Genomic DNA, 113,459 nt, shown 5'->3' on the forward strand with positions numbered 1-113,459 from the left:
GACGTGGAAGCGCCATTCCTCGAAGACATAGGGATAGCCCCAGCGGGCGAGCAGCGCCTCCTGCCGCGGGCTCAGCCCGGCGCGGCGCCGCCGCGCCAGCTCAGCCTCTTCGGGCGGCGCGCGCCAGGGATCGAGCGCCTCGACGCAGGCATCGGCCAGCGCCCGCAGTCCGGGGCAGGGGGCGGTCTCACGCAGCGCCAGGAAGCCGTCGAGGTCCTGCACGGCCAGCGGCGGCAGGTCGAAGGGGGCGAGCCGCGCCGCCAGCGCCCGCGCCGCGTCCAGCGCTTCCTCCCAGCGGCCGCGCAGCCGGAAGGGCGGCTTCAGCGTGGCATGCAGCCCGTAGCCGCGCGCATCGGCGGTGAGGGCGGCGATGTCGAGGTCCGGCAGGGCGGGCTGCGCCAGCGCCGCCCCGGTCTCGGCATCCCGCCCCAACCAGGCCGAGCCCCGCGCATGCAGCGGGTCGGCGGGATCGGGCGCCCAGTAGAGGGCGAGTCGCATCACGCCACCCGCTCGCCCGCGCGCCAGACCTGGCGGACGAAGGGCACCTCGCCGGCCACCGCGACCCGCGCCAGGTCGGCCCGCAGCCCGGCCTCGAGGCGGCCGCGATCGGCGAGCCGCGCCAGCCGGGCCGGCATGTCGGTGATCATGCCGACGGCCTGCGGCAGGGCGATGCCGGTCTCGGCCACGGCGCGCCAGGCCGCCTCGACCAGGGCGGCCGGCACGTAGTCGCTGGCCAGCGCATCCACCGTCCCGGCGCGGATCATCTCGGCCGCCGCGACATTGCCGGAATGGCTGCCGCCGCGGACCACGTTCGGCGCGCCGGCGATCACCGCGACGCCGAGCGCGCGCGCCGCCGCCGCCGCCTCCATCACCACCGGGAATTCGCTGATCCGGATGCCGGCCTCGGCATTCTCCGCCACCACCCCGGCGCCGTCGTCGTCATGCGAGGCGAGCGGCAGGGCGCGATGCGCCAGCCGGTCCAGCAGCCAGCGGCGCTGCGGCTCGCGCAGCCGCGCCCGCTGCTCCAGCAGCGCCTCGATCCGCCGCGTCACCTCGGCCTCGGACATCTGCATCTGGCGCTGCCGCATGGCCCGGTAGCGGGGGATGTCGCGGTACTGGCCGACGCCGGGGGAGTGGTCCATCAGGCTCGCCATCAGCACCCGCGGATGCTCAGCGACGCCCTCGACCGCCGCCGGCATGTCCGGCGCCGGCAGCTCGCAGCGCAGATGCAGGAAATGCTCGCTCTTCAGCAGGCCGGTCCCGGCCAGGGCGTCGAGATCGCGCACCCCGTCGCGGAAGGTCTGGCCGCGCCCGGGATCGAAGCCGAGATCGCCGAGGCAGAGCGCATCCAGCACCGTGGTGACGCCGGCCGCGGCGCATTGCGCGTCATGCGCCAGCATGGCCGAGCGGCTGGGCCAGCGGGCATTGGCGCGCGGCAGCACCTGGCGCTCGAGGTTGTCGGTGTGCAGGTCGACCACCCCGGGGATGAGATGGTCGCCCTCCAGATCCTCGGCGGCGGCGAGCTGGCTGCGGCCGGTCTGCAGGTCGGCGATCCGGTCGCCGCGCAGCAGCAGCGTGCCGGTGACCACCTGCCCGGGCAGCACCAGCCGGGCATTGGTCAGGACGGTCTCCCTCATGCCGCCGCCCGCACCGGCTCGACCGCGAAGAGCCGATCGGCGATCCGGTCGCGCACCTCGGTGTCGTGGAAGATGCCGATGATGGCCGCGCCCTCGCGTTTCGCCTGCTCGATGAGCCCGATCACCACGGCGCGGTTGTCGCTGTCAAGGCTCGCGGTCGGCTCGTCGAGCAGCAGCACCGGATAGCGGGGGGCGAAGCCGCGGGCGAGGTTCACCCGCTGCTGCTCGCCGCCCGAGAAGGTGGCCGGCGGCAATCCGTGCAGCGCCGCGGGCAGGTTCAGCCGGGCGAGCAGGGCGCGGGCGCGCGCGAGCGCCGCCTCCCGCGCCAGGCCGCGCGCCAGCATCGGCTCGGCCACGATCTCGAGCGTCGGGACGCGCGGGATGACGCGGAGGAACTGGCTGACATAGCCGATCGTCTCCCGCCGGACCTCGCGCATCTGCCGGGGATCGGCGCGGGCGAGGTCGATCTCGGCCCCCTGGTGGCGCAGCAGGATCCGCCCCTCGCCGGCGCCGTAATTGCCGTAGAGGCAGCGCATCAGCGTGGATTTGCCGGCGCCGGAGGGGCCGGCGAGCGCTACGCATTCGCCGGGCGCGACGGTGAGCTCGACTCCGCGCAGCACCGGGATATGGGTGCCGCCCTGGAGGTGCAGGGTGAAGGCCTTGCCGAGGCCCTCGGTGCGGAGCGCCCAGCTCATGCCGCGAGCACCGAGGCGACGAGGAGCTGGGTGTAGGCGTGCTGCGGGTCGTCCAGCACCCGGTCGGTCAGCCCTTCCTCCACCACCTTGCCATGCCGCATCACCAGGATGCGGTGCGCCAGCAGCCGCGCCGCGGCGATGTCATGCGTCACCAGCAGCACGGCGAGGCCGAGATCGGCGACCAGCGCCCGGATCAGGTCGAGCAGCCGCGCCTGCACCGAGACGTCGAGGCCGCCGGTCGGCTCGTCCATGAAGATCAGGCGGGGATGCGTCACCAGGGTGCGGGCGATCTGCAGCCGCTGCTGCATACCGCCCGAGAAGGTGCGGGGCAGGGCGTCGATCCGCGCCGGGTCGATCTCGACCCGCCGCAGCCAGGCGATGGCCGCCTCGCGGATGGAGCCGTAATGCCGCGCCCCGGTCGCCATCAGCCGCTCGCCGATATTGCCGCCGGCCGAGACGCCGAGCCGCAGCCCGTCGCGCGGGTTCTGGTGCACGAAGCCCCAATCGGTGCGGTGCAGGCGGCGCAGCGCCGCCTCGCCCATCGCTTCCAGCCGCTGCGCCCGGCCCTCCGGGTCGCGGTAGAGGACGCTGCCGGCATCCGGCGGCAGCAGGCCGGAGAGCACCCGCAGCAGGGTGGTCTTGCCGGAGCCGGATTCGCCGACGATCGCCACCACCTCGCCGGGCCAGATGGCGAGCGAGACGCCGTCGAGCGCCGGCACCGCGCCGTAGCGGAGCGCCAGGTCGCTGGCCTCGAGCAGGGGGGCCTCCAGCAGGGGGGCCTCCATCGGGGATGCGCTCATTCCGCCGCCTCCTGCCGCGCCTGGCGGCCCTGGCAATAATCGGTATCGGAGCAGACGAAGATCCGCCCGCCGGCATCGTCCGTCACCACCTCGTCGAGATAGCTCTCGCGGCTGCCGCACAGGGCGCAGCCGGCCCTGGCGCGCACCGGCTCGAAGGGATGGTCCTCGAAATCGAGGCTGCGGACCTCGGTATAGGGCGGCACGGCGTAGATCCGCTTCTCGCGGCCGGCGCCGAACAATTGCAGGGCCGGGTTGCGGTGCATCTTCGGATTGTCGAAGGCGGGGATGGGGGAGGGCGACATCAGGTAGCGGCCGTTCACCATCACGGGGTAGTTGTAGCTGATCGCCACATGGCCGTGCCGGGCGATGTCCTCGTAGAGCTTCACATGCATCAGCCCGTAATCGGCGAGCGCATGCATGCGCTTCGTCTCGGCGACGCGCGGCTCCAGCCGGAACAGCGGCTCGGGCATCGGCACCTGGTAGACCAGGATCTGCCCCTCGCGCAGCGTCGTCTCGGGGATGCGGTGGCGGGTCTGGATGATGCTCGCCTCGGCGGTGCGCTCCGTCGTCTCGACGCCGGCGACGCGGGCGAAGAAGCGACGGATGGAGACGGCGTTGGTGGTGTCGTCGGCGCCCTGGTCTATCACCTTCAGCCGGTCGGCGGGGCCGATGACGCTCGCCGTCACCTGGATGCCGCCGGTGCCCCAGCCATAGGGCAGCGGCATCTCGCGCGAGCCGAAGGGCACCTGATGCCCGGGGATGGCCACCGCCTTCAGCAGGGCACGGCGGATCATCCGCTTGGTGTCCTCGTCGAGATAGCCGAAATTATAGCCCGTCGCGGCGCTCATTCCGCGGCCTCCCGCAGGGCGGTCGCGCGCAGCTGCCGGATCTTCTCGAGCTCGCTCTGGAAATCGACGTAATGCGGCAGCTTCAGATGCTCGACGAAGCCGGTCGCCTCGACATTGTCGCAGTGATAGAGCACGAATTCCTCGCTCTCGGCCGGCGCCGTCGCCTCCTCGCCGAGCTCCCGCGCCCGCAGCGCCCGGTCCACCAGCGCCATCGCCATCGCCTTGCGCTCGGCATGGCCGAAGGTGAGGCCGTAGCCGCGGGTGAATTGCGGCGGCTCGGTCTTCGAGCCGGCGAACTGGTTCACCATCTGGCACTCCGTGACCGTGATCTCGCCGATCTCGATGGCGAAGCCGAGCTCGGGCGGGACGATCTCCACCGTCACCTCGCCCATGCGGATCTCGCCGACGAAGGGATGCGCATTGCCGTAGCCGCGCTGCGTCGAGTAGCCGAGGGCGAGCAGGAAGCCCTCGTCGCCACGGGCGAGGGATTGCAGCCGCAGCGGCCGCTCGGCGGGAAAGGCCAGCGGCTCGCGCGTCAGGTCCGGCGGCTCCGCCTCGCCAGCCACCTCGCCCTGCATCAGCCCCTCCTGCGCCAGGATGCCGGTGACGCGCGGCATGCGCTCGGCCTCGGCCGACGCCTCCGGCGGCGGGGGCGGCGCCTCGTCCTCGGCGGCGAGGGCGAAGTCGAGCAGCCGGTGGGTGTAGTCGAAGGTCGGGCCGAGCACCTGCCCGCCCGGCAGGTCCTTGTAGGTGGCGCTGATCCGCCGCCGGATGCGCATCGCGCCGGTGTCGAGCGGCAGGCTGGCTGCGAAGCGGGGCAGGGTGGTGCGATAGGCGCGCAGCAGGAAGGCGGCCTCGATCAGGTCGCCGCGCGCCTGCTTGATGGCGAGCGCCGCCAGGCCGCGGTCATGGCAGGCGCCCTCCGCCATGACGCGGTCGACGGCGAGGCCGAGCTGCTGCTCGATCTGCCCGACCGTCAGCGCCGGCAGGCCGGGATCGCCGCGCCGCTCCCGGGCGAGCCAGGCATGCGCCGCCTCGATCGCCCGCTCGCCGCCCTTGACTGCCACATAGGCCATGATCGTGTCTCCGGGGCCGGGCGCTCAGCCGGCGGCCAGGTGGGTGGTGCGCGGCAGGGCGGCCAGCCGGTCGCCGGCGCAGAGGAAGAGGTCGACGCCCTGCGGGAAGCGCGCCTGGTTGGCGGCCCAGTCGGCGGCGAAGCCGGGCGGCAGTCCCTCGACCCGCAGCCGGTGCTCGCGCTCGATGCCCGGGCCGCTGAGGCGCCAGCCTTCGCCCTCGGCCAGCGCGGCGACCTGCAGGATCAGCGTCGCCGAGCGGTGCGGCTCCTCCTCGCTGCCGGCGGCGAGCGAGGCGAGCGGCGGCATGGGGCCGGCGGCGAGCAGGAAGGCGGCTTCGCCCGGCGCGGCGGCGATCGGGCAGCCGGCATGGAAGCGGGCCCAGGCCTCGGCCTCCGGCCCGGCATCGAGCCAGACCGGTGTGTCGGCATCGGCGAGGGTCAGCAGCAGCGCCGCCGCCGCGCCGCCGAGCGGGGGCGGCGCCTCGGGCGGGGCGGCGACCCGCTGCACGCGGCCGGGCCGCGCCATCGCCTCCAGCGCCGCGCGGAAGCAGGCCTGGGCATCGAGGACCGGCTCGGCGAAGCCGGCCGCCAGGGTCGCGCGCATCGCCGGCATCATCGCATCGTCGCCATGGTGAAGAATTGCACCCGGGTGGCCGCCGCCCGCGCCGCCTGCTGCGCCGCCCGCGCCGCCTGCGCCGCGGCCAGCGGCTCGATCACCGCGGCGAGCAGCGCCGGGCGCCGGTCCGCATCCTGCAGCAGGGCGTCGAGCAGGGCGGCGAGCTCGGCCTGGCGGCGGTCCCGGCCGGCGACATAGGCATGGCCGATCCGGCCGTCCGGCAGGGCGACGCTGCAACGGGTGACCGTCATCTCGCCGAGGTTGAAGGGGGCGCCGTCGCCGCCCTGGCGGCCGCGCGCCATGACGAGGCCGGTCTCCGGCGCCCGCAGGCGGCGGTGCGGCGGCGGGGGCGGCAGGGCGGCCAGCCGCTCCGCGATCTCGGCCGCGCTGGCCCGCGCCAGCACCCCCATCCAGCGGCGCCGGGCCGGGTCCGGCGCCGCGCCCTCGCTTCCTGTGGCATCGCTCATCCTGGCACCTGCTGGTCTCGGTCTCCGGTCCGGTCGGTCATAAAGGTCTAGACATCCGGTTGTCTAGCCGGATAACTAGGGCCAGATGTGCCCTGTCGGGGAGGCGGCGTGGTTGAAGTTTCGATGACAGATGCCGCGACGGCGGGGGCCGAGGCGCCGCTCGCCCGCGGCCGAGGCGTCGCGCTCTGGCGGCAGATCGCCGGCACGCTGGAGCGGGACATCGCCGCCGGCCATCTGGCGCCGGGCGTCCGGCTGCCGACCGAGGCCGAGCTCACCCAGCGCTTCGCGGTGAACCGCCACACCGTGCGCCGCGCCATGGAGGATCTCGAGGCGCGCGGCCTGGTGCGGATCGAGCAGGGGCGCGGCAGCTTCGTCGCCGAGGACGTGCTGGAATACCCGGTCGGCCCGCGCACCCGCTTCTCCGAGACCATCCGCCGGCAGAACCGCGAGCCGCAGGGCCGCATCCTGCGGCTGGATGAGATCGATGCCGATGCGACGGTGGCGGAGGCCCTGCGCATCCGCCGCGGCCGGCCGGTGCTGATGGCCGAGCGGCAGGGCCTGGTCGATGGCCGGCCGGTGGTGCTCGGCCGGCACTACTTCTCCGTCGCCCGCTTCCCGGACATCGCCCGGCTGCTGTCCGAGGACCCCTCCATCACCCGGGCGCTGGTGCGGCTCGGCGTGCCGGATTACCGCCGCCTCACGACCCGCATCACCGCCCGCATGCCGACGGCGGAGGAGGCGGCGCTGCTCGACCAGACCCGCAGCCGCCCGGTGCTGGTCTCCGAGGCCCTGAACGTCGACGCGGCCGGCGAGCCGGTCGAGCTGAGCATCGCCTGCTATGCCGCAGGCCGCGTGCAGATCCTGGTGGAAAGCTGACGATGGAACAGAGGCCCTGGCAGATCACCGGCGGCACCGCGCTGCTGGAGGGGGCGCTGCGCGCCGCCGATATCGCGCTGGCGGAGGGCGCCGTCGCCGCGACGGCGCCGCCCGGCGCGCGGCGCATCGATGCCAGCGGGCTGCTGGTGCTGCCGGGCCTGGTCGACCTGCACGGCGACGCGCATGAGCGGGGGCTGCAGCCGCGGCCGGGCATCGGCTTCCCGGCCGAGATGGCGGTGCGCGACACGGCGGCGCAGCTCCTCGCCTCCGGCATCACCACGGCCTATCTCGGCGTGACGCTCTCCTGGGAGCCGGGGCTGCGTTCGCTCGACTCCTGGCGGGCGCTGATGGCGGCGCTGGATGCGGCGCGGCCGGCACTGGCCCCCGATCTCCGGGTGCATCTGCGCTTCGAGGCCGACAATCTCGACGCGCTCGACGACGCGCTCTCCGACATCGCCACCGGGCAGGTGCATCTGCTCGGCTTCAACGACCACACGCCGCCGATCCTGGCGCGCATGGACGACCCGAAGCAGGTGGCGAAATATGCCGGCCGCGCCGGGCTCTCGGCCGAGGAATTCCGCGCCCTGATCACCCATGTCGCGGCGCGGCGCGACCGGGTGCCGGAGACGCGGGCCCGCCTCGCCGCGGCGGCGGCGAAGGCCGGGCTGCCGATGCTGAGCCATGACGACGCGACGCTCGCCGACCGCGCGCTCTACCGCGGCCTCGGGGCCCGCATCTGTGAATTCCCGATGGCCGAGGCGGTGGCCGAGGATGCGCGGGCGCATGGCGAGGCGGTGGTGATGGGGGCGCCGAACGTGGTGCGCGGCGGCAGCCATCTCGGCTGGGCGAGCGCCGCGCCGCTGGCCGAGCGCGGCCTCGTCACCGTGCTGGCGAGCGACTACCACTGGCCGGCGCTGCTGGCCGCGCCCTTCGCCATGGTCCGGCGCGGCCGGATGGATCTGGCGGCGGCCTGGGCGCTGGTCTCCGGCAATCCGGCGGCGGCGGCCGGACTCGCCGATCGCGGCGCGCTGCGGCCGGGACTGCGCGGCGACGTGGTGCTGGTCGATCCGGCGGGGCCGGAGGCGGTGGCGGTGTTCTGCGCCGGGCGGCTGGCGCATCTGACCGCCGCCGGGGCGGCGCGGCTGGATTAGCGCGGCGCGCGGCCGGCTACTCCGCCGCCAGCCGCTCCATCGCCGCCTCGGCCTGCACCCAGACCGCGGTGTCGTGGAACACCGCGCCGCCCTTCGGCGGGCCGGGATCGTCGCTGGTCAGCAGGTTGATGCCGATGCCGCCGGCGAAGTCGCCATTCGGCCAGATGCTCTCGACGATGACGACGCCCTCCTGCTGGCCCTCGGCCAGCCTGGCCGTCACCACCACCTCGCCCCGGGCATTGCCGAGGCGCACCATCCCGCCCTCGGTGACGCCGAGCCGGGCGGCGTCCTTCGGGTGCAGCATCGCCGCCGGGCATTGCTCGCGCTTGCGGGCGCCCGGCGTCTCGGTGAAGGTCGTGTTGAGGAACTGCCGGGCCGGCGCGGTCACCATGCGGAACGGGTGCTCGGCATCGGCGCCGTCGATCGCATCCATCTGGTCGGGCAGCGCCGGCATGCCGGCATGGTCGGTGCCGATCGCCGCCCAGTCGGGCGCGAAGCGGAAGCGTCCATCGGGATGGCCGAAGCCCCGCTCGTAATGCGCCGCGGCGAAATCCGGGGCGGCATCCACCCAGCGCGCCGCGGCGACCTCCTCCCAGCCCGGCCAGCCCGAGGCGCGCAGCGTCGCATCGGCGATCTCGCGGGCGGTCATGCGGAAGCCCGGATGCTCGGCGCCGAGCCGGGCGGCGAGGCCCTGCAGCACCTCGTGGTTGGAGCGGCACGCGCCCGGCGGCTCGACGATCTTCGGGCCGAGCTGGATATGGGTGTGGCCGCCCGACTGGTAGAGGTCGTCATGCTCGACGAACATCGTCGCCGGCAGGACGATGTCGGCGTATTTCGCCGTGTCGGTCAGGAATTGCTCGTGCACGCAGGTGAAGAGGTCGTCGCGCAGGAAGCCGCGCCGCACCTTGCCGCTGGCCGGTGCGACGACGACCGGGTTGGTGTTCTGGATCAGCAGCGCCGTCACCGGCGGGCCCTCGCCGAGGTCGCGCCGGTCGCCGGTCAGCACCGCGCCGATGCGGCTCTGGTCGAGCATGCGGATGCCGGGGTCGCGCGCATCCAGCCCCTCGATCAGCGTCTTGTCCCAGTGGTAGATGGCGCGGTTGCTCCAGAAGGCGCCGCCGCCGATGTGGCGCCACTTGCCGGTCACGGTCGGCAGGCAGGTGACGGCGTGCAGCGCCGCGGCGCCGTTGCGGCTGCGCGAGAAGCCGTAGCCGCAGCGGATATAGGCCCGCTCGGTGGTGTTGTAGAGCCGGGCGAATTCCTCGATGACGGCGACGGGCAGGCCGGTGACGGCGCTTGCCCAATCGGGCCCGCGGGCGGCCAGATGCGCCTCCAGCCCGGCCGGCGCGTCCGACATGCGGGCGATGTAGTCGCGGTCGGCATGGCCGTCGCGGAAGGCGATGTGCATCACGGCGCAGGCCAGCGCCGCATCGGTGCCCGGCCGCACCGCCAGGTGCAGGTCGGCCGCCGCGGCGGTGCCGGTGCGGTAGGGATCGACGACGACGAGCTTCGCGCCGCGCTGCTTCCGGGCGCGGCTGACATGCGTCATCACGTTGACCTGCGTCGCCACCGGGTTGCCGCCCCAGATGACGATGAGGTCGGCCTCGGCCATCTCGCGCGGGTCGGGGCCGCCGAAATGCCCGACGCCCGCCTGCCAGCCGCTTTCGCAGAGCGCGGTGCAGATGGTGTTCTTCTGCCCGGAATAGCGCATGACGTGGCGCAGCCGGTGGATGCCGTCGCGCTGCACCAGCCCCATGGTGCCGGCATAGTAGTAGGGCCAGACGGTCTCGCTGCCATGCCGGGCGGTGCGCTCGGCGAAGGCCTCGGCGGTGCGGTCGAGCGCCTCCTCCCAGCCGATCTCGCGGAACTGGCCGCTGCCCTTCGGGCCTGTGCGGAGCAGCGGGTGCAGCAGGCGGTCCGGGTGGTGCACCCGCTCGGCATAGCGCGAGACCTTGGCGCAGATGACGCCCGCCGTGTAGCTGTTGGCGGCCGCGCCGCGGACCGCGCCGATGCCGCGCCCGACCCCCTCGGCGTCGCGCTTCACCTCGATCTCGAGGGCGCAGGTCGAGGGGCAGTCATGCGGGCAGGTGCTGCCCTGGAAGTCGCCGCGCGCCACGCTCTCCGCCATGCCCCGCCATCCTCGCCCCGTGCCGTGGCGGGAAGCATAGGGGAGGGGGGCGGCGATCGCTACGGTGCTGCCGGGCCGCTCCAGCGCATGCGGTGCAGGTCGAGGGCGCAGAGCCCGGTGACGCCCCAGGCCCGGGCATAGGCGGCGACGGCGGCGGGATAGTCGGGATCGCCCGGGATGCCGGCCGGCCAGCGCGGCGGGTTGAAGGTGGAGATGCCGTTCACGGTCGGGATGTGCCGGACGGCGGCGACGAGCATCGCCTCGGTGTTGTGGTTGTAGGGATCGTCCACCGCCTCGCCGAAGCGGCTCTCCTGCCGGGCGGCGGAGACCCAGAAGGCCCGGCAGCCGGGCGGGGGCGGCGGCACCGCGGCGAGGCGGCCGGCCTCCAGCGTCCGGTCGAGGAAGAGCGGGGCGTAGGAATTCGCCTGCTCGAGCAGCAGCAGCGCGACCAGCGCCAGCCGCGGCAGCAGCGGCCAGCGGCGGGAGGCGAGGAAGGCCATGGCCAGCAGCAGCACGGCGAGGGTGATGAGGATCTGGTAGCGCGCCACCACCCGCGGCACCTTCGCCCCCGGCACCACGGCATAGACCAGGGACCAGGCGGTGACGCCGCCGACCTGCAGGGTGAGCAGCCAGGTCGCCAGGCTGGCGAGGCCGAGGGCGCGCCAGAAGGCGAGCAGGCCCGGCGGCAGGGCAGGGCGGCGGGCGAGCCAGGCGAGGGCAGCGAGGTAGAGCAGCAGGAGCAGCGGCGGCAGGCCGGTCATCCGCTCGCTCCAGGCGGGGAAGCCGGGGCGGACGGCGTCGTTCAGGGCGCGGACCAGCCAGCCCCAGAGCCAGTTCTCCTGGCCGACATTGAGGAGGTCGAGCGGCTCCGGCGCGTTGCGCACCACATCCGCCCAGGGGTGCATGCCGGTCTCGGCCGCCTTCGGCAGGTAGAGGGCGAGGAAGGGCAGGTTCGCCAGGACGGCGAGGGCGAGCAGCCCGACCAGGGGCAGCGCCTGCGCCTGGACCGCCAGGAACAGGCGCCGGCGCGCCGCCCCGCCGGCGACCAGCAGCCAGGCGGGCAGCAGCGCCAGGCCGAGGAAGGCGCTGTACCAGGCCATGTAGAAGCCGGTCATCAGGCAGGCGGCGAAGGCCAGGCAGAAGCCGGCGCCCCAGCCGAGCAGCGCGGCGCGGCGGCCGGCGAGCAGCGCGGCCAGGCTGCGCTCGGCCAGCAGGCCCAGCACCGGCACGAAGGAGACGCTGAAGAGCTGGGCGTGGCTGCCGCGGATGAAGAGGTTGTTGCTGATGGTGAAGAGCGCGGCGCCGAGCAGCGCCCAGCCGAAGGGAAGGCCGAGGCGGCGGGCCAGCGCCAGGGTGGCGGCGAAGCCGATGGCGCGCGTCGTGACGTTGACCAGCTCGCCCGCCAGGAAGGGATCGGCGCCGAGGCTCCGGAAGACCGAATGGATCAGCCCGAAGAGCAGGTAGCCGTCGTTGTAGCCGAGCGTCGCCGGCACCGGGAAGAAATAGGCGGTGCGGTCCCAGGGCTCGAGGCCGCGCAGCAGGTTGAACCAGTGTTCCAGGATGGAGAGGGCGATGACGCCGTCATGCCGGTCCCCGAGCAGCAGGGTGAAGCCGTTGCCGAGCTGGTTGCGGAAGAAGAAGGCGAGGCAGAGCGCGCCGCAGAGCGTCGCCGCCAGGAACCGCCCCGGCCGGCCCATCGAATCCGCCTCGTTCACGCCCCTCTCCCGTCCCGCCCTGCCACGGGTCCAGGCAACGGCGATCCTGCAGCGCGGCGATGGCGGCAATGGGGTGGGAAGATGGCTCCGGCGGTTGGATTCGAACCAACGACCAACGGATTAACAGTCCGCTGCGCTACCGCTGCGCCACGCCGGATCAGCCAAGGGAGCGGCCGTATAGCACTCATGCCGCACCCTGTAAGCCCCCTGGAGCCGCTTTTGTCCGGCCCGTTCACGGGCCGGATCCGCCTGGAGGTCCGGGGCGGAATTGAACCGCCGTAGCAGGTTTTGCAGACCTGTGCCTGACCACTCGGCCACCGGACCGCCGGGACGGAGGAACCGCTCCGGGCGCGGGCCCTCTTTGGGGCCGCGCCCGGCCGAGGTCAAGCCGGCGTGGCGGCTCGGGGGGCGGCTGGCGGACCCCCGCAGAAGGGCGCTTGGCGCGGCCGCGCCACGGCCCCTATAAACCCGCGGCCCCGAGAAGGTAACGGCTTCATGGACTTTGCCGACGCGCGCAAACGCATGGTGGATGGGCAGTTGCGGCCGAACAAGGTGACCGATCCGCGCGTGCTCGACGCGATGCGGGAGCTGCCGCGGGAGAGCTTCGTGCCGGCCTCCCTGCGCATGCGCGCCTATGCCGACGAGGATGTGCCGCTGCCCGGCGGCCGGGCGCTGATCGAGCCGATGGTGATCGCCCGCCTCGCCCAGCTCGCCGCCGTGCGTCCCGGCGACCGCGCCCTCGTGCTGTGCGCCGGCAGCGGCTACGGCGCCGCCGTGCTGGCGCGCTGCGGCGCGCAGGTGACGGCGGTCGAATCGGATGCGGCGCTCGCCGGCCTCGCCGCCTCGGCCCTGGCCGCCTGCCTGCCGGCCGGCGCGGTGCGACTCGAAACCGGCAGCCCGGCCGAGGGGCACCCCGGCGGCGCGCCCTACGATGCCATCCTGATCGAGGGCGAGGTGCCCGAGGTGCCGCCGGCGATCGCCGCGCAGCTCGCCGAGGGCGGGCGGCTGGTCACCGTGCTCGGCGGCGGCCGGCGCACCGGCGTCGCGGTGCTGGCCCGCAAGCTCGGCGGCGCGGTGAGCGTGACCCCGGCCTTCGATTGTGCGACCATTGCTCTGCCGGATTTTGCACCGGCGCCCGGCTTCGTCTTCTGACGCGGCGTCCCCCGGGTCTTCCCTCCGGGGCGGCGCGGGCATGCAGGCGAAGGAGGCGCGGGACCGCCCCCGGCGAAAGGTCTGGAGCCGCCGCCGGAGCGCGGGCATGCAACAGGTTGTTGCAAAGCTTGCCGCACTTGCTCCGCGCGTGCATTGCGGTATGGCGGTGGGGCCGGCACGTCCAGCGGGGCGTGGTTGCGCCCCCGGGATCAGCCTTGGGGCTTCCCCCCGGGGCCGGCCCGTTGGGACGGAAGGACATGGCTAGATGAGAGTGAAACGCCCCGCCCTGGTGCTGGCCTCCGTGCTGCTGGCACCGGCAGGCCTGTCCCTCGGCGCTCCGGGGGCGGCAGCGCAGTCCCTGCCGGAGGCGATGGCGCAGTCCTACGCCAACAACCCCTCCCTGCTGGCGGCGCGGGCGCAACTCCGCTCGGTGGACGAGAACGTGCCCCAGGCCCTGGCCGGCTGGCGCCCGAGCGTCAGCGTCGCCGTCAGTGGAGGCTATGTCGATGGCCGGGCGCGGTCGCTGGGGGCCTTCCAGGACCCCGACGTCCCCTTCGGCACCATCCGCCGCGGGGTCACCACGCATGTCGACCGGCAGCTCTTCACCAGCCAGGTCACCGTCACCCAGCCGATCTTCCGCGGCGGCCGCACCGTCGCCAGCACGCGGCGGGCGGAGAACCAGGTGCTCGGCCAGCGCGCCCGGCTGCTCGCCCAGGAGCAGCAGGTGATGTCGGACACGGTGAACGCCTTCGTGGCGGTGATCCGCGACCAGGAATTGCTGCGGCTCAACATCAACAACGAGCAGGTGCTGACCGAGCAGCTGCGCGCGACGAACGAGCGCTTCCGCGTCGGCGAGATCACCCGCACCGACGTCGCCCAGGCGGAGAGCCGCCTCGCCGCCGCCCGCGCCAGCCGCGCGGCGGCCGAAGGCAGCCTGCAGATCAGCCGCGCCACCTATCAGCGCACCGTCGGCTCGGTCCCGGCGCGGCTGGTGGCGCCGCAGCCGCTGCGCCCGCCGGTGATGAGCGCGCAGGAGGCCGGCGACGCCGCCGCCAACAACAACCCGGCCGTGGTGGCGCTGCTGTTCGACGAGGCGGCGGCGCGGGATGCGGTCTCGGTCCAGGTGTCGAACCTGATGCCGCAGGTCTCGGTGCAGGGCTCCGCCTTCCGCCAGGACAACTCGCTCGGCCCGCATACCCGGAGCACCGGCGCCCAGGTCGTCGCCCAGCTCACCGTGCCGATCTACCAGGGCGGCTCGGAATACTCGGCGGTCCGCCAGGCCCGGCAGGCGGCGCAGCAGGCCCGCCAGCAGGTCGAGGACCAGCGCCGCAGCGTCACCCAGGCGGCCACCCAGGCCTGGGAGCAGCTCGTCAGCTCCCGCGCCCAGGTCGATTCGCAGCGCGCCGCCATCCGCGCCTCGGAGATCGCCCTCGACGGCGTGCAGCGCGAGGCCATCGTCGGCAGCCGCACCACGCTCGAGGTGCTGAACGCCGAGCAGGAGCTGCTGCAGAACCGCACCAACCTCGTCCAGGCCCTGGCGACGGTGGTGGCGCAATCCTACACCCTGGCCGGCACGGTCGGCCGGCTGACCGCCCAGGACCTCGGATTGCAGGTCGACCCCTACGATATGCGCGCGTATTATAATGCCGTGCGCAACCGTTGGTTTGGGCTCGGGGATTACTCGGGCGTAGCGGAGACTCGCTGATGGCGGATGAGCGGGCCGGACCTGCCGCAGCGCCCCCCCCGGGGGGTGCCGCAGAGCCCAGCATGGAGGACATCCTCGCCTCGATCCGTCGGATCCTGAGCGATGATGTGGTCCCGCCCGCACCCGGCGCCGTGACCGAGCCGGCCCCCGGCCTCGCTCCGGCGGCCGGGACCGATCCGGGCGAGGAGCCGCTCGACCTGACCGAGGAGATGCTCGTCGCGCCAGCCGCGCCGCCAACCGCCGAGCCGCCGGCCGCGCCGCCATCGCCGCCTGCCGCTCCCGCCACCCCGGCCCCTGCGTCCCCGGCTCCAGTGTCCCTGGCCCCCGCCGCCGCGCCGGCCCCGCCGCTGCACGAGACGCGCGGCCCCGCGCCGGCGGTCCCGGCGGCACCCGATCCGAGCCTGCTGGCGCCGGCCGCCGCCGCCGCCGCCGCCGCCTCGGTGGGGTCCCTGCTGCGGGCCGTGGCGAGCGACCGCTCGAGCCCGGTGAGCCGCGGCGGGCCGAGCATCGAGGATGTGGTGCGGGAGGAGATCCGCCCCCTGCTGAAGGATTGGCTCGACCGGCACCTGCCGCCCATGGTCGAGCGGCTGGTCCGCGCCGAGATCGAGCGCGTGGTGGGCCAAGCGCTCTCCTGACCGCCGCCGCGGCGAATCCAACGGGCGCCGCAGCCTGACCCCTTGACGGGGGCCGGGGCGCGGAACACGGATGCGCCATGCTGGACAAGACCCTGACCCCGGGCAGCTTCGAGACCCGCCTCTACGAGGGCTGGGAGCGCTCGGGCGCCTTCGCCTGCGACCCGACGAGCAGCGCCGCCCCCTTCACCATCATGATCCCGCCGCCCAATGTCACGGGCAGCCTGCATATGGGCCACGCGCTGACCTTCACCATCCAGGACGCGCTGATCCGCTGGCGGCGGATGCAGGGCCGGGATGCGCTCTGGCAGCCGGGGACGGACCATGCCGGCATCGCCACCCAGATGGTAGTGGAGCGGCTGCTCGCCGCCGAGGGCAACCAGGACCGCCGCGGCCTGGGGCGCGAGGGCTTCGTCGAGCGGGTCTGGCAGTGGAAGGCCGAGAGCGGCGGCACCATCACCCGCCAGCTCCGCCGGCTCGGCGCCAGCCTCGACTGGCCGCGCGAGCGCTTCACCATGGATGCAGGCCTCTCGGCCGCGGTGCGGGAGGTCTTCGTCACCCTGCATCGGCAGGGGCTGATCTACCGGGACCGCCGCCTGGTGAACTGGGACCCCAAGCTGCAGACCGCCATCTCCGACCTCGAGGTCGAGAGCCGCGAGATGAAGGGGAGCCTCTGGTACCTGCGCTACCCGGTGGAGGGCGAGCCCGACCGGTTCATCACCGTCGCCACCACCCGGCCGGAGACGATGCTCGGCGACACCGCCGTCGCGGTGCATCCCGAGGATCCGCGCTTCGCCGCGCTGGTCGGCCGGCGGGTGATCCTACCATTGGTCGGCCGCGCCATCCCGGTGGTGGCGGACAGCTATTCCGACCCGGAGAAGGGCACCGGCGCGGTCAAGATCACCCCGGCGCACGACTTCAACGATTTCGAGGTCGGCCGCCGCCACGACCTGCCGATGCCGAGCGTGCTGGATGCCGAGGCGCGCATCAGCCTCGAGGAGATCGCCGGCGATCTGCGCGCGGTCGAGGGCGTCGCCGAGCCGGATTTCGTCCGCGGCCTCGCCGGGCAGGACCGCTTCGCCGCCCGCAAGGCGATCGTGGCGCGGCTCGAGGAACTCGGCCTGCTGGAGAAGATCGAGCCGCACACCAACCAGGTGCCGCATGGCGACCGCGGCGGCGTGCCGATCGAGCCGCGCCTCACCTGGCAGTGGTACTGCGACGCGGCGACCCTGGCGAAGCCCTGCATCGCGGCGGTCGAGGACGGCCGCATGCGCTTCGTGCCGAAGCAGTGGGAGAACACCTTCTTCGCCTGGATGCGCGACATCCAGCCCTGGTGCGTCTCCCGCCAGCTCTGGTGGGGACACCAGATCCCGGCCTGGTACGCGCCGGATGGCAGCATCTTCGTCGAGAAGACCGAGGAGGAGGCGCAGGCCGCGGCACGGGCCAGGTTCGGCGCCGAGGTGGCGCTGACCCGCGACCCGGACGTGCTCGACACCTGGTTCTCCTCCGCCCTCTGGCCCTTCAGCACGCTCGGCTGGCCGGAGAAGACCGCGGAGGTGGCCCGCTACTATCCCGGCGACGTGCTGGTGACGGGCTTCGACATCATCTTCTTCTGGGTCGCCCGGATGATGATGATGGGCATGCACTTCATGGAGGATGTGCCCTTCCGCGACATCTACATCCACGGCCTGGTCCGCGACGAGAAGGGCCAGAAGATGTCGAAGTCGAAGGGCAACGTCATGGACCCGCTGGAGCTGATCGACGCCTATGGCGCCGATGCGCTCCGCTTCACCATCTGCGCGCTCACCGGGCCGGGCCGCGACGTGAAGCTCGGCCGCAAGCGGGTGGAGGACTATCGCGGCTTCGTCACCAAGCTGTGGAACGCGGCCCGCTTCCTCGAGATGAACGGCGTGCGGCCCGATGCCGGCTTCGACCCGGCGGCGGCGCGGACGCCGCTGGCGCGCTGGGTCCTCGATGCCGCCAACCGGGCCGTCGCGGAGGCGACGGCGGCGCTCGAGGCCTATCGCTTCGACGAGTATGCCGGCGCCTGCTACCGCTTCGTCTGGAACAGCTTCTGCGACTGGTTCATCGAATTCGCCAAGCCGGTGCTGAACGGCCCGGACGGGGCGGAGAAGGAGGAGGTGCGCGGCGCGGCGCAGCATGTGCTCGGCACCGTGCTGCGGCTGCTGCACCCGGCGATCCCCTTCGTCACCGAGGAGCTCTGGGACCATTTCGGCTATGGGCCGGATTGCAGCCTGATCCGCGCCGCCTGGCCGGTGCCGGTGGCGGTGACCGGCGCCGAGGCGGCGCGCGAGGAGCTGGACTGGGTGGTGCGGCTGGTCGGCGAGGTGCGGGCGGTGCGCTCGGAGGTGAACGTGCCCCCCTCCGTCACCACGCCGCTGCTGCTGCGCGACGCGGCGCCGGAGAGCCTGGCGCGCATCGAGCGCTGGAGCGAGGCGATCCGCCGCCTCGGCCGCGTGACCGAGGTGACGCCGCTCGCCGGCGAGCCGCCCAAGGGCGTGGCGCAGGCGGTGGTGGGGGAGGCGACCGTGATGTTGCCGCTCGCCGGCGTCATCGACCTGGCCGCCGAGCGCGCCCGCCTGGCGAAGGAGCGCGGCAAGGCCGAGGGCGAGGCGCGCAAGGTGCAGGCGAAGCTCGGCAATGCCGACTTCATCGCCCGCGCCCCCGAGGAGGTGGTGGAGGAGAACCGCGAGCGGCTGCAGGCGGCGCAGGCCGAGATGGCACGGCTGGACGCGGCGCTGGCACGGATCGCGGGGTAGGTGGGGGCCCGCGCCCCAGGCTCCTGTTCCAGAGCATCGTCACCTGTCCGGATGAGGTCATCCGGACAGGATCTGCTCTAGCCCGCCGCGGCGCCGCTGATCCGCACCAGTTCGCGCATCTTCGGCTCCTGCGACCTGGCATAGGTGGCGAATTCCTCCGCGCCGATCAGCCAGGGCGTGGCGCCGTTCTCCATGTAGACCCGCGTCAGCTCCGGGCTGGCGAGCGCCTTCAGCGAGAGCTCCGCCATGCGCTGCACCAGGGCCGGCGGCAGGCCGGCCGGGGCGATCAGCCCGTTCCAGCTCGACAGCTCGAAACCCGGCAGGAATTCGGCCAGTGTCGGCAGGTCGGGCAGCATCGGGCTGCGCTCGAGGCTGGCGACGGCCAGCGCCCGCACCTTGCCGTCGCGCACCGCGCCGATCGGGCCGGCGATGTTGTCGAACAGCACCTGCACCTGCCCGGCCATGAGGTCGATCAGGGCCGGGGCGCCGCCGCGATACTGCACGAAGGGCATCTCCGTGCCGGTGCGCGTCTTGAACAGCTCCGCCGTCAGGTGCGGCGTCGTGCCGGCGCCGCCGGTCGCGTAGTTGTAGCGGCCGGGATTCGCCTTCAGCAGCGCGATCAGCTCCGGCACGCTGCGGGCCGGCACCGCATTGTTGACGATGAGGATGTTGGGCTGGCGGTAGAGGCCGGAGATGAAGCTGTAGTCGCGCGCCGGGTCGTAGGGCAGGCTGGGGAAGAGCGAGGGCGCGATGGCGAGGTTGGCGACGCCGCCCAGCCCGACGGTGGTGCCGTCGGGCCGGGATTTCGCGATGGCGTCGCTGCCGACCGTGCCGCCGGCGCCGGTGCGGTTCTCGACCACGAATTGCTGGCCGGTGAGCTGCGCCATCGCCTGGCACCAGGCGCGGGAGAGGATGTCGTTCGCCCCGCCCGGGGCATAGAGGTTGATGAAGTGCACCACCTGGCCGGGCCATCCGGCGGCTTCGCCGCGAGCCAGGCGCGGCGCGGCGAGGCCGGGCGCCCCCAGGGCGAGGGCGATCGCCTGGCGGCGGGTGATGGCGGGTGGCGTCATGGCATGTCCTCCCCGGTGGCTCTCTGGCCGGTTGAGCCCGCAGCTTGCGGCGCCGGCCCGCCGGGACGCCAGCGGAAAGGGCCCGGTGCCGAGGGGGCTGCCGATGGGGGCCGTCGCTGGGGGGCCGTCGCTGGGGCACCAGCAACGGCCCTTCCCATCAGCCGCCGCGGCGCCGGGCCGGCGACGGCTGCGCCCGCTCGAAATAGAAGGTGCCGCAGAGCTCGCCCTCATCGGCCGATTTCGGGATCGCCTGGCTGGAGAAGGCGGCGAAGGCGCGCCCGGTGGCCGGCGCCCGCTCGCCGATCGGGCGCGGCGTCCAGACCGCGATGAGGCGCACCGGGCGGCCATTGCCGCAGAGCCGGCTGCCGCGCAGCAGCACCGGGTTGCCGGGCACCGTCGCCTTGTAGAAGGTCGCGCTCACCCGCTGGCCGTCGACCAGGAAGTCGGCGGCCTCGCCGGCCGGCTCGAGCGCCAGCGAGGCGCGGTTGCCGAAGGTGATCCGGTCGGGCGTGAAGCTGACCTGGCCGGTGATGGCCCTGGCGGTGGTGCTCTCCGGCTCCCACAGCTCGGGCTCGGGCGGCGGCGGCGGGAGCGGCCCCGTCTCCGGCGCGGCGAGGCTGTTCGGCAGGGTCAGCCTGTCGGGCACGGTCAGCTGGGCGGCCGCCGGGCCGGCCACCAGCAGCGCGATGCCGAGCGCCGTCACCAGTCTCGCCTGCATGCATCATTCTCCTGTCTGCGGTCCATCCCGGCCATTCTACCGCGGATCGGGCCCCGGCCGGGATGCATTCGTTGCGCCGCCGCACGCCTCGGCGTGGGCCAGGCACGGCCCGGGCACGGCCCGGGCACGGAATGCCTTGCGCGGCGTTGGCGGGGGAGGAAGATGACGCTCCGCCTGACTCCAGGGAAACGCCCGATGACCAAGTGGGACAAGTCCAAGCTGCCGAGCCGCCACACCACGGTGGGGCCCGACCGCGCGCCGCATCGCAGCTACTACTACGCCATGGGGCTGACCGAGGCGGAGATCGAGCAGCCCTTCGTCGGCGTCGCCACCTGCTGGAACGAGGCGGCGCCCTGCAACATCGACCTCGCCCGCCAGGCGCAGAGCGTGAAGGCCGGGGTGAAGGAGGCGGGCGGCACGCCGCGCGAGTTCACCACCATCACCGTGACCGACGGCATCGCCATGGGGCATCAGGGGATGAAGTCCTCGCTCGCCTCGCGCGAGGCCATCGCGGACACGGTCGAGCTCACCATGCGCGGCCATTGCTACGACGCGATGGTCTGCCTCGCGGGCTGCGACAAGTCGCTGCCGGGGATGATGATGGCGATGCTGCGCCTCAACGTCCCGAGCGTCTTCATGTATGGCGGCTCCATCCTGCCCGGGAAGTACCAGGGCCGCGACGTCACCGTGGTCGATGTGTTCGAGGCGGTCGGCCAGCACGCCGCGGGCAACATGTCGGATGCCGAGCTGCACGCGCTCGAATGCGTCGCCTGCCCCTCCAGCGGCTCCTGCGGCGGGCAGTTCACCGCCAACACCATGGCGACGGTGAGCGAGGCGATCGGCCTCGCCTTGCCGGGCTCCGCGGGCACGCCCGCGCCCTATGAGGAGCGCGACCGCTGGGCGGTGGAATCGGGCAAGGCGGTGATCGATCTGCTGCGCCGCAACCTCCGCCCGCGCGACATCGTCACCCGCAAGGCGCTGGAGAATGCCGCGGTGGTGGTGGGCGCCACCGGCGGCTCGACCAATGCCGGGCTGCACCTGCCGGCCATGGCGCATGAGGCGGGCATCGACTTCACCATGGACGACGTGGTGAACATCATGCGCCGCACGCCCTATATCGGCGACCTGAAGCCGGGCGGCAAATACGTCGCCTACGACGTCTACAAGATCGGCGGCATCCCGGTGATCATCAAGGCGCTGCTCGATGCCGGGCTGCTGCATGGCGACTGCATCACCGTCACCGGGAAGACGCTGGCCGAGAACCACAAGGACGTGGTCTTCCCGACCGACCAGGACGTGATCTACCCGGTGAGCAAGGCGCTCTCGCCGACCGGCGGCGTGGTCGGGCTGAAGGGCAACCTGGCGCCGGACGGCGCCATCGTGAAGATCGCCGGCATGAAGACGCTGCGCTTCGAGGGCCGGGCGCTCTGCTTCGACAGCGAGGAGGCGGCCTTCCAGGCGGTGGACCAGCGTGCCTACAAGCCGGGCGACGTCATCGTCATCCGCTACGAGGGGCCGAAGGGCGGGCCCGGCATGCGGGAGATGCTCTCGACCACCGCCGCGATCTACGGCCAGGGCATGGGCGAGCAGGTGGCGCTCATCACCGATGGGCGCTTCAGCGGCGCGACGCGCGGCTTCTGCGTCGGCCATGTCGGGCCGGAGGCGGCGGTCGGCGGCCCCATCGCGCTGCTGCAGGATGGCGACCGCATCGTCATCGAAGCCGAGACGGGCAGCATCGACATGCTGGTCGAGGAGGCGGAGCTCGCCCGCCGCCGCGCCGCCTGGCAGCCGCGGCGGACGGACTACAATGCCGGCGCGCTCTGGAAATACGCGCAGCTCGTCGGGCCGGCGCATCTCGGCGCGGTGACGCATCCGGGCGCCGCGGCGGAGACGCATGTCTATGCCGATCAATAGGCCCGGCGGGTGACGCGGATGTAAGCGGCGCCTCCTGTCGGCTGCCCGCGTTTCGCCGCAAGCGCGGTGTCTGATACGAACGGCCGTTGATGGTGACCCATCAACGGCTCCCTCAGACGCCGGGCGCGAACCTCCGGTTCGCTTGGCTTCGCGCCACTGGGCGCGGCGCCCATCCGGGCGCTCGGCATGAATGTTCCATTCATGCCGTGGGTATGATCAGGGACAGGAGGAGTTCCGCCCGATGCGTCTCTTGCGACCGCTTCTGCTCATCCCGTTGCTGGCGGCCCTCGGCGGCTGCGCCGTCTATCCGGCGCCCTATTACGGCCGGGCCTATGTCGCGCCGCCACCGCCGCCGCCGGTCTATGCCCGGCCCTATTACGGCTGGGGCCGGCCCTATGGCTATGGCTGGGGCTATCGCCGCTGGTAAGCCCCCCGGCCATGGCGGGGCAGGGCGGGCGGCGTCACCGCAGCTCGCACCAGACCGGGGCGTGGTCGCTCGGCTGCTCCTCGGCCCGCGCGGCGACATCGACGCCGCAGGCGACGAGCCGCTCCGCCAGCTCCGGGCTGAGCAGGATGTGGTCGATCCGGAGGCCGCGATTGGATTCGAAGGCCGGGCCGTAATCCCAGTAGGTATAGGGCGCGTCCTGCGGGTGCAGCGCCTGCAGCACATCCGTCATGCCGGCATGCAGCAGCATGCGGAAGCGGGCCCGGCTCTCCGGCCGCACCAGGGCATCGGTCGGGGGCAGGGCGCCCGGCGCCAGGTCGGCCTCGGTCGGGCAGACATTGAAGTCGCCGAGCACGACGACCGGCTGGAAGCGGTCCAGCCGCGCCTGCACCCAATCCGCCAGCCGCTCCATCCAGCGCAGCTTGTAGGCGAAGCCGGCCTCGCCGCCGGAATTGCCGTTCGGCAGGTAGATGCCGGCGATGTCGATCCCCTCGGCCCGCAGGGCGATGAAACGCGCCTGGGCGTCCTCCGCCTCGCCCGGCAGGGCCTCCTCGGTCACCTCGAAGGGGATGCGGCCGAGCACGGCGACGCCGTTGCGCCCGCCCGCCTGCCCGACGGCGCGGAGGGCATAGCCTTCCGCCGCCAATGCCGCCGGCATCTCCTCCGTGCGGCATTTCAGCTCCTGCAGGAGGACGAGGTCCGGGCTGTGCCGCGCCAGGAAGCGCTGCAAATGCGGCACGCGCCGGCGGATGGAGTTCACGTTGAAGGTGGCGAGGCGGATCATGCCCCCAGCATCGCCGCTGCCGCCCGGTTTGGTAAGGGCGCCCGGGGCAGATCAGACGGGTGGGATCAGGCGACCGAGAAGCTCACCCCGCAGCCGCAGCCGGAGACCGCCTGCGGGTTCCTGACCGTGAAATGCGCCCCGATCAGCGCCTCGTTCCAGTCCAGCTCGGCCCCGGCCAGCAGGTCGAGCGAGACCGGGTCGATGAAGACCCGCGTGCCGCCGGCCTCGATGACGAGGTCGTCCGCCGCCGCCTCCTCCTCGAGGGCGAAGCCGTACTGGAAGCCGGAGCAGCCCCCGGCGCTGACCGAGACGCGCAGCCCCGCCGTCGGGCGGCCCTCGCGGCGGGCGATCTCGGCCACCTGGGCGGCGGCGCGCGGCGTCACGCGGAAGCGGGGCAGGTCGGAACCATCGGGCATCGGTCTCTCCTGGCGGCGCGCCGGGGCACGCCGCCGCAAGGCTTTGCCGGAAAGATAGGGGCGGTCGGGGCGGAATTCCAACCGGCGGCGCTGTTGCGGCCCCCTGGCGGGCCTGTTAGGCAACCGGCATGACGCACGAGGCCCGCGCCGAGCCGCTCGCCCCTTGGGCCGTCCGGCCCGAGACCTCCCGCGGCCGACTGCATGCGGAGCCGGCCGGCGACCCGCGCTCGCCCTTCCAGCGCGACCGGGACCGGATCATCCATACCGGCGCCTTCCGCCGCCTGCAGTACAAGACCCAGGTCTTCGTCTTCCATGAGGGCGACTATTTCCGCACCCGGCTGACCCATTCCATCGAGGTGGCGCAGATCGCTCGCGCCATCGCCCGGCGCTTGCGGCTGGACGAGGACCTGGCCGAGGCGCTGGCGCTGGCGCACGACCTCGGCCACCCGCCCTTCGGCCATGCCGGCGAGGAGGCGCTGGACGGGCAGATGCGGCCCTATGGCGGCTTCGACCACAACGCCCAGTCCCTCAAGGTCGTCACCCTGCTGGAGGCGCGCTACGCCGCCTTCGACGGGCTGAACCTCTGCTGGGAGACCCTGGAGGGGCTGGCCAAGCACAACGGCCCGGTGCGGCGCCCGGCCACCTATGTCGCGGAATACGACGCGCGGCATCCGCTCGACCTCACCAGCCATGCCTCGGCCGAGGCGCAGGTGGCGGCGCTGGCGGATGACATCGCCTACAACAACCACGATCTCGACGACGGCATCCGCGCCCGCTTCTTCACCCTGGAGGAGGCGGCCGCCCTGCCGCTGATCGGCGATGCCTATCAGGAGGCCCGCTCCCTGCATCCGAAGGCGTCGCGGGAGCGGCTGACCACGGAGACGGTGCGCCGCGTCATCAACGCCATGGTGCAGGACGTGGTGCGCGAGACGGCGCGCCGCATCGCCGCGATCGCGCCGCGCAGCGCCGACGACATCCGGGCCGCGCCGGAGCCGGTCGTCGCCTTCTCGACCGCGATGCAGGAGGCGAACCTGCTGATCCGGGATTTCCTGTTCCACCGCATGTACCGCCACTGGCGGGTGAACCGCGCCATGCAGAAATCGAAGCGGGCCAGCCAGATGGTCTTCCAGCTCCTCCATGGCGGGCCGCAGATGCTGCCCGACGAGTGGCGGGAACGGGCGGGGGAGCCCGGCTCGCCGCAGGCGGCGCGGGTGGTCTGCGACTACATCGCCGGCATGACCGACCGCTACGCACTCGAGGAGCACCGGCGGCTGACGGACCCGAACATCCCAGGCTGAGCCGCCTAGACCACGATCCGCTCACTCTGGTTCGCGGACCACGGTCTGGAGCAGATCCCGATCAGGTGGACTCACCTGATCGGGTGACGATGCTCTGAAAACAGGAGCCTAAGGGCGCTTCGTTTGATCGCGTGATTCACGCCTTCGGCGCTTCCACCTCGGGCATCACGCCCTGGGGGCCGCGGGGTGCGCCGCCGGCGGCGTCAGCCGGGCACCATCTCGAGCCCGGTCGCATCGCGCAGCAGCGCGTCGAGTTCCTCCATGCGGAACGGCTTGCGCAGCAGCACCCGCACCGCCTCGGGCCGGGTGCCGGGCAGGCCGGCCGCATAGCCGGTGATCATCAGCACCACGAGGCCGGGCCAGCGGAGGCCAATCGCCTGCGCCAGCTCGGCGCCGTTCATCCGCGGCATCGCGTAATCGGTCACCACCACCTGCAGGTCGGGCCGCTGCTCCAGGACGATCAGCGCCTCGGCCCCGTCGCGGGCCTCGACCACGTCATGCCCCATCTCGCGCAGCGCCGCCGCGGTCGCCAGCCGGGCCAGCGCATCGTCGTCGACCAGCAGGACCCGGCATCCGGCCTCCGACCGGGCCGGCGCCGGCTCGGCCGGCGACGCGGCCGCGACCATCGCCATGGGGGCCTGGGGCAGCCAGAGGCTGACGCGCGTGCCGCAGCCTAGCCGGCTCTCGATGCGCATGGCGCCGCCGGACTGGGTGACGAAGCCATGCACCATCGAGAGGCCGAGCCCGGTGCCCTTGCCGACGGGCTTGGTAGTGTAGAAGGGCTCGAGCACCCGGTCGAGCACCTCGGGGGCCATGCCGACGCCGGTGTCGGCGATGGTGAGGACGACATAGTCGCCCGGCGGCGCCGAGCCCTCCGGCGCGTCGAGATGCGCGTTGCGGGCGCCGATGGTCAGCGTGCCGCCCTCCGGCATGGCGTCGCGGGCGTTGATCGCCAGGTTCAGCACGGCCAGCTCGGCCTGGGTCGGGTCCACCAGGACATGGGCGATGTCGGGCTCGATCGCCGTCTCGATCGCGACCGGCACGCCGACCGCCTTCGGCAGCAGCTCGCCCACCCCGGCCACCAGCGTCCGCGGATCGACCGCGCGCGGCTGCAGCGCCTCGCGCCGGGCGAAGACCATGAGCTGCCGCACCAGCTTCGCGCCCCGCTCGACCGCCTGCAGGCTGGCATCCAGCACCTTGCGGCCATTCTCCGGCACCTTGGGGGCCAGCAGGAACAACCCGCTGCGGATGGCCTGCAGCAGGTTGTTGAAATCATGGGCCACGCCGGCGGTGAGCTGGCCGACCGCATCCAGCGTCTGGGCCCGCCGCAGCGCCGCCTCCGCCTTCTCGCGGCGGTCGATCTCGGCCGCGAGGCGCTGCGCCATGTCGCGCCAGCGGTGGGAATCGCGCCGTTCGTCGCGATACTGGTGCAGCACCATCAGCGCCATGCCGAGCAGGGCGGCGACGGCGAGGGCGGTGTAGAGGCCGAGCAGCGACACCCGGTCGCGCCAGCCGTCCAGCACCGCCGCCGTCTCGACGGAGAAGGCGAGGTGCAGCGGATAGTCGCGGACCTGGGCGAAGGCGCTCAGCCGCTGCACGCCGTCGATCGGCGAGATCCCGTCGAAGCTCCCCTCGCGTTGCGCCAGGGCGGTGCGCAGGAAGGTGCCGCTGGTCGGGATATGCTCGACCTCGTGATCCGCCGGTCCCCTGGTGATCACCCGCCCGTCGCCGCGCGCCAGCGTGACCACGTAGCGCAGGCTCGGGGCGTACCGCACCCAGAAGGCGGTGAACTGACCGACCGGCACGCCGACGCGGAGGATGCCGTCGAACTGCCCCTCCGCCGTGACCCGGCGGCGGCTGAGGGTGATCTGGCGCGGCGTCGTGGCCGTCTGCGGCTGCACCCCGACGAAGGTCCAGCTCTGGCGGCTGCGCAGCGCCTCGAACTCCTCGGTGCCGAGCAGCCTGTCGCCACGGGCCGCCGGGAAGCGGCTGGTGGTCATGCGGAGGCGACCCTCGCCATCCGCCAGGGTGATGTCGGTCGGCTGGCCGAGATCGCCGGCCACGCGCAGCAGATAGGTCCAGAGCCGGAGATCGCCGCCGATCTCGTCCCAGCTCCGGCCCTCGGTCTGCCGGATCACCTCCGAGAGGACGAGCTCGCTGGTCTCGAGAACGCGGGCGGCATGCTCGTGCAGCACGGCCACGGTCCGCCGCGCAGTCTGCTCGGCCTCCTCGAGCGCCTGCCGGCGCTCGCTCCAGGCCGTCCAGACGAAGAGGCCGAGGGGGAGCAGAACCGAGAAACCGAGCAGCAGCAGATGCGTGGGCGCATGCCGCCCCGGCCGACGCGGCGCCGCGTCCAGGGCTGCGCCATCGGGCGCGGCGTCGGGTCTCGGCCGGGCCCGGCGGAACAACATGGCGGGAGTCTAGCTGTCACGGCCCTGTGCGCAAGCGAATTGGGCCACAGATCGCCCGGTCCGGCGTTCGCGAGACAGGGCCGGAGCCGCCATGAGGGCTGGCCCGGAACCGCAACGGCCGGATCCCGGCAGGCGCCGGGCAGGGCCAGGAGAGGAGGAGGGAGCCGTGGGCGAATCCTTGTTCGGCCGCTCGAATGGCGGGCTGGCGAGCGGTCTGCCGACCGGGGTGAAGATGGCGGCCGTGGCGCTGCTCATCCATCTGCTGATGAAGAACTCGCGCGGCCAGCAGGTGCCGGCGCCAAGCCAGGGCGCCCCCCAGGACAGCGGCCATGGAGGGGGGCTCGGCGGGCTGCTCGGCAGCATCTTCGGCGGCAACGCCGCCTCGCCGCCGGCCGGCGGGCCGCCGCCCTCCGGGGCCTGGGGCCGTGGCGGCGAGGCCACGCCGCCGGCCTCCGGCCCCTGGGGCCAGCAGGGGGCCGCCCCAGGTCCCGCCTCGGGCCCCTGGGGCCAGCAAGGCGGCGCGCAGCCGGCCAATGCGGGCGGCGGCCTGGGCGGTCTCGGCGGGCTACTCGGCGGCCTGCTCGGCGGCGCGGCGGGGGCGGGCGCCCTCGGCAGCCTGCTCTCCGGCCTGCGGGACCAGGGTCTCGGGCGGCAGGTCGATTCCTGGGTCAGCTCCGGGCAGAACGAGCCGGTCTCGCCGCAGGAGCTGGAGCGCAGCTTCGATCCGCAGGAGCTGGACGCGGCGGCGCAGCAGGCCGGCACGGATCGCGGCACCCTGCTGCAGGAGATCAGCGCCCTGCTGCCGCAGCTGGTCGACCGGATGACGCCGCAGGGCCAGGTTCCGGAGCATTCGCAGGCGGCCGGGAACAGCGGGATCGACGACCTGCTGCAGAATGTCTTCGGCAGCCTCTCCGGCGGCGGGCGGCGCTGAGGCAGGCGGCCGGCGCCGCGGGCGATGCGGCGCCGGCTGGAGCCGATCCCGTTCGAGTGGACACGCCCGAACGGGTCCAGGCCGGCGCCGGGCCATGAATCAGGGCGCCTTGGCGGCGAAGCCTTCCGCGGCCGGCGCCGCGGCGTTCATCGCCACCAGCCCCGCGGCCAGCCGTGCCAGGATCCGCGCGGCCCGCAGCCGCACCGCCGCCTGGCCATCCTTGCCCTCGGGCAGGGTGCAACCGGCCAGGGTGATCGCCGTGCCGAGGAGGCGCGCCTCGAGGGCCGCCGCCACCGCCTCGCCATTCGCCGCGCGACCGAACTCGGCATCCACGGCCTCGCCCGCCCGGTCGATCTCGGTCTCGACCCGCGCGTCCTCGGCCGCGATGGCCAGGATCTCGGCCGGCGGATCCGGCTCCTCGCCGGACTGCAGCGCCATCAACCCCATGGCGCCGATCAGCAGGTGCAGCGGCCCGCCATCCCCGGGCCGCGCGGCGAAGGCGCCGAAGGCCACGGCCAGGGCTGCTTCGCCGAGGCCCTCGCGCAGCTCCTGATCCATGGCGGCGATGGCCGGCGCCTCGCCGGCGGCCTCCGGCGGGGTGCCCGACATATCGGGCACCCCGCCCTCGGCGAAGGCGTGGGACAGGGTACGCAGGGCTTCGAAGAGACGCTGCTCGGAAACGGGCGGCATGCCGGTGCTCCGCTGAGGTGTCGTCGTCCAGTCCCGGCAGAACGGCCGGAGGCCGGGCGGGATGCGCGAGGCCTATCGGCCGCCGCCTTCCGTGTCACTCCGCCGGCAGCAGGGCCGGCGCCCGCTTGCGGCGGCCGATGCCGTCGAGCGCCAGGTAGACGACCGGGGTGGTGTAGAGCGTCAGCAGCTGCGACAGCAGCAACCCGCCGATGATGGTGATGCCGAGCGGCTGCCGCAGCTCGGCCCCGGCGCCGCTGGCCATGGCGAGCGGAATGGCGCCGCAGACCGCGGCGACGGTCGTCATCAAGATGGGCCGGAAGCGCTCGCGGCAGGCCGCGAGGATCGCCGCCTCGCCGCCGACGCCCTGCTCGCGCTCATGCTCCAGCGCGAAGTCGACCATCATGATGGCGTTCTTCTTCACGATGCCCATCAGCAGGATCACGCCGATGAGGGCGATGACGGTGAAGGGCGTTCCGGTGACGATCAGCGCGAGCAGGGCGCCGATGCCGGCCGTCGGCAGGGTGGAGAGGATGGTGATGGGGTGCAGCACATGCTCGTAGAGCATGCCGAGCACGATGTAGATGGTGACGAGGGCAGCGAGGATCAGCAGCGGCTGGCCGCGGGTGAAGGACTGGAAGGCGCGCGCGTTGCCGGCGAACTCGGTGCGCATCGTGTCCGGCAGGCCGATCTCGGCCGCGGCGCGCTCCACCGCCGCGGTCGCCTCGCCGAGCGAGATGTCGGGCCCGAGGTTGAAGGTGATGGTCGAGGCCGGGAACTGCCCCTGATGCGTCACCGACAACGGGGCCGAGCCGAGCTCCAGCGTCACCAGCGAGGCCAGCGGCACCTGCACGCCGTTGCCGCCGGGCAGCCAGATGCCGTCGATCTGCTCGGGGTATTGCTGCAGCCGCGGCTCGACCTCGAGCACCACGCGGTACTGGTTGCGGGAACGGTAGATGACCGAGACCTGGCGCTGGGCGAAAGCGCTGTTCAGCGCGGCGGTGATGGCCGAGACGCTGACGCCGAGCCGCGCCGCCGCCTCGCGGTCGATCACAAGCCGCGTCACCGGCCCGGCGCGCTGCTGGTCGGAGGAGACGTCCTGGATGCCCGGCACGGTCCGCAGCTTCGCCACCAGCCTCTCGGACCAGAGCTCCAGCCCCTCCAGGTCCGGCGAGAGCAGGACGAACTGGATGGAGGCGTTGCCCGCCCGGCCGCCGATGCCGATATCCTGCATCGGCCGCATGAAGGTCTGGATGCCGGGGATGGCGCCAAGGGCGCGGCGGGTGCGGTTGACGACATCGTTGGCGCTGACCCCGCGCCGCTCGGCGGTGGGCTTGAGGCTGATGAAGAGGCGCCCCTGGCTGACCGAGGAATTGCCGCTGCCGCTGCCGACGGCCGAGGCGATGCTGGCGATCGCCGGGTCCTGCCGCAGCACCGCCACCACCTGCTCCTGCAGCCGCAGCATGGTGGCGTAGGAGGTATCGGGCGCGGCCCGGGTGGTGCCCATGATCAGCCCGGTATCCTGGTCCGGGAAGAAGCCCTTCGGCACGATGACGTAGAGCCAGACGGTGAGGCCGACGAGGCCGAGGGTGAGGAGCAGCATCAGGCGCCGCCAGCGCAGCAGGACGGCGAGGCTGCGCATGTAGCCCGAGGTCAGCGCCTGCATCGCGCGGTCGAAGCGGCGGCCGAACCAGCCCGGGGGCGGTGGCGCGTGGCGCGCCGCATGCGCCGCCATCATCGGCGTGAGGGTGAGGGAGACGATGCCCGAGATCGCCACCGCGATGGCGAGGACGAGCGAGAATTCGCGGAACAGCCGGCCGACCACGCCGCCCATGAAGAGCAGCGGGATGAAGACCGCGATCAGCGAGACGGTGATGGAGACCACGGTGAAGCCGATCTGCCGCGCCCCCTCCAGCGCCGCCTCGAAGGGGCCGAGGCCGCGCTCGCGCAGGCGCGACATGTTCTCGATCATGACGATGGCGTCGTCGACGACGAAGCCGACGGAGATGGTCAGCGCCATGAGCGACAGGTTGTCGAGCGAGAAGCCGCAGAGCCACATCGCGGCCAGGGTGCCGAGCAGGGAGAGGGGCACGGCGGTCGCGGTCGCCGCCACCGCCGAGACGCGGCGGAGGAAGACCGCCACCACCATGATCACGAGCGCGATCGAGATCAGCAGCGCCTGCTGCACGTCGTGCACGCTGGCGCGGATCGTCTCCGAGCGGTCGCGGATGGTGTGGATGACGACGCCGCCCGGCAACCAGCGCTCGAGCTGCGGCAGCACGGCCTGGATGCCGTTGACGACCTCGAGCACATTGGCGTCGGCCTGCTTGAAGACGGTCATCATGACCGCCGGCCGGCCGTTCACCGAGCCGCCCTGCCGCCGGTCCCGCACGTCGAGGGTGGCGCGGCCGATCGCCGAGAGGCGGACCACGGCGCCGTCCTGCTGCTTGACGACGATGCTGCCGTAATCCTCGGGCGTGCTCAGCCGGTCGTTCACGCTGATCGCCGCCGTCTGGTCGGTGCCGTCGATCAGGCCGGTGGCCTGGATCACGTTGTTCTGGCTGATCGCCTGGCGCACCACCTCCAGCCCGATGCCGGCCGCCTTGGCGGCCGCCGGATCGATGGTGAGGCGGATGGCCGGCTGCTCGGCGCCCTGGATCTGCACCTGCGAGACGCCGGGGATCTGCGCCAGCCGCGGCGCCACCACGCTGTCCGCCGCGTCGTAGACCGAGCCGGCCGAGGCGGTGTCCGAGGACATCGCCATGATCAGCACCGGCGCGTCGCCGGGGTTGAACTTGCGCACGGTCGGCGGCGAGGGCAGGCCCGCCGGCAGGTCGCTGCCGGCGGCGTTGATCGCCGCCTGCACGTCCCGCGCGGCGCCGTTGACGTCGCGCGAGAGGTCGAATTGCGCCACCACGGCGACGCTGCCGAGGGAGGAGGTGGAGGTGAGCTCGGTGACCCCGGCGATGGCGCCGATGCGGCGCTCGAGCGGCGCGGCCACCGAGGAGGCCATGGTCGAGGGATCGGCGCCCGGCTGGGTCGCGGTGACGACGATGGTCGGGATGTCGGCCCGCGGCAGGGGTGCGACCGGCAGGGCGAAATAGGCGACGATGCCGGCCAGCGCCACGCCGACGGCCAGCAGGGCGGTGCCGATGGGGCGGCGGATGAAGGGTTCGCTGATCGACATGCTGCCTACTCGGCCGGTACCGCCTGGCCGCGGCGCCGCCAGCGCCGCAGCCGGACTTGAAGCCGTTCCATGGCGAGATAGATCGCCGGCGTGGTGTAGAGGGTGATCACCTGGCACAGCAGCAGCCCGCCGATGACCGTGACGCCGAGCGGCCGGCGCAGCTCGGAGCCGGCGCCCGTCTCCAGCGCCAGGGGCAGGGCGCCGAGCACGGCGGCGACGGTCGTCATCAGGATGGGGCGGAAGCGCTCCCGGCACGCCTCGAGGATCGCCGCCTCGGCGCCGCGGCGCTCGATCCGCTCATGCTCGAGCGCGAAATCGACCATCATGATGGCGTTCTTCTTCACGATGCCCATCAGCAGGATGACGCCGACCAGCGCGATGACCGAGAAGTCGAGGCCGAAGAGGCGGAGCGCGAGCAGGGCGCCGATGCCGGCGGTGGGCAGGGTGGACAGGATGGTGATGGGGTGCAGCGCATGCTCGTAGAGCATGCCGAGCACGATGTAGATGGTGACGAGGGCGGCGAGGATCAGCAGCGGCTGGCTGCGGGTGAAGGACTGGAAGGCGCGGGCGTTGCCGGCGAACTCGGTGCGCATCGTGTCTGGCAGGCCGATCTCGGCGGCGGCACGCTCCACCGCCGCGGTCGCCTCGCCGAGCGAGAGCCCCGGCGCGGGGTTGAAGGTGATGGTCGCGGCCGGGAACTGGCCGCGATGGGTGATGAAGGTGGGCGCCGTGCTCCGCTCCAGGGCGACGAGGGCGGCGAGCGGCACCTGCCTGCCGTCGCGGCCGCTCAGCCAGACATCGTCCACCTGCTCCGGCCGCTGCTGCAGACCGGGCTCGATCTCGAGCACCACGCGGTACTGGTTGCGGGCGCGGTAGATGATCGAGACCTGGCGCTGGGCGAAGGCGCTGTTCAGCGCCTGCGCGATGGCCTGGACGCTGACGCCGAGCCGGGCGGCGGCGTCGCGGTCGATCGCCAGCCGGGTGATCGGCCCGGGATTCTGCTGGTCGGAGGAGACGTCGTTGAGGCCGGGGACGGTCCGCAGCTTCCGCACCAGCGCCTCGGACCAGCCCGCCAGCGCGCCGGCATCGGCCGAGAGCAGCACGAACTGGATCGCCGCGCCGTCGCTGCGGCCGCCGATATTGATCTCCGGCACCGCCCGCAGCGTGGTCTCGATGCCAGGGATCGCGGCGAGCGCGGCCCGCAGCCGCTCGATCACCTCATTGGCCGAGATGCCGGGCCGTTCCGCCAGCGGCCGCAGGCTGATCAGCACCCGTCCGGAGGTGACGGAGCCGTTGCTGTTGCCGACGCCGGTGATGGAGGCGATGCGGGCCACCGCCGGGTCGCCCTGGATCGCGGCGACGACCCGCTCCTGCAGCCGCACCATCGCCTGGTAGGAGGTGTCCGCGGCGGCGAAGGTCGTGCCGGAGATGAAGCCGGTGTCCTGGTCGGGGAAGAAGCTCTTCGGCGCGGCGAGGTAGAGCCAGACCGTGGTGCCGACCAGGCCGAGCGTGCCGAGCAGCATCGCCCGCTGGTGCCGGAGCGCGCGCCCGAGGCTCCGCACATAGGCGGCGGTGAGGCCGGCGAAGCCCCGCTCGATCGCCCGGCCGAGCCGCCCCGGCGGCGGCGGCGCCCGCCGCGCCAGATGCGCCGCCATGGCCGGCGTCACGCTGAGCGAGACGAGGCCGGAGGCGGCCACCGCGATCGCCAGGGTGAGCGAGAACTCGCGGAACAGCCGGCCGACCACGCCCTCCATGAAGAGCAGCGGGATGAAGACCGCGATCAGCGAGACGGTGATGGAGACCACGGTGAAGCCGATCTGCCGCGCCCCCTCCAGCGCCGCCGCGAGCGGGGCGAGGCCGCGCTCGCGCAGCCGGGCGATGTTCTCGGTCATGACGATGGCGTCGTCGACGACGAAGCCGACGGAGATGGTCAGCGCCATGAGCGACAGGTTGTCGAGCGAGAAGCCGGCCAGCCACATCGCCGCCAGGGTGGCGAAGAGCGAGAGCGGCACCGCGATGCCGGTCGCCAGGATGGCCGAGACCCGCCGCAGGAACAGCGCCACCACCAGCACGACGAGCAGGATCGAGACCAGCAGCGTCCGCTGCACGTCGTGGACGCTGGCGCGGATCATGTCCGAGCGGTCGCGGACCGTCTCCACCCGGACGCCGCCCGGCAGCCAGCGCTCGAATTGCGGCACCAGGGCCTGGATGCCGTCGAACACCTCGATGACGTTGGCATCGGCCTGCTTGAAGATGGTCAGCAGCACCGCCCGCTGGCCGTCGAGCGTGGCGCCCTGGCGGCGGTCGCGGGCATCGACCGCCACGCGGCCGATGGCGCCGACCCGCACCACCGCCTGGCCGTCCCGCTTGACGATCATGCGGGCGTAGTCGTCCGGCTCGGTGAGGCGGTCGTTCACCGAGACGGCGGCGAACTGCTCCCGCCCGTCGGCGGTGCCGGTCGGCTGGGTGACGTTGTTCTCGTTGATCGCCTGCCGGACGCGCTCCATGCTAACGCCGGCCGCCTTGGCGGCGGCAGGGTCGACGGCGATGCGGATCGCCGGCTGCTCGGCGCCCTGCAGCTGCACCCGCGCCACGCCCGGCACCTGGGAGATGCGGGGCAGGACGATGCTGTCGGCGAGATCGTAGATCGCCCCCGGGGTCAGCACCGGCGAGGTGAGCGACATGATCAGCACCGGCGCGTCGCCCGGGTTGAACTTGCCGACCCAGGGCGAGGAGGGCAGGGGCGCCATGTCGCTGCCGGCCGCGTTGATCGCCGCCTGCACGTCGCGCGCCGCGCCGTCCGAGCTCCGGCCGAGCTCGAACTGGGTGACGATGAAGAAGGCCCCGAGCGAGGACCAGGAGGTCATCTCGGCGACGCCGGCGATGGCGCCGATCCGCCGCTCGAGCGGCGCCACCACCGAGGCGGCGATGGTCTCCGGATCGGCGCCCGGCAGGACGCCGCCGACGGCCACCGTCGGCAGGTCGGTCCGCGGCAGCGGGGCGATCGGCAGCAGGGCATAGGCGAGCAGGCCGATCAGCGCGATCCCGAGGGCGAGCAGGCCGGTGGCGACCGGCCGCAGGATGAAGGGCGCGCTGAAGGACACGCTATTCGGCCGGTACGGACGCGGGCTGCCGGTGCAGGCGCTGCACGCGCTCGCGCAGGCGCTCCATGCCGAGATAGATCACCGGCGTGGTGTAGAGGGTGATCACCTGCGAGAGCAGCAGCCCGCCGACCACCGAGACGCCGAGCGGCAGGCGCAGCTCCGAGCCGGTGCCGTTCTCGAGCACCAGCGGCAGCGCCCCGAGCAGGGCGGCGAGCGTCGTCATCATGATCGGGCGGAAGCGCAGCAGGCAGGCCTCCTCGATCGCCTCCCGCGGCGTCTTGCCGTGGTCGCGCTGCGCCTCCAGCGCGAAGTCGATCATCATGATCGCATTCTTCTTCACGATGCCCATCAGCAGCACGATGCCGATCAGCGCGACCACCGAGAGGTCGAGGCCGAAGAGGCGCAGCGCCAGCAGGGCGCCGATGCCGGCCGAGGGCAGGGTGGAGAGGATGGTGACCGGGTGGATCAGGCTCTCGTAGAGCATGCCGAGCACGATGTAGATGACCACGATGGCGGCGAGGATCAGCCAGGGCTCGCCCTGCAGCGAGCGCTGGAACTCCGCCGCGTCGCCGGCGAAGCTGCCGGCGATGGTGTCGGGCAGGCCGATCTCCGCCTCCGCCGCGCGGATCGCCGCGACCGCGTCGCTGAGCGAGGCGCCGGGGGCGAGGTCGAAGCCGAGGGTGACGGCCGGGAACTGCCCCTGCTTGGTCACGGTGAGCGGCCCGGCGGCGCGGTCGATGCGGGCGAATTCCGAGAGCGGCACCTGCGGCGTGCCGGCCGGGGCCTGCACCGGCGTGCCCTGCGCCGTCGCCGCCTGGCCGGCCGTCGCCGGCACCCGCAGCAGGCCGATCATCGAGGGATCGTCGCGCAGCGCCGGCGTCGCCTCCAGCACCACCCGGTACTGGTTGTTCTGGGTGTAGATGGTGCTGATCTGCCGCTGGCCGAAGGCGTCGTAGAGCGTGTCGTCGATGCCCTGCATGGTGACGCCGAGGCGGCCGGCCTTGTCGCGGTCGACATCGACCGTCACCCGCAGCCCTCCGTCGCGGCGGTCGGAGGCGACGTCGCGCAGCACCGGCAGCTCGCGCAGCCGCTGCTCCAGCACCGGCGCCCAGCGGCTGAGCTCGGCCGCGTCCGGGTCCATCAGCGTGTACTGGTAGGCGGTGCTGCCGGGCCGGGCGCCGATCTGGATGTCCTGCACCGGGGCGAGATGGATGGACAGGCCGGGCAGCGCGTCGAGGCGCGGCTGCAGCCGGGCGATGATCGCCGCCGCATCGGCGGCGCGCCGCTCGCGCGGCCGCAGCACGGCGGTGAGGCGGCCGGTGTTCTGCGCCGGGTTGACGATGCCGGCGCCGATCACCGAGGTCACGCTCACCACGTCCGGATCGGTCCGCAGCACCTCCGCGACGCCGTGCTGCAACCGCGCCATGCGGCTGAAGGAGGCGTCCTCCGGCCCCTCGACCGTGGCGACGATCAGGCCGGTATCCTGCGAGGGTAGGAAGCCCTTCGGCATCACCACGTAGAGGGCGATGGTGCCGGCGAGCGTCAGCAGCGCCACCAGCAGCATCAGCCCCTCGCGGCGCAGTGCCCAGCGCAGGCTGCGGGCATAGGCGTCGCGCATGCCGTCGAGCCCGCGCTCGGTCAGGCGGGAGAGGCGGCCGGGCCGCGCCGTCCCGGCCGGGCGGAGCAGCCGGCCGCACATCATCGGCGTCAGCGTCAGCGACACCACCATGGAGACGGTGACGCTGATCGTCAGCACCAGGGCGAATTCCTGGAACAGCCGCCCCACCACCCCCGGCATGAAAAGCAGCGGGATGAAGACCGCGACTAGCGAGACGGTGAGGGAGACCACGGTGAAGCCGATCTGCGCCGCGCCCTCATAGGCGGCGGCGAGCGGGTGCTTGCCCTCCTCGATCAGCCGGACGATGTTCTCGATCATGACGATCGCGTCGTCGACCACGAAGCCGGTGGCGATGGTCAGCGCCATGAGCGAGAGGTTGTCGAGCGAGAAGCCGCAGAGCGCCATGACGCCGAAGGTGCCGATGATCGAGAGCGGCAGGGCGATGCCGGGGATCAGCGTCGCCCGGCCGCTGCGCAGGAAGACGAAGATCACCGCGACGACCAGGGCGACGGCCAGCACCAGGGTGAACTGCACGTCGTGCACCGAGGCGCGGATGGTCGAGGTGCGGTCGGAGACGATGGAGAGCTTCGCCCCCTGCGGCAGCGCCCGCTCCAGCAGGCCGAGCTGCGCCCGGACATCCTCGACGGTCGCCACGATGTTGGCGCCGGGCTGGCGCTGCACGTCGATCAGCACCGCCGGCCCGCCATCGAACCAGGCGCCGTTCAGGGTGTTCTCCAGGTCCTGCACCGCCTCGCCGACATCGGAGAGGCGCACCGGCGCGCCGTTGCGCCAGGCGATGATCAGCCGGGCGAAATCCTCGGGCGAGCGGATCTGGTCGTTGGCCATGATCGAGGAGGCCTGGCGCGGCCCGTCGACGCTGCCCTTCGGCGTGTTGACATTGGCGGCCGAGACCGCGGTCCGCACATCCTCGAGCGAGAGCCCATAGGCCGCGAGCCGCACCGGATCGGCCTGCAGCCGGACCGCCGGCCGCATGCTGCCCTGGACGATGACGCGGCCGACGCCGCTCACCTGGCTGAGGCGCTGCGCGAGCAGCGTGTCGGCGGCGTCCGAGAGGCGCCAGATCGGCAGCGTCTCGCTGGTGAGCGCCAGGGTGATGATCGGCGGATCGGCCGGGTTCACCTTCGCATAGGTCGGCGGATAGGGCAGGGTGCTCGGCAGGGTGCCCTTGGCGGCGTTGATCGCCGCCTGCACGTCCTGCGCCGCGTCGTCGATGTCGCGCCCGAGGTTGAACTGCAGGGTGATGCGCGAGGTGCCGGGGCCGCTGGTCGAGACGATGTCGGTCAGCCCGGCGATCTGCGCCAGCTGCCGCTCCAGCGAGGCGGTGACCAGCAGCGCCACCGTCTCCGGTGAGGCGCCGGGGAGGGTCGTCGACACCTCGATGGTCGGGAAGTCCACCTCCGGCAGCGCCGAGACCGGCAGGCGGAGATAGCCGAGCACCCCGGTCAGCAGCACGGCGATGGCCAGCAGCGTGGTGGCGATGGGCCGGGCGATGAAGGGGGCGGAGACGCCGCCGAAGCGGCCGGAGGCGCCCGGGCCGGAGGCGGGGCCGGACCCTGGGCCGGGCCGGCCGGCGCCGCCATCCGCGGCCGGGCTCATGGCCGCGCATCCGCGGCCTGGCGCGGCCGCCGGCGCGGCTCGCCCGGGGCCGGGGCGGGGCCGTTGCCGCCCTCGTCATGCACCAGCACGGCGGCGCCCGGGCTGAGGCGCAGCGCCCCCGAGGTCACCACCTGCTCGCCTGGCCGCAGCCCCTGCCGCACCACCGCCTCGGTGTTGGTCAGCGCGCCGAGGCGGAGCGGCCGCTGCTCGACCGTCCGCTCGGCGCCGACGACGAAGGCGAAGGCCCCGTCCGGGCCCCGCTGCACGGCGACGAGCGGGACGGTGGTGACGCCCGGCAGGCGCTCGACCTCGAGCCGGACATTGACGAAGGCGCCGGGCCAGAGCCGGAAATCCTCGTTGGCGAAGGAGGCCTTCAGCTTGATCGTGCCGGTCTGCGCATCGACGGCGTTGTCGAGGGTCAGCAGCTCGCCCTCGGCCTGCACGCTGGCGTCGCGCGCCGCCGGCAGGGCGCCGGCGGCGGCGCCGAGCGTCGGGCCGGAGCGCACCACCTGCACCGGCACCTTGCCGCGCGCCATCGCCTCCTGCACCCGGCCGAGCTCCTGCTGCGGCAGGGTGAAGACCACGGCGATCGGCTGCAGCTGGGAGACGGTGACGATGCCGGTGGCGTCGCCGGAATGCACGACATTGCCCTGGTCGACCAGGCGCAGCCCGACCCGGCCGTTGATCGGCGAGCGGATGGTGGTGAAGGAGAGCTGGGTGCGGGCCGCGTCGATGGCGCCCTGGTCGGCGGCCACCTGCGCCTCGTACTGCGCGACCAGCGCCCGCTGCGTGTCCTGCTGCTGCCGCGAGATGCCCTGGTTCTGCGCCAGGCTGGTGTAGCGCTGCAGGTCCAGCCGGGCATTGGCCAGCAGCGCCTCGTCCTGCGCCTTCTTCGCCACCGCCTGGTCGAGCGCCGCCTGGTAGCTGCGGGGGTCGATGCGGGCGAGCACATCGCCCTGCTTCACCATCTGCCCCTCCCGGAAGGCGATCTCCAGCAGTTGCCCATCCACCTGCGGGCGGACGGTGATGGTGTTGTAGGCCTGCACCGTGCCGATCGCGTCCAGGCTGATCGGCACGTCCTGCACCTTCGCCGCGGCGACGGTCACCGGCACCGGGGCGCCGCCGCCGCGGCCGCCCGGCCGGCCGGCCTCGGCCTGGGGCGCCGTGGCGGCCGGCCGCTGGCGCCAGGCCCAGAGGCCGGCGCCGGCGCCGGCGAGCAGCCCGAGGCCGAGGAGGATGAGGAGCGGACGGCGCATGGACAGGGCGGGGACCTCGCGGCTGGGTGCTTCACATACGCCGCGCCGGGGCATTTCCCATGCGTCGGCCTCGGGGGGCGGGGTCACGCCGGCGTTCCCCAGCCGCCGCCGAGGGCGCGGAACAGGCCGACAGCCGCCTGCAGCCGCGCCAGCCGCGCCTGGGCCAACGTGTTCCGCGCCGAGAAAAGCGTCTGCTGCGTGTTCAGCAGGGTCACGATGTCGATGGTCCCGGCGCGGAGCTGGGCCTCGGAGATGGCATAGGCCCGCTCGGCCATGCGGACGGCATTGGCCTGCAGCGTTTCCTGCTCGGTGGTCTGGCGCAGCGCCACCAGGGCGTTCTCGGTGTCGACCAGGGCGTTGAGGATGGCGAAGCGGTAGGTGGCCAGCAGCTCCGCCGCCTGCGCCTCGGTGAGCTGCACCTGGCCGCGCAGGGCGCCACCGCGGAAGATCGGCTGGGCCAGGCCGGCGGCGAGGGTGAAGATCAGGCTCTCGGGCCGGGTCAGGGTCTCGAGGGCGAGGCTGGTCCAGCCGCCCGAGCCGGTCAGGGTGATCGAGGGCAGGAGCTGGGCCCGCGCCACGACGATGTTGGCATTGGCCGCGGCGAGCGTCGCCTCGGCGTTCAGCACGTCCGGCCGGCGGGCCAGCACCTCGGCGGGCAGGCCCGGGCGGACCGCCGGCACGGCGATGCGGTTGAACTCGCCGCCCCGCAGGCTGATCTGCTCCGGCGGCCGGGCGATGAGCGTGCCGAGCGAGTTGCGGTTGGTCTCGACCTCCTGCACCAGGGGCGGGATCAGCGCCTGCTGCTGCGCCGCCACCGTCTCCTGCTGCGCCAGGTCGAGGCCGGTGCCGGTGCCGACCGAGACGCGGTCGCGGATCACCCGCAGCACCCGCTGCGCCGTCTCCAGGTTCTCCCGCTGGATCGCCAGCCGCTCCTGCGCCCCGAGCATGGCGAAATAGGTGTTGGCGACCGCGGCCTGGGTGGTCAGCGTCACCGTGCCGACATCGAAGCGGCTGGCCGAGGCGGATTGCTGCGCCGCCTCGGCCGAGGCGCGGTTCTTGCCCCAGAAATCGACCTCGTAGCTGGCCGAGAGCAGGATCCGGTCGCTCGCCGTGACCCGGACGCGGCGGCTGGTGACGCCGGTGATGCTGGCGGTGTTCACGCTGCCGGTCTGCGAGCGCGTCGCCTGGCTGGTGAGGTCGAGCGTCGGCAGCAGCGCGGCGCCGGCGATCCGCACCTGCGCATCCGCCTGCCGCACCCGGGCGACGGCGCCGGCGATGTCGGTGTTCGCCGCCATGGCCTCGGCCATCAGCATGTCGAGCTCGCCGGAGCCGAAGCCGTGCCACCAGGCCGGATTGGGCCAGAGCGCGCCCGCCGCCGGGTCGGCCGCCGTCAGCCGCGGCGGCAGCGCGACGCCGGAGGAGGTGGCCGGCGGCGTCAGCCAGGAACAGCCCGGCAGCAGGGTGGCGGCCGCGAGCAGGGCGGCCCGGCGGCGGGCCATGGGGCGCGCCGCGGGGTGGGCGGGGGGGCGGGGCATGCTAGCGTCCCTGCCGGCGCGCCGCGGCGATCTGCGCCCGCCCGGTGGGCGAGACGGCCTGCATGGCCTGCACCATGGTGCCGTTGAAGGCGACGTTGAAGGCGGCCCAGCGCTCGGTCCAGGCATCGAGCGCGGCCTTGAGGGCGGCGGCGTCGAAGGGCTCGCGCGCCGTCGCCTCGTCCACCGTGCCGCTGGCGGCCCGCAGCGCCGCGAGCTGCGGCGCGTAGCTGTCGCGCTCGGCCTCCAGCACGGCGCGGAAGCGCGGCCGGTCCTCGGCCGGCAGCGCCGCCTCGATCCGGCCCACCAGCCGGTCCAGCCCGCGCCCGCGATGCTCGCGCGGGCCGCCGCCGAAGACGAAGAGGGAGCCAAGGACCAGGTTCACGGCAAGGGAAGCGCCGAGCGCCGCGACGAGCAGCGCCCGGCCGGATGGCCAGGAGATCAGAGCGGGTCCTCCGCAAGGGGCAGGGTCTGCAGCGGCGCCAGGGGGTCGCCGGCCGGGCCGCCGACCGCCGGCGCCGGGGCGAGGCTGAGCCAGAGGGCGCAGGTGGCCATCGCCGCCAGCGCGCCGTAGCCGGCCGGCGCCGCCGGCCGCAGCCTCTGGCCGAGCCGGGCCCAGCGGCCGGCCGGGACGGGCAGGGGCGAGCGCGCGATCTCCCGCGCCACCCGCGCCTGCAGCCGCGCCAGCGCCGCCGGCGGCGGCTGCGGCAGGACCTGCCCGAGCGCCGCATCGAGGCGCTCGGCCGCGGCGAGCTGCCGCCGCGCCTCGGCCGAGACCGCGAGCAGCGCCGCGGCGGCGGCGCGGCGCGGCGCGGGCCAGCCCTCGAGACGGGGGCCATGGGCATCGAGCAGCCGGGCGAAGCGGGCCGGGGTCATGGCGTCATCAGCCTCCGCAACATCAGGCGGGCGCGGCGCAGCAGGCCCTCGAGCGCCCGCTCCGAGACATCCAGCATGGCGGCCGCCTCGGCGCCGCTCAGCCCTTCCTCATAGGCGAGGGCGATCGCGGCGCGCTGGCGGGCGGGCAGCCGCGCCAGGGCCCCGGCCAGGGCGGCATGGTCCTCCGCGGCCGCGGCCGCGGCCTCGGGGCCGGGCGCCGGGTCGGCCAGCAGGGCGAGCGCCTCCTCGCCGGCTTCCGTCGCCCGGCCGCGGCGCCGGCCACGGTCGATGGCGAGGTTCAGCGTGATGCGGTGCAGCCAGGTGGTGAAGCGGGCCCGGCCGGGATCGAAGCTGGCGGCGGCCTGCCAGGCGCGCAGGAAGGCCTCCTGCGCCACCTCCTCCGCCTCCTCGGTCCGGCCGAGGACGCGCAGCGCCAGGCGCAGCGTGCGGTCGCCATGCCGGGCGACCAGCACGCCGAAGGCGGCGCGGTCGCCGGCCGCCGCCCAGGCCATGAGCTCGGCATCGCTGGCCTCGTCGCGCGCCATCAGCCCGGGCGGCCGGGCGGGGCCGGCGGTCTCCGGCGGTCCGGCGGTGTCGGCCAGGCGCGGCAAGACCGCGGGGGCGCGGGCCAGCAGGGCGTGGGGGGAGGGGTGGAGCGGGATCGGCATCGTCGGCTGCGGGATGGTACGGCCGCCGCGCCCGCATCCCACGCGGCCATCCGTCCCGCCGGCGGCCAGCCGGTCATGGGGCCGGGAAGAGCGCGTCCGTGCGACCCATGAGCCAATAGGCCGTCAGCCCGACCCACTCCCGGATGCCCCATTCGAAATCCCGCAGCCGGGCGGGGAAGGTGCCGTCGAGCCAGACCTCGGGATCGAGGCTGGTGCGGTAGTTCACCGGCCAGGCGATGATGCCCGCCCAGCCGGCCTGGCGGAAGACGCCCATGCTGCGCGGCATGTGGCTGGCCGAGGTGACCAGCAGCCAGGTCTCGCCCGGCTTCGGCCCGACCAGGCGCCGCGTGTAGGCGGCATTCTCGAAGGTGTTGCGCGACTGGGTCTCGAAGGCCATGCGCTCCGGCGGCACGCCGAGCTCGTCCCAGAGCCGGCGCGCCACATCCGCCTCGGTGGTGGCCCCGGGCGCGAGGCTGGCCGAGCCGCCGGTGAAGACCAGCCGCGCCTCCGGATGCCGGCGCAGCAGCGCGACCGGCTCGGTCATGCGCTCGGCGGCGCCGTTCAGCGCCGGGATGCCGCGCGCCTCGGTCAGGCGCTGCTCGACCGCGCCGCCGAGGACAACGATGCCGTCGATATGCGCCGGCTCCTGCGCCGGCCGGGGGAAGCGCTGCTCCAGCGGCAGCAGCACCGGCTGGTCGAGCGGCAGGACGGCGATCAGGGCGAGGAAGCCGATGCCGAGCAGCGCCGGCCAGCGCCCGACGCGCCGGCCGCGCCAGAGCAGGACGAGGCCGAGGAGGGCGAGCAGGATGGCGGCGGTGCCGGGCCGCGCCGGCCACCAGAGCAGCTTGGAGGCGAAGAAGGCGAGGTCCTGCACCGGCTAGAGCTCCAGGACCCGCCCCGGCGCGACGCGGCCGCGCGCCCAGTCGGCGAGGGCGAGGAGGTTGCCGCGGAACCGCCCCCAGCGATCCGCCCAGGGCTCCGGCCAGGGCGCCCGCACGGCGTTCTTCAGCGTGTGCCGCAGCAGGCTCGGCAGGGCGTGCGACCAGGGATAGGTGCCCTTGCGGGCGAGATAGACCGGGTTCGCCACCTGCGAGTAGCCGAGCCGCCGCCCCGGGCTCCGGCCGAGCTTGGTGCCGAGATGCACGCCGCGCGCCCCGGCGAGGCGGAGGATGCGGCCATGCCGGCCGAGCTGCCGGGTGAAGTCGATATCCTCGTACCAGGCATAGAGCGGCAGCGCCTCGTCGACGCGGATGCCGTGGCGCCGCACGACCGCCAGGCGGACCGCCATGTTGCAGCCATAGCCGTTGAAATGCGGCGCCGCGGCGAGCGGGTCGCCGGCGGGCGCGTCGCCGGCGAGGATCGCCCGCCCCTCGGCCAGGCTGAAGCCGGGGCCGTTGGCGCCGTCGGCGAGCACGGTCCCGGTGGTGACGACGCAATCGGGCTGCGCGGCGAAGACCGCGGCCGTGACCCGCAGGTAATCGGGCGCCGGCAGGAAATCGTCGTCGAGGAAGAGCAGCAGGTCGCAATCCGCCGCGGCGTCGAGGATGGCGTTGCGCTGCCGCGGCAGGCCGGCGGGGCTCCGGATATAGGCGATGCCCGGCTGCGCCGGCGCCACGTCCTCCGGCTCCACATGGCAGACGATGATCCGGTCGGCCGGCCGGGTCTGCCGCGCCAGCTCGTGCAGCGTCCCGGCCAGGATGGCGGCGCGGCCGCGCGTGGCGATGCCGATGGCGATGCGCATGCTCAGGCTCCGGTCGTCGCCGGCAGGGTCGGGGCGGGCTGGGTCACGCCGGAGGGGGCGGCGTCGGGCAGGGCCGGCAGGGGCAGGCCGGAGGCCGCGCCCGGCGTCAGGAAGCCGGCGACCCGGCCGCGCAGCGTGGCGAGGTAGTAGCGCGCCGCCAGCCCGTTGCCGCGCGCCGCGGCGAGCAGCGCGCCGCCGAGCGGGCGGATCAGGAAGGGCAGCCAGGTGCCCGCCGGCACCGCATGCCGGCGCAGCACGAAGCCCATGCCGCGGCCATAGAGCGCGGCGCGCTCCACCGCGACCGGCGTCAGCCGCTTGTCGGGGTGCAGGATGCGCTGCGCCGGGTCGTAGCGCGCCGCATGGCCGGCGCGGATGGCGCGCAGCACCAGGTCGTTGCCCTCGGTCGAGCCGAGCGGCGTGCCCGGGCCGAGGCGCTCGTCGAAGCCGCCCATGGCGAGCGCGACGGCGCGGCGGAGGAAGAGGTTGAACTCGATCACGCTGGTCCAGACAGTCGTCGCGTCGATGGCGCCGGCCTCGGCGCGCCAGCGGCCGGAGCCGAGCCCGCCCGCCGGCGAGGCGGCGGGGCCGGTGAGGATCGCCAGGCCGGGATCGCCCGCGAAGCCGGCAAGGACGCGGGCGACGAGGCCGGGCGGGAAGAGGCAGTCGTCGTCGGGGAAGCCGACGATCCCGCCGCGGGCCAGCGCCAGGCCGAGGTTGCGCGCGTGGTTCGCATGCGCCCACGCGCTGCGCCGCCAGGTGATCGCCAGCCGGTCGCGCCAGGCGGCGACGATGGGCGCCAGCCGGTCATCGGCATTCTGGTCGACGAGGATGACCTCGAGGGACGGCTCGTCCTGCGCGGCGAGGCTCTCGAAGAGCGCGCCGAGCTCGCGGTCGCGGCCCCGCGTGGCGACGATGAGGCTGAGCTTCATGCCGCCGCCGCCTTCCGCTCCTCCATCAGCCCCTCGACATGCGAGCGGAAGCGGGCCCGGAAGGCCGAGACCGAGAAGCGCATGGCATTCGCCCGGCAGCTTCGCGGGTCCATGGCCGGCGCCAGCGTCTCGAAGCGGCGCACCGCGGCGGCGATCGACTCCGCGCTCTGCTCGCCGAAGAGCAGCCCGGTGCCGGGGCGGACGATGTCGCGCGCGCCGCCGCGGCCGAAGGCGATCAGCGGCGTGCCGCAGGCCTGCGCCTCCACCATGCCGATGCCGAAATCCTCCTCGGCGGCGTAGACGAAGGCGCGGGCGCTGCGGGTGAGGGCGATCAGCTCGGTCTGCGGCACCCGGCCGCGCAGCTCGATGTTCGGCGCGCCGGCCGCGGCGGCGCGCACCTGCGCGAGGCCCGGCCCGTCGCCGCAGATGACGAGGCGCCGCTCCGGCATGGCGCGGAAGGCCTCGGCCACCAGCTCGACGCGCTTGTAGGGCACCATGCGGGCGGCGATCAGGTAGTGGTCCTCCCGCGATTCGCTGAGCGCGAAATGGTCCACGTCGACCGGCGGATGGATCACCGTGGCGTTGCGGCGCCAGGTCTTGGCGATGCGGTCGGCGATATAGGCGCTGTTGGCGACGATGGAATCGACCCCCGCGGCCGAGGCCCGGTCCCAGAGCCGCAGCCGGTGCAGCAGCCAGCGCGTGTAGAGCGACATCGGCCCGCGCTCGAGCCCGGCCTGGCGGAGATACTGGTGCTGCAGGTCCCAGGCATAGCGCATCGGGCTGTGCACGTAGCTCACATGCAGCTGCCCCGGCCCGGTGATGACGCCCTTGGCGACGGCATGGTTCGAGGAGAGGACGAGGTCGTAGCCCGAGAGGTCGAACTGCTCGACCGCCAGCGGCATCAGGCCGAGATACTTGCGGAAATGCCGCCGCGCGAAGGGCAGGTTCTGGATGAAGCTGGTCCGCACCTCCCGCCCGCGCAGGAAGCCGCGCTCATTCTCGGGCAGCATGTCGCAGACCGCGAAGAGATCGGCATGCGGCCAGAGATCGAGCATCTGCTCGACCACGCGTTCCGAGCCGGAATAGCTCTCCAGCCATTCATGGACGATCGCGACCCTCACCACCCGCGCTCCCCTGGCAGCAGGGCGAGCAGCCGTTCCGCGGCGGCACGCCAGGTGAAACCCGCAGCCCGCGCCAGGCCCTGCTCGCGCAGGCTGGCCGCCAGGCCCTCCTCCTGCAGCAGCCGCGCGAGCGCGGCCGGCAGGGCACCCTCGGCCGCCGGATCGAACCAGAGCGCGGCCTCGCCGCAGACCTCCGGCACGGCGCCGGAGGCGGCGGCGATGACTGGGCAGCCGCAGGCCATGGCCTCGAGTGGCGGCAGGCCGAACCCCTCATAGCGGGAGGGAAAGAGCAGGCAGAGCGCCGATTCGTAGAGGGCGCGCAACTCGGCGTCGCTGACCCGCCCGAGCGCCCGGACCGCCCCGGCCGCGGCATCGACGCCGCCGCCCCGGCGGTAGACGGCGGGATCGGCGGCGCCGGCGACGGCGAGCAGGCAGCCATGCCGCGCCAGCAGCCCGGCGCAGTCGGCCAGCGCCGCCAGGTTCTTGTGCGCCGCCGGATTGCCGACCACCAGCGCGTAGCGGCCCGACTGCAGGCCATGGCGCGCCAGCACCTCGGCCGCCGCCGGGGCGCGCAGGATATGCTCCGCCCCCTCGGGCATGACGCCGATGCGGCCGGGATCGAGGCCGAGATGATGCGCGATCCGTCCGCGGGAGAAGCCGGAGACGGTGACGATGCGCGCGCCGGCCCGCGCCAGCGCCAGGTGCAGCGCCCGGTACCAGTTCCGGAAGGCGGCGGAGTAGCTCTCCGGCGTGTCGAAGGCGCCGGCGTCGTGGATGACGACGAGCTGCCGGCGCCCCATGGCGAGGGGCGCGGTGTTGCCGAGATTGACCAGGGTGCAGCCGCGTGCGCGCAGCGGCAGCTCCAGCTGCTCCCAGGCCTGGCCGCGCAGCAGCGAGGCCGCGCCGTCCCGCAGCGAGCGGAAGGGGGAGGGCGCGCCGCCGGCGGGCTGCAGCAGCCGGGCATCGGGCAGGCGGAACTCGCCGGCCAGCGCATCCAGCGCGCGGGTGACCTCGGTGGCGAAGCGCTGCACGCCGGTCACCTTCTGGCCGAGGAAGCGGCCATTGATCGCGAGCGGCATCAGGAGCCGCTCCCGGCGCGGAGCGCCCCGCCCGGCAGCCGCAGCAGGCCCCTGAGCCGCGCCTTCTCCGCCGGCTCGAGCGCCCGCAGCGCCAGCAGCCCGAAGCCGGCGAGGCCGGCCAGGGCCAGAAGCGGGGCCGCCGTCGCCCGGGGCAGCACCGGCAGCAGGGCGAGGCAGCAGCCTGCCGCCGCCAGCGGCGGCAGCAGCGTCGCCACCGCCCGCCGCACCGCCGGGTAGAGCCGGCCGGCGAGCCAGAGCTTGCCGAGCGCGTCGACGAGGCAGCGCAGCGCCCAGGCGATGGCCGCGCCCTCGATGCCGATCCAGCGCAGCAGCAGGGCGGCGAGCGGCAGGTAGAGCAGGGCCTGGAGCAGGGCGAAGCGGGCGGTGACGTCCGGCCGGCCGATCGCGTCGATCAGCGCCGCCGGCACGAAGGCGAGGCAGGAGAAGAAGATGCCGGCGCCGAGGATGCGCAGCACCTGGCCGCCGCCGGCGGCGAAATCCGGCCCCAGCCAGAGGACGAGGATGAACTCGCCGCCGCCGGCCAGCAGCAGCCCGACCGGCAGCACCAGCCCCATCACCATCAGCCCGCCGCGGCGCAGCAGCGATGCGGTCTGCCGCGGCAGCGTGGCATGGGCCGAGGCGAAGGCCGGCAGCAGCGTCTGCGCCACCGCGACCGGCAGCATCCAGACCCGCATGACGAGGTCGAGCGGCGTCGCGTAGTAGGCGACGGCCGTCAGCGAGAGCAGGGCGCCGATGAGGAAGCGGTCGGCATAGAGCAGGGCCTGGGTCAGCAGGCCGGAGAAGGTCATCCAGCCGCCGATCCGCAGCAGCGGCAGCACCAGCCCGAGCCGCAGCGGCGTCGCCAGCACCTGCGCGACCAGGCGGCGCAGCAGGAGCAGGTAGGAGAGCGTGTTGACCAGCCGCACCCCGACCAGCGCCAGCATCACCGCCGTCAGGCTGTCCCAGACCAGCAGCACCAGCACCGGGCCGAGATAGTAGAAGAGGTTGACCGGGATGGTGACGAGGTTGGCGGCGCGGAAGCGCTGATAGGCCGCCAGCACGCCCCAGAGCGCCGCGTTCAGCACCACCAGCGGCGCCGCGAGGGCCAGCACCCGCATGCCGGAGACGGCCTGCGGCTGCAGCGCCGGCGGCACCTGGAGGCCATGCTCGACCAGCCAGGGGATGCCGAGCCAGAGGGCGAGGGCCATGACCAGGCTGATGCCGGCGAGCACCGCGAGCGCGGCGCCCACCAGCCCGGCCGCCTCCGCCTCCCGTCCGGCGCCGATCCGCTCCGACAGGGCGCGGGTCAGGGCCTGGCCGACGCCCAGGTCGAAGACGCCGAAGACGCCGACCATGGCGAGGGCCAGGGTGAAGAGACCCCAGCGGTCGAGCCCGAGCTGATGCACGAGGATCGGCGTCAGCAGCAGGGCGAGCAGGAGCGGCAGGCCGCGCCCGGCGGCGTTCCAGGCGATCCCGGCGACCATCATGCGTGCCCTGGTGCGGGATTCGGGATGGTCCATGGGTACCTTGCGTGATCCGGCAGGGGATCGGGCGGGAGGAGGCGGCGGGGGTGCCAGCCCCTCCGCAGGGGGTCAAGGGTGGCGGGTCAGTAGGCGCCGCGGCGCAGCAGCACCACGAGCGGCGTGCGCAGCAGGATCTTCAGGTCGGTCCGCAGCGAGGGGGACCGCGCATAGCGGCTGTCGAGGGCGACGCGGGTGGCGTAGCTCGTATCGCTGCGGCCGCTGATCTGCCACAGGCCGGTGACGCCGGGCCGCACCGCGAGGTAGTCCCGCGCCGCCTCGCCGTAGTGGTCGTCGAGCTCGCTGGCCACGACCGGGCGGGGGCCGACGAGGCTCATCTCGCCGCGGAGGACGTTGATGAGCTGCGGCAGCTCGTCGAGGCTGGAGGCGCGCAGGAAGCGGCCGGTGCGGGTGACCCGCGGATCGTCCTTCAGCTTGCGCGTCCTCTCCCACTCGGCGCGGGCGGCGGGGTCCGACTGCAGCAGGGCGGCGAGCCGGGCCTGCGAATCCACGACCATCGAGCGGAACTTCAGGCAGCCGAAGCGGCGGCCGTCGCGGCCGATCCGCTCATGCGCATAGAGCACCGGGCCGCCATCGGCGCGGATCAGCAGCGCGAGCAGCAGGAAGGCCGGCGCCGCGAGCAGCAGCAGCGCGCCGGCGCCGAGGATGTCGATCATCCGCTTCGCGGCGGCCCGCAGCCGGGCCCGGCGGCCCAGCGGCCGGGCCGCGGGCGCCGATAGGGCAAGGGAGCCGGCCATGGTGGCGAAGGCGGCCTCGCTGGCCGTGTGTGCATAGATCTCGACGCCGAGCATGGCGAGCCGACCCTTCCTCGATCCGGGGCGCCATGCGGCAGCGCCGGGATATTCCTCATCCGCCGGGCGTCGCGGCCCGGAGGCCGCGCATCCCACTGCCAGCGTTATGACCCCGCAGCGTCGCCGGAATGCGACGGGGTTGCGGCCGGATTGTGGCGGCGCACAACTCCGCGATCTCACAGAACCGAAATCGCAATGCGAGGTTTTGTGATTTACGGTTGAATTACGACAGCCGAGCAATCGTGGAGACGCGATGGGCCCGGGGGATATGCCCAAAAGGCCGGCGCGGATCGGACGCGGGAGGATCCCATGCCTTCAGACATGGACGGGGACGGAGACGACACCCTGTATGGCGATCCGGGCGAGGCGCCGCGCGGCATCGCCTGCGCCCTGATGCTGTCCTCGGTGCTCTGGATCGGGTTGGTGCTGACGATTCGCGCCCTCTGGTGAGGGCGGGCCCGCTGGTCCCACAGGGTCCGGCCTTCCGGGGACGGAGCCTGGCCGGACGGCGGCGCTCAGCCGGCCGCGGTGGCTCTGCAGGGATGGCGTGGCGGCGGGGATGCCCGGAGGGCGGCGTCAGCTTCGCCGACGCCGGACCGGGACGGCGCCGGGATCCGCCGGCCACGCGTCATGCGGCCCGGCGATGGGCTCATGGGACCTGTGCGCGGGTCGTCCGACACACGGCACTTGGCACCCGAGAGCCTGCTTCGACCACTGCGCGAGGCAGTTCAGCGGACCCGCGCACGGGTCTCGTCACTCGGCGTTGACGCGGATATGGATCCGTCCGGCGCCCTGGCGCTGCGGCCGCGGCACCAGGGCGTCGATCTGCCCGATGAGGCTGGCAAGACCGGCCGGCACGATGCCGGCGATGACCTCGCGTTCGGCCGGCGGCAGGCGGCCGAGACGCTGGCCCGCCGCGGAGTAGGCCTCGATGGTGCGGCCGCCTTGCAGGAAGCGAAGCTCGACCGGGTCGCCGACCCGGGGGCTGGCGACGTCGGGGCCCGGTTCCCCGGTGATGTAGGTGAGAAGATCGAGGCGGTCCGGCACGCGTGCTGTCCTGTTTTGCAAGCCGCTGTTCAATGGCGGATGGGCGGGCCGGGTTCTCGCATGCGGAGATGACAATTGCGAGGAGAATTCGTCTCATAGTTGATATAGCAGCAAGGACTTATCGCCGGATACTATCCTTATCGCAACGAATCTCCGGCGCGTGCCAGGGGCGCATGCCAGGGGCGCGTGACGGGGGCGCGTGACGGGGGCGCCGGCCGGGCGCGCCATCGCCGGCGGCGGAGGCCGCGCGGGACGGCCGGTCCTCCCGCGTTCCGCCCTATCGCCCCCAGGCGGCCACCTGTTCCGCCGCCAGGTCGCCGAGGGCGAGGGAGGCGGTGAGGCCCGGGCTCTCGATGCCGAAGAGATGCAGCAGGCCGGGGATGCCATGCGCCTCCGGGCCCATCAGCGTGAAATCCTGGCCGGGCGCGCCCGGCGGCACGATCTTCGGCCGGATGCCGCTGTAGCCGGGCGCCAGCGCCCCATCCCGCAGATCGGGCCAGTAGCGGCGGATGGCGGCGTAGAAGCTGTCGCCGCGGCGCGGATCGACCTCGTAGTCGAGGCGCTCGACCCATTCGACATCCGGGCCGAACCGCGCCTGGCCGCCGAGATCGATCGTCAGATGCGTCCCCAGCCCACCCGGCACCGGCACCGGGTAGATCAGCCGCGAGAAGGGGTTCTTCCCGGTCAGGGTGAAGTAATTGCCCTTGGCGTAGTAGGCGGTCGGGACGAGTTGGCTCGGCATGCCGGCGAGGCCGCGGGCGAGCTTCGGCGCATGCAGGCCGGCGGCGTTCACCAGCACGCGGCAGCGCAGCGCCATGGGCTCGGCCCCGCCGACATCAAGCACGATCCCGGCGGCGGTCGCCCGGCCGCCCAGCACCGGCGCATGAAAGACGAGGGTCGCGCCGGCATTCTCGGCATCGCCCTGCAGGCTCAGCATATAGGCGTGGCTGTCGATGATGCCGGTCGAGGGCGAGAGCAGCGCGGCGGTGCAGTGCAGCGCCGGCTCCATCGCCAGCGCCTCCGCCCGCGTCAGCCGCCGCAAATCCGGCACGCCGTTGGCGGCGGCGCGGGCCTGGATGGAGGCGAGCTTCTCCGCCTCCGCCTCGTCCGTCGCCACGATCAGCTTGCCGCAATTGGCGTGCGGGATGCCGCGCTCCCGGCAATAGGCGTAGAGCTGCCGCTTGCCCGCGACGCAGGCCCGCGCCATCAGGCTGCCGGCCGGGTAGTAGATGCCGGCATGGATCACCTCGGAATTGCGCGAGGAGGTCTCGGTCCCGATCCCCTCCGCCGCCTCCAGCACCAGCACCTCGCGCCCGGCCAGCGCCAGAGCCCGCGCCACCGCGAGCCCCACCACGCCGGCGCCGGCCACCACGCAATCGACTTCGTCCATCTGTCCCGTCCCGCCGCTTGCGGTCTCAGCGGCCGCGGAAGACCGGCTTGCGCTTCTCCTTGAAGGCCGCCAGCCCCTCGCGGATGTCCTCGCTCGCCTTCGCGGCCCTGATCCGGGCCTCCAGCGCCGGCACGTCGAGCGCCTGGTGGCCGATTTCGTTGATCGCCAGCTTGGCGCCCTGCACCGCGAGCGGCGCCAGCTCGCCCAGCCGCGCGGCGATGGCGTCGATCCGGGCATCGAGCTCGGAGGGCGCCACCAGATCCGTCAGGTAGCCGATCCGCAGGAGCTCCTCCGGGCTCTGCTCCTCGGCCAGCATGAAGAGCCGCTTGGCATGGTTGAGGCCGAGCCGCGAGACATAGCGGCGCAGCCCGCTCTCGTAGTAATGCACGCCGATCCGCGCCGCCGGCATGAACATCACCGTCCCCGGGCTGACGCCGACGCGGAAGTCGCAGGCGAGGGCGAGGTCGGTGCTGCCGCCATAGACCCCGCCATGCAGCCGGGCGATGGTCGGCACGGTCAGCATCTCGATCCGGTTGATCATGTCCTCGAAGCCGGCGCCGCCGGTCTCGCGGATGCCGCCGGCCTCGGCCTGCCGCGCCATGTCGCCGAGATGCGCCCCCGCCGAGAAGGACTTGCCGGTCGAGGCGATGACCAGCACCCGCACCGCCGGGTCCTGCTCCGCCGCGGCGAGCAGGCGGAGGATCTCGGCGATGTCCTCCGGCTGCACCCGGTTCATCACTGCCGGCCGGTTGAGGCGCAGCGTCGCCCGGCTGCCGGTGATCTCGAGGGTGGGCAGGGAGCCCTCGTCCCGGGTCTTCGCGGCGGCGCTCATCGCGGCTGTCTCCTCCTGGCTCCCCGCCTTGTGCCGGGGGCGGTCGCGGGCGGCAAGGGTGTGCCCGGCGCCGGGGCCGGGGCGGGCCCGCCGGCGCCCCCTGGCGCGGGCGGGCCATGCGGGCCACCATCGCCGGCCAATCTGTCATCGGAGGGCGTCATGTCCGATCTTCCCCGGACCGTCGAGATCCATGAGGAGGGACCGCGCGAGGGCTTCCAGATCGAGCCCGGGCCGATTCCGACGGCCGAGAAGATCGCCCTCGTCGAGGCGCTGGCCGAGACCGGCCTCCGCCACATCCAGATCTGCTCCTTCGTGAACCCCCGGCTGGTGCCGGGCTGGGCGGATGCCGAGGCGGTGGCGGGCGGCGTCCGGCCGCGGCCGGGCGTGCACTACACCGCGCTCTGGTTCAACGAGAACGGCCTCAACCGGGCGCTGGCCTTCGCCGACCGGCTGACCCTCGGCGGCTCCATCTCGCTCGCCGCCTCCAACGCCTTCTCCATCAAGAACCTGAACCGGCCGCATGCCGAGAATCTCGAGGCGATGCGCAAGCAGACCGCGGTGCACCAGAAGCACGGCATCAAGGTCACGCGGGTCGGGGTGATGGCCGCCTTCGGCTGCAACTACCAGGGCGATATCGCGCCCGAGCAGGTCGTCCGCACCGTCGAGGACGGGCTGGCCATCGCCGCCGCGGCGGGCGAGACCATCACCGACGTCTCGCTCGCCGACACCATGGGCTGGGCGACGCCGATCCGCATCGAGCGCGGCGTCGCCGCGGTGCGCGAGCGCTGGCCGGATCTCCGCATCGGCCTGCACCTGCACGACACGCGCGGCCTGGCCGTCGCCAACGCCCATGCCGGGCTGCGGCTCGGGGTGAGCCGGTTCGACAGCACCGTCGGCGGCCTCGGCGGCTGCCCCTTCGCCGGGCAGAAGGGCGCCGCCGGCAACATCTGCACCGAGGAGCTGGCGCTGCTCTGCGAGGAGATGGGCATCGCCACCGGCATCGACCTCGATGCGCTGATCGAGGTCGGGCGGCTGGCCGAGCGCATCGTCGGCCACCAGCTCCCCTCCGAGCTGCTGCGCGCCGGCAGCCTCGACGCCTTCCGCCGGCAGGCGGCATGAGCGCCGCCGCCGAGGGGCCGCAGCCGCTCCGGGGCCTCCGGGTCCTCGAGTTCAGCCACACCATCATGGGGCCCTGCGCCGGGCTGCTGCTGGCCGATCTCGGCGCCGACGTCATCAAGGTCGAGCCGGCGCCGCAGGGCGACCACACCCGGCGCCTGCCGGGCTTCGCCGCGGGCTTCTTCGCCACCTTCAACCGCAACAAGCGCAGCCTGGCGCTCGACCTGAAGCGCCCGGAGGGGCTGGCGGCGGCGCATCGCCTGGTCGCCGGCGCCGACATCGTGCTGGAGAATTACGGGCCGGGCACGATGGAGCGGCTCGGCTGCGGCTGGGAGCAGCTCCGCGCCGTCAACCCGCGGCTGGTCTACCTGGCGCTGAAGGGCTTCCTCGCCGGCCCCTACGAGCACCGGCCAGCGCTCGACGAGGTGGTGCAGTTCCAGTCCGGCCTCGCCTACATGACCGGGCCGCCCGGCCGGCCGCTGCGCGCCGGCGCCTCGATCATCGACATCCTCGGCGCCGTCTTCGGCGTCACCGCGACGCTCGCCGCCCTGCGCCAGCGGGATGCGACCGGGGAGGGGCAGCGGGTCTGCTCCTCGCTCTTCGAGAGCGCGGTCTTCCTGATGGGCAGCCACATGGCCGGCCTCGCCGCGACCGGCGAGGCGCCGCCGCCGATGCCGGCGCGCCGCGGCGCCTGGGGCATCTACGACACCTTCCGCACCGCCGACGGCCAGCTCTTCATCGGCGTCACCAGCGACCAGCAATGGGCCCGCTTCACCGCCGGCTTCGATCTCGCCGGCCTCGCCGCCGATCCGCGCCTCGCCACCAATGCGCAGCGGGCGCGGGAGCGGTCCTGGCTGCTGCCGGCGCTGCAGGAGGTGATCGAGACCCTGCCGACCGCCGAGGTGTCGCGGCGCTGCGAGGCGGCCGGCATCTCCTGGGCGCCGGTCGGGCAGCCGGCCGATCTCTTCGCGGACCCGCACCTGCTGGCCGGCGGCGGCCTGCTGCAGACGGCGATCTCGGCGCTCGGTGGCGGCGCGGAGGTGGGCCTGCCGGCGCTGCCGCTGGAATTCGGGCCGGCGCGGCAGCGGGTGACGCTCCGCCGGCAGCCGCCGCGCATGGGCGAGCACAATGCCGAGCTGCTGGCCGAGGCGGGCTATGCCGCGACCGAGATCACCGCCCTCTCGGCCGCCGGCGTGATCGTCGCCTCGGACCCGCCGGCCGATCCCTGAGGCGCGCTCAGCCCGTCGCCGCGAGGCGGCTGGCCGATTCCGCGAAGGAGGAGAGGGCGCGCAGCCGCCGCAGCAGGGCCCGCTCCGGCCCGCGCGGCGCCGCCATCACCGGCTCGGCGTTGAGCTGGGCGAGCAGCATCGCCCCGAGGCCGCGCTCGCGCTGCCGCGGGTCCTCGCTCACCGCCGTCCACCAGCCCCGGTGCCCGGGCGCCGCATAGGCGGCGGCGAGGATGGCGCGGCCGGTCACGGCGCCGAGCACGAGGAGGCGGGAGAAGTCGATGGCGGCGCAGGCGGCCGCCAGCCCTTCGGCATCGCAGAGCGGCGGCTGCCAGGGCTCGGCGGCGGCGACCCGGCGCAGATGCGCGGCGAGGGCGGCGCGGTCCGCCGCCTCCAGCCGCCGCAGCTGCATCCAGGGCACCGGCAGGTCGCGGGCGATGACGTAGAGGCGCGGCGGGGGGCCCCGGCGCGGGCGGCGCGGCGCGGCGGCGTCGGGCAGGCAGGGATCGGCCATACGCGTCTCCATCGGGGTCGAGTCGGGCCAGCCCGGTCAACCCCGAATCAGGGCTGTAGGGCATGCGGCGGTGTTCCGCTGTGCGGTGGCGCACGGACTGGTTGCCGGCCGGTGAATCGCGCCGCGGCGTGCTCCCGGCGCCGCGGCGCTCAGCGCTCCGCCGTCCGGGACCGGCCGCGCCAGGCGATGACCGCGCCGATCGCCGGCAGCCCGGCCAGCAGCGCGAAGGCGAGCGCATAGGAGCCGACCAGCCCGACCAGCAGCCCGAGCAGGGAGGGGCCGACGACGACGCCGGCGAAGGCGACGGCCAGCACGCCTCCGGTGGCCTCGCCGGCCCGGCCTGGCGCCGCCAGCCGCGCCGCCTCGGCCATCAGCACGCCGTTCCAGCCGGTGGCGCTGCCGCCGAGCACCACGAAGAGGCCGATCACCGCCGCCGGCGGCCAGCTGGGGACGAAGGGCAGCAGCACCCCGCCGGCGAGGGTGATGGCGCCGATCGTCGCCAGCGTGCGCATGCCGTCGCGCCAGCGATCCGCGACGCCGCCCCAGACGAGGCGCGCCCCGGCACCCACCGCCTGGGTGACCGAGGCGACCAGCCCGGCCGCGACCGGGCTCCAGCCCGCCTCCTCGACCAGCATCGCCACCGTCATCGCGCCGAGGGCGAGCTGGAAGCCGGAATAGAGGCCCGAGATGGCGGCAAGCCCGGCCATGCCCGGCTGCTCGCGCAGCGCCCGCCAGCCGCCGCCGGCGCCGCGCCGGGTCGCCTTGCCGGCCTCGCGCTCCGCCGCCCAGGGCCGGTGGAACAGGCCGGCGACGAGGGCGGCGAGCAGCAGCACCGCCGCCAGGGCGAGCAGGGCGCCGCGCCAGCCCAGCGCCTGGGCGATCGAGGGCAGCAGCAGCCCGGCCAGGGCGCCGCCGATCGGCACGCCGGTCTGCTTCACCGCGAAGACCATGTTGCGGCGGCCCGCCGGCGCCAGCCGCGCCAGCACCTCGGTGGCGGCCGGGTTGGTGAGGCCGTAGCCGAAGCCGGTCAGCCCGGCGCCGAGCAGCGCGCCGGGCAGCCCGCCGAAGGTCACCAGCAGGCAGGCGATGGCCGCCGCCGCCAGCGCCAGCTGGGTGCAGCGGGCCGAGCCGTGGCGGCGCAGCGCCCCGGCCGAGAGCAGCGAGGTGGCGCTGGCGGCGAGGTAGACGGCGGCCACCTGGCCGCCGATCCAGTGCGGCGCGACGCCGAGATCGGGCGCGACCAGCGGCGCCAGCACCGGCAGGCTGAAGACGGCAAGCGTCGCCAGCGCCTGTGCCAGGGTGGTCGCCAGCAGCGCCGCGGCCAGGCCGCCGAGCCAGGGGCGGGGTCGGGATGCCCGCCCGGTTCCGTCATCCTCGGCCAAGGCCAAGGCGCGGCCGCTACTGCGGCGGCAGCCGGAGCCCGCCGTCGAGGCGGATCGTCTCGCCGTTCAGCATCGGGTTGCCGGCGATGGCCAGCACTAGGCGGGCGAAGTCGCGGTCCTCGCCGAGGCGCTTCGGGAAGAGCGGCAGCTTCAGCAGCGCCTCCCGGGCCGGGTCGGGCAGCCCGGCCAGCATCGGCGTCTCCATCAGCCCGGGCGCGATGGTCATCACCCGGATGCCGCTGCGCGCCAGCTCGCGCGCCGCCGGCAGCGCCAGCCCGACGACGCCGGCCTTGCTCGCGGCATAGGCGCATTGCCCGAACTGGCCCTCATAGGCGGCGATGGAGGCGGTGTTGACGATCAGCCCGCGCTCGCCGTCCGGCCCGGCCGGCTCGAGCGCCTGCATCCGCGCGGCCGCCAGGCGCAGCACGTTGAAGGTGCCGATCAGGTTCACCCGGATCACCCGCTCGAAGAGGGCGAGGTCGTGCGGACCGTCGCGCCCGACCACCCGGGCCGGCGGCGCGATGCCGGCGCAGGAGACGACGAGGCGGAGCGGGCCGAGGCCGGCCGCGGCGTCGAGCGCCGCCTCGACCGCGGCGGGATCGGCCACGTCGCCGGCCACGGCGCGGCCGCCGATGCGGGCGGCGACCGCCTCGGCCGCCTCGGCCCGCATGTCGAGCAGCACCGGCCGGGCGCCGGCGGCGGCCAGCGCCTCCGCCGTCGCCGCGCCGAGGCCGGAGCCGCCGCCGGTGACGAGTGCCGCGATGCCCTGCAGTTCCATGGCGCTACCCCGATGCCGCTCCAACCGGCCGAGGCTCCTGCCAAAGCGAGGTCCGGTCAACGCGGCCGGATCGGGCAGGGCGGCGTGGGCGCGGCTACCCCGCGTATTCGAAGACGATGCGCGAGACGGCGGCGGCCAGCAGGCGGCGGTCGCCGCTCTCGCCCTCCTCGGCCGGGCAGCCGCCGGTCTGGCTGTCGAGGCGCAGCAGGCGGACCGGCCGCGGCCCGCCGGGCGGCGCCAGCCGCAGCACGAAGCCGTCCGGGCCGCATGGCGTCACCGCCACCTCGGCCGCCGCCTCGTCGAGCGCGGCGGTGATCGCCGGCGCGGCGGCGCGGTAGAGGGCGCTGATCTCGAGGGTGACGGCGACGAGGTCGCGGTCGCCGACGGGGTTCAGCAACAGGCTGCGCGGCCCCATCCAGCGGAAGGCGCCGTGCGGATAGACCTCCTCGCGGTGCCAGCCGGCGCCGAACAGCCCGGAGTCGAGCGGCAGCTCCACCCGCCGCGCCAGCCGATCGAGCAGCGGGTCGCCGGCGGCGACCGCGCCGCTGTCGGCCAGCAGGCTGCGGAGCGCATCCTCGCCGCTCGCCGGCGCGCCGGCGAGACGGTCGAAGAGCAGCGTCGAGGCGGCGGCGATGAAGGCGTCGATCCGCTCCTGCTGCAGGGCGAGGCGGCGCTCCATCGCGGCCTGCAGCCCCTGCTGCGCCGCGGCCGTCTCCTCCTCGAGCTGCCGCAGCCGGCCTTCGAGCTCGACCAGCCGGCGCTCGGCCGGCCCGGCCTCCTGGCGGGCCCAGGCGAAGCTGCCGACCGGCGCCTCCTGGCCGACCAGGAGCAACGTCACCGATAGCCCCGATTCGGTCAGGTCGGCGGGGTGGATGGGCAGGGCGAAGCGGAAGGCGCAGCCGCCCTCCGGCAGGCCGATGGGCGGCTCGGTGCCGACCATGCGCGCGCCGCTGCCGTTGATGCGGGCATAGAGCACGGGCTCAAGCAGGCCGTTGCGCGGCTCGCGCGCCGTGCCGCGCAGCACCCCATGGTCGAGGCGGAGATCCTCGATCCGGATCTCCGGCGGCCCGAGCAGCGTCAGGGCCGCCGCGGCGCTGTCGAGGCGCCAGGGCCTGGTCAGGTCGCGGCCGTCGCGCGCGGTCGAGACGCGCAGCTCGGCCGGCAGCGGCACGCGCGGCAGCCGGGTGACCGGGATGCAGGAGACCTCGTCCTGCTGCAGCCCGGCGGGCAGGGACAGGCGCCCCACCTCGATGCCGCGGCAATGCAGCAGCAAGGTCTCGATGTCGGGGAGCGGACGCAGCGCCCGGAGGCTCAGCCCGTCGGGTCCGGCACCCAGCGGGATCAAGGGGCAAAAGATTGCCTGGAAGCCATCCATGGCAGTGGCGGGTATCACGTCGCGGCGCCGCGTAACAAGGGATCAATTCAATGGACAAAACAACTCAAGGTTTATAACCGGATTGTCAGAAAGCCTCCGCGAGGCACCGCCCTGCCGATGACCGCCGCCCGTGACGCCCTGACCGTCTGGACACCCCTGCCGCCGGAGCGGAACGGCATCGCGGATTACGCCCATGGCCTGCTGACCGGCCTCGCGCGGCACTACGACTGCCGGGCGGCCTGTGCCGACTGGCTGGCCGAGGCCCCGGAGGGGGTGGCGGTGCTCGACCCCGCCCTGGCGCATCGCGCGGCCGGGCCACGCGCGCTGCACCAGATCGGCAACAATCCCGGCCATGGCTTCGTGGTGCGCGGGATGCGCCGCATGCCGGGCGTGACCACCCTGCACGATCCGGGGCTGCTGCACCTCTACGAGACCATGGGCGAGCCCGACCCGGTGATCGGCGCCGGCATGCAGGCGACCCTGCCGGGGCTGGCGGCGGTCTATGGCCGGCACCGCCGCGAGGACGGGGTGCAGAGCCGGGCCAACCACCTGCTTTTCGACCTCGCCGGCGAGGTGCTGGCGCGCTCGCGCGCCGTCGTCGTCCATTCCCGCTTCGCGCGCAACCGGCTGCGGCTGGCGCATGGGCCGGCGGCGACCGCGCATGTCGCGGTGATCCCGCATGTCCTGCCACCGAGCCGCATGCCGGCGCGCGGCGCGGCGCGGGCCCGGCTCGGCCTCGACGACGACACCTTCCTCGTGCTCACCGCCGGCTTCGCCACCGCGGCCAAGCGCTTCGACTGGCTGATCGCCGCGCTCGACACGGCCATCGCCCGAGGGGCCATCACCCGGGGAGCCACCACCCGGGGGGCGCGGCTGCGCTGGATCCATGCCGGGGCCGAGCGGGCCGAGGAATACGGCCTCGGCGCGGCCATCGCCGCGCGGCCGGCGGTGGCCGCCATCGCCCGGGTGACCGGCTATCTCGGGGCGGCTGCGCTCGATGACCACATCGCCGCGGCGGATGTGCTGGTGAACCTGCGCTTTCCCTCGAGCGGCGAGAGCTCGGGCTCGCTGGCGCGCGCCTTCGCGGCCGGGACCTGCTGCATCGTCTCGGCGACGGCCGCCTATGCCGAGCTGCCGCGCGACGCGGTGCTGCAACTGCCGCTGACCGGCGCGCCCCGCCTCCTCGGCGAGACGCTGCGCGCCCTGGCCGAGGCGCCGGCGCGGGCGGCCGAGATCGGGGCCGGCGGCCGCCGCCACGCGCTGGCCGAGATGGCGCTGCCGGCGGTGGCGGCGCGCTACCGCGACGTGATCGAGGCGTCGCTCGATCGTCCCGTGGCCGGGCCGGCCGCGCCGGGCCCGCCGCCGCTGCTGGTGCTCGATGCCGCTTCCAGCCTGCGGCCGCCGCAGGTGGCGGCGGCGCTGGCCGGGCGGCAGGGGCGCTGCCGGCTGCTGCTCGCCGCGCCGGACCTGCCGGCGCTGGCCCGGCTGACGCTCGACCGGCCCGGCCTGCTGGCCTCGCTGCTGCCGGTCTCGGCCGGGCTGCTGGCGACGCGGGTGGTGCTGGCGCCGCAGCCCGGGCTGCTGCTCGACCTCGCGCTGGGCTGGGCGGCATGAGCGCGGGCGCCATCCTGGCCAGCCTGCTGCGGCAGGCGCTGCCGGCCTGCCGCCTGCTCGATCTCGGCCTGCCCGCGGCGCCGCTGCTCGCCTGGTGGCCGGAGGCGTTGTGCGGCCTCGCCGAGCCGGCGCTGCTGCCGCCGGCGGAGGCGGCGCTGCTCGGCCGCTTCCGGCACGGGCCCCGGCGCCTGCCGGTCTTCGGGCTCGATCCGGCGGGCGATGCGGCGGTGCTCGCCGCGGCCGCCGGCCGGCCGGAGGCGCCGCTGCTCCTGGCGCTGCCCGGCGCGATCCCCTCCGCCCTGGCGCCGGCGGTGGAGGCGGGGGCGCTGCTGCTGCGCCACGGCCGCGCCGCGGGGCTGCCGCCGCCGCCCGGGCCGGGGCGCGGCCGGATCATGCTGCTCGCCGGCCCCGTGGCGCGGATCGAGCGCTGGGACCTGCTGCTGCCACCGGCGGCGGTCGAGCCGGTCTTCGCCCGGCTGCACGACGCGGCGCAGGGTCTCGCCGCCCAGCTCGGCGGCGGCCGGGCCTGGCAGATCGGCGGGCGGCTGGTGACGCCGGGCCTCGCCAGCCTCGGCATGCTCGGTATCGGCGCGGAGCGGGTGCCGCCGCTGCGCCTGCCGGGGGCGGCGCTCTGGCACGACCTGCCGGGCGTGCCGGAGGCGGAGGGGCTGCCGCTCGGGGCGGCGCGGCGGCTGCGGCTGCTGCTCGGCGGGATGCCGGCGCGGGGGGCCTGGCTGCGGCTGCGGCTGCAGGGACTCGATCCGGCGCGGCCGCCGGCGCTGCTCCTCGACGGGGTCCGGCTCGAGGCGCAGCTCCGCGCCGAGGGCGCGGCGCATTGGCTCGAGGCGCCGGCGCGGATGCGCCCCGGCCAGGCCAGCATCGCCGGCCTCGCCCTGCCGCCCGGCGCGCCGGAGGCGGCGGTGCTGCTGGCGCTGGAATTCGCCGCGTGAGCCGCAGCCCGCGCCTGCTGGTCGTCTCGCCCGCGCCCTCGCATCCGGCGGACCAGGGCAACTCCGCCCGCATCCAGGCGCTCGGCGCCGGGCTGATGGCGCGCGGCGTCGCCTGCGACTTCCTCTACTACGCGACCGAGGGCTGCAGCCCAGCGCAGCGCGAGGCCATGGCGGGCTTCTGGCAGGCGCTGCACCTCGTGCCGCCGGTGCCGACCGGCGCCATGCGCTTCCCGGGCCTCTGGGGCCTCGACGACTGGTGCGACGTCTCGGTCGTCGAGCAGGTGGCGGCGTTGCAGCGCGGCGCCCGCTACGACGCGGTGCTGGTGAACTATGTCTGGATGTCGCGGGTGCTCGAGGCGGTGCCCGACGCCTTCCGCATCATCGACGCCCACGACCTGTTCGGCGACCGGCACCGGGTCGCGCAGGCCGCCGGCATCGACCCCTCCTGGTTCTTCACCAGCATCGCCGAGGAGGGGCGGGGGCTCGGCCGCGCCGATCTCGTCATCGGCATCCAGGAGGAGGAGGCCGAGGCGCTGCGGCAGCGGAGCGCGACGCCGGTGATGACCGTCGGCCACATGCCGGCGCTGCGCTTCCTCGAGGCCAGGCCCGCGCCGCCGCCGCGCGCGCCCTTCGGCTATCTCGGCAGCGCCAATCCCTGGAACCTCGCCTCGGTGCGGGCGCTCGACGCGGCGCTGGCCGAGGCGGGGGGCATGCCCTGGCTGCTCGCCGGGCGGATCCTGCAGCGCCGCGACCTCGCCCTGGCGAGCCGGCCGCTGCGCCTGGGCGAGGTGGCGGACCCGGCGCTGTTCTACGACGCGGTGGCCTGCGTGCTGAACCCCATGGTTCCGGGCACCGGGCTCAAGATCAAGACCGTCGAGGCCCTGGCGCATGGCCGGCCGATCCTCGGCACCCGGCACGCCTTCACCGGCCTGCCGGCCGAGCATCCGGGGCATGCCGCGGCGGACATCGCCGAGCTGGTCGGGCTGATGCGGGCGTGGTGCGCGAGCGGGTCCTTCCGCGACGAGCTGGCCACGGCCTCGCGGCTGCTGGCGCTCCGCTACGCCGCCGACCTCGCTCTGCAGCTCGACGCGCTGGCCGCGCGGCTGCGCGCCCTCGCCTAGGGCGTGAATCACGTGACCGAACAACGCCCTGGACCATGGTCCGCGAACCGAAGGGAGCGGTTCGTGGTCCGGAGCGGATCCCGTTCGGGTGGAAGCGCGCGAGCGGGTGAAGATGCTCTGAAAACAAGGCGCTGAGGTTCGCCCGCGCCGGCGGCGCGGGGCCGGCCCCATTGCCCGCCGGGCCGGCGGCGGTCAAAGTGCGCCCCCCAAGGCGCCCCGGCGCGAGTTCGGGGCTGGAGGAGAACCGTCGATGGCCTATCCGAACGTCCAGCTCTACATCAACGGCGAATGGCGCAACGCCCGCTCCGGCAGGACCGGCGAGGTCCTCAACCCGGCGACCGAGGAGGTGATCGGCACCTACGCCTATGCCGGCAAGGAGGATCTCGACGAGGCGCTGGAGGCGGCGGAGAAGGGCTTCGCGCAGTGGCGCAAGGTCTCGGCCTTCGAGCGGTCGAAGGTGATGCGCAAGGCCGCCGACATCCTGCGCAGCCGCGCCGACGCGATCGCCCGCATCATGACCATGGAGCAGGGCAAGCCGCTGCCCGAGGCGAAGATGGAGGTGCTGGCCGGCGCCGACGTCATCGACTGGTTCGCCGAGGAGGCCCGCCGCGCCTATGGCCGCGTCATCCCGGCCCGCGCCGAGGGCGTCTACCAGCTCGTGGTGAAGGAGCCGGTCGGCCCCGTCGCCGCCTTCACGCCCTGGAACTTCCCGATCAACCAGGTGGTCCGCAAGCTCTCGGCGGCCGTCGCCACGGGCTGCTCCATCATCGTCAAAGCGCCCGAGGACACCCCGGCCTCGCCGGCCGAGCTGATCCGCGCCTATGCCGATGCCGGCCTCCCGGCCGGGGTGATGAACCTCGTCTATGGCAGCCCGGCCGAGATCAGCGAGTACCTGATCCCGCACCCGGTCATCCGCAAGGTGACCTTCACCGGCTCCACCCCGGTCGGCAAGCAGCTCGCGGCGCTCGCCGGCAAGCACATGAAGCGGGTGACGATGGAGCTCGGCGGCCATGCGCCGGCGATCGTCTTCGACGATGCCGATCTCGACCTCGCGGCGAAGACGCTGGCGGCGGCGAAGTTCCGCAATGCCGGCCAGGTCTGCGTCAGCCCGACGCGCTTCCTGGTGCAGGAGGCGCTCTACGAGCCCTTCATCGAGAAATTCGTCGCCGCAGCCAAGGCGGTGAAGGTCGGCAACGGCCTCGAGGAGGGCACGCAGATGGGCCCGCTGGTGCATGAGCGGCGCATCCCCTGGGTCGACGGGCTGATGGCCGATGCCCGGCAGAAGGGCGGCGAGGTGCGGACCGGCGGCGAGCGCATCGGCAACAAGGGCTATTTCTACCAGCCGACCGTCGTCACCGGCCTCTCCAAGGAGGCGCGGATGATGAACGAGGAGCCCTTCGCGCCGGTTGCCATGATCGCGTCCTTCAAGGAGTTCGAGGAAGTCGTCGCCGAGGCGAACCGGCTGCCCTATGGCCTGGCCAGCTACGCCTTCACCCGCAGCGCCAAGACGGCGAACGCCATCGCCTCGAAGGTCGAGAGCGGCATGATGACGATCAACCATCTCGGCCTCGCCCTGCCCGAGGTGCCCTTCGGCGGCATCAAGGACAGCGGCTACGGCTCGGAGGGCGGCTCGGAGGCGATCGAGGCCTATCTGAACACCAAGTTCGTCAGCCAGGCGGGCCTCTGATGATGTCCCCATGACGCCGCGGTGCGGCGTCATGGGGCCCCGTGAATCGCCTCTGATCCCAGAGGCGTCACGCCCTGCCGCGGCGAAGCCGCGGCAGGGCAACGGGCAGCGATGGTTGCGGCGCGGGGCGGCAAGCCCCGGACGCGCCGTGCATCAGGGCTCGATGCCGGCCGCCGCGAAGGCGCGCCGGGCCTCGGGGCCGGCGAGGAATTGCAGCAGCGCCTCGCCCGCGCCGCCCGGCAGCGCCGCCGCGCCATAGGCGGTGTAGCTCTGCAAGGCGTCAGGCAGCGGGCCGAGCGCATGCAGCGCCGGCACCAGACCGATCTCGGTCATGGCGCCGAAGCCGAGCTCGGCCCCGTGCCCCTGCAGCAGGTGCTGCATCACCGCCGCCCCCGTCGCATAGCGCCGCGCCTTGGCGGCCACCAGCGCGGCGAGGCCGAGCCGCGCGAAGAGCCGCTCCATCGCCTGGCCGGTCGAGGCGCGGTTGAACACCACCGCATCGGCGCCCTCGACGGCCGCGCGCAGCCCCGCCGCGTCGCGGATCATCGGCGCCGGCGCGCCCCGGCGCACCACCACCCCGATGCCGACCCGGCCGAGCGGCAGGGGCGGGCCGGCCAGCCGGTCGGGAAGCGCATCCAACAGGCTGGTTGGCGCGACCAGCAGGTCCGGCCGCTCGCCCGCCAGCAGCCGCTCCCGCAACTGCGGCGCCGTGGCATAGGCCACCTGCACCGCCCGGCCCGTGGCGGCCCGGAAGCCGGCGATGGCGGCGGCGAGGCCGGGTTCCACGGCGCCGGCGCTCAGCACCCGGATCGCCGCCGGCGCCCCGCCCGCGGCGAGGAGCAACGGCGAGAGGGCGAGCAGGCTGCGGCGCCGGCGGCGCGACGGCCCCGCGCGCGGCATCCTCCGCCCCGGCCGCTCAGGCCTTGACCAGCGGGCAGCCGCCTTCGGCCAGCGGACGGAAGGCCTCCTCGCCGCGGATCGTCTCCGCCACCTCCAGCAGGTCCCACTCGCTGCGGGACTGCCGCGGCTGCTTCACCCGCAACAGGTAGACGTCGCGCACCACCCTGCCATCGGCGCGCAGCACGCCGTCCTTGGTCATGAAGTCGTTGATCGGCGTCTCGCGCATCTTCGCCATCACCGGCGCGGTGGCATCCGTGCCGGCGGCCTGCACCGCCTTCAGGTAATGCAGCACGGCGCCGTAGGAGCCTGCCTGGAAGGCGGTCGGCGGCTTGCCATGCGCCTTGGCGAAGCGGGTGGCGAAGGCGCGCGTCGCCTCGGTCTGGTCCCAATAGTAGCTCGCCGCATAGACCATGCCCTGGCCGGTCTCGAGCCCGATGGAGCGGATGTTGGTCAGCGAGCAGTTGAGCGCCGCCGGCACGATGCCGCGGCGGATCAGGCCGAACTCGCCCATCTGCTTGGCGATGTTGATCATGTCCGTGCCGCCGGCGCAGATGCCGACGGCCTGCGCGCCGGAGGCGGCGGCGCGCACGAGATAGGAGGAGTAGTCGCTCTCGCCGAGCGGCGCCCGCACGCTGCCCAGCACCTCCCCGCCCAGGCCCTTCAGGATCGCGCTCGCATTGGCCTCCAGCGAATGGCCGAAGGCGTAGTCCGAGGTGACGAAGAACCACTTGGTCTTGCCGCCGCGCACCAGCGCCGTCACCGGCCCCTTGGCGGCGGAGTAGTTGTCGTAGACCCAGTGCGCCGTCCAGGGGCCGCACTCCTTGCCCGTGAGGTCGGTGGTGCCGGCCGACATCGGGATGACGATCCGCTGCTTCTCCTTCGAGAGGGTCTGCACCGCGAGCGCCACGGCGGAGTTGCCGAGGCCGGTGATGATGTCGACCTTCTCCTGGTCGAACCAGCGGCGGGCGACGCCGAGCCCGATATCGGCGCGGTTCAGCAGGTCGCCATGCACCAGCTCGATCGGCGCGCCGAGCACCTTGCCGCCCATGTCCTCGATCGCCAGCCGGGCGGCCACCACCTCGCCCATGCCCTGCTGGTCGGCGAAGACGCCGGTCATGTCGTTCAGCACGCCGATCTTCACCACGCCATCCGAGACCTGGCCCTGGGCGCGGCCGGGCAGGATGCGGAAGAGCGGCAGCGCGGCGGCGCCGCCGAGGAGCGTTCTGCGATGCATAGGATGATCCTCCCGGCCGGTTCGGTACGGCCCCGTTGCGGGCAGGCTAGGCGGAGGCAGCAGGGCCGCGCAACCCTGTGCCCTTGGGCCTGCCCACGGCCCTGCCCTCGGCCCCGCCGCGGCCCGGGCCGGCCGGCTCATTCGAGCTTCACCCCGGCGCGGCGGATCACCTCGGCCCAGCGTGCGCGCTCCGCCTCGAGGAAGCCGGCGAATTCCGCCGGTTGGTTGCCGGCCGGCACGGCCCCCTGGTCGCGCAGCAGGCGCGCCACCTCGGTATCGGCAAGCGCCGCCGTCGCCGCGCGGTGCAGCGCCGCCAGGGCGGATGGCGGGGTCCCCGCCGGCGCCAGCAGCCCGTGCCAATTGTCGGTCATCACCGCGGGCAGGCCGATCTCGGCCATGGTCGGCACCTCCGGCAGCAGCGGGTCGCGCGCCTTGCCGCCGATGGCGAGCGCCCGCAGCGCGCCGGCGCGGACATGCGGCAGCAGGATCGGCAGGTCGGCGAAGCCGAGCTCCACCTCCCGCGCGACCAGCGCCAGGGCGAGCGGGGCGCCGCCCTTGTAGGGCACATGGGTCAGCCGGATGCCGGTGGCGAGTTGCAGCAGCTCGCCCGCCAGATGCGGCATGCCGCCCGGCCCGGTCGAGCCGTAATTGAGCTCGCCCGGCCTCGCCTTCGCCGCCGCGACCAGCGCCTCGACGCTGCGCCAGGGCTGCGCCGCCGGCACCACCAGCGGCTCGTGCACGATGACCGCGAGGCTGATCGGCGCGAAGTCCCGCGCCGCGTCATAGGGCATGGCCGGCTGCAGCGAGGGCGAGATGACCAGGCCGCCGGCGCTCCCCATGCCGATGACATGCCCGTCCGGCGGCGCCTTCGCCACCGCGTCGAGCCCGGTGACGCCGCCCGCGCCCGGCCGTGCCTCCACCACCACCGGCTGGCCGAGTTCGGCCGACATCCGCGGCACCAGCAGCCGGGCGATGATGTCGCTCGGCCCGCCGGTGGCGAAGGGGACGATCAGGCGGAGCGGCCGGCTGGGAAAGGGCGCCGCCAGGGCCGGGCCGGGGACGCGGGCGGCGGCGAGGGCGGGCAGCGCCAGCAGGGCGCGGCGTCGAAGGCGCATGGTTCCTCCCCCAGGGGTCGTCGCCGGGGCTTTCATGGCCCTCGGCGGGCTGCGAGTATGGCCCCCGGCCGCCGGTCCCGGCGAGGGCCGGCGGCCCAAGCGAGAGGGACAGGACCCGGCCCATGCGCATCACCGCCGTCACCGGCCACATCCTCAGCAGCCCCTTCACCTATGGCGGCCCGCCGGGGCCGGGCGGCAACCTGCATCTGCGCGACATCGACACGCTGCTGGTGCGGGTCGAGACGGATGCCGGCATCACCGGCTGGGGCGAGGCCTTCGGCTTCAACCTGGTGCGCACCACGCGGCAGGCGCTGACCGAGCTCATCGCGCCGGTCTGCCAGGGCGAGGCGGTGGCGGACATCGCCGGGCTGATGCGCCGGCTGCAGCGGCGCCTGCACAATTTCGGCCGCAACGGCGCCGTCACCTTCGCGCTCTCCGGCCTCGACATCGCGCTCTGGGACATCGCCGCCAAGGCGGCGGGGAAGCCGCTGCACGCGCTGCTCGGCGGCGCGCGGCGGGAGCGGGTGCCGGCCTATGCCAGCCTGCTGCGCTACGGCGAGGCCGGGCATGTCGCGCGCAACACGGCCGAGGCGATCCGCCGCGGCTACCGGCGCATCAAGCTGCACGAGGTCGATCTCGGCTGCATCCGCGCGGCGCGCGAGGCGGCGCCGGCCGAGGTGCCGCTGATGCTCGACATCAACTGCGCCTGGGACAGCGTGGACCAGGCGGTCGGCTTCTGCCGGGCGGTGCAGGGGATGAACGTGCGCTGGGTGGAGGAGCCGGTCTGGCCGCCGGAGGATTTCGCCGCCATCGCCGCGGTGCGCCGGGCGGGCGGCACCGGCATCGCGGCCGGCGAGTGCCTCGGCAGCCCGGAGAGCATCGGCACCATGCTGGCGGCCGGCGCGGTGGATGTCGTGCAGCCGAGCGTGACGAAGGTCGGCGGCCTCTCGGCCATGCTGGCGGTGCGCGACCTCGCGGCCCGGCACGGCGCGGCGCTGGTGCCGCACTGCCCCTATTACGGCCCCGGCCTGCTGGCGAGCCTGCATGTCCTCGCCTGCGCCGCGGTCGAGGAGCCACTGGAATACTATTTCGCCGATCTCGCCCAGCCGCCCTATCCGGCGCTGATCCCGCGCGAGGGCTTCGTCGCCGTGCCGCAGGGACCGGGGCTTGGGCTCGAGATCGACCCGGCGGTCCTGGCCGGCGCGGGCTGAGCGCGAAGCGCCGCCGCCCCGGTTGTTCGCCGCCGCCCGATCGGCTGTAAACGCCGTCGCATGATCGGATCGCTCTCGGCCCCGGCCCTCGCCGCGGGGCTGCTCGCCGGCTTCGTCGGCTTCGCCTCCTCCTTCGCCGTGGTGCTGCAGGGCCTCTCGGCCATGGGGGCGAGCCCGGCGCAGGCGGCCTCCGGCCTGATGGCGCTCTCCATCGCCATGGGGCTTTGCGGCATCGTGCTCAGCCTGTGGCGGCGCATGCCGATCAGCGTCGCCTGGTCGACGCCGGGCGGGGCGCTGCTCGCCGCCTCGGCCCTGCCGGCGGGCGGCTTCGCCGAGGCCGTCGGCGCCTTCCTCCTCGCCGGGGCGCTGATCCTGCTGGCCGGGCTGTGGCGCCCGCTCGGCCGCGCGGTCGCCGCCATCCCGCCGCCGCTGGCCAATGCCATGCTCGCCGGGGTGCTGCTCGGCCTTTGCCTGGCGCCGGTGCGGGCGCTGGTGGAGGCGCCGCTGCCCGGCCTCGCCATCCTGCTCGGCTGGGCGCTGGTCGGGCGTGTCAACCGGCTGCTCGCCGTGCCGGCGGCGGTGCTGATCGCGGTGGTCGCCATCGCCCTGACGGTGTCGCTGCCGCCCGGCCTGCTCGCCGCGGCGGGGCCGGCGCCGGTGCTGGTCGCGCCGCAATTCTCGCTCGCCGCCCTGGCCGGCATCGCCCTGCCGCTCTTCCTCGTCACCATGGCGTCGCAGAACATCCCGGGCATGGCGGTGCTCACCGTGAACGGCTACCGGCCGGCGCCTGGGCCGCTCTTCGCCGTCACCGGCCTCTTCACCCTGGCGGCGGCGCCCTTCGGCGGCCATGCGGTCAACCTCGCCGCCATCACCGCCGCGCTCTGTGCCAGCCCCGAGGCCGATCCCGACCCGCGGCGGCGATGGCAGGCGGCGGTGGTTGCCGGGGTGGTCTACATCCTCTTCGGCCTGCTGGCCGGCACGGCGACGCGCTTCGTCGGCGCGGCGCCGCCGATCCTGATCCAGGCCGTGGCCGGCCTCGCCCTGCTCGGGGCCTTCGCCGGGGCGTTGCAGGCGGCGCTGGCGGCGGCCGAGACGCGGGAGGCGGCGGTGATCACCTTCCTCGTCACCGCCTCGGGCCTCACCGTCTTCGGCATCAGCGGCGCCTTCTGGGGGTTGCTGGCGGGCGGGGCGATGCTCGCCCTGCAGCATCGGCGCGGCTGAGCGCCCCGGCTATTCCGCCTTCACCCCGGAGGCCGCCACCGCCTCGCGCCAGGTCGCGGACTCCGTGCGCACCAGCACGGCGAAATCCTGCTGCGAGGTCCAGGCCGCCCCGGCGCCCTGCGTCGCCAGGCCGTCGCGCACCGGCGCCGCCGCGCTCGCCGTCCTCAGCGCGGCCGAGAGCTGCGCCGCGATCGCTGCCGGCAACCCGCGCGGCGCGACGGCGCAGTACCAGTTCTCGGCCAGCAGATGCGGGAGGCCCGCCTCGCCGGTGGTCGGCAGCGCCGGCAGCGACGGGCTGCGTTGCCGCGCGGCGAGGGCGAGGGCGGTGATGGCGCCCGCCTTGATATGCGGCAGGATCACGGGCAGGTCGGCGAAGAGGAGCTGGATCTGGCCGGCGACGAGATCCGTCACCGCCGGCGCGGCGCCGCGATAGGGCACGATCTCCGCCTGGATGCCGGCCTGGCTGCGGAAGCGATGCGCCGTCAGGTGGCTGATGCCGGCCGCGCCGGCCGTGCCGATGTTGAGCGTGCCGGGGCGGCGGCGGGCCAGGTCCAGCAGCGCCGGCAGGCTGTCCAGGCCGAGGCCGGGATGCGCGACCAGCGCCTCCGGCACCGTCGCCACCACGCTGAGCAGCGTGACATCCTCCGGCACCCGATAGGGCATGCTGGGCTGGGTGTGCGGCGCGATCACCAGCGAGCCGCCATCGACGATGCCGAAGAGGCTGCCATCCGGCGGCGATTTCAGGACGAAATCCGTTCCCACCACGCCCGAGCCGCCGGCGCGGTTCTCGACCAGCACGGTCTGGCCGAGGGCGGCGGTGAGGGCCGGGGCGTAGAGGCGGGCGATGATGTCGTTCGGCCCGCCGGGCGGGTAGGGGACGATGGCGCGGATCGGGCGCGCGAGCCAGCCGGTCGCCGCCGCATCCTGGCTCTGGCTCTGGCCCTGGCCCTGGCCCTGGGCCCGGGCCAGCGACAGCGCCGGCAGGGCGCCGAGCAGCGAACGTCGCCGCATGTCCTGTCCTCCCCATGCGTTCCGCGACGCATGGTGCCCGCCGGTCCGCCCCGCTGCCAGAGGCGGCGGCGCCGGCGGCCGGGCGCCAATCGGACCCGTCGCTGCCCGGTCGCGGCGTCACCCCGGCCGGCCGTGGCGCCCCAGGGCCGGCGGGGACGCGCCGGAGCCCCCGCAGCGCCGCGAAGCGGCTTCGGAGCGTTCTCAATCGAGCGGCAGGGCGTAGGGGTCGAAGGCCGGGTCGGGATCGGCGTAGGGATAGGGCGGCGGCGGCTCGGGCGCGGCCTGGGGCAGCGGGGGATAGGCCGCCGCGGCCGCCCGCTCGCGGTCCAGCCCGTCGCCGACCACGCCGCCGAGCAGCGCCCCGGCGGCGGCCCCCCCGAGCACGCCGAGGCCGCGGTCATGCGGCCCGGCGGCGACGCCGCCGATCAGCCCGCCGGCCAGGGCGCCGGCCGCGGCGCCGGCCCCGGCATTCGGGCCCAGCGGCGGCGCCTGGCCATAGGGCGGATAGGCGGGCTCCTGGACATAGACGCAGCCGCCCAGGGCCAGAGCGAGGGCGAGGAGGGCAGCACCGATGGGGCGGACGCCGGTCATGCGCCGAGCCTGCCGCCCGCCCGCGGCCGTCCCGTGGCGCGACGATGGCGAGGCCGGGGCAGGCGAGGCGGCTCGACAGCCCGGCGCCGCCGGGGGAGAAGCGGGGATCCCCAGCCAGGCGGACCGGCCGTGTCGAACCCCCAGCGCCCGCAGGCGCCGCTCCTCGAGATCCTGCGCGTCTTCGGCGCCATCGGCATGGCCAGCTTCGGCGGCGGGCTGCCGGGCTGGATGCACCGCGAGGTCGTCGAGAAGCGCGGCTGGATGGCCGAGGAGCGCTTCCTCGCCGGCATCGCGCTCGGCCAGGTGCTGCCGGGGCCGAACAGCGTCAACCTCGCCCTCTATATCGGCCAGCAATTGCGCGGCTGGGCCGGCGCCGCCATGGCCTTCCTCGGCATCCTCGGGCCGCCCTTCCTGTTCATCCTCGCCCTCACCCTGCTCTATGGCTGGGCCGGCAGCGTCGCCGGTCTCGGCGTGGTGCTCTCCGGCGTCGCGGCCGCCGGCCTCGCCAACTCGCTCACCGTCGGCCTGCGCACGGCGCGGCGGATGCGCGGGCTCTGGTCCTGGGCGGTGGTGCTGGCGACCTTCCTCGGCGTCGGCGTGCTGCGCCTGCCGATGATCCCCGTCATGCTGGTGCTCGGCCCGGTGAGCATCGGCCTCGCCTGGCGGTTCGCCCGGCATGCCTGAGCGGCTGCTCGCCCTCCTCCTGGTCTTCGCGCCGCTCTCCCTGGTCTCGCTCGGCGGCGGCCCCTCGATCTTCGCCGAGATGCAGCGCCAGGCGGTCGAGGTGCATCGCTGGATGCCGGCGGGGATGTTCACCGACCTCTTCGCCATCTCGCGCGCCGCGCCGGGGCCCGGCTCGCTGATCGGCGCGCTGGTCGGCTGGCAGGCGGCGGGCTTCGCCGGCGCGCTGGTCGCGGCGCTGGCGCTCTACCTGCCCTCCTCGCTGTTGCTGCTCGGCATCGGGCATTGGTGGCACCGGCGCGGCGACGGGCCGGCCCGGCGGGTGGTCGAGCGCGGGCTGGCGCCGCTGGCCGTCGGGCTGATCTTCGCCGGCGTGCTGACCCTGCTGCGCGCCGACGGCGCCGGCTGGCTGGAACTCGTGACGCTCGGCCTCAGCACCCTGGCGCTGCTGCGCGGGGTCAGCCCCTACTGGGTGCTGCTGGTGGTCGGCCTCGCCTATGCGACGCTGCAGCAGGCCGGGGCGATCGGCAGCGGCGGTTGACGCGGGCCGGGCCTGGCCCGAGACTGCGGCCCGAGCACACACCCGAAATCAAGAACTTACGGAGGGGAGCCATGGCCGGAGAGCCGCAATTCGTCGAGCATGCGCGGGACGGCGACATCCACGTCCTCCGCATCGCCAATCCGCCGGTGAACACGCTGCGGACCGAGGTCCGCGCCGGCCTGCTGGACGGCATCCAGGCGGCGACGCGCGAGGGCGCGCGGGCCATCGTGCTGATGGGGTCGAACCGCGGCTTCTCGGCCGGGGCCGAGATGACCGAGTTCGGCAAGCCGCGGAAGCCGCCCTCGCTGCCGGAGGTGTTCGACGCCATCGAGCAGTCGAAGGTGCCGGTGATCGCCGCGATCCACGGCAATGCGCTCGGCGGCGGGCTGGAGCTGGCGCTCGCCTGCCATGCCCGCGTCGCCTCGCCGGGCGCGCAGCTCGGCCTGCCGGAGGTCAAGCGCGGCTTCGTGCCGGGGGCGGGCGGCACGCAGCGCCTGCCGCGGTTGATCGGGCTCGAGGCGCTCCGCCTCATCGTCTCCGGCGAGTCGGTGACGCCGGAGGAAGCCCAGCGCCTCGGCTTCGTCGATGCGGTGCTGGGCGGCGACCTGGAGCATGCCGCCATCGCCTGGGCGCGGGAGAATGCCGGGACGTCCTTCACCCTGGCACGCAACCGGACGGACCGGATCGCCGGCTACGACGCCGCGCAATTCGACGAGGCCGCCAAGAAGCTCACCGCCCGCAGCCGCGGCCAGGAAAGCCCGCTCGGCTGCGTCGCCGCGGTGCGCGCCGCCTTCACCATGCCCTTCGAGGATGGGCTGAACGTCGAGCGCGAGCAGTTCACCCGCCTGGTGCAGGGCGAGCAGAGCCAGGCGCTGCGGCACATCTTCTTCGGCGAGCGCGAGGCGCAGCGCATCCCCGACCTGCCAGCGGAGGCGAAGCCGCTGCCGGTGAACCGCCTCGTCGTCATCGGCGGCGGCACCATGGGCGGCGGCATCGCCATGTCGGCGGCGAATTTCGGCCTGCCGGTGACGATGGTCGAGACCTCGGAGGAGGCGCTGCAGAAGGGCCTCAAGCGCTGCGAGGCGAATTGGGAGCGCACCGTGAAGTCCGGCCGCCTCTCCCAGGCCGAGTACGAGAAGCGCCGCGCCCTGCTCTCCGGCACCACCGACTTCGAGAAGGCGGTCGGCGAGGCCGATCTCGTCATCGAGGCGGTGTTCGAGAACATGGCGGTGAAGAAGGAGGTCTTCGCCCGGCTCGACAAGGCGGCGCGGCCGGGCGTGGTGCTCGCCTCCAACACCTCGACCCTCGACATCGACGAGATCGCCTCGGCGACGCAGCGGCCCGAGCTCGTCATCGGCATGCACTTCTTCAGCCCGGCCAATGTCATGCGGCTGCTGGAGAACGTGAAGGGCAAGGCCTCTAGCCCGGCGACCATCGCCACCGCCACCGAGGTGGGCAAGCGGATCGGCAAGCTGCCGGTGCTGGTCGGCAATTGCGACGGCTTCGTCGGCAACCGGATGACCGGCAAGCGCGGGCCGCAGATCGAGAAGCTGCTGCTGGAGGGCTGCCTGCCGCAGGATATCGACCGGGTGATGGAGGGCTATGGCATGGCCATGGGCCCGCTCGCCACCGGCGACCTGGCCGGGCTCGATATCGGCGCGGCGGTGCGTAAGGCGCGCGGCACGGTGGCGCCGGTGGCCGATGCGGTGGTCGCCGCCGGGCGGCTCGGCCAGAAGACCAGCAAGGGCTATTACGACTACGACGAGAACCGCAAGCGCATCCCCTCGAAGGAGGTCGAGCAGATCATCCTCGATCTCGCCGAGAAGATGCAGGTGCGGCGGCGCAAGATCGAGGATGGCGAGATCCTGGAGCGGGTGCTGCTGCCGATGGTGAACGAGGGCGCCCGCATCCTCGAGGAGGGGATCGCCTATCGCCCCATCGACATCGACGTCATCTTCGTCAACGGCTTCGGCTGGCCGGCCTTCCGCGGCGGGCCGATGTTCTTCGCCGACCGGATCGGGTTGAAGGCAGTGCGCGACAAGCTGGCGCATTACGCCGAGACGACCAACGACCCGAACCTGAAGCCGGCGGCGCTGATCGAGCGGCTGGCTAAGGAGGGCGGCAGCTTCGCCACGCTGAAGGGCGCCGCGAAGGGCTGATGAGCGAAGGCCGGCCCTTCCCCTGGGAGGCGGTCTATCCGCCCAGGCTCGATTGGGGCGTCCCGATCGAGCCGGGCACGCTCGGGCAATTGCTGGCGCGCAGCGCGGCCGAGTTCGGGCCGCGCGTGGCGCTGCGCTACCGCGATGCCGCGATCCGCTACGAGGAGCTGGCGGCGATGGCGCGGCGCGTGGCGGGCGCGCTGCTCGCGCTGCCGGCGGCGCGCGACGGCGTCGCGCTGCTGCTCGGCAACACCGCCTTCCATCCGGCGGTGGTCTTCGGCGCGGCGCTCGCCGGGCTGCGGGTGACGCAGCTCTCGCCGCTCGATGCGCCGCGCACCCTTCGCCACAAGCTGCGGGACAGCGGCGCGCGCGTGCTGGTGACGCTGGCGCAGGAGGGGCTGCTGCGGCTCGCCGGCCTGCTGCGCGCCGAGGGGCTGGTGGAGGTGCTGGCGGTCGGGGACGACGCGCAGTGGGGGGAGGGGCCCGCCTCAGCGCCGATTCCCGCCGAGGCGGTGCGGCTGGAGGACTGGCTGGCGGCCGCGGCGCCCGCCGCCCTGCCAGCGGTGCGGCCCGGCGACGTCATGCTGCTGCAATACACCGGCGGCACCACCGGCCTGCCCAAGGGCGCCATGCTCACCCATGGCAACCTGACCGCCGCTTGCGCGCAATACGGGCTCTGGAACGGCGGCCGCGGGCCGGAGGCGGAACGGCGGCACCGCCGCGTCATCTGCGTGCTGCCGCTCTTCCACATCTATGCCTTCACCGTCGACCTGCTGGTGTCGCTGGCCCGCGGCGACGAGATGCTGCTGCATGCGCGCTTCGACGCCGATGCCGTGCTGCGCGACATCGAGGAGCGGCGGGCGAGCGACATGTGCGGCGTGCCGACCATGTGGATCGCGCTCGCCAACCACCCGCGCATCGACCAGGCGGATCTGTCCTCGCTGCGCGGCGTGGCCTCCGGCGGCGCCGCGCTGCCGGCCGAGGTGGCGGCGCGCTTCGAGCGCGTCACCGGCATGCGCATCGGCGCCGGCTGGGGCATGACCGAGACGGCGCCGGCCGGGACCAGCCAGCCCAATTGGGAGGGCGCGCCGAAGCGGCCCGGCACGATCGGCGTGCCGCTGCCGGGGATCGAGATGCGCATCGTGGCCTTCGACGACCCGGGACGGCCGCTGCCGCCGGGCGAGACGGGCGAGATCGCGGTCCGCGGCCCCAACCTCTTCGCCGGCTACTGGCGGCAGGCCGAGGCGACGGCCCAGGCCTTCCGCGACGGCTTCTTCCTCACCGGCGATATCGGGCATATGGAGCCGGACGGCGTCTTCGTCCTGACGGACCGGAAGAAGGAGATGATCCTCTGCGGCGGGTTCAACGTCTATCCGCGGATCATCGAGGAGGCGATCCACGCCCATCCGGATGTCGCGGAATGCGCCGTCATCGGGATCGCCGATGCCTATCGCGGCCAGGCGGCGAAGGCCTTCGTCACCCTGCGGCCGGGCGCCGTGCCCTTCACGCTGGAGGGGTTGCAGGTCTTCCTCGCCGACCGGCTCGGCCGGCATGAGATGCCGGCGGCGCTCGAGATCCGCGAGAGCCTGCCGCGCACGCCGGTCGGCAAGCTGGCCAAGCTCGAGCTGATCGAGGAGGAACGGCGCCGGGCCGCCGATTGAGAGACCGAGTCACAGGGAGAGAGCCATGGAGTTGCGCTTCAGCGAGGCGGAGCAGGCCTTCCGGAAGGAAGTCCGGGAGTTCATTGCGAAGGAACTGCCGCAGGAGACGCGCGAGCGGATGCTGGCCGGCAAGTCGCCCACCAAGCAGATGGTGGTGGACTGGCAGCGCAAGCTGAACGCCAAGGGCTGGGCGACGCCGGAATGGCCGCGCGAATGGGGCGGGCCGGACTGGACCCTCGGCCAGCGCTACATCTTCCGCGAGGAGCTGCAGCAGGCGCCGGCGCCGCAGCCGCTCGCCTTCAACACCAATATGTGCGGCCCGGTCATCGCCGAGTTCGGCACCGAGGAGCAGAAGCGGCGCTTCCTGCCGCGCATGGCCAATCTGGACGACTGGTGGTGCCAGGGCTTCTCCGAGCCCGGCGCCGGCTCCGACCTCGCCGGGCTGAAGACCCGCGCGGTGCGCCAGGGGGACCATTACATCGTCAACGGCCAGAAGACCTGGACGACGCTGGCGCAGCATGCCGACTGGATCTTCCTGCTGGTCCGCACCGATCCGGCGGCGAAGAAGCAGGAGGGTATCTCCTTCCTGCTCTGCGACATGAAGACGCCCGGCATCACCGTCCGCCCGATCATCACCATCGAGGGCGGGCATGAGGTGAACGAGGTCTTCCTCGACGACGTGAAGGTGCCGGTGGAGAACCTGGTCGGCGAGGAGAACAAGGGCTGGGACTGCGCCAAATTCCTGCTCGGCAACGAGCGTTTCGGCCAGGCCCGCGTCGGCGCCAGCCGCGAGCGCATCCGTCGCCTGAAGACCATCGCCTCGACCGAGAGCATGGATGGCGGCCGGCCCCTGATGGAGGACCCGGATTTCGCCCGCAAGGTGACGGAGATCGAGGTCGAGCTGAAGGCGCTCGAGATGACGGTGATGCGCGTCATCGCCTCCGAGAGCAAGCGCAAGGACAAGAAGCCCGACCCGGCGACCTCGGTGCTGAAGATCAAGGGCACCGAGATCCAGCAGATGTGCTCCGAGCTGCTGATGAAGGCGGCCGGGCCCTATGCCTGGGTCGATGGCGACCCGGAGGCCGAGGGCAGCAACGACATCGACGTCGCGCCCGACTGGGCCTTCGGCCTCGCCGGCGTCTACTTCAACTGGCGCAAGCAGTCGATCTACGGCGGATCCAACGAGATCCAGCGCAACATCATGGCCAAGGCCTTCCTGGGACTCTGACGCACATGGATTTCGATCTGACCGAGGAGCAGCGTCTCCTCCAGGACAGCGTGGCCCGGCTGCTGACCGACCGGTACGGCTTCGAGCAGCGCAAGGCCTTCATGCAATCGCCGGAGGGCTGGAGCAAGGAGATCTGGGCGCAGTATGCCGAGCTCGGCCTGCTCGGCCTGCCCTTCGCCGAGGATGAGGGCGGCTTCGGCGGCAGCAACGTCGAGACCATGCTCGTCGCCGAGCAGCTCGGCAAGGCGATCGCGCTCGAGCCCTGGATCCCGACCGTGGTCACCGGCGGCGGCTTCCTCCGCCACGGCGCGACGGCCGAGCTGCGCGCCGAGCTCGTGCCGCAGATCGCCGGCGGCGAGCTGCGCCTCGCCTTCGCGCATACCGAGCGGCAATCGCGCTACGACCTGAACGACGTGGCGACGACGGCGAAGCGGGACGGCTCCGCCTGGGTGATCAACGGCCGCAAGGGCATGGTCATCCACGGCGACAGCGCCGGGAAGCTGATCGTCACCGCCCGCACCGCCGGCGGCCAGCGCGACCACAAGGGCATCGGCGTCTTCCTGGTCGATGCCACGGGGCCGGGCGTCACCCGCCGCGGCTACCGCACCGTGGACGGGCAGCGCGCCGCCGAAGTGGAGTTCTCCGGCGCCCAGGCCGAGGCGGTGCTCGGCAGTCCGGAGGACGGGCTGCCGCTGGTCGACCAGGTGGTGGACGAGACCATCGTGGCGCTCGCCGCCGAGGCGGTCGGCTGCATGCAGGTCGCGCATGACATGACGATCGACTACATGAAGACCCGCAAGCAGTTCGACCGGCCGATCGGCAGCTTCCAGGCGCTGCAGCACCGCGCCGCCGACATGCTCGTGCAGCTCGAGCAGGCGCGCAGCATGTCCTACTTCGCCGCCATGGGCGTCGAGGAGCGCGACCCGGTCGAGCGGCGCAAGAACATGGCCTCGGTCAAGGTGCAGATCGGCCGCTCGGCGCGCTTCGTCGGGCAGCAGTCGATCCAGCTGCATGGCGGCATCGCCATGACGATGGAATATGCCGCCGGGCATTACTTCAAGCGGCTGACGGTGAACGACGCCATGTTCGGCGATGCGGATTATTGGCTTCGCTACCTGGCCAGCAGCGGCGGCCTGGTCGCCGCCGCCTGAGGCCTCTGGCGCGGCCGGCCCTTGTCGTGGCCGGCCGGCTTGCCAAGGTGAGGCACGGGCGGCCGGCGGCGGCCGCCCGCGCATGGGGAGACCTGAGTCATGATCCAGCTCGGCCAGACTGCACCGGATTTCGAGGCCGATACCACCCAGGGCCGCATCCGCTTCCATGACTGGCTCGGCGGCGCCTGGGGCGTGCTGTTCAGCCACCCGAAGGACTACACGCCGGTCTGCACCACCGAGCTCGGCGAGACGGCGCGGCTGAAGCCGGAATTCGACCGTCGCGGCGTCAAGGTCATCGGCCTCTCGGTCGATCCGGTGGACAGCCATGCCGGCTGGGAGGCGGATATCGCCGAGACCCAGGGGCATGCGGTGAACTTCCCGATGATCGCGGACCCGGAGAAGCAGGTCGCCAACCTCTACGGCATGGTGCATCCGGATGCCGATCCCAGCATCACCGTGCGCACCGTCTTCATCATCGATCCGCAGAAGAAGGTGCGGCTCTTCATGGTCTATCCGCCGAGCACGGGGCGGAATTTCGACGAGATCCTGCGCGTCATCGACAGCCTGCAGCTCACCGACCGCGCCAAGGTGGCGACGCCGGTGAACTGGCGCCCGGGCGAGCGCGGCATCATCCCGCCCTCCATCCCGGATGAGCAGGCGAGGACGCTCTTCCCGCAGGGCTGGGAGGCGAAGAAGCCCTATCTGCGTTACGTTGAGGTGAAGTAACGGCTCCAGGGGTCTTGCGCCGGAGGGAGCGTTGCGGTTGCATGCGTGCATCGCAGGACGAGACGCGACCGGGGGCGACATGACGGTTCGGTTGTTCGGGCGCCGCCAGATGCTGGCAGGTGCAGGGACGGTATTGGCAGCGCCCGCGCTTGCTCAGGCACCGGCAGGCGCGATCCGGATCGGCGAGATCAACAGCTACACGGCGCAGCCGGCCTTCCTGCTGCCCTATCGCAATGGCTGGACCCTGGCGCTGGAGCAGGTGAACGCCGCCGGCGGCATCAATGGCCGGCGGCTGGAGACGCTGCATCGCGACGATGGCGGCAAGCCGGAGGATGCGGTCCGCCTGGCCGGGGAGCTGGCGAATGCCGAGAAGGTGGCGCTGCTCGCGGGCGGCTTCCTGTCGAATATCGGCCTCGCCATCTCCGATTACGCCAACCAGAACCGTATGCTCTACGTCGCCTCCGAGCCGCTGACGGATGCGCTCGTCTGGTCGCGCGGCAACCGCTACACCTTCCGCTTGCGCGCCAGCACCTACATGCAGTCGGCGATGCTGGTGGAGCAGGCGGCGAAGCTGCCGGCGAAGCGCTGGGCCTGCGTGGCGCCGAACTACGAATACGGCCAGTCGGCCGTGCGCTGGTTCAAGGAGCTGCTGACGCGCCACCGCCCCGATGTGAGCTTCGTCGCCGAGCAATTCCCGGCACTCGGCCGCATCGATGCCGGCGCCACGGTGCAGGCGCTCGCCGCGGCGAATCCGGAGGCGATCTTCAACGTCACCTTCGGGGCCGACCTGACCAATTTCGTCCGCCAAGGCCTGACCCGCGGGCTGTTCGAGCAGCGGCGCGTCGTCTCGCTCCTCACCGGCGAGCCCGAATATCTCGACCCGCTGCAGGACGAGGCGCCGGAGAACTGGATCGTCACGGGCTATCCCTGGGAGCAGGTGAACACCCCGGAGCATGCTGCCTTCCGCGACGCCTACCGCAAGCGCTGGAACGACCACCCACGGCTCGGCAGCGTGGTCGGGCACGATACCGTCATGGCCATCGCCGCCATGCTGCGGAAGGCGACGGCCGTGGAATCGGAGGCGATGGTGGATGCCATGGCGGGGCTGCGCTTCGGCTCGGTCTTCGGGCCGGTGGAGTTCCGCGCCATCGACCATCAATCGACCATGGGTGCCTTCGTCGGCCGCACCGTGCTGAAGAACGGCCGGGGCACCATGGCCGACTGGCACTATGCCGATGGCAAGGACTACCTGCCGCCCGACGAGACGGTGCGCCAGCTGCGACCGCAAAGCTGATCCAGGCGCCTTGGAGACCCTGGTTCTTCAGGCGCTCAGCGGCCTGGCAAGCGCCTCGTCCCTTTTCCTGGTGGCGAGCGGGCTGACGGTCATCTTCGGCGTCAGCCGCATCGTCAACTTCGCCCATGGCTCCTTCTACATGCTGGGCGCCTACCTGGCCTGGAGCCTGGTCACCGCCCTGCCGCGCGGCCATCTCGGCTTCTGGGGCGGCATCCTGGCGGCCGCGCTCGGCGTCGGGCTGATCGGCATCGCGATCGAGACGCTGCTGCTCCGCCGCATCTACCGGGCGCCGGAGCTGTTCCAGCTGCTGGCGACCTTCGGCGTCGTGCTCATCGTGCAAGACCTCGCGCTGCTCCTCTGGGGGGCGCAGGACCTGCTCGGGCCGCGGGCGCCCGGGCTGCGCGGCGGCACGATGATCCTCGGGCTGCGCTTCCCGGATTACGAGCTGTTCCTGATCGCGGTCGGGCCGGTCGTCCTTCTCCTGCTGCACCTGCTCTTCCACCGCACGCGCTGGGGCATGCTGGTGCGCGCGGCAACCCAGGACCGGGAGATGGTCGGGGCCCTCGGCGTCAACCAGCGCATGCTCTTCACCAGCGTCTTCTTCCTCGGCGCCTGCCTGGCCGGTCTGGGGGGCGCGCTGCAGCTGCCGCGCGAGAGCGTCAATCTCGGCATGGACCTCGCCATCATCGTCGAGGCCTTCGTGGTGGTCGTCGTCGGCGGCCTCGGCAGCCTGATGGGCGCGGCGCTGGCCGCCCTGCTGATCGGCGAGCTGCACGCCCTCGGCATCCTCGTCCTGCCGAAGATCACGCTGGTGCTCGTCTTCCTGGTGATGGCGGTGGTGCTGGTCATGCGGCCGCATGGCTTGCTGGGCCGCGCCCAGGCGCCGGCGGCGGCCGGGGCGGCGGCCGAGCCCGCCATCGGCGCGACGCCGCGGCCGCTGGTCTGGCTCGGGCTCGCGGCGCTGCTCGCGGCGCTGGCGCTGCCGCCCTTCGCCGGGGATTACGCGCTCTCGGTGCTGACCGAGATCGCCATCCTGATCCTCTTCGCCGCCAGCCTGCATCTCATCATGGGGCCGGGCGGCATGGCGAGCTTCGGCCATGCCGCTTATTTTGGCCTCGGCGCCTATAGCGCGGCGCTCGCCGCCAAATGGCTGCTGGCGCCGATGGCGATCGGCCTCGCCCTGGCGCCGGTGGCGGCGGGGTTGGGCGGCCTGCTCTTCGGCTGGTTCTGCGTCCGCCTCTCCGGGGTCTATGCGGCGATGCTGACCCTCGCCTTCGCCCAGATCGCCTGGTCCGTCGCCTTCCAATGGAGCGAGGTGACGGGCGGCGACAACGGCATCCTCGGCGTCTGGCCGGATGCCTGGGCGGCACCGCGGCTGGTCTACTACTATCTGACGCTCGGCCTCTGCCTGGCGGCGACCCTCCTCCTGCGCCGGGTGATCCGCGCCCCCTTCGGCTATGCCCTCCGGGCGCAGCGGGACAGCGCCCTCAGGGCGGAGACGATCGGCATCGACGCCTTCGCCATCCGCTGGCGCGCCTTCGCGCTGGCCGCCGTCATGGCCGGGCTGGCCGGCGGGCTCTTCGCCTATGCCAAGGGCAGCGTCTTCCCCACCTATCTCGGCATCCCGCGCAGCGTCGATGCGCTGCTCATGGTCCTGCTGGGCGGGGTGCAGACGCTGAGCGGGCCGATCCTCGGCGCCATCGCCTATACCGGGCTGCAGGAGCAGCTCATGCGCCTGACCGATCTCTGGCGCCTCATGCTCGGCACGACGATCCTGCTGCTGGTTCTGTTCTTCCCGCAGGGGCTGGCCGGCGCCGCCCGCGCGCGCTGGGAGGGCCGCCATGGCGGTGCTTGAGGCGGAAGGGCTGCGCAAGCGCTTCGGCGGCGTCGAGGCGGTGCGCGGCGTCTCCTTCGCCGTCGAGGCGGGCGAGATGCTGGCGCTCATCGGCCCGAACGGCGCCGGCAAATCCACCTGCTTCAACATGCTGAACGGCCAGTTGCGGCCCGATGCGGGCCGCGTGCGCCTCCGTGGGCAGGACATCACCGGCCTCGCGCCGCGCAAGGTCTGGCGCCTCGGCGTCGGCCGCACCTTCCAGGTCACCGCCACCTTCGGCTCCATGACGGTGCTGGAGAACGTGCAGATGGCGCTGCTCTCGCACCAGGGGCGCCTCGGCCGGCTCTGGCGGCCGGTCTCCGCCATGGACCGGGCGCCCGCCGAAGCGCTGCTGGCGCGGCTCGGCATCGCGGCGCAGGCGGAGCGTCCCTGCGGCATCCTGGCCTATGGCGACCTCAAGCGGGTCGAGCTCGCCATCGCCCTGGCGAACGACCCGGCACTGCTGCTGATGGACGAGCCGACGGCCGGCATGGCGCCGCAGGAGCGGGTGGCGCTGATGGCGCTGACGGCGCGCATCGCCCGCGAGCGGCGGATCGCCGTCCTCTTCACCGAGCACGACATGGACGTGGTCTTCGCGCATGCCGACCGGATCCTGGTGCTCGACCGCGGCGCGCCGATCGCCGAGGGCGCGCCTGCCGCGGTGCGGGCCGATGCGCGGGTGCGCGAGGTCTATCTCGGCTCCGGCGCCACCCAGGGCGGGCATTGATGCTGGAGGTCAGCGGCCTCGCGGCGCAGTATGGCCGCGCCCAGATCCTCGCCGAAGTCGGGCTGACCGTCGCGGCCGGCGAGGTGGTCGTCCTGCTCGGCCGCAACGGCGCCGGCAAGAGCACCACCCTGAAGGCGATCATGGGGCTGGTGCCGCCGAGCGCCGGACGGATCCGCTTCCGCGGCCAGGAGATCGCCGGGCGCCCGCCCTTCGAGATCGCCCGGCTCGGCCTCGGCTATGTGCCGGAGGAGCGGCGCATCTTCTCCGAGCTGACGGTGATGGAGAATCTCGAGGTCGGCCGCCGCCCCGCGCCGCCGGGGCAGCAGGCCTGGACGCCGGAGCGGCTCTTCGCGCTCTTCCCGAGCCTCGGCGCCATGCGCCACCGGCCGGGCGGCCGCATGAGCGGCGGCGAGCAGCAGATGCTGACCATCGCCCGCACCCTGATGGGCCAGCCGCGCCTGGTGCTGCTCGACGAGCCGAGCGAGGGCCTCGCCCCGGTGGTGGTGGAGCGCATGGCCGAGGCGATCCTGGCGCTGAAGGCCGAGGGGCTCTCGATCCTGCTCTCCGAGCAGAACCTGCATTTCGCCCGTGCCGTCAGCGACCGCGCCACCATCATCGAGAAGGGCCGCATCCGCTGGGAAGGCGGCATGGCGGCGCTGATGGCCGATGCCGGGATCCGCGAGCAGTATCTTTCCGTCTGAGCCGGCCGCTCAACCGGGCCCGCAGCCCGGCAGCAGCCGCGGATCGCCGACGCTGCGCAGCCCGTCCTGCAGCGCCAGCAGCGCCGCCTGGATCAGGCCGCGCTGCAGCAGCGCCTCCGCCACCGCCGCGCCGGCCTCGAGCGCCGCGGCGATCACCGCCTCCGGCAGCGGCCCGACCTCCGTGGTGACGAGCCGCTCGCCGAGATCGCTGTCGGGATCGAGCGACCGCGCCGGCGCCCGCCGGATCGCCGGATGCTCGGCATCGACGGCATTGGCGATGACCGTGGCGGCGGCATCGGCCGCGGCCCCGTTCGCCGCCAGCACGGTGACGGCATCGGCGATGCCGCGGGAGAAGCTGCGGCCCGGCCAGCCGGAGGTGGCGACGCCGCGCACCGGGTCGGCAGCGGCGAGGCGCACCAGCCCCTCCGGCGCGGCGCGTTGCAGGCTGCGCACGAGGCCGACCCGCAGCGCCTGGCCGGGGGCGAGGAAGAGCGCGATGTCGCCGCCATTGTTGACATGCGCGCTCAGCAGGCCCGGCGTGCCGGCGATGGCCTCGCACAGCTCGTCCGCCACGGCACCGGCCACCGCGGCCATCGGCGTGATGTAGTCGCGGCGGAAGGGCCAGACCGCCGCCGCCATACGCCGCGCGACGGGGCCGCGCAGGGCAGGGGGATCGGCGCCGACCGGCTGGCGCAGCAGCGGCAGTTCCGCGGCCAGCCCGGCGAGCAGTCCGTCGAAACCCGCCGCGGCCCGGCGCGCCGCCTCCGCCATGGCGGCGCGCGTGCCGTCGAGCCCGATCACCAGGTCGATCGGCCCCTCCTGCAGGTGCAGCCGCCCGTCCGGCAGCGCCGCGATCACGGCGCCGGCCATGGATTCCCGGCCATCCAGGGCTCGTGCCGCGCCGCCTCGCCATGCTCGGCGAGCAGGCGTTCCAGCGGGATCGCATGCCCGACATGGCCGCCGAGCCGGGCATAGAGGTCGGCGCGCAGGGTGAACTCGATCGGCGCCACCAAAGCGGGCGTCGGCACCGTGCCGAAGGCGCCCTCCGGCACCCGCAGCACATCCGCCATGATGGTGATGCCGCCACCGGGCCAGAGGGTGCAGGGCGCGCCGCCGATCGTCACCCGCACCAGGCCGTTCTGCACCTCGCGGGTCAGCCGCACCGGGTTTTCCGTCACCCCGGCGCGCAGGCTGCCGCCGGCGCCGGCCATGAAGAGGATGGAGGTGAGGGCCGGCTCGCAATTCTCGCCGATGCGCTCGACCGTCCGCAGCACGGCAGGCGGCGTCGGCACCGGCACGGGGCGCAGCCCCTCGTCGAGCTCGACATAGAGATGCTCCTCGCCCGTGGTGCTGGTCAGCAGTAGCCGCAGCCCCGGCCAGGCCTGCTTCGGGTCGATCCGCTCGATGACGGCGAGCGGGTCGGTGATGTCGGTGCCGCCCCAGCCGGTGCCGGGATCGGCCACCTGGAAGTAGCGGCCGGGCGTCGAGCGACGGCCGCGCAGGCGGATGCCGCTCGGCGGGATGTCGAGGCACTTCCCGGCCTGGTGCTCGGAGAGCAGCCCGGTGATGTGGTCGTCGATGACGATCACCTCATCGACATGGCCATGCCATTGCTGCGCGAAGATGCCGATGGCGGCGCTGCCGCAGCCGACCCGCATGCGCCGCTCCGGCACGCCATCGACGATCGGCGCCTGGCCGGCCTGCAGCACCAGCCGGGCGCCGCCATCGATCGTCACCTCGACCGCCGCCTTCTCGCAGAGCGCCAGCATGGCGGCGCAGGTGGTGCTGCCCTCCTTCTTGCTGCCGCCCGTGAGGTGCCGCACGCCGCCGAGGCTCAGCATCTGGCTGCCATATTCGGCGGTGGTGACATGCCCGACCGGCTCGCCCTCCACCCGCACGGTTGCCGTCTCCGGGCCGAGATAGCGGTCGGTGTCGATCTTCACCTTCAACCCGCAATAGCTGAAGATGCCCTCCGTCACCACGGTGACGGTATCGACCCCCGCATGCTGCGCGGCGACGATGAAGGGCGCCGGCTTGTAGTCGGGATAGGTGGTGCCGGCGCCGATGCCGGTCACGAAGGTCTCGCGCGCGGCGGCGATGCCGCCCTGCCAGTCCTCGGCCGCCTCGAGGAAGGGCACGGTCGCGCCGCCCGCCGCCAGGGTGCGGTGCAGCAGCAGCAGCGGCTCGGTGCGGACCAGGCGGCCGTCGCGGTTGGCGTAGCGGTCGCAGGCACCGGCGCGGCCGGGCCGGATGCGGCAGAGGACGGGGCAGGCATCGCAGCGGATGATGCCCTCGTCGCCCTCGCGCGCGCCTAGCAGGGCGGTGCGGTCCTGGCTCATCGGTGCAGCGCCTCCAGGATGCGGTGCGGCAGAGCGGGGATGCGGGTCAGGCTGGCCCCGGTCGCGTCGCGGATCGCCGAGAGGATCGCCGGGGCGGTCGCCACCAGCGCCGGCTCGCCGATGCCCTTGGCGCCGAAAGGGCCGAGCGGCTCGCGCGCCTCGATCAGCAGGCACTCGATCTCCGGCACGTCGCCGATGGTCGGGATCAGGTAGTCGTGCAGGTTCTCGGTGCGGCCGGGCAGGTATTCCTCCATCAGGGCGAGGCCGATGCCCTGGGCGATGCCGCCCTGGATCTGGCCCTCGACCAGGGTGGGGTTGATCGCCCGGCCGACATCATGCGCCGCGACGATGCGTTGCAGATGCACGGTGCCGAGATCGAGATCCACCGAGAGGGCGGCAAGCTGCGCCGCGAAGCCGTAGGTCGCATAGGGGATGCCCTGGCCATCGGCATCGAGCGGCCGGGTCGGCGGATCGAAGCGGCCGATGCCCTCCAGCGGCGTCTCCAGCCCGACCGGGCGGCCATCGACCAGCAGCCTGCCATCGCGCAGCGCCAGCCGCGCCTCCGGCCCGGCATTGGCCCGCAGCAGGATGGCCTGGCGCAGCGCCTGGCCGGCCTCGGCGGCGGCGCGGCCGCTGACGAAGGTCTGGCGGGAGGCGCTGGTCTTGCCGGCATCCGCGGTCAGGTCGGTGTCGCCGAGCACGAGGCGGAAGGCCGCGACCGGCAGGCCGAGCGCATCGGCCGCGATCTGCAGCAGCGCCGTGGTGCTGCCCTGGCCGATATCGACCGCGCCGTTGTGGAAGACGAGGCCGTCCGGCCCGAGGGTGAGGCGCATGGTCGAGGGGTTCGACATGCCGGTATTGCCGATGCCGTACCACATGCAGCCGATGCCGACGCCATGCCGCCGGCGGCCGCCCTCCGCATCGGCCTGGGCATTGGCCGCCGCCGCTGCGGCGCGCAGCGCCCGCCAGCGCGGCCGCAGCGCGTCGAGGCACTCCACCAGCCCGACGGAATGCTCCAGCCGCTGCCCGGTCGCCGTCCCGTCGCCCGCCCGCAGCGCGTTCAGGGCCCGGAATTCCAGCCGGTCGAGCCCCGCCGCATCGGCCAGCCGGTCCCAGAGCGCCTCCTGCGCGATCGCCGCCTGCGGCACGCCGAAGCCGCGGAAGGCGCCGGCCGGCGGGTTGTTGGTGAAGATGGCGCGCGCCCGGGCGGCGACCGCCGGCACGCGGTAGGGACCCATGGCATGCACCGGCACCCGCCCGGCGACGGTCGGGCCCCAGCTCGCATAGGCGCCGGTCTCGTAGAGGCCCTCGAAGGCGAAGCTAGTGAGGCGCCCGGCGGCGTCGCAGCCGGCGCGGGCCGCGATGCGCGCCGGATGCCGCTTGGTGCTGCTCGCCATGCTCTCGCCCCGCGGCAGCACGGCGCGCACCGGGCGATGCAGCAGCCAGGCGGCGATGGCGAGCATGGGCTGGATCGAGACGTCGAGCTTGCCGCCGAAGCCGCCGCCGCAGGCCGAGGGGATAATGCGCACCGCCGCCTGCGGCAGGCCGAGCACGCCGGCCACCTCCTCGAGATCCATGTAGGGGGCCTGGGTGCAGGCGAAGACCTCGATCCGGTCGCCCACCCGCCGCGCCCAGCCCGCCTCGGGCTCGATATAGGCATGCTCGACGAAGCCGGTCTCGATCTCGATCGCGGCGCTGTGCCGGCTCGTCCGCAGCGCCGCCTCGGCATCGCCGGAGACCACGCGGCCGGTGGTCAGCACGTTGTCCGGCCAGCGCGGCTGCACCGGCTCGCCACCCAGCGCATCCTCGAGCGTAACCGGGGCGAGTTGCGTCCAGGCGATGGGCAACTCTTCGGTCCGGATCGCCTCCAGCGCCGCCCGGTCGCCGACCAGGGCGCAGAGGCAGTCGCCGCGATAGCGCACCTCGCCCTCGGCGAAGACCGGCTGGTCCTTGATGTCGGGATAGATGCCGAAGCCGTTGCGGCCCGGCACGTCGGCCGCCGTCAGCACCCGCGCCAGCCCGGGATGGCGCGCCAGCAGCGGCGCCCAGTCGCCGAAGGCGAAGCGGGCGCGCGGATAGGGGCTGCGCACGGCGCGCAGCCAGAGGGCGCCGTCGGGCGCGGCATCGGCGCCGAAGCGATCCGTGCCGGTGACCTTGGCAGGACCATCGGCGCGCGGCAGGCGCTCGCCCACGGCGCAGCCGGCCCAGGGCGCGCGTGGTTCCGGCCCGCCGCCGAGGAAACGGTGCGCGTCGCAGACCGCCTCGACGATCTTGCGGTAGCCGGTGCAGCGGCAGAGCACGCCGCCGAGCGCCGCCGCCACCGCCGCCTCCTCCGGCCGGGCCTCGGCCGCGAGCAGCTCGCTCGCCGCCATCAGCATGCCCGGCGTGCAGATGCCGCATTGCGCCGCCCCGTGATGCAGGAAGGCGCGCTGCAGCGCGGCGCCCATGGGCGTCGCGGCCAGCCCCTCCACGGTGGTGACGGCATGGCCCGCCGCCTGCGCCACCGGCACCAGGCAGGCGCAGGCCTGGACGCCGTCGATCTGCACCGTGCAGGCGCCGCAATCGCCGGCATCGCAGCCGATCTTGGTGCCGGTCAGGCCGAGCTCGTCGCGCAGGACGGTGCTCAGCCGCGTCTGGCCGGGCACCAGCACGCGGCGGGTCTCGCCATTGACCTGCAGCAGCAGGGCCGGGCTGGTCATGCCGCCGCACCCGCCAGCGATGGGGCGAGGGCGCGCCGCAGCAGCACCAGCGCGGCGTGGCGGCGGTAGGCCGCGCTCGCCCGCACATCGTCGATCGGGGCGAGGGGGGCCAGATGCGCCGGCTCCGGCACCGCGGCGGCCAAGCCCAGGGGCAGGCCGGCGAGATCTGCTTCCAGCGCCGGCAGGCGCTGCGGCACCGCGGAGCAGGCGCCGATGGCAATGCGGGCGCGAGTGATGCGGCCGGCCTCGGCCTCGATCACCACCGCCACCGAAACCAGCGAGATCACCAGGAAGGCGCGGCTGCCGAGCTTGTCGAAGCGGGCCGTGGCGCCCCGGCCGGGCTTCGGCACGATCACCGCCGTCATGATCTCGCCGGGGGCGAGGGCGGTCCGGCGGTTGCCCAGGAGGAAGCTGCTGAGCGGCAGGCGGCGCCGGCCCTCCCGGCATGCCAGCTCCAGCTCGGCACCCAGCGCCAGCAGGGGCGGCGCGCCATCGGCGGCGGGCGAGGCGTTGCAGAGATTGCCGCCGAGCGTCGCCCGGCTCTGCACCTGCCGGCCGCCGATCCACGCCGCCGCCCCGCGCAGCCCGTCGAACCAGGGCGGCAAGCCGGCATCGCGGATCGTCGCCCAGCGCGTGCCGGCGCCGATGCGGTGGTGGTCGGGGCGCTCGGCGATGCCGGCCATGCCGGGAAGCGCCGAGAGATCGAGCAGCGGGCGGTCCCGCGGCTGCAGCCAGGCCTCGGCCGCGGCGCGGGCGGGGTAGATGTCGGTGCCGCCCGCGAGCGGCTGCATCGCGGGCACCGCCGCCAGCAGGTCGAGCGCCTCCCGCAGGCAGGTCGGTCGATGATAGGCGGGCATGCCCCTCCGGATGGCCTGATCGGGCCAATCCCAACCCGGCGCCGCCAAGGGCGCAAGCAAAAGGAGGGTGCGGCCGCTACCCGCCGGGCCGGCGGGCCATGAACAGGGCGACCGAGGCGAGGCCGACCACCACCAGGGCGAGGGCGGCGACGGCGCCTTCCTCATAGGTGCCCCGCGCAGCCTCGGCATAGAGGGCCGTCGCCAGGGTCTCGCGGTTCAGCGGCCGCAGCAGCAGGGTCGCCGGCAACTCCTTCATCGCATCGAGGAAGGTCAGCAGCGCGGCGGCCGAGAGGGAGGGCGCCAGCAGCGGCAGATGGACCTGGCACAGGAGCCGCGCCTCCGACGCCCCCATGGAGCGGGCGGACCAGTCCATCTCCCTGCGGAGGCGGGCGTAGCCGGCATCCAGCCCGCCGGCCGGGATGGCGAGGAAGCGGATGACATAGGCCGCAACCACGGCGGCCATGCTGCCGGACAGCGCCATCGGCGCCCAGGCTGCGGCGAGGTCGTCCAGCCGGCCGAAGGCAATGGTCAGGCCGACCGCCGCCACGCCGCCCGGCAAGGCATAGCCGAGCATGCCCGCCCGCAGCAGCAGCGCCCCCGGCCCGGGCCGCGGCTCGCGCCGCGCGCCATAGGCCATGGGCAGCGCCAGCAGGAGGGCCAGCAGCGTCGCCAGGCCGCTGAACATCCCGCTATGGGCGATCCAGCGGGCGAGGTCCGGCGGCAGCCCGAATTCGGCGACGCGCCGGCCGGCCGCCCAGGCGAGATAGGCGACGGGCAGGAGGAAGCCCAGCAGCACCGGCAGCGCGCAGGCCAGCATGGCGAGGAGCCCGGCGGCGCCGGGGAGGGGGCGCGGCTCGAGCGGGACCGACTGGTCAGGCGCGCCGGGCGCCTGCCGGCGCGCCCAGCGCTCCAGCGTCAGCACGGCCGCCACCAGCAGGAGCAATGCCAGGGCGACCTGCGCCGCGCCCGGCAGCGAGGAGCGGGTGATCCAGGTGACGTAGACGGCGACCGTCAGGCTGCGCACGCCGAGGATATCGGCGGCGCCGACATCGTTCAGGGTCTCCAGCAGCGCCAGCGCCGCGCCGGCGGCGATGGCCGGGCGCGCCATCGGCAGGCCGATGCGGCGGAACAGCAGCCACCCCGTCGCCCCGGCCGACCGGCCGGCGCGCAGCGGGCCGGGGCCCTGGCTGCGGAAGGCGGCGCGGGCGGCGAGATAGACATAGGGAAAGAGCACCATCCCCAGCACCAGCACGCAGCCGCCGAGGGAGCGGATCTCCGGCAGCGGGATCGCGCGCGGATCCGTCAGCCCCAGGCTCCGCCGCAGCGCCATCTGCACCGGCCCGGCGGGATGCAGCACGTCCAGCCAGGCATAGGCGGCGACATAGCCGGGCAGCGCCATGGGCAGCACCAGGGCGCCGGCCAGCAGGCGGCGCCCGGGAAAGCGGTAGCAGGTGACCAGCCAGGCCGTGCCGGTGCCGACCGCGACCACCACCAGCCCGACGCCGGCCAGCAGCAGCCGTCTCGCGCAGCGCCGCGGGCAGGACATGGCGCAGCAGATGCGGCCAGAGCTCGCCCGAGCCGGCCGCCGCGGCGCCGGCGAGGGCCAAGACCGGCAGCATCACCAGCGCCGCCGCGGCGCCGGCGATCAGCCGCAGCCACATCGCCGCATCACGCGCCCTGGCCTCACGCGCCCTGGCCTCACGCGCCTTGGGCGGTCAGCGGTCGAAGCCGACCTCATCGACGATGCGGCTGGCGCGGCTGCGCTGGGCGGCGATCTCGGGCAGCGGCACGGCGCCGATCCGCAGCTGGCCGAAGCCGGCGACGATCGGGTCGAGCGGCGCGTCGGGCCGCACCGGCATCTCGAAATTCACCTTCGCATAGAGGGATTGCGCCTCCTCCGAGGCGAGGAACTCCAGCAGCCTGACCGCCTCCGCCCGGTTCGGGGCGTGGCGCGCCACGACGGCGCCGGAGACGTTCACCGCCGTGCCCTCGGCCGGCAGGACGACGCGCACCGCCTCGCCCCAGTGGCGCTGCTCCTCGCCGCCGCGGCCCGACAGCATGAGGCCGACATAATAGGTGTTGGCCAGGCCGACATCGCAGAGCCCGGCCAGGATATCGCGCGCCACCTCGCGGTCGCCGCCGGCGGCCTGCCGCGCCAGGTTGGCCTTCAGCCGGGTCAGGTAGTCCCGCAGCCATGGCTCGCCATGCTGCACGAGCAGGGTCGAGAACAGCGCGGTGTTGTAGGGATGCTGGCCGGAGCGGATGCAGACGCGGCCGCGGAAGCGCGGCTCGGCCAGCGCCTCGTAGGTGAGGCGCGCCGCATCGGCCTCCGCGACGCGCTCGCGCGAGGCGTAGATGGCGCGGGCCCGCAGGGAGAGGGCGAACCAGCGGCCGTCGGACCCGCGCAGGGCCGGCGGGATCGCGGCCTCGAGCACGGCCGACCGGACAGGCTGGGCGAGGTCCCGGTCCACCAGCTCCATCAGGTTGCCGATATCGACGACCATGGCGACATCGGCGGCGGAGCGGGTCCCCTCGGCCGCGATGCGCTCGGCCAGCCCGCCCTGGACGAAGACCGTGTTCACCGTGACGCCGGTCTGCTGCGTGAAGCGGTCGAGCAGGGGGCGGATCAGCGCCGGCTCGCGGGTCGTGTAGAGATTGACCTCGGCGGCGCGCGCGGCCGCGGCGCCGAGCATGAGGAGAAGGGCCCCGATGGCGGCGCCGGCTTGCTTGAGCATGCGACCTCGCTTCCCCGGTCCAGATGGACGGTTCGTAACCTAGCCGGTGCAAGTTGCGAGTCAATCGCAATTCGCCACGGACCATCGTGACCCGGGCGGAATCAGGCCGCCGGGCCTTCGCGCCCATCCGCGATCTGCTCTAGGCTCCGGCCCGGCGCAGGAGGCGGATGCGATGGCGGTCGAGCAGGCGGCGGGACCTGCGACGGGACGGACCCTGGTGCGGCGGATCGGCCTGCTGCTCTCCGGCGACCTCGCCCGGCCGCTGCTGGAGGCGGATGCCCTGCTGATCGAGGCGGGGCGGATCGTCGGCATCGGCCGCGAGTCGGAGCTCGCCGCCCGCGGGCCGGTCGATGCCACCATCGACGCGCATGGCTGCGCCGTCGCGCCCGGCCTGATCGACAGCCACGTGCATCCGGTGATCGGCGACTGGACGCCGCGGCAGACCCAGATCGGCTGGGTGGAGAGCTGCCTGAACGGCGGCGTGACCACCATGATCTCGGCCGGCGAGGTGCATCTGCCGGGCCGCCCGAAGGACATACTCGGCCTGAAGGCGCTGGCGATCACCGCGCAGCGGGCCTTCGAGAATGCCCGGCCGGCCGGGGTGAAGGTGCTCGCCGGGGCGCCGGTGCTCGAGAAGGGCATGGTCGAGAGCGATTTCGCCGAGCTGGCGGCGGCCGGCGTCACCCTGCTCGGCGAGGTCGGGCTCGGCTCGGTCAAGGCCGGCTACGAGGCGCGCGAGATGGTCGCCTGGGCCCGCCGCCACGGCATCCAGAGCACCATCCATACCGGCGGCCCCTCGATCCCCGGCAGCGGGCTGATCGACCGGGACACGGTGCTCGAGGCCGATGCCGACATCATCGGCCATATCAATGGCGGCCATACCAGCCTGCCGGAGGCGCATGTCTGCGAGCTCTGCGAGCGGTCGAGCCGCGCCATCGAGATCGTGCACAACGGCAACGAGCGGGTGGCGATCGCGGCGGTGCAGGCGGCGCGGGATCTGGGGCAGCTGCACCGGGTCATCCTCGGCACCGACAGCCCGGCCGGCTCGGGAGTGCAGCCGCTCGGCATCCTGCGGCTGGTCTCGCTGCTCTCCTCGCTCGGCGGCATCCCGGCCGCCGAGGCCATCGCGCTGGCCACCGGCAACACCGCGCGCATCCGGGCCCTCGATGCCGGGCTGCTGGAGGTGGGGCGCGCGGCCGACCTGGTCTTCCTCGACCGGGCGCAGCACACAGCCGGCCGCGACCTGCTGCACAGCATCGAGCTCGGCGACATCCCGGGCATCGGCGGCGTCATGATCGATGGCGCCATGCGCTGCGGCCGCAGCCGCAACACCCCGCCGGCCGAGCGGGTGCCCGAGGTCCTCGGACACTGAGCGCGACCGAGGAGGCGACCGCGCCCGGGCGCCTGCCCGGCTGGCGGCGCGGCATCCGCAACGGGCTGCTGCTCGGCGCCTTGGTGCTGCTGGCGGCGGTGGCGCTCAACTACGACGACCTGCCGGCGCTGCGCCGCAGCCTGGCCGAGGCGCCCTTCGCCGTGGCGATCTCGGTCGCGGTGCATCTGCCGCAGATCCTCTTCACCGCGCTCTCCTGGCGGACGCTGCTGCCGCCGGCCCGGCGGCCGCCCATCCCGGCCATGGCGCTGCTCCGCTGGTACCGCGAATCCGCCAATGCCCTGCTGCCGGCCGGCGCCCTGGTCGGCCAGGCGGCGGCGGCGCGGCTGCTGAGCCGGCGCGGCATCCCCGGCGAGATGGCCGGCGCCACGGCGACGGTCGACCTTACCTTGGAGGCGGTGTCGCAGCTCTTCTTCACCCTGGCCGGCGTGGCCCTGCTGCTGGCCGGGGGCGACGGGGAGGGGCTGGTCCGCTTCGCGGCGGCCGGATTCGCCATCGCCCTCGGCGGCGCGGCGGCCATGATCCTGCTGCAACGCCGCCTGCCGCTGCGCCTGCTCGAATCCGGCCTGGCCCGGCTCTCCCGCCGCTGGCCGGCGCTGCGCCCGGAATGGATCCGCGAGCTGCAGGCGGCAATCCTCGCCCTGCATGCCGATTGGCCGCGCCTGGTCGTCGCCACGCTGTGGCATAGTGGCGCCTGGCTGCTGGGGGCGGTGGAGATCGCCGGCGTCCTCTGGCTGCTCGGGCATCCGGTGACCCTGTCCGAGGCGCTGGTGATCGAGAGCCTGGCCCAGGCGCTGCGCAATGCCGGCTTCATGCTGCCCGGGGCGCTGGCGGTGCAGGAGGGGGCGATCATCGGCGCCGCCGCCCTGGTCGGGGTGCCGCCGGGGCTGGCGCTGGCGGTGGCGCTTACCCGCCGCGCCCGGGAGGTCATGCTCAGCCTGCCGGGTCTTCTCGCTTGGCAGCGGGCGGAGAGCGTGCCAGTGCGGGCGCGACCGATGCGGACATCCGGGGGCGGGGCCCCCGATTAGAGGGATCAGAGGATGGCGAGCGCGCGCTCTGGCTTCATGGATCTGCTGCGGCTCGTGCCGCGCGGGGGGCCGGCGATCTGCAACGTTTCCGTGACGAATCTGTGCAACGCCACCTGCGACTTCTGCAATTTCGCCCATGACAAGGGCTTCGTGACGCATCGCCGCTCTCTCGACGCCGCGCGGTTCGAGGCGGCGCTGGGGCGGCTGCGCGAGCAGGCCGGGGTGCGCTTCGTCACCTTCATGGGCGGCGAGCCGCTGCTGCATCCGAAGATCCTCGACATGGTCCGCACCGCGACGGCCATGGGGGTGCAGCCGACGCTCGTGACCAATGGCTGGCTGCTGCCGCCGAAGGCGGAGGCGCTGGCGGAGGCCGGCATCACCACGCTGTTCATCTCGATCGACGCGGCCGAGGCCGAGGTGCACGAGAAGAACCGCGGCCTGAAGGGCGTCTGCAAGCGCATCCGGGAAGCCACGGGCATCCTGCAGGCGCGCGGCGTGACGGTGATCGCCTCGGTCGCCATGACGCGGCTGGTGAAGGATTACGACGCGCTGGCGCGCTTCGTGCAGTCGCTCGGCTTCTCGGCCATCACCTTCTCCTATCCGCGCAAGGCGGCGCTCGGCTCCAACTCCCTGGTCTGGTCGGAGGACAGCGATCTCGTCGACATGTCGAAGGAGGAGCTGCTGGCCGCCTTCGACGGCGCCGAGGCGGCGCGCGCCATCATCCCGGTGCACAACCCGCGCGCCGGCATCGCCGACATGCGGCGCCGGCTCTCCGGCCAGGGCGAGCGCTTCGTCTGCCATGCCGGCTACAAGTATTTCTACATGGACTGGAATTACGACCTCTGGCGCTGCGAGGACTGGGCGACGCCGCTCTCCTCGGTCTGGGACTTCACGCCGGAGAAGATGGTGCGGGATGGCTGCCAGGCCTGCACCACCGATTGCTACCGCGATGCCAGCATCATGCTGCATTTCCCGGTGGCGATCGGCGACGCCTTCGCGCGGATGCGCGAGGGGCGGCCCTTCAAGGCGCTCGCCGCGCTCGCCGACCGCCGCAATGCCGGCTCGGTCGGCGCCGTGATCGGCCATGGCAGCCGGCTGGCGCGGCTGGCCGGCGCGGGCTGACGGGGAGGGTCGCGATGCCCGCCGTCATCCGCAAGCTGGTTACCCTCCTCGACGAGACCCGGCGGGAGATGCGCCGCGACCTGCCGCGGCCGGTGCGGCGGGCCGTGGCCTGCGCGGTGATCGAGAATCCCTTCGCCGGCCGCTACGAGGAAGATCTCGGCCTGCTGGTCGAGCAGGGCGCGGAACTCGGGGCGCTGCTGGCGGCGCGGGCCATCGCCGCCCTCGGCATCCCCGGCGAGCAGGTGGAGAGCTTCGGCAAGGCCGCCGTGGTGGGCGAGGCGGGGGAGCTCGAGCACGCGGCGGCGCTGCTGCATCCGAAGATGGGCGCCCCGGTCCGGGCCGCGCTCGGCAAGGGGCCGGCCCTCATTCCCTCGGCCAAGAAGTCGGGCGGGCCGGGCACCGCGATCGACGTGCCGCTCGGGCACAAGGATGCCGCCTTCGTGCGCAGCCATTTCGATGCCATCGAGGCACGGGTGCCGGATGCCCCGCGCGCGGACGAGATCCTGCTCTGCCTGGCGCTGACCGATGGCGGGCGACCCTGGCCGCGGATCGGCGGCCTCGGCAAGGCGGAGATCGAGGGGCGCGACGGGTTGCGCTGACGGGCAGGGCCACGCGGCCCGCGCGAACCCGGCGCCGCCGCGACGGCGCTCGCAGGGTTTCGTCGGGTCGCGGGGCCCGCGGCCGGGGCTGAAGCCCCTGCACTCCCTTGCATTTCGGCCAACGGCCAGCCATACCTTGCCGCAACGACGGACGGTGTCCCGAGCCTGCTGCCGCGCCAGGATGGCGCCGGGGTGGCGGGACACGCCAGAAACCGCTCAACCGCATTCCGGAGCTCTGCACCGAACGGGGGCGTGGCGTCCGGGATGCCCAGACCTGCCGCAACGGGGAGAACGATCCGGGTGTCTGACACCATCCTGGAAACCGAAGGGCTGACCAAGGAATTCATGGGATTCGTCGCCGTCGGCGACGTGTCCCTGAAGATCCGTCGCGGCAGCATCCATGGCCTGATCGGCCCGAATGGTGCCGGCAAGACGACATGCTTCAACCTTCTAACCAAATTCCTGCAGCCGACGCGGGGCCGCATCCAGTATGACGGGCGCGACATCACCGGCATGAAGCCGGCCGAGGTGGCGCGTCTCGGCCTGGTGCGGAGCTTCCAGATCTCGGCGGTCTTCCCGCACCTGACGGTGCTGGAGAATGTCCGCGTCGCCCTGCAGCGGCAGCGCGGCGGCAGCTTCGACTTCTGGCGTTCCGACACGCTGCTGAGGCAGTACGACGACCGCGCCCGGGCGCTGCTCGGCGATGTCGGGCTGACCGGCTACGAGAGCCTGCCGGCAGGCGAGCTGCCCTATGGGCGCAAGCGGGCGCTCGAGATCGCCACGACCCTGGCGATGGAGCCGCAGATGATGCTGCTCGACGAGCCGACCGCCGGCATGACGCATGAGGATGTCGACCGCATCGTGGCGCTGGTGAAGCGCGTCGCGGTCGGGCGGACCGTGCTGCTGGTCGAGCACAACCTGAAGGTGGTCTCCGGCCTTTGCGACCGCATCACCGTGCTGACGCGCGGGCGGGTGCTGGCCGAGGGGGACTACCAGACCGTGGCCAGGAATCCGGACGTCATCGCGGCCTATCTGGGGACCGAGGCGCATACCGTGACCGAGGGAGTGCCGGTCTGATGTCGGCAACGCTGGAAGCCGCCCGTCCCGCCGCCGCGGGGCAGGCCATGCTGGAGGTGAAGGGGCTCGAGGCCTGGTACGGCGAGAGCCACATCCTGCATGGCGTCGGGCTCGAGATCCGCTCGGGCGAGGTGGTGACCCTGCTCGGCCGCAACGGCGCGGGCAAGACGACGACGCTGCGCGCCATCATGGGGCTGGTCGGCCGGCGGACCGGCAGCATCCGCTTCGACGGCCGGGAGGTGATCGGCGCCCGCTCGGACCAGATCGCCCGCGCCGGCATCGGCTACTGCCCCGAGGAGCGGGGCATCTTCGCCAGCCTGACGGTCACCGAGAACCTGCTGCTGCCGCCGGTCGTGCAGCCGGGCGGGCTCGATCTCGACACCATCTACGCGCTCTTCCCGAACCTCAAGGAGCGCGCCAACAGCCCGGGCACCAAGCTGTCCGGCGGCGAGCAGCAGATGCTGGCGATCGCCCGCATCCTGCGCACCGGCGCCAAGCTGCTGCTGCTCGACGAGCCTTCCGAGGGGCTGGCGCCGGTCATCGTGCAGCAGATCGGCCGCACCATCCGCGAGCTGAAGCAGCGCGGCTTCACGGTGCTGCTGGTCGAGCAGAATTTCCGTTTCGCCCAGACCGTGGCCGACCGCCACTACGTCATGGAGCACGGCCAGGTGGTCGACACGGTGGCGAATGCCGACCTCGCCGCCTCGATGGACCGGCTGCACGAATATCTGGGTGTCTGACAGGGGGCGCGGCCGCCGCGCCCGAGCCGCCGCAGGGAGAAGACCGGACGATGCTGACTGACCGCCGCGGCCTGCTGGCCGGTGCCGCCGCCCTCGGTGTCTCGCCGCTCCTCGGCCGCAGGGCCGGGGCGCAGGCGGGCCCGACGCTGAAGATCGGCGTGCTGAACGACCAGTCGGGGGTCTATCGCGACATCTCCGGCCCCACCTCCGTCGCCTGCGTCCGCCAGGCGGTGCAGGATGCCGGCAGCCGCGGCTTCCAGGTGGAGATCCTCAGCGCCGACCACCAGAACAAGCCGGATGTCGGCTCGAACATCGCGCGCCAGTGGATCGACCGCGACGGCGTCGACGTGATCGTCGACGTGCCGAACAGCGCCGTGGCGCTGGCGGTGAACGGCGTCGTCCGCGAGAAGAACAAGGTCTACCTCAACAGCACCGCGGCGACCGCCGATCTCACCGGCCCGCAATGCTCGCCGAACACGGTGCACTGGACCTACGACACCTGGATGCTGGCGCGCTCGACCGGCGGCGCCATGGTGAAGGCCGGCGGCGACAGCTGGTTCTTCCTGACCGCCGACTACGCCTTCGGCCATGCGCTGGAGCGCGACACCACGGCCTTCATCAAGGCGCAGAACGGCCATGTGGTGGGCGCGGTCCGGCATCCGCTGAGCAACACGGACTTCTCCTCCTTCCTCGTGCAGGCCCAGGCCTCCCGCGCCAAGGTCATCGGCCTCGCCAATGCCGGCACCGACACGGTGAACGCGGTGAAGCAGGCGGCGGAGTTCGGCCTGACCCGGCGCGGCACCAAGCTCGCCGTGCTGCTGATGTTCATCAACGACGTGCATGGACTCGGGCTGCAGGCGGCGCAGGGCCTGGTCTGCACCGAGACCTTCTACTGGGACCTCAACGACCGCACGCGCGCCTTCACGGCCAAGGTGAAGCCGCACCTGGCCGGCAACATGCCGGCGATGTCGCATGCCGGCTGCTACGCCGCGGTCCTGCACTACCTGAAGGCGGTCGGCGACATGGGGGCGGCGCAGGCCAAGGCCTCGGGCGCCGAGGCGGTGGCCCGGATGAAGGCGATGCCGACCGATGACGACTGCTTCGGCAAGGGCAGCATCCGGGCGGATGGGCGCAAGATCCACCCCTCCTACCTGTTCGAGGTGAAGACCCCGGCCGAGAGCAAGGCCCCCTGGGATTACTACAAGCTGCTTCAGACGACGCCGGCGGAGGAGGCCTTCCGGCCGCTCGCCGAGGGGGGCTGCCCGCTCGTCAAGAGCTGAGCCTCCGGGGCCTGCCGCGGGGCGAGGCCGCGGGGAAGAAGAAGCGCCGGGGCCAACCCGGCGCAGCAGGGATGAAGGGAGCGACGGGATGGAGCTGGGACGAAGAGGGCTTCTGGCCACGGTGTCGGCCGCCGGCATGGCGACCGCGCTGCCGCGGCTGTCGCGTGCGCAGGCGGCGAACACCATCCGCATCGGCGTCATGACCGACATGTCCGGCACCTACCGCGACAATACCGGGCCTGGCTCCGTGGCCTGCACCCAGCAGGCCGTGGCCGAGTTCGGCAGCCGCGGCTTCCCCGTCGAGGTGCTGGTGGCCGACCACCAGAACAAGCCCGATATCGGCGTCAACCTGGCGCGGCAATGGTACGACCAGGGCGTCGACGTCATCCTCGACATCCCGACCAGCTCGGTCGGCCTGGCCGTGCAGAACGTGGCGCGCGAGAAGAACAAGATCGCGCTCAATGTCGGTTCCGCCACCTCGGATCTCACGGGCGCGCAATGCAGCCCGACCGGCATCCACTGGGCCTACGACACCTATCAGCTCGCGCGCTCGACCGGCGGCGCAACGGTGAAGGCCGGCGGCGACAGTTGGTTCTTCATCACTGCCGACTACGCCTTCGGCCATGCGCTGGAGCGCGACGCCAGCAATTTCGTCCGCGCGGCCGGCGGCAAGGTGCTCGGCACGGTGCGCACGCCCTTCCCGGCGACCAGCGATTTCTCCTCCTTCCTGGTGCAGGCGCAGGCGGCGAAGCCGAAGGTGATCGGCCTGGCCAATGCCGGGCTCGACACGATCAACTGCGTGAAGCAGGCGGCGGAGTTCGGCATCACCCGGCGCGGCATCAAGCTCGCCTCGCTGCTGCTCTTCATCACCGACGTGCACAGCATCGGGCTGCAGACGGGGCAGGGGCTGGTCTGCTCCGAGACTTTCTACTGGGACCTCAACGACCGGACCCGCGCCTTCACCAGGCGCGTGCTGCCGAAGATGCCGAACCTGCACCCCAATTGCATCCATGCCGGCTGCTACTCGGCGGCGCTGCATTTCCTGAAGGCGGTGGCCGATATGGGCGTGCCGGCGGCCAAGGCCTCCGGCGCCGACATCGTGGCGCGGATGAAGGCGATGCCCACCGAGGACGATGCCTTCGGCGCCGGCCGGATCCGCGAGGACGGGCGCAAGCTCTGTCCGTCCTACCTGCTCGAGGTGAAGGCGCCGGAGGAGAGCAAGGCGCCCTGGGACTACTACAAGGTGTTGCAGACGACGCCGGCGGAGGAGGCCTTCCGGCCGCTCGCCGATGGCAAGTGCCCGCTCGTCAAGAGTTAGCGCGAGGCATGGCCGCATCCGGGCAGGGCGCCCGGCGGCCTGGTAGGGAGAGGTTCGCATGACGCTTACCCGCCGCGGATTCGTCGCCGCTTCGGTTGGTACCACCCTGATGCCGGCCCTGCCGCGGCTCGCGCGCGCGCAGGCGGCCAACACCATCCGGATCGGCGTGCTCAACGACCAGTCCGGCTCCTATCGCGACATCAGCGGCCCCTACGGCATCCAGTGCACCCATCAGGCGGTGCAGGAGTTCGGCAACAAGGGCTTCAATGTCGAGGTCGTCACCGCGGACCACCAGAACAAGCCGGATGTGGGCGCCAACATCGCCCGGCAATGGTACGACCAGGGCGTCGACCTCATCATCGACGTGCCGACCAGCTCCGTCGGCCTCGCGGTGAACAACGTCGCGCGCGAGAAGAACAAGCCCTACATCAACACCGGCTCCGCGACCTCGGACCTCACCGGCGCCCAGTGCACGCCGGTGACCATCGCCTGGATGTACGACACCTACATGCTGGCGAAGTCGACCGGCGGCGCCATGGTCAAGGCCGGCGGCGACAGCTGGTACTTCATCACCGCCGACTACGCCTTCGGCCATGCGCTGGAGCGCGACACCACCGGCTTCATCAAGGCCGCCGGCGGCAAGGTGCTCGGCAGCGTGAAATATCCCTTCCCGGCGACGTCGGACTTCTCCTCCTTCCTGTTGCAGGCGAAATCCTCGCGCGCGAAGGTCATCGGCCTCGCCAATGCCGGCGCCGACACGGTGAACAGCATCAAGCAGGCAGCCGAGTTCGGCCTGATGAAGGGCGGCGTCAAGCTCGCGGCGCTGCTGATGTTCATCCCCGACGTGCATGCGCTCGGCCTCGAGACGGCGCAGGGGCTGGTGCTGACCGAGAGCTTCTACTGGGACCTCAACGACCGCACCCGCGCGGTGACGGAGCGGCTGAAGCCGCGGCTGAAGGATGTGAAGCCGAACATGGCCTCCATCGCCAACTATTCCTGCACGCTGCACTACCTGAAGGCCGTGGCGGATATGGGCGTGGCGGCGGCCAAGGGCTCCGGCGTCGATGTCGTCAACCGCATGAAGGCGATGCCGACCGATGACGACGCCTTCGGCCCCGGCAAGATCCGCGAGGACGGGCGCAAGCTCTGCCCCTCCTACCTGTTCGAGGTGAAGACCCCGGCGGAGAGCAAGGCCCCCTGGGACTACTACAAGCTGCTGCAGACGACGCCGGCGGAGGAGGCCTTCCGGCCGCTGAACGAAGGCGGCTGCAACCTCGTCAAGTCCTAGGCCAGGGGAAGGGGAGGGACCGGGCATGTCGATGAACCGACGCGGAGTGCTGGCGGCCGGCGCCGCCACGGCGCTGGGCGGCCTGCCGCGGGCACGGGCGCAGGACGGCCGGGTGATCCGCATCGGCGTGATGAACGACATGTCCGGTCCCTACCGGGACGCCGCGGGGCCGGGCAGCGTGGCGCTGACCCAGCAGGCGGTGCAGGATTTCGGCAGCCGCGGCTTCGCCGTCGAGGTGCTGCAGGCCGACCACCAGAACAAGCCCGATCTCGGCGCCAGCATCGCGCGGCAATGGTTCGACCAGGGCGTGGATGTCGTGGCGGACCTGCCGACCTCATCCGTGGCCCTGGCGGTGAACCAGATCGCGCGGGAGAAGAACAAGGTCCATCTGAACTCCGGCGCCGCCACCAGCGACCTGACCGGCCCGCACTGCAGCCCGAACACGGTGCATTGGACCTACGACACCTACATGCTGGCGAAATCGACCGGCGCCGCCATCGTCAAATCCGGTGGGACCTCCTGGTTCTTCATCACCGCCGACTACGCCTTCGGCCATGCGCTGGAGCGCGACACCGGCAATTTCGTCCGCGCCCAGGGCGGCAGCGTGGTCGGCAACGCCCGCTATCCCTTCCCGGCGACGACGGATTTCTCCGCCTTCCTGCTGCAGGCGCAGGCGAGCGGGGCCAAGGTGCTCGGCCTGGCCAGCGCCTCGACCGATACGGTCAACGCCATCAAGGGGGCGCGGGAGTTCGGCCTGCAGCGCCGCATGAAGATCGCCGCCCTGCTGATGGGCCTGCCGGACGTGAAGTCGCTCGGCCTCGAGAGCGGGCAGGGGTTGTTGCTGACCGAGCCCTTCTACTGGGACCTGAACGACCGGACCCGGGCGCTGACCCAGCGGGTGCAGGCGAAGAACCAGAACCGCCCGTCGGCCATGGAGCCGGCCGGCTGCTACGGCATGGTGTTCCACTACCTGAAGGCGGTGGCCGATCTGGGCGTGGCGGCGGCCAAGGCCAGCGGCGCCGATGTCGTGGCGCGGATGAAGGCCATGCCGACGGATGACGACGCCTTCGGCCCTGGCCGCATCCGCGCCGACGGGCGCAAGATCCATCCCAGCTACCTGTTCCAGGTGAAGGCGCCGGGCGAATCCCGCGGCCCCTGGGATCTCTACACGCTGGTCGCCACCACCCCGGCGGAGGAAGCCTTCCGCCCGCTCGCCGAGGGCAATTGCCCGCTGGTGAAGACCTGACATGGCGGCGGCAGCGCTTCCGCCGACCCGCCCCGCCGCTCCCGCCTGGCCGGTCGCCGCGCGCACCGGACCAACCATCGAGAACTGAGGACCGAGACGACCCGCCATGGACGACATATTCGGCATTCCCGCGCCACTGCTGTTCGGGCAGCTCCTGCTTGGGCTGATCAACGGCGCCTTCTACGCGATGCTGTCGCTGGGCCTGGCGGTGATCTTCGGCCTGCTCAACATCGTCAACATGGCGCATGGCGCGCAATTCATGATGGGCGCCTTCGCCGCCTGGATGCTGCTCGCCTGGGGCGGCATCGGCTACTGGTGGGCGCTGCTGCTGGCGCCGATCATCGTCGGCATCACCGGGGTGATCCTGGAGAAGCTGTTCATCAGCCGGCTCTACAAGCTCGATCACCTCTACGGGCTGTTGCTGACCTTCGGCCTGGCGCTGATCATCGAGGGCGTGTTCCGCAACGAGTTCGGCTCCTCGGGCCTGCCCTACCGGATCCCGCCCGAGCTCAGCGGCGCCTGGGATCTCGGCTTCATGTTCATGCCGGTCTATCGCGGCTGGGTAGTGGTCGCGGCGCTCATCCTCTGCCTCACCACCTGGCTGGTGATCGAGAAGACGCGGCTCGGCGCCTATCTCCGGGCCGCCACGGAGAACGCGGCGCTGGTGCAGGCCTTCGGCGTGAACGTGCCGCGGATGGTGACGCTCACCTACGGCGCCGGCGTGGCGCTGGCCGCGGTCGGCGGCGTGCTGGCGGCGCCGATCTACTCGGTGAACCCGCAGATGGGCTCGAACCTGATCATCGTCGTCTTCGCGGTGGTGGTCATCGGCGGCATGGGCTCCATCCTCGGCTCGATCCTCACCGGCTTCGCGCTCGGCATCGTCGAGGGCCTGACCAAGGTCTTCTGGCCCGAGGCCTCCGCCACCGTCATCTTCGTCATCATGGCGATCGTGCTGCTCGCGCGTCCCGCCGGCCTCTTCGGGAGGGCCTGACATGGCCGACACCACCTCCATCACCGCCGGCGCGCTCCCGGATGCGGTCCAGGAATCGAGCGGCGCCTGGGGCTTCTCCCGGGCGCAGCTCGTCGCCCTGGCGATCCTGCTCGTCTTCCTCGGGGTGGCGCCCTTCGTGCTCTACCCCGTCTTCCTGATGAAGCTCTATTGCTTCGCCCTCTTCGCCTGCGCCTTCAACCTGCTGATCGGCTATGTCGGCCTGCTCAGCTTCGGCCATGCCGCCTATTTCGGCATGGGCGGCTACCTCGCCGGCTATGCCGCCAAGGCCTGGGGGATCAGCCCGGAGATCTCCATCCTCATCGGCGGGGCGACGGCCGGGCTGCTCGGCGTGGTGGCGGGGTGGATCGCCATCCGCCGGCAGGGCATCTACTTCGCGATGATCACCCTGGCCCTCGCGCAGATGGTCTATTTCTTCTGCGTCCAGGCCCCCTTCACCGGCGGCGAGGACGGCATCCAGGCGATCCCCCGCGGCAACCTCTTCGGCGTCGTCCCGCTCGACCGCGACATGGCGATGTACTGGGTGGTCGCCGCGGTCTTCCTGGCCGGCTTCCTCCTCGTGCATCGCATCATCCATTCGCCCTATGGCCAGGTGCTGAAGGCGATCCGGGAGAACGAGCCGCGCGCTACCTCGCTCGGCTACCGCACGGATGACTACAAGCTCCTTGCCTTCATCCTCTCCGCCACGCTGGCCGGGGTGGCCGGGGCGACCAAGTCGATCGTCTTCGGCATCGCCACCCTGACGGACGTGCACTGGTCGATGTCGGGCGAGGTGGTGCTGATGACCCTGGTCGGCGGACTCGGCACCGTCTTCGGGCCGGTGGTCGGCGCCGCGGTCATCGTCACCATGCAGAACTACCTCGCCGAGATGGGCGCCTGGGTCACAGTCATCCAGGGCGTCATCTTCGTCACCTGCGTGCTCGCCTTCCGGCGCGGCCTGATCGGCGAGCTGGCGGCGCTGCTGAAGGTGAAGCTGTAACCTCGCCGGGCGGGCGGAGAGGCTGGCTCCGCCCGCATCGCCCTCCCCCTGCGGCGAGGCTCAGCCCAGCCAGCGGAGCAGATGCGCGACCACCTGCTCGGGCTGTTCCTGCTGCACCCAATGGCCGGCGCCCTCGATCAGCTGCACCTCGCTCATCCGGGTGCAGGCGATCTCCCGCATCCGCCGCAGCGCGCCCGGCACTTGCTCCGTCCCCCAGTCGCTGGCCCCGGCCAGGAAGATCGAGGGGATGTCGATGGTCCGCCCGGCGAAGATCTGGGCCTCCGCCTCGAAGCGGCCCGTGGTGCGGCAGCGGTACCAGTTGAGCCCGCCCTGGAAGCCGGTGCGGGCATATTCGCCGGCATAGACGGCGAGATCCTGCTCCGGCAGCCAGCGGCAGGCGGCGATCGCTGCGGTATCGGGCCGCTCGGGCCGCACCGTCTCGGCCATGCCCTTGCCGAGATCCATGATGTAGTAGGTCGGCATCTGCGCCAGCGCCTCGGCCGTCCAGCCAGCGAGCGGGAAGGGCCGGTTGCCCGGCCAGTCGGCGCTCTTCACGTGGTAATAGGCGCGCAGGAAGGCATGCACGCCCTCCGGGCAATGCCACATCTCGGCATCGGCCCCCGGCTCCGAATAGTACCATTGGTAATGCTTGCGCGGCCGCGGCAGGGCGGCCAGCGCGGCATGGATATCGGGGGCCGGCGCGCGCGCCGGCGTCTCCTCCGGCAGGGCGGGCGGCCCGGCGAAGGGGGCGCTCATCAGCGCGACGCGGCGGAACACGTCCGGGCGGACCAGCGCGCACCAGGCGGCCACCGGCGAGCCGAAATCATGGCCGATCACCGCCTCGACATGCCCATAGCCCAGCGCCGCCACCAGCCCGAGCTGGTCGCGCACGAGGTTCAGCATGCGAAAGGGCGCCAGATCGGCCTCGTAGCTCGTGTCGCAGCCGGTGGTGCGGCCATAGCCGCGCTGGTCGGGGGCGACGACATGGAAGCCGGCGGCCGCCAGCGCCGGCATCACCCGGCGCCAGGACCAGGCGAGTTCGGGGAATCCGTGCAGCAGCAGCAGGCAGGGCTGGCCCGCTCGCCCCGCCTCGAGGACATGCACCGACAGCCCGTTGATGCCCGGGATGATGCGGGCGCGGATGCCGGGCGGCAGCACGCCCGGCTCGAGGGGCGGAAGCGTGGACATTGTCTCCTCCGGATGGGTTTGCGCGCAGTGTAGCGCGGGTTGCGTCCGGCCGAAGCGGCGCGGTGCCCGGGCGAGAGCGGGATCGCCTGAGGCGGGCGCACCGAAGGCGTGGATCACGCGATCAAACAACGGCCTGGACCATGGTCCGCGAACCGGGGTGAGCGGATCGTGGTCTGGACCCCGATCGGGTGGACTCACCTGATCGGGTGAAGATGCTCTGAAAACAAAAGCCTAGGCCGCCGGGCTGCCCGCCCAGATGTTCGGCAGGGTGTCATTGGCATAGCCGGAGACGAAGGCCTGTGCCGCGCCGGTCTCGGGATCGAAGCTGCGGCGCCGGATCGCGCCGATATTCCCGCCATAGCAATGGATGCTGATGCTGACCTCCGGCGCCGCATTCTCGACGGTGTGGATGTCGTAGGTGGCCTGGCTGACCGTCGCCACCTCGCCCGGCCGCAGGCTGTCCCGCCGCCCCGGCCGCGGCGGCGTCCCCGCGGGCCCGAGCCGGTACTCGGTCGAGACCTCCGCGCCGCGGAGCTGGCCGACCAGCCCCCAGACACCATGGTCATGGATGGGCGTCCGCTGCCCCTTCCCCCAGACGAAGCTGACCAGGCTGAAGCGCTCGAACGGATCGCAATGCAGCAGGTACTGGCGGTAGCGCGGGCCCGCCTCGGCGAAGGCCGGCGGCAGCCAGTCCGCCGTGGCGACCAGCTGGCGGAGCAGAGAGGCACCCTGGGAAAGGCAGGCCTCGGCGCCCCCGGCCTCCACCAGCCGCGTCATGTCCTGGATGAAACGGCGCAACCGGATGGTTCCCATGGCCCTGGCCTCCCTGTGCGGCGGCGAACCTTAGCCGGCCGCGCGTGTTGCCCGTTTGCGGAGGCGCAAGATGACCGATGATCCCGAGCTGCTCTTCCTGGCCGATGACGGCACGATTCCCAACAATCCGCGATTGCCGGTCCTGCTCTTCCGTGCGGCGGTGCCGGCCGGCGACCCCGGGCCGGTCGAGGACCTTTTCGCCCGGCATGGCTGGCCGCCGGCCTGGCGGAACGGCATCTACCCCTATCACCACTACCACCCGGATGCGCATGAGGCGCTGGCGATCATCCGGGGCGATGTCCGGGTGATGCTGGGCGGCGAGGCGGGGCAGGCCCTGGACCTGACGGCCGGCGACGTGGTCGTGCTGCCGGCCGGCACAGGGCACCGCAATCTCGGCGCCAGCGGCGATCTGCTGGTGGTCGGGGCCTACCCGCCGGGGCAGTCGCCCACGGAATACCGCGGCCGCCCGGGCGAGCACGCGGAGGCCGTGCCGCAGATCACGCAGCTCCCCGACCCGCCCTGCGAGCCGGTGCGTGGCGGCGCTTGGCCGCTCTAGAGCATTTCCCGTTCAATCTGGTTCACGGCAAAGCTCTAGATTGTTGTTTTTAGAGCATCTTCACCTGATCAGGTGAGTCCACCTGATCGGGATCTGCTCTAGACCAAGAGCCGTTCACCCGGGTTCACGGACCATGGTCTAGCGTGTTGTTGTATCGCGTGCGTCACGCCTTCGGTGTTTCCGCCTCAGGCGATCACGCTCTGGAGCATTTCCGCTCACCCGCCGTCGCGGCAAATGCGCCAGCCTGGTGGTTTCCGAGCACCGTCACCCGTTCGAGCGTCTTCACCCGGACGGGAAATGCTTTCGCAAAGGGAAGCGCGGGACGCGCCCTGTGCGACGATCCCGATGGCGCTGTGCCCCGTCAGGAGGGATGATCCCGGGATGGCGGCCAGGCAGGGCCCGCCTTGCCGGGGGAATGAGGATGTCGCAGCGCGGTCTGGGCCGTGATGCAAGGGACGTGGCTTGCCCATGAGCGCGCTGGGCCTGGCCGCGATCGCCCTCGGCCTCAGCCTCCTGGCGTCGTTGCTCGGCCTGTGGCTGCGCTCGGTCCTGCCGGCGCATCACCTGGAAGCCGAATCGCGGGAGGCGATGCACCTCGTGCTGGCGCTGGTCGCCAGCATGGCGGCGCTGGTGCTGGGCCTGCTGGTCAACACGGCGCAGGGCGTCTACCGCAACCAGGGGGAAAACCTGCTCGCCCTGGCGGCCGATCTCGTCACCCTCGATCGCGTGCTGTTGCGCTACGGCCCGGCGGCGCAGGAGGTCCGCCTGGTGCTGCGGCAGGATGTGCGGGCCGAGTTCGGGGTCATCATGACCGCCGATGGCGTCCGCTCGGCATTGATGCTGCCCGCGGCCGAGCAGAACCTGCTGGAGCCGCTGAACGAAGCCCTGCGGCGGCTGCAGCCCGGGACCCAGGCGCAGCGGCATGATCTCGACCTCGCCCTGGACCTCGCCGAGGCGATCACGCGCACCCGCACGCTGATGGCGGCCCGGCAGGAGAGCGCCCTGCCGGGCCCCTTCCTCGGCGTGCTGCTCTTCTGGCTGACGATCCTGTTCCTCGGCTTCGGCCTGCTGGCCCGGCCCAACCCCACCGTCGCGGCGTCGATGCTGATCGGCGCCCTCGCCGTCGCCAGCGCGCTCTTCCTCATCATCGAGCTCGATCGGCCCTTCGATGGGCTGATGCATCTGTCGAATGCGCCCCTGCAGGCGGCGCTGCGGGCGATCGACCCCCGTTAGAGCAGATCCTGTCCGGCGGCGATCTGCCCCAGGCCTAGCCCCTGGCCGTGCCGCATCCGCCATGGGAGGCTCCATGGCTAAGGGAGGCAGCGGCATGAGCGACCTGTTCGAGATCATCCACGGCACGCGGGCGATGCGGCGGCTGAAGCCGGACCCGGTGCCGGACGAGTTGATCCTGCGCATCCTCCGCGCCGGCACCGCCGCGGCGAATGGCGGCAACACCCAGCGCTGGCGCTTCCTGGTGCTGAAGGATCCGGCCCGCAAGCGCGCCGTGCAGGCCTGGTACAAGCGGGCCTATGACGAGGTGATCGGCCCGCGCTATGCGAACAGCCCGCCGCCGCCCGGGGCGGATGCGGCGAAATACGCCCGCCAGCACCGCGCCGTCGAATACCTGACCGAGCATTTCCACGAGGCGCCGGTCTGGATCGTCGCCTGCCTGCTGGAGGAGAAGCCGACGCGCTGGTCCGGCGCCTCCATCTATCCGGCGGTGCAGAACATGCTGCTCGCCGCCCGGGCGCTCGGATTGGGCTCGACGCTGACCACCCGGCATCTGCTGTTCGAGGCGGAGGCCGAGGCGGCGCTCGGCCTGCCGCCCGGCGTGCATAGCTACGCCATCCTGCCGATCGGCTGGCCGATGGGGAAATTCGGCCCGGTCGGCCGCGGGCCGCTGGACGAGATCACCTATCTCGACAATTGGGGCGAGCCCTGGCAGGCGGCGCGGGAGGGCTGAACCGCCGCCGCCGGGCCGGCCGGGGATGCGGGCGCATCCCCGGCCGATGCGTCAGGCGGCCGCGCCGACCAGCACCACGCGGCCGGTGATCTGGCCGTTCTTCAGCCGGTTGAGCACCGCATCGGCATTCTTCTGCGGCTGTTTCTCGACCGGAATCGCCGGGATCTGGCCCTTCTTGGCGATGTCGATCAGCGCCCGCAGCTCCTTGACGTTGCCGACATAGCTGCCCTGGATGGTGATGGCGCGGATCGGCATCAGCGGCAGCGGGATCTGCATCTCGCCGCCGAAGAGGCCCACCTGCACCAGCTTGCCGCCCTTGCGCAGCGCGTCGAAGGCGAAGCGCGCCGTCTGGGTGCCGTTGACCAGGTCGATCACGCCGGCCACCGGCCCGCCGCAGGCCTCGACGATGCGCTGCGTCGTGCCCTCGTTGCTCGCCAGCACGGTCTCGGTCGCGCCCTGCTCCTTCGCCGCGTCGAGCTTCTTCTGGTCGACATCGACGACGCAGATGCGCTTGTGGCCAAGCGCCTTCAGAATGGCGATGGCGTTCAGCCCGAGGCCGCCCGCGCCGACGAGCACGATCGGCTCGTTCGGCTCGATCGGCATCAGCTTGTTGATCGCCGAGTAGACGGTGATGCCGGAGCAGGCATAGGTCGCGGCCAGCGCCGGATCCACGCCCTCGATATCGACCAGATGCTTCACATGCGTCGCCAGTACATGCGTCGCATAGCCGCCATTCTGGTAGACGCCGAGGCTGCGCGGCGTCAGGCACATATTCTCCTCGTCCTTCTGGCAGACCGCGCATTTGCCGCAGCCGACCCAGGGATAGACGACGCGGAGATCGCCGACCTTGGTGCCCTGGCCGGCGGCATCGGGGCCGAGCTTGACCACCCGGCCGACGATCTCATGGCCCATCGCCAGCGGCAGCACCACGCCGCGATCGGTCAGGCGCATCTTGCCGCGCGAGCCGAGATCGTACTCGCCCTCCCAGATATGCAGGTCGGAATGGCAGACGCCGGCATGGGTGACCTCGAGCAGGACCTCGGCGCCCTTCGGCTCCGGCGTCGGCATCTCGATCTCCTGCAACGGCTTGCCGGTCTCGACGACGGCCCAGGCACGCATGGCGTTCTCTCCCGCAAGGACTAAGGGCGCGCATGGGACAACCGCCGGCCCCGGCGGTCAAGGCGTGCCGGGAAGGGCGGCAGCGCCTAATCCGCCGTGATGCCGCGCTCCCGCACCACCTGGCCCCAGAGGGCGATCTGCCGGTCGAGGAAGGCGCCGAATTCCGCGGGGGTGGAGGCGACGACATCGACGCCCTGGCCCTCCTCCAGCCGCTGGCGCAGCCCTGGCTCGGCGAGGGCGGCGGCGAGCGCCGCATGGAATCGGCCGAGGATCGGCGCCGGCACGCCCGCCGGCCCGAGCATGCCCCAGAAGGCCTCCGCCGCGACGCCCGGGAAGCCCGCCTCGGCGAAGCTCGGCAGATCCGGCAGGCCGGCGGCGCGGCGCGCCCCGCTCTGCACCAGCGGCCGCAGCCGGGTCCCGACCTGCCCGCCAAGGCCGACGCGCGAGGCGATGACGAGATCGACCTCGCCCGCCGCCGCGGCGGCGGCGAGCGGCCCGCCGCCGCGATAGGGCACATGCACCAGCCGAAGCCCGGCCTCGCGCTGCCAGACCTCCATGGTGAGATGGGCGAGGCTGCCGGCGCCGACTGTACCGTAGGTGAGGCTGTTGGGCCTGGCGCGCGCCGCCGCGACGACCTCGGCGAGTCGGGTCCAGGGGCGCCCGACCGGCGTCGCCAGCAGCATCGGCGCCGTCGCCACCAGCATCACCGGCGCGAAGTCGCGCCGCGCATCGAAGCCGGCCTGCGGGTTCAGCGCGTTGATCGTCGCATGGCTGTCGAAGACCAGCACCCATGTCTGGCCGTCCGGCGCCGCGCGCGCCGCCGCCGCGGTGCCAAGCGCGCCGGCGGCACCCGAGCGGTTCTCCACCACCACCGGCACGCCGAGGCCCGCCTGCAGCGACGGCGCGAGGAGCCGGAGGATGGTGTCGACGCTGCCGCCGGGCGGGAAGGGGGCGATGAGGCGGATCGGCCCGGTGGGCCAGGCCTCGGCACTCCCCGATGCGGCCGGCAAGGCCGCCGCGGCGGGGAGGGCGAGGAGGCCGCGGCG

At 73.3% G+C, this 113,459-nt stretch carries 98 protein-coding genes and 2 tRNA genes (2 of these 100 running past the window's edge); 45 read left to right on the forward strand and 55 right to left on the reverse strand.

Annotated features, from left to right (window positions below):
- The 8 genes in view from DOO78_RS04175 to phnG are tightly spaced (at most 24 nt apart) and all read right to left on the reverse strand, a layout consistent with a single transcriptional unit that may run on beyond the window.
- Positions 1-498, reverse strand: partial view of a DUF1045 domain-containing protein gene (locus DOO78_RS04175; protein ID WP_111468464.1) — the 5' portion only. The gene continues 183 nt to the left of window position 1, outside the view; only the first 498 of its 681 coding nucleotides appear in the window; the start codon lies at positions 496-498; the stop codon falls past the left edge of the window.
- Entirely contained in the window at positions 498-1,637 is a 1,140-nt protein-coding gene (locus tag DOO78_RS04180) for an alpha-D-ribose 1-methylphosphonate 5-triphosphate diphosphatase (RefSeq protein ID WP_111468465.1), read from the reverse strand. The genes DOO78_RS04175 and DOO78_RS04180 overlap by 1 nt, the downstream gene beginning before the upstream one ends.
- Positions 1,634-2,332: a phosphonate C-P lyase system protein PhnL gene (phnL, locus tag DOO78_RS04185; protein WP_111468466.1), complete on the reverse strand. Its 699-nt coding sequence runs from the start codon at positions 2,330-2,332 to the stop codon at positions 1,634-1,636. Before phnL ends, DOO78_RS04180 begins: the two co-directional genes overlap by 4 nt.
- The gene (gene phnK / locus DOO78_RS04190; RefSeq protein WP_111468467.1) at positions 2,329-3,132 is read right to left on the reverse strand and encodes a phosphonate C-P lyase system protein PhnK; all 804 of its coding nucleotides are present in this window, start codon (positions 3,130-3,132) and stop codon (positions 2,329-2,331) included. The genes phnL and phnK overlap by 4 nt, the downstream gene beginning before the upstream one ends.
- Positions 3,129-3,980, reverse strand: a complete 852-nt coding sequence (locus DOO78_RS04195) for an alpha-D-ribose 1-methylphosphonate 5-phosphate C-P-lyase PhnJ (RefSeq protein WP_111468468.1) — start codon at positions 3,978-3,980, stop codon at positions 3,129-3,131. Before DOO78_RS04195 ends, phnK begins: the two co-directional genes overlap by 4 nt.
- On the reverse strand, positions 3,977-5,056 hold the full coding sequence (locus DOO78_RS04200; protein WP_111468469.1) for a carbon-phosphorus lyase complex subunit PhnI: 1,080 nt from the start codon (positions 5,054-5,056) through the stop codon (positions 3,977-3,979). Before DOO78_RS04200 ends, DOO78_RS04195 begins: the two co-directional genes overlap by 4 nt.
- A gap of 24 nt (positions 5,057-5,080) precedes the next feature.
- A complete protein-coding gene (phnH, locus tag DOO78_RS04205) occupies positions 5,081-5,659 on the reverse strand; it encodes a phosphonate C-P lyase system protein PhnH (protein WP_111468722.1) in 579 nt (192 codons plus the stop codon).
- A gap of 8 nt (positions 5,660-5,667) precedes the next feature.
- Positions 5,668-6,138 (reverse strand): phosphonate C-P lyase system protein PhnG, encoded by a 471-nt coding sequence (gene phnG, locus DOO78_RS04210; protein WP_243634356.1) that lies wholly within the window; start codon positions 6,136-6,138, stop codon positions 5,668-5,670.
- Positions 6,139-6,261: 123 nt separating this feature from the next.
- On the opposite strand from phnG, the gene phnF reads away from it, so the two are divergent.
- Complete coding sequence (gene phnF, locus DOO78_RS04215; protein WP_111468470.1) at positions 6,262-7,014, forward strand: phosphonate metabolism transcriptional regulator PhnF; 753 nt, start codon at positions 6,262-6,264, stop codon at positions 7,012-7,014.
- A gap of 2 nt (positions 7,015-7,016) precedes the next feature.
- Positions 7,017-8,165: an alpha-D-ribose 1-methylphosphonate 5-triphosphate diphosphatase gene (locus DOO78_RS04220; RefSeq protein WP_111468471.1), complete on the forward strand. Its 1,149-nt coding sequence runs from the start codon at positions 7,017-7,019 to the stop codon at positions 8,163-8,165.
- A gap of 16 nt (positions 8,166-8,181) precedes the next feature.
- Here DOO78_RS04220 and DOO78_RS04225 read toward each other — a convergent pair whose 3' ends face one another.
- The 4 genes from DOO78_RS04225 to DOO78_RS04240 form a co-directional block, all read right to left on the reverse strand.
- A complete protein-coding gene (locus tag DOO78_RS04225; RefSeq protein WP_111468472.1) occupies positions 8,182-10,293 on the reverse strand; it encodes a molybdopterin oxidoreductase family protein in 2,112 nt (703 codons plus the stop codon).
- A gap of 59 nt (positions 10,294-10,352) precedes the next feature.
- Positions 10,353-12,008, reverse strand: coding sequence for a hypothetical protein (locus DOO78_RS04230; RefSeq protein ID WP_111468473.1), 1,656 nt, complete (start codon positions 12,006-12,008; stop codon positions 10,353-10,355).
- 82 nt (positions 12,009-12,090) lie between these two features.
- A tRNA-Asn gene (locus DOO78_RS04235) sits at positions 12,091-12,165 on the reverse strand.
- 93 nt (positions 12,166-12,258) lie between these two features.
- A tRNA-Cys gene (locus DOO78_RS04240) sits at positions 12,259-12,332 on the reverse strand.
- Positions 12,333-12,503: 171 nt separating this feature from the next.
- Here DOO78_RS04240 and DOO78_RS04245 point away from each other — a divergent pair.
- The 4 genes from DOO78_RS04245 to DOO78_RS04260 all read left to right on the forward strand — a co-directional run bounded on the left by DOO78_RS04245 (position 12,504) and on the right by DOO78_RS04260 (position 18,277).
- Complete coding sequence (locus DOO78_RS04245; protein WP_111468474.1) at positions 12,504-13,160, forward strand: protein-L-isoaspartate O-methyltransferase family protein; 657 nt, start codon at positions 12,504-12,506, stop codon at positions 13,158-13,160.
- Positions 13,161-13,425: 265 nt separating this feature from the next.
- Positions 13,426-14,865 (forward strand): TolC family outer membrane protein, encoded by a 1,440-nt coding sequence (locus tag DOO78_RS04250; protein ID WP_111468475.1) that lies wholly within the window; start codon positions 13,426-13,428, stop codon positions 14,863-14,865.
- A 131-nt stretch (positions 14,866-14,996) separates the two neighbouring features.
- Positions 14,997-15,500 carry a DUF2497 domain-containing protein gene (locus DOO78_RS04255; protein WP_207802782.1) on the forward strand — a complete coding sequence of 168 codons (504 nt, stop codon included), beginning with the start codon at positions 14,997-14,999 and terminating at the stop codon, positions 15,498-15,500.
- Between the two features lie 77 nt (positions 15,501-15,577).
- A complete protein-coding gene (locus DOO78_RS04260; RefSeq protein WP_111468477.1) occupies positions 15,578-18,277 on the forward strand; it encodes a valine--tRNA ligase in 2,700 nt (899 codons plus the stop codon).
- A 77-nt stretch (positions 18,278-18,354) separates the two neighbouring features.
- On the opposite strand, the gene DOO78_RS04265 is transcribed toward DOO78_RS04260, so the two are convergent.
- Positions 18,355-19,347 carry a Bug family tripartite tricarboxylate transporter substrate binding protein gene (locus tag DOO78_RS04265; protein WP_165838708.1) on the reverse strand — a complete coding sequence of 331 codons (993 nt, stop codon included), beginning with the start codon at positions 19,345-19,347 and terminating at the stop codon, positions 18,355-18,357.
- A 157-nt stretch (positions 19,348-19,504) separates the two neighbouring features.
- Positions 19,505-20,065: a hypothetical protein gene (locus tag DOO78_RS27340; protein WP_165838709.1), complete on the reverse strand. Its 561-nt coding sequence runs from the start codon at positions 20,063-20,065 to the stop codon at positions 19,505-19,507.
- Positions 20,066-20,260: 195 nt separating this feature from the next.
- Here DOO78_RS27340 and ilvD point away from each other — a divergent pair, with 195 nt between their 5' ends.
- Positions 20,261-21,979 (forward strand): dihydroxy-acid dehydratase, encoded by a 1,719-nt coding sequence (ilvD, locus tag DOO78_RS04270; protein ID WP_111468479.1) that lies wholly within the window; start codon positions 20,261-20,263, stop codon positions 21,977-21,979.
- Between the two features lie 241 nt (positions 21,980-22,220).
- A complete protein-coding gene (locus DOO78_RS04275) occupies positions 22,221-22,406 on the forward strand; it encodes a hypothetical protein (protein WP_111468480.1) in 186 nt (61 codons plus the stop codon).
- 34 nt (positions 22,407-22,440) lie between these two features.
- On the opposite strand, the gene xth is transcribed toward DOO78_RS04275, so the two are convergent.
- Positions 22,441-23,205 carry an exodeoxyribonuclease III gene (gene xth / locus DOO78_RS04280; protein ID WP_111468724.1) on the reverse strand — a complete coding sequence of 255 codons (765 nt, stop codon included), beginning with the start codon at positions 23,203-23,205 and terminating at the stop codon, positions 22,441-22,443.
- A gap of 68 nt (positions 23,206-23,273) precedes the next feature.
- Positions 23,274-23,624: an iron-sulfur cluster insertion protein ErpA gene (gene erpA, locus DOO78_RS04285; protein WP_111468481.1), complete on the reverse strand. Its 351-nt coding sequence runs from the start codon at positions 23,622-23,624 to the stop codon at positions 23,274-23,276.
- Positions 23,625-23,752: 128 nt separating this feature from the next.
- Between erpA and DOO78_RS04290 the strand changes: the two genes are divergently transcribed.
- On the forward strand, positions 23,753-24,922 hold the full coding sequence (locus DOO78_RS04290) for a deoxyguanosinetriphosphate triphosphohydrolase (RefSeq protein ID WP_111468482.1): 1,170 nt from the start codon (positions 23,753-23,755) through the stop codon (positions 24,920-24,922).
- Between the two features lie 203 nt (positions 24,923-25,125).
- Here the strand turns inward: DOO78_RS04290 and DOO78_RS04295 are convergent, their stop codons facing one another.
- Positions 25,126-27,333 carry an ATP-binding protein gene (locus tag DOO78_RS04295; RefSeq protein ID WP_111468483.1) on the reverse strand — a complete coding sequence of 736 codons (2,208 nt, stop codon included), beginning with the start codon at positions 27,331-27,333 and terminating at the stop codon, positions 25,126-25,128.
- A 166-nt stretch (positions 27,334-27,499) separates the two neighbouring features.
- Between DOO78_RS04295 and DOO78_RS04300 the strand changes: the two genes are divergently transcribed.
- Positions 27,500-28,264, forward strand: a complete 765-nt coding sequence (locus DOO78_RS04300; protein WP_165838710.1) for a YidB family protein — start codon at positions 27,500-27,502, stop codon at positions 28,262-28,264.
- A gap of 99 nt (positions 28,265-28,363) precedes the next feature.
- Here DOO78_RS04300 and DOO78_RS04305 read toward each other — a convergent pair whose 3' ends face one another.
- The 16 genes from DOO78_RS04305 to DOO78_RS04375 form a co-directional block, all read right to left on the reverse strand.
- Positions 28,364-28,954, reverse strand: a complete 591-nt coding sequence (locus DOO78_RS04305) for a hypothetical protein (protein WP_111468485.1) — start codon at positions 28,952-28,954, stop codon at positions 28,364-28,366.
- A 94-nt stretch (positions 28,955-29,048) separates the two neighbouring features.
- A complete protein-coding gene (locus DOO78_RS04310; RefSeq protein WP_111468486.1) occupies positions 29,049-32,138 on the reverse strand; it encodes an efflux RND transporter permease subunit in 3,090 nt (1,029 codons plus the stop codon).
- Between the two features lie 5 nt (positions 32,139-32,143).
- Positions 32,144-35,242 carry an efflux RND transporter permease subunit gene (locus tag DOO78_RS04315; RefSeq protein ID WP_111468487.1) on the reverse strand — a complete coding sequence of 1,033 codons (3,099 nt, stop codon included), beginning with the start codon at positions 35,240-35,242 and terminating at the stop codon, positions 32,144-32,146.
- A 1-nt stretch (position 35,243) separates the two neighbouring features.
- Positions 35,244-38,477, reverse strand: coding sequence for an efflux RND transporter permease subunit (locus DOO78_RS04320; RefSeq protein WP_111468488.1), 3,234 nt, complete (start codon positions 38,475-38,477; stop codon positions 35,244-35,246).
- The gene (locus DOO78_RS04325) at positions 38,474-39,733 is read right to left on the reverse strand and encodes an efflux RND transporter periplasmic adaptor subunit (protein WP_111468489.1); all 1,260 of its coding nucleotides are present in this window, start codon (positions 39,731-39,733) and stop codon (positions 38,474-38,476) included. Before DOO78_RS04325 ends, DOO78_RS04320 begins: the two co-directional genes overlap by 4 nt.
- Before the next feature lie 83 nt (positions 39,734-39,816).
- Positions 39,817-41,232, reverse strand: coding sequence for an efflux transporter outer membrane subunit (locus DOO78_RS04330; protein WP_111468490.1), 1,416 nt, complete (start codon positions 41,230-41,232; stop codon positions 39,817-39,819).
- Positions 41,233-41,269: 37 nt separating this feature from the next.
- Positions 41,270-41,650, reverse strand: a complete 381-nt coding sequence (locus DOO78_RS27345) for a periplasmic heavy metal sensor (RefSeq protein WP_165838711.1) — start codon at positions 41,648-41,650, stop codon at positions 41,270-41,272.
- Positions 41,651-41,706: 56 nt separating this feature from the next.
- Positions 41,707-42,141 (reverse strand): hypothetical protein, encoded by a 435-nt coding sequence (locus DOO78_RS27350; RefSeq protein WP_165838712.1) that lies wholly within the window; start codon positions 42,139-42,141, stop codon positions 41,707-41,709.
- Complete coding sequence (locus DOO78_RS04340) at positions 42,138-42,809, reverse strand: sigma-70 family RNA polymerase sigma factor (protein ID WP_243634360.1); 672 nt, start codon at positions 42,807-42,809, stop codon at positions 42,138-42,140. The genes DOO78_RS27350 and DOO78_RS04340 overlap by 4 nt, the downstream gene beginning before the upstream one ends.
- 73 nt (positions 42,810-42,882) lie before the next feature.
- A complete protein-coding gene (locus DOO78_RS04345) occupies positions 42,883-43,683 on the reverse strand; it encodes a YdcF family protein (protein ID WP_111468492.1) in 801 nt (266 codons plus the stop codon).
- A 3-nt stretch (positions 43,684-43,686) separates the two neighbouring features.
- Positions 43,687-44,550, reverse strand: coding sequence for a glycosyltransferase family 2 protein (locus DOO78_RS04350; RefSeq protein ID WP_111468493.1), 864 nt, complete (start codon positions 44,548-44,550; stop codon positions 43,687-43,689).
- Between the two features lie 2 nt (positions 44,551-44,552).
- The gene (locus DOO78_RS04355; RefSeq protein ID WP_111468494.1) at positions 44,553-45,479 is read right to left on the reverse strand and encodes a glycosyltransferase family 2 protein; all 927 of its coding nucleotides are present in this window, start codon (positions 45,477-45,479) and stop codon (positions 44,553-44,555) included.
- Positions 45,476-46,600 (reverse strand): glycosyltransferase, encoded by a 1,125-nt coding sequence (locus DOO78_RS04360; protein ID WP_243634362.1) that lies wholly within the window; start codon positions 46,598-46,600, stop codon positions 45,476-45,478. The genes DOO78_RS04355 and DOO78_RS04360 overlap by 4 nt, the downstream gene beginning before the upstream one ends.
- On the reverse strand, positions 46,597-47,679 hold the full coding sequence (locus DOO78_RS04365) for a glycosyltransferase family 4 protein (RefSeq protein ID WP_111468495.1): 1,083 nt from the start codon (positions 47,677-47,679) through the stop codon (positions 46,597-46,599). The genes DOO78_RS04360 and DOO78_RS04365 overlap by 4 nt, the downstream gene beginning before the upstream one ends.
- Complete coding sequence (locus DOO78_RS04370) at positions 47,679-49,199, reverse strand: oligosaccharide flippase family protein (protein WP_111468496.1); 1,521 nt, start codon at positions 49,197-49,199, stop codon at positions 47,679-47,681. Before DOO78_RS04370 ends, DOO78_RS04365 begins: the two co-directional genes overlap by 1 nt.
- 86 nt (positions 49,200-49,285) lie before the next feature.
- On the reverse strand, positions 49,286-50,011 hold the full coding sequence (locus DOO78_RS04375) for a sugar transferase (RefSeq protein ID WP_111468497.1): 726 nt from the start codon (positions 50,009-50,011) through the stop codon (positions 49,286-49,288).
- 321 nt (positions 50,012-50,332) lie between these two features.
- Between DOO78_RS04375 and DOO78_RS28365 the strand changes: the two genes are divergently transcribed.
- Positions 50,333-50,461: a hypothetical protein gene (locus DOO78_RS28365; RefSeq protein ID WP_279387768.1), complete on the forward strand. Its 129-nt coding sequence runs from the start codon at positions 50,333-50,335 to the stop codon at positions 50,459-50,461.
- Positions 50,462-50,764: 303 nt separating this feature from the next.
- Here the strand turns inward: DOO78_RS28365 and DOO78_RS04380 are convergent, their stop codons facing one another.
- The 3 genes from DOO78_RS04380 to DOO78_RS04390 form a co-directional block, all read right to left on the reverse strand.
- Positions 50,765-51,058 (reverse strand): hypothetical protein, encoded by a 294-nt coding sequence (locus tag DOO78_RS04380; RefSeq protein ID WP_111468498.1) that lies wholly within the window; start codon positions 51,056-51,058, stop codon positions 50,765-50,767.
- Positions 51,059-51,335: 277 nt separating this feature from the next.
- Positions 51,336-52,448, reverse strand: coding sequence for an NAD(P)/FAD-dependent oxidoreductase (locus DOO78_RS04385; RefSeq protein WP_111468499.1), 1,113 nt, complete (start codon positions 52,446-52,448; stop codon positions 51,336-51,338).
- Positions 52,449-52,473: 25 nt separating this feature from the next.
- Positions 52,474-53,280: an enoyl-CoA hydratase/isomerase family protein gene (locus DOO78_RS04390; RefSeq protein WP_111468500.1), complete on the reverse strand. Its 807-nt coding sequence runs from the start codon at positions 53,278-53,280 to the stop codon at positions 52,474-52,476.
- Positions 53,281-53,439: 159 nt separating this feature from the next.
- Between DOO78_RS04390 and DOO78_RS04395 the strand changes: the two genes are divergently transcribed.
- Complete coding sequence (locus DOO78_RS04395; protein WP_111468501.1) at positions 53,440-54,399, forward strand: hydroxymethylglutaryl-CoA lyase; 960 nt, start codon at positions 53,440-53,442, stop codon at positions 54,397-54,399.
- Positions 54,396-55,625: a CaiB/BaiF CoA transferase family protein gene (locus DOO78_RS04400; protein ID WP_111468502.1), complete on the forward strand. Its 1,230-nt coding sequence runs from the start codon at positions 54,396-54,398 to the stop codon at positions 55,623-55,625. Before DOO78_RS04395 ends, DOO78_RS04400 begins: the two co-directional genes overlap by 4 nt.
- 7 nt (positions 55,626-55,632) lie before the next feature.
- Here the strand turns inward: DOO78_RS04400 and DOO78_RS04405 are convergent, their stop codons facing one another.
- From DOO78_RS04405 to DOO78_RS04420, 4 genes are all read right to left on the reverse strand, one after another.
- Positions 55,633-56,136 (reverse strand): hypothetical protein, encoded by a 504-nt coding sequence (locus tag DOO78_RS04405; protein ID WP_111468503.1) that lies wholly within the window; start codon positions 56,134-56,136, stop codon positions 55,633-55,635.
- Positions 56,137-56,285: 149 nt separating this feature from the next.
- Complete coding sequence (locus DOO78_RS04410) at positions 56,286-57,518, reverse strand: MFS transporter (RefSeq protein WP_165838713.1); 1,233 nt, start codon at positions 57,516-57,518, stop codon at positions 56,286-56,288.
- 16 nt (positions 57,519-57,534) lie between these two features.
- Complete coding sequence (locus tag DOO78_RS04415; RefSeq protein WP_111468505.1) at positions 57,535-58,296, reverse strand: SDR family NAD(P)-dependent oxidoreductase; 762 nt, start codon at positions 58,294-58,296, stop codon at positions 57,535-57,537.
- A 94-nt stretch (positions 58,297-58,390) separates the two neighbouring features.
- Positions 58,391-59,641, reverse strand: a complete 1,251-nt coding sequence (locus tag DOO78_RS04420) for a hypothetical protein (protein WP_128079997.1) — start codon at positions 59,639-59,641, stop codon at positions 58,391-58,393.
- A gap of 147 nt (positions 59,642-59,788) precedes the next feature.
- On the opposite strand from DOO78_RS04420, the gene DOO78_RS04425 reads away from it, so the two are divergent.
- From DOO78_RS04425 to DOO78_RS04440, 4 genes are all read left to right on the forward strand, one after another.
- Complete coding sequence (locus DOO78_RS04425) at positions 59,789-61,285, forward strand: glycosyltransferase family protein (protein ID WP_111468507.1); 1,497 nt, start codon at positions 59,789-59,791, stop codon at positions 61,283-61,285.
- On the forward strand, positions 61,282-62,235 hold the full coding sequence (locus DOO78_RS04430; protein ID WP_111468508.1) for a hypothetical protein: 954 nt from the start codon (positions 61,282-61,284) through the stop codon (positions 62,233-62,235). The genes DOO78_RS04425 and DOO78_RS04430 overlap by 4 nt, the downstream gene beginning before the upstream one ends.
- The gene (locus tag DOO78_RS04435; protein WP_111468509.1) at positions 62,232-63,356 is read left to right on the forward strand and encodes a glycosyltransferase family protein; all 1,125 of its coding nucleotides are present in this window, start codon (positions 62,232-62,234) and stop codon (positions 63,354-63,356) included. The genes DOO78_RS04430 and DOO78_RS04435 overlap by 4 nt, the downstream gene beginning before the upstream one ends.
- Positions 63,357-63,606: 250 nt before the next feature.
- Positions 63,607-65,043 carry an NAD-dependent succinate-semialdehyde dehydrogenase gene (locus DOO78_RS04440; protein WP_111468510.1) on the forward strand — a complete coding sequence of 479 codons (1,437 nt, stop codon included), beginning with the start codon at positions 63,607-63,609 and terminating at the stop codon, positions 65,041-65,043.
- A gap of 153 nt (positions 65,044-65,196) precedes the next feature.
- On the opposite strand, the gene DOO78_RS04445 is transcribed toward DOO78_RS04440, so the two are convergent.
- The 3 genes from DOO78_RS04445 to DOO78_RS04455 form a co-directional block, all read right to left on the reverse strand.
- Positions 65,197-65,943: a substrate-binding domain-containing protein gene (locus DOO78_RS04445; protein WP_111468511.1), complete on the reverse strand. Its 747-nt coding sequence runs from the start codon at positions 65,941-65,943 to the stop codon at positions 65,197-65,199.
- A gap of 16 nt (positions 65,944-65,959) precedes the next feature.
- Entirely contained in the window at positions 65,960-67,177 is a 1,218-nt protein-coding gene (locus tag DOO78_RS04450; RefSeq protein WP_111468512.1) for an ABC transporter substrate-binding protein, read from the reverse strand.
- A gap of 137 nt (positions 67,178-67,314) precedes the next feature.
- The gene (locus DOO78_RS04455; protein WP_111468513.1) at positions 67,315-68,292 is read right to left on the reverse strand and encodes a Bug family tripartite tricarboxylate transporter substrate binding protein; all 978 of its coding nucleotides are present in this window, start codon (positions 68,290-68,292) and stop codon (positions 67,315-67,317) included.
- A 122-nt stretch (positions 68,293-68,414) separates the two neighbouring features.
- On the opposite strand from DOO78_RS04455, the gene DOO78_RS04460 reads away from it, so the two are divergent.
- Positions 68,415-69,503, forward strand: coding sequence for a mandelate racemase/muconate lactonizing enzyme family protein (locus DOO78_RS04460; protein ID WP_111468514.1), 1,089 nt, complete (start codon positions 68,415-68,417; stop codon positions 69,501-69,503).
- Positions 69,504-69,563: 60 nt separating this feature from the next.
- A complete protein-coding gene (locus DOO78_RS04465) occupies positions 69,564-70,724 on the forward strand; it encodes a benzoate/H(+) symporter BenE family transporter (protein ID WP_111468515.1) in 1,161 nt (386 codons plus the stop codon).
- Positions 70,725-70,733: 9 nt separating this feature from the next.
- Here DOO78_RS04465 and DOO78_RS04470 read toward each other — a convergent pair whose 3' ends face one another.
- Both DOO78_RS04470 and DOO78_RS04475 read right to left on the reverse strand, forming a co-directional pair.
- Positions 70,734-71,735: a Bug family tripartite tricarboxylate transporter substrate binding protein gene (locus DOO78_RS04470; protein ID WP_111468516.1), complete on the reverse strand. Its 1,002-nt coding sequence runs from the start codon at positions 71,733-71,735 to the stop codon at positions 70,734-70,736.
- A 201-nt stretch (positions 71,736-71,936) separates the two neighbouring features.
- Positions 71,937-72,326, reverse strand: coding sequence for a glycine zipper domain-containing protein (locus DOO78_RS04475; RefSeq protein ID WP_111468517.1), 390 nt, complete (start codon positions 72,324-72,326; stop codon positions 71,937-71,939).
- A gap of 129 nt (positions 72,327-72,455) precedes the next feature.
- Between DOO78_RS04475 and DOO78_RS27355 the strand changes: the two genes are divergently transcribed.
- The 11 genes from DOO78_RS27355 (at position 72,456) to DOO78_RS04530 (ending at position 85,068) form a co-directional block, all read left to right on the forward strand.
- Positions 72,456-73,010 (forward strand): chromate transporter, encoded by a 555-nt coding sequence (locus DOO78_RS27355; RefSeq protein WP_165838714.1) that lies wholly within the window; start codon positions 72,456-72,458, stop codon positions 73,008-73,010.
- Positions 73,003-73,548, forward strand: a complete 546-nt coding sequence (locus DOO78_RS04485) for a chromate transporter (RefSeq protein WP_111468519.1) — start codon at positions 73,003-73,005, stop codon at positions 73,546-73,548. The genes DOO78_RS27355 and DOO78_RS04485 overlap by 8 nt, the downstream gene beginning before the upstream one ends.
- Before the next feature lie 71 nt (positions 73,549-73,619).
- On the forward strand, positions 73,620-75,707 hold the full coding sequence (locus DOO78_RS04490; protein WP_111468520.1) for a 3-hydroxyacyl-CoA dehydrogenase NAD-binding domain-containing protein: 2,088 nt from the start codon (positions 73,620-73,622) through the stop codon (positions 75,705-75,707).
- Entirely contained in the window at positions 75,707-77,368 is a 1,662-nt protein-coding gene (locus DOO78_RS04495; RefSeq protein ID WP_111468521.1) for an AMP-binding protein, read from the forward strand. Before DOO78_RS04490 ends, DOO78_RS04495 begins: the two co-directional genes overlap by 1 nt.
- A 25-nt stretch (positions 77,369-77,393) precedes the next feature.
- A complete protein-coding gene (locus DOO78_RS04500) occupies positions 77,394-78,596 on the forward strand; it encodes an acyl-CoA dehydrogenase family protein (RefSeq protein ID WP_111468522.1) in 1,203 nt (400 codons plus the stop codon).
- Positions 78,597-78,601: 5 nt separating this feature from the next.
- Positions 78,602-79,747, forward strand: a complete 1,146-nt coding sequence (locus tag DOO78_RS04505) for an acyl-CoA dehydrogenase family protein (RefSeq protein WP_111468523.1) — start codon at positions 78,602-78,604, stop codon at positions 79,745-79,747.
- A gap of 99 nt (positions 79,748-79,846) precedes the next feature.
- Positions 79,847-80,473, forward strand: a complete 627-nt coding sequence (locus DOO78_RS04510) for a peroxiredoxin (RefSeq protein ID WP_111468524.1) — start codon at positions 79,847-79,849, stop codon at positions 80,471-80,473.
- Positions 80,474-80,582: 109 nt separating this feature from the next.
- A complete protein-coding gene (locus DOO78_RS04515) occupies positions 80,583-81,767 on the forward strand; it encodes an ABC transporter substrate-binding protein (RefSeq protein ID WP_243634364.1) in 1,185 nt (394 codons plus the stop codon).
- Positions 81,768-81,777: 10 nt separating this feature from the next.
- Positions 81,778-83,622: an ABC transporter permease gene (locus DOO78_RS04520; protein WP_111468526.1), complete on the forward strand. Its 1,845-nt coding sequence runs from the start codon at positions 81,778-81,780 to the stop codon at positions 83,620-83,622.
- The gene (locus DOO78_RS04525; protein WP_111468527.1) at positions 83,609-84,367 is read left to right on the forward strand and encodes an ABC transporter ATP-binding protein; all 759 of its coding nucleotides are present in this window, start codon (positions 83,609-83,611) and stop codon (positions 84,365-84,367) included. Before DOO78_RS04520 ends, DOO78_RS04525 begins: the two co-directional genes overlap by 14 nt.
- Complete coding sequence (locus DOO78_RS04530; RefSeq protein WP_111468528.1) at positions 84,367-85,068, forward strand: ABC transporter ATP-binding protein; 702 nt, start codon at positions 84,367-84,369, stop codon at positions 85,066-85,068. Before DOO78_RS04525 ends, DOO78_RS04530 begins: the two co-directional genes overlap by 1 nt.
- Before the next feature lie 9 nt (positions 85,069-85,077).
- On the opposite strand, the gene DOO78_RS04535 is transcribed toward DOO78_RS04530, so the two are convergent.
- From DOO78_RS04535 to DOO78_RS04560, 6 genes are all read right to left on the reverse strand, one after another.
- Positions 85,078-85,938 carry a UPF0280 family protein gene (locus DOO78_RS04535; protein WP_111468529.1) on the reverse strand — a complete coding sequence of 287 codons (861 nt, stop codon included), beginning with the start codon at positions 85,936-85,938 and terminating at the stop codon, positions 85,078-85,080.
- Positions 85,923-87,407 carry a 6-hydroxynicotinate reductase gene (locus DOO78_RS04540; protein WP_111468530.1) on the reverse strand — a complete coding sequence of 495 codons (1,485 nt, stop codon included), beginning with the start codon at positions 87,405-87,407 and terminating at the stop codon, positions 85,923-85,925. Before DOO78_RS04540 ends, DOO78_RS04535 begins: the two co-directional genes overlap by 16 nt.
- Positions 87,404-90,106: a molybdopterin-dependent oxidoreductase gene (locus tag DOO78_RS04545; RefSeq protein ID WP_111468531.1), complete on the reverse strand. Its 2,703-nt coding sequence runs from the start codon at positions 90,104-90,106 to the stop codon at positions 87,404-87,406. Before DOO78_RS04545 ends, DOO78_RS04540 begins: the two co-directional genes overlap by 4 nt.
- Entirely contained in the window at positions 90,103-90,963 is an 861-nt protein-coding gene (locus tag DOO78_RS04550) for an FAD binding domain-containing protein (RefSeq protein WP_111468532.1), read from the reverse strand. Before DOO78_RS04550 ends, DOO78_RS04545 begins: the two co-directional genes overlap by 4 nt.
- Before the next feature lie 76 nt (positions 90,964-91,039).
- On the reverse strand, positions 91,040-92,509 hold the full coding sequence (locus tag DOO78_RS04555; protein WP_207802783.1) for an ABC transporter permease: 1,470 nt from the start codon (positions 92,507-92,509) through the stop codon (positions 91,040-91,042).
- A 169-nt stretch (positions 92,510-92,678) separates the two neighbouring features.
- On the reverse strand, positions 92,679-93,698 hold the full coding sequence (locus DOO78_RS04560) for an extracellular solute-binding protein (protein ID WP_111468533.1): 1,020 nt from the start codon (positions 93,696-93,698) through the stop codon (positions 92,679-92,681).
- 172 nt (positions 93,699-93,870) lie between these two features.
- Here DOO78_RS04560 and DOO78_RS04565 point away from each other — a divergent pair, with 172 nt between their 5' ends.
- The 12 genes from DOO78_RS04565 (at position 93,871) to DOO78_RS04620 (ending at position 106,774) form a co-directional block, all read left to right on the forward strand.
- Complete coding sequence (locus DOO78_RS04565; protein WP_111468534.1) at positions 93,871-95,070, forward strand: amidohydrolase family protein; 1,200 nt, start codon at positions 93,871-93,873, stop codon at positions 95,068-95,070.
- A 68-nt stretch (positions 95,071-95,138) separates the two neighbouring features.
- On the forward strand, positions 95,139-96,116 hold the full coding sequence (locus DOO78_RS04570; RefSeq protein ID WP_279387770.1) for a lysylphosphatidylglycerol synthase domain-containing protein: 978 nt from the start codon (positions 95,139-95,141) through the stop codon (positions 96,114-96,116).
- Positions 96,117-96,206: 90 nt separating this feature from the next.
- Positions 96,207-97,238, forward strand: a complete 1,032-nt coding sequence (locus DOO78_RS04575; protein ID WP_165838716.1) for a radical SAM protein — start codon at positions 96,207-96,209, stop codon at positions 97,236-97,238.
- Between the two features lie 14 nt (positions 97,239-97,252).
- A complete protein-coding gene (locus DOO78_RS04580; protein ID WP_111468537.1) occupies positions 97,253-97,837 on the forward strand; it encodes an amino acid synthesis family protein in 585 nt (194 codons plus the stop codon).
- Positions 97,838-98,137: 300 nt separating this feature from the next.
- Positions 98,138-98,914 carry an ABC transporter ATP-binding protein gene (locus tag DOO78_RS04585; RefSeq protein WP_111468538.1) on the forward strand — a complete coding sequence of 259 codons (777 nt, stop codon included), beginning with the start codon at positions 98,138-98,140 and terminating at the stop codon, positions 98,912-98,914.
- A gap of 47 nt (positions 98,915-98,961) precedes the next feature.
- Positions 98,962-99,654, forward strand: a complete 693-nt coding sequence (locus DOO78_RS04590) for an ABC transporter ATP-binding protein (protein WP_111468727.1) — start codon at positions 98,962-98,964, stop codon at positions 99,652-99,654.
- Positions 99,655-99,704: 50 nt separating this feature from the next.
- The gene (locus DOO78_RS04595) at positions 99,705-100,934 is read left to right on the forward strand and encodes an ABC transporter substrate-binding protein (protein WP_111468539.1); all 1,230 of its coding nucleotides are present in this window, start codon (positions 99,705-99,707) and stop codon (positions 100,932-100,934) included.
- Positions 100,935-101,070: 136 nt separating this feature from the next.
- Entirely contained in the window at positions 101,071-102,252 is a 1,182-nt protein-coding gene (locus DOO78_RS04600; protein WP_341538224.1) for an ABC transporter substrate-binding protein, read from the forward strand.
- Positions 102,253-102,310: 58 nt separating this feature from the next.
- The gene (locus tag DOO78_RS04605; RefSeq protein WP_111468541.1) at positions 102,311-103,540 is read left to right on the forward strand and encodes an ABC transporter substrate-binding protein; all 1,230 of its coding nucleotides are present in this window, start codon (positions 102,311-102,313) and stop codon (positions 103,538-103,540) included.
- A gap of 31 nt (positions 103,541-103,571) precedes the next feature.
- Positions 103,572-104,786 (forward strand): ABC transporter substrate-binding protein, encoded by a 1,215-nt coding sequence (locus DOO78_RS04610; RefSeq protein ID WP_341538225.1) that lies wholly within the window; start codon positions 103,572-103,574, stop codon positions 104,784-104,786.
- 106 nt (positions 104,787-104,892) lie between these two features.
- Positions 104,893-105,777, forward strand: a complete 885-nt coding sequence (locus DOO78_RS04615; RefSeq protein ID WP_111468543.1) for a branched-chain amino acid ABC transporter permease — start codon at positions 104,893-104,895, stop codon at positions 105,775-105,777.
- 1 nt (position 105,778) lies between these two features.
- The gene (locus tag DOO78_RS04620; RefSeq protein ID WP_111468544.1) at positions 105,779-106,774 is read left to right on the forward strand and encodes a branched-chain amino acid ABC transporter permease; all 996 of its coding nucleotides are present in this window, start codon (positions 105,779-105,781) and stop codon (positions 106,772-106,774) included.
- 60 nt (positions 106,775-106,834) lie between these two features.
- Here DOO78_RS04620 and DOO78_RS04625 read toward each other — a convergent pair whose 3' ends face one another.
- Both DOO78_RS04625 and DOO78_RS04630 read right to left on the reverse strand, forming a co-directional pair.
- Entirely contained in the window at positions 106,835-107,962 is a 1,128-nt protein-coding gene (locus DOO78_RS04625) for an alpha/beta hydrolase (protein WP_111468545.1), read from the reverse strand.
- Positions 107,963-108,193: 231 nt separating this feature from the next.
- Positions 108,194-108,775 carry a cysteine dioxygenase family protein gene (locus tag DOO78_RS04630; RefSeq protein WP_111468546.1) on the reverse strand — a complete coding sequence of 194 codons (582 nt, stop codon included), beginning with the start codon at positions 108,773-108,775 and terminating at the stop codon, positions 108,194-108,196.
- 70 nt (positions 108,776-108,845) lie between these two features.
- Here DOO78_RS04630 and DOO78_RS04635 point away from each other — a divergent pair, with 70 nt between their 5' ends.
- The 3 genes from DOO78_RS04635 to DOO78_RS04645 all read left to right on the forward strand — a co-directional run bounded on the left by DOO78_RS04635 (position 108,846) and on the right by DOO78_RS04645 (position 111,294).
- Complete coding sequence (locus tag DOO78_RS04635) at positions 108,846-109,331, forward strand: cupin domain-containing protein (protein WP_111468547.1); 486 nt, start codon at positions 108,846-108,848, stop codon at positions 109,329-109,331.
- A 468-nt stretch (positions 109,332-109,799) separates the two neighbouring features.
- Positions 109,800-110,564 carry a bestrophin-like domain gene (locus DOO78_RS04640; protein WP_111468548.1) on the forward strand — a complete coding sequence of 255 codons (765 nt, stop codon included), beginning with the start codon at positions 109,800-109,802 and terminating at the stop codon, positions 110,562-110,564.
- A 94-nt stretch (positions 110,565-110,658) separates the two neighbouring features.
- Positions 110,659-111,294: a nitroreductase family protein gene (locus DOO78_RS04645; RefSeq protein ID WP_207802785.1), complete on the forward strand. Its 636-nt coding sequence runs from the start codon at positions 110,659-110,661 to the stop codon at positions 111,292-111,294.
- 51 nt (positions 111,295-111,345) lie between these two features.
- Here the strand turns inward: DOO78_RS04645 and DOO78_RS04650 are convergent, their stop codons facing one another.
- The gene (locus tag DOO78_RS04650; protein ID WP_111468550.1) at positions 111,346-112,413 is read right to left on the reverse strand and encodes an alcohol dehydrogenase; all 1,068 of its coding nucleotides are present in this window, start codon (positions 112,411-112,413) and stop codon (positions 111,346-111,348) included.
- A gap of 86 nt (positions 112,414-112,499) precedes the next feature.
- Positions 112,500-113,459: the 3' portion of a tripartite tricarboxylate transporter substrate-binding protein gene (locus tag DOO78_RS04655; protein ID WP_165838718.1), read on the reverse strand. The gene runs 6 nt beyond the window's last position; only the last 960 of its 966 coding nucleotides appear in the window; the start codon falls outside the window, past its right edge; the stop codon is at positions 112,500-112,502.

Source organism: Roseicella frigidaeris (assembly GCF_003258945.1).
In the GTDB taxonomy this organism is placed as follows: Bacteria; Pseudomonadota; Alphaproteobacteria; order Acetobacterales; family Acetobacteraceae; genus Paracraurococcus; species Paracraurococcus frigidaeris.

Bases quoted from the DNA above. Each gene is read 5' to 3' on its own strand.
- DOO78_RS04330 (WP_111468490.1), bottom strand. From the start codon at position 41,232: ATGGCCCGCCGCCGGGCCGCCCTGCTCGCGGCCGCCACCCTGCTGCCG.
- DOO78_RS04530 (WP_111468528.1), top strand. From the start codon at position 84,367: ATGCTGGAGGTCAGCGGCCTCGCGGCGCAGTATGGCCGCGCCCAGATC.
- DOO78_RS04450 (WP_111468512.1), bottom strand. From the start codon at position 67,177: ATGCATCGCAGAACGCTCCTCGGCGGCGCCGCCGCGCTGCCGCTCTTC.
- DOO78_RS04365 (WP_111468495.1), bottom strand. From the start codon at position 47,679: ATGCCGCTCGCGATCAATGGCCGCTTCCTCGGCCAGAAGGTGACCGGC.
- DOO78_RS04545 (WP_111468531.1), bottom strand. From the start codon at position 90,106: ATGACCAGCCCGGCCCTGCTGCTGCAGGTCAATGGCGAGACCCGCCGC.
- DOO78_RS04625 (WP_111468545.1), bottom strand. From the start codon at position 107,962: ATGTCCACGCTTCCGCCCCTCGAGCCGGGCGTGCTGCCGCCCGGCATC.
- phnL (WP_111468466.1), bottom strand. From the start codon at position 2,332: ATGAGCTGGGCGCTCCGCACCGAGGGCCTCGGCAAGGCCTTCACCCTG.
- DOO78_RS04225 (WP_111468472.1), bottom strand. From the start codon at position 10,293: ATGGCGGAGAGCGTGGCGCGCGGCGACTTCCAGGGCAGCACCTGCCCG.
- DOO78_RS04385 (WP_111468499.1), bottom strand. From the start codon at position 52,448: ATGGACGAAGTCGATTGCGTGGTGGCCGGCGCCGGCGTGGTGGGGCTC.
- DOO78_RS04290 (WP_111468482.1), top strand. From the start codon at position 23,753: ATGACGCACGAGGCCCGCGCCGAGCCGCTCGCCCCTTGGGCCGTCCGG.
- DOO78_RS04555 (WP_207802783.1), bottom strand. From the start codon at position 92,509: ATGTCCTGCCCGCGGCGCTGCGCGAGACGGCTGCTGCTGGCCGGCGTC.
- DOO78_RS04375 (WP_111468497.1), bottom strand. From the start codon at position 50,011: ATGCTCGGCGTCGAGATCTATGCACACACGGCCAGCGAGGCCGCCTTC.
- phnK (WP_111468467.1), bottom strand. From the start codon at position 3,132: ATGAGCGCATCCCCGATGGAGGCCCCCCTGCTGGAGGCCCCCCTGCTC.
- DOO78_RS27340 (WP_165838709.1), bottom strand. From the start codon at position 20,065: ATGCAGGCGAGACTGGTGACGGCGCTCGGCATCGCGCTGCTGGTGGCC.
- erpA (WP_111468481.1), bottom strand. From the start codon at position 23,624: ATGCCCGATGGTTCCGACCTGCCCCGCTTCCGCGTGACGCCGCGCGCC.
- DOO78_RS04595 (WP_111468539.1), top strand. From the start codon at position 99,705: ATGCTGACTGACCGCCGCGGCCTGCTGGCCGGTGCCGCCGCCCTCGGT.
- DOO78_RS04460 (WP_111468514.1), top strand. From the start codon at position 68,415: ATGCGCATCACCGCCGTCACCGGCCACATCCTCAGCAGCCCCTTCACC.
- DOO78_RS04605 (WP_111468541.1), top strand. From the start codon at position 102,311: ATGACGCTTACCCGCCGCGGATTCGTCGCCGCTTCGGTTGGTACCACC.
- DOO78_RS04525 (WP_111468527.1), top strand. From the start codon at position 83,609: ATGGCGGTGCTTGAGGCGGAAGGGCTGCGCAAGCGCTTCGGCGGCGTC.
- DOO78_RS04510 (WP_111468524.1), top strand. From the start codon at position 79,847: ATGATCCAGCTCGGCCAGACTGCACCGGATTTCGAGGCCGATACCACC.
- DOO78_RS04515 (WP_243634364.1), top strand. From the start codon at position 80,583: ATGCTGGCAGGTGCAGGGACGGTATTGGCAGCGCCCGCGCTTGCTCAG.
- DOO78_RS04635 (WP_111468547.1), top strand. From the start codon at position 108,846: ATGACCGATGATCCCGAGCTGCTCTTCCTGGCCGATGACGGCACGATT.
- DOO78_RS04275 (WP_111468480.1), top strand. From the start codon at position 22,221: ATGCGTCTCTTGCGACCGCTTCTGCTCATCCCGTTGCTGGCGGCCCTC.
- DOO78_RS04610 (WP_341538225.1), top strand. From the start codon at position 103,572: ATGAACCGACGCGGAGTGCTGGCGGCCGGCGCCGCCACGGCGCTGGGC.
- DOO78_RS04295 (WP_111468483.1), bottom strand. From the start codon at position 27,333: ATGTTGTTCCGCCGGGCCCGGCCGAGACCCGACGCCGCGCCCGATGGC.
- DOO78_RS04505 (WP_111468523.1), top strand. From the start codon at position 78,602: ATGGATTTCGATCTGACCGAGGAGCAGCGTCTCCTCCAGGACAGCGTG.
- DOO78_RS04580 (WP_111468537.1), top strand. From the start codon at position 97,253: ATGCCCGCCGTCATCCGCAAGCTGGTTACCCTCCTCGACGAGACCCGG.
- DOO78_RS04455 (WP_111468513.1), bottom strand. From the start codon at position 68,292: ATGCGCCTTCGACGCCGCGCCCTGCTGGCGCTGCCCGCCCTCGCCGCC.
- phnF (WP_111468470.1), top strand. From the start codon at position 6,262: ATGACAGATGCCGCGACGGCGGGGGCCGAGGCGCCGCTCGCCCGCGGC.
- DOO78_RS04645 (WP_207802785.1), top strand. From the start codon at position 110,659: ATGAGCGACCTGTTCGAGATCATCCACGGCACGCGGGCGATGCGGCGG.
- DOO78_RS04415 (WP_111468505.1), bottom strand. From the start codon at position 58,296: ATGGAACTGCAGGGCATCGCGGCACTCGTCACCGGCGGCGGCTCCGGC.
- phnH (WP_111468722.1), bottom strand. From the start codon at position 5,659: ATGCGCGCGACCCTGGCGGCCGGCTTCGCCGAGCCGGTCCTCGATGCC.
- phnG (WP_243634356.1), bottom strand. From the start codon at position 6,138: ATGAGCGATGCCACAGGAAGCGAGGGCGCGGCGCCGGACCCGGCCCGG.
- DOO78_RS04405 (WP_111468503.1), bottom strand. From the start codon at position 56,136: ATGGCCGATCCCTGCCTGCCCGACGCCGCCGCGCCGCGCCGCCCGCGC.
- DOO78_RS04355 (WP_111468494.1), bottom strand. From the start codon at position 45,479: ATGAAGCTCAGCCTCATCGTCGCCACGCGGGGCCGCGACCGCGAGCTC.
- DOO78_RS04540 (WP_111468530.1), bottom strand. From the start codon at position 87,407: ATGAGCCAGGACCGCACCGCCCTGCTAGGCGCGCGCGAGGGCGACGAG.
- DOO78_RS04440 (WP_111468510.1), top strand. From the start codon at position 63,607: ATGGCCTATCCGAACGTCCAGCTCTACATCAACGGCGAATGGCGCAAC.
- DOO78_RS04425 (WP_111468507.1), top strand. From the start codon at position 59,789: ATGACCGCCGCCCGTGACGCCCTGACCGTCTGGACACCCCTGCCGCCG.
- DOO78_RS04535 (WP_111468529.1), bottom strand. From the start codon at position 85,938: ATGGCCGGCGCCGTGATCGCGGCGCTGCCGGACGGGCGGCTGCACCTG.
- DOO78_RS04445 (WP_111468511.1), bottom strand. From the start codon at position 65,943: ATGCCGCGCGCGGGGCCGTCGCGCCGCCGGCGCCGCAGCCTGCTCGCC.
- DOO78_RS04560 (WP_111468533.1), bottom strand. From the start codon at position 93,698: ATGCTCAAGCAAGCCGGCGCCGCCATCGGGGCCCTTCTCCTCATGCTC.
- DOO78_RS04245 (WP_111468474.1), top strand. From the start codon at position 12,504: ATGGACTTTGCCGACGCGCGCAAACGCATGGTGGATGGGCAGTTGCGG.
- DOO78_RS04615 (WP_111468543.1), top strand. From the start codon at position 104,893: ATGGACGACATATTCGGCATTCCCGCGCCACTGCTGTTCGGGCAGCTC.
- ilvD (WP_111468479.1), top strand. From the start codon at position 20,261: ATGACCAAGTGGGACAAGTCCAAGCTGCCGAGCCGCCACACCACGGTG.
- DOO78_RS04600 (WP_341538224.1), top strand. From the start codon at position 101,071: ATGGCGACCGCGCTGCCGCGGCTGTCGCGTGCGCAGGCGGCGAACACC.
- DOO78_RS04465 (WP_111468515.1), top strand. From the start codon at position 69,564: ATGATCGGATCGCTCTCGGCCCCGGCCCTCGCCGCGGGGCTGCTCGCC.
- DOO78_RS04650 (WP_111468550.1), bottom strand. From the start codon at position 112,413: ATGCGTGCCTGGGCCGTCGTCGAGACCGGCAAGCCGTTGCAGGAGATC.
- DOO78_RS04320 (WP_111468488.1), bottom strand. From the start codon at position 38,477: ATGAGCCCGGCCGCGGATGGCGGCGCCGGCCGGCCCGGCCCAGGGTCC.
- DOO78_RS04400 (WP_111468502.1), top strand. From the start codon at position 54,396: ATGAGCGCCGCCGCCGAGGGGCCGCAGCCGCTCCGGGGCCTCCGGGTC.
- DOO78_RS04590 (WP_111468727.1), top strand. From the start codon at position 98,962: ATGCTGGAGGTGAAGGGGCTCGAGGCCTGGTACGGCGAGAGCCACATC.
- DOO78_RS04485 (WP_111468519.1), top strand. From the start codon at position 73,003: ATGCCTGAGCGGCTGCTCGCCCTCCTCCTGGTCTTCGCGCCGCTCTCC.
- DOO78_RS04395 (WP_111468501.1), top strand. From the start codon at position 53,440: ATGTCCGATCTTCCCCGGACCGTCGAGATCCATGAGGAGGGACCGCGC.
- DOO78_RS04220 (WP_111468471.1), top strand. From the start codon at position 7,017: ATGGAACAGAGGCCCTGGCAGATCACCGGCGGCACCGCGCTGCTGGAG.
- DOO78_RS04550 (WP_111468532.1), bottom strand. From the start codon at position 90,963: ATGCCCGCCTATCATCGACCGACCTGCCTGCGGGAGGCGCTCGACCTG.
- DOO78_RS04475 (WP_111468517.1), bottom strand. From the start codon at position 72,326: ATGACCGGCGTCCGCCCCATCGGTGCTGCCCTCCTCGCCCTCGCTCTG.
- DOO78_RS04620 (WP_111468544.1), top strand. From the start codon at position 105,779: ATGGCCGACACCACCTCCATCACCGCCGGCGCGCTCCCGGATGCGGTC.
- DOO78_RS28365 (WP_279387768.1), top strand. From the start codon at position 50,333: ATGGACGGGGACGGAGACGACACCCTGTATGGCGATCCGGGCGAGGCG.
- DOO78_RS04630 (WP_111468546.1), bottom strand. From the start codon at position 108,775: ATGGGAACCATCCGGTTGCGCCGTTTCATCCAGGACATGACGCGGCTG.
- DOO78_RS04490 (WP_111468520.1), top strand. From the start codon at position 73,620: ATGGCCGGAGAGCCGCAATTCGTCGAGCATGCGCGGGACGGCGACATC.
- DOO78_RS04500 (WP_111468522.1), top strand. From the start codon at position 77,394: ATGGAGTTGCGCTTCAGCGAGGCGGAGCAGGCCTTCCGGAAGGAAGTC.
- DOO78_RS04565 (WP_111468534.1), top strand. From the start codon at position 93,871: ATGGCGGTCGAGCAGGCGGCGGGACCTGCGACGGGACGGACCCTGGTG.
- DOO78_RS27350 (WP_165838712.1), bottom strand. From the start codon at position 42,141: ATGACCCCGGCCCGCTTCGCCCGGCTGCTCGATGCCCATGGCCCCCGT.
- DOO78_RS04430 (WP_111468508.1), top strand. From the start codon at position 61,282: ATGAGCGCGGGCGCCATCCTGGCCAGCCTGCTGCGGCAGGCGCTGCCG.
- DOO78_RS04180 (WP_111468465.1), bottom strand. From the start codon at position 1,637: ATGAGGGAGACCGTCCTGACCAATGCCCGGCTGGTGCTGCCCGGGCAG.
- DOO78_RS04640 (WP_111468548.1), top strand. From the start codon at position 109,800: ATGAGCGCGCTGGGCCTGGCCGCGATCGCCCTCGGCCTCAGCCTCCTG.
- DOO78_RS04305 (WP_111468485.1), bottom strand. From the start codon at position 28,954: ATGCCGCCCGTTTCCGAGCAGCGTCTCTTCGAAGCCCTGCGTACCCTG.
- DOO78_RS04495 (WP_111468521.1), top strand. From the start codon at position 75,707: ATGAGCGAAGGCCGGCCCTTCCCCTGGGAGGCGGTCTATCCGCCCAGG.
- DOO78_RS04250 (WP_111468475.1), top strand. From the start codon at position 13,426: ATGAGAGTGAAACGCCCCGCCCTGGTGCTGGCCTCCGTGCTGCTGGCA.
- DOO78_RS04350 (WP_111468493.1), bottom strand. From the start codon at position 44,550: ATGCGCATCGCCATCGGCATCGCCACGCGCGGCCGCGCCGCCATCCTG.
- DOO78_RS04195 (WP_111468468.1), bottom strand. From the start codon at position 3,980: ATGAGCGCCGCGACGGGCTATAATTTCGGCTATCTCGACGAGGACACC.
- DOO78_RS04260 (WP_111468477.1), top strand. From the start codon at position 15,578: ATGCTGGACAAGACCCTGACCCCGGGCAGCTTCGAGACCCGCCTCTAC.
- DOO78_RS04265 (WP_165838708.1), bottom strand. From the start codon at position 19,347: ATGACGCCACCCGCCATCACCCGCCGCCAGGCGATCGCCCTCGCCCTG.
- DOO78_RS04390 (WP_111468500.1), bottom strand. From the start codon at position 53,280: ATGAGCGCCGCCGCGAAGACCCGGGACGAGGGCTCCCTGCCCACCCTC.
- DOO78_RS04325 (WP_111468489.1), bottom strand. From the start codon at position 39,733: ATGCGCCGTCCGCTCCTCATCCTCCTCGGCCTCGGGCTGCTCGCCGGC.
- DOO78_RS04200 (WP_111468469.1), bottom strand. From the start codon at position 5,056: ATGGCCTATGTGGCAGTCAAGGGCGGCGAGCGGGCGATCGAGGCGGCG.
- DOO78_RS04310 (WP_111468486.1), bottom strand. From the start codon at position 32,138: ATGTCGATCAGCGAACCCTTCATCCGCCGCCCCATCGGCACCGCCCTG.
- DOO78_RS04340 (WP_243634360.1), bottom strand. From the start codon at position 42,809: ATGCCGATCCCGCTCCACCCCTCCCCCCACGCCCTGCTGGCCCGCGCC.
- DOO78_RS04470 (WP_111468516.1), bottom strand. From the start codon at position 71,735: ATGCGGCGACGTTCGCTGCTCGGCGCCCTGCCGGCGCTGTCGCTGGCC.
- DOO78_RS04370 (WP_111468496.1), bottom strand. From the start codon at position 49,199: ATGGACCATCCCGAATCCCGCACCAGGGCACGCATGATGGTCGCCGGG.